The organism is Streptomyces sp. NPDC039480, from assembly GCF_055597165.1.
In genome coordinates this window covers 1-113,066 of the sequence record NZ_JBVITX010000006.1, presented here as the reverse complement: position 1 = coordinate 113,066, position 113,066 = coordinate 1, and the positions used below count along the sequence as shown (strand labels likewise).

Here is a 113,066-nt window from a genome sequence, read left to right as displayed (position 1 = left end):
TCTCCGCGTACCAGTCGCCGCCCACGGCCTCCTCGGACAGCTCGTACTCCCCGCTGGCCGTGTCGACCATCAGCTCGTACAGGTCCTCCTTGCGCGGCACGTAGTTGTACAGCGACATCGTGCCGCAGCCCAGCTCACCCGCCACGCGCCGCATGGACACCGCGGCGATGCCGTCCGCGTCGGCGATGCGGACGGCCGCCCGCGCGATGTCGGCCCTGCTGTACGCGGGCTTGGGGCCGCGGCCCGCACGCTCGGGGCGCGCCCAGATCACTTCGGGAGTGGCCGCTCGGCCCGCCATTGATCATCACCTCGCCCCCCATGTTAGTTACGTACAGCGTACGTAGTGGGGTACCGTGACGGCATGACTACTACGTACGCTGTACTTAGTGAGGGTCTGGAGAAGCGGTACGGCTCCGGCGGCGCGGCCGTCACCGCCCTGCGGGGCCTGGACCTCGCCATCGCCGAGGGCACCGTCTGCGGGCTGCTCGGCCCCAACGGCGCGGGCAAGACCACCGCGGTCCGGGTGCTCACCACCCTCCAGGCACCGGACGCCGGGACCGCGCGGGTCGCAGGGCACGACGTGGTGCGGGATCCGGCCGCGGTGCGCCGGCACATCGGCGTGACCGGCCAGTACGCGTCGGTCGACGGCGATCTGACCGGGCGTGAGAACCTGCGGCTCTTCTCCCGTCTCCTGCGCGCGCCGCGCGGACGCGCCGACGAACTCCTCGAACAGTTCGGCCTGACCGACGCGGCGGACCGCCCGGCCCGTACGTACTCCGGCGGCATGCGGCGCCGCCTCGACCTCGCGGCGAGCCTGCTCACCCGGCCCGCCGTGCTCTTCCTCGACGAGCCCACCACCGGCCTCGACCCGCACAGCAGGAACGGCATCTGGGAGGCCGTGCGGAAGCTCGCGGGCGAGGGCACGACGGTGCTGCTCACGACGCAGTACCTGGAGGAGGCCGACCGGCTGGCCGACGACATCGTGCTGATCGACGGCGGCCGGGCGGCGCATCGCGGCACGCCCGCGGAGCTGAAGGCGCAGATCGGGAGCTACGCGGAGGTCGTCGTCGCGGAGGGCGCCGCGCTGCCGGTCGCGGCCGCGGTCCTGGACCGGCTGACGGGGGCGGAGCCGGTGCTCGACGCGGAGTCCCGCACCATCGGCGCCGTCTCGCTCGATCCCGCGCTCACGCTGCCGCGGCTGGTCCGCGAGCTGGACGCGGCGGGGGTGCCCGTCGTCGACGTGGGTCTGCGCCGCCCGTCGCTTGACGACGTCTTCCTGCGGCTCGTCCCGTGAGCCCGGCCGCCGCTCCCGCCCCGGGCCACAGGCCCGATTCCCGACCCCCGGAGGTCTCCCCCATGAGCGCCATCCTCTTCGACGGCACGGCCGTGCTCGGCCGGCATCTGCGGCGCGTGCGGCACGCGCCCGCGATCCTGGTCATGACCCAGACGATGCCGATCGTCTTCCTGCTCTTCTTCGGCTACGTCTTCGGCAGCGCCCTCGCGATGCCCGGCTCCGACTACCGGGCCTTCCTCGTGCCCGGCATGCTCGTCGCGACCGCCGCCAACGGCATCATGACCGGCATGTTCACGGCCGCCCAGGACACCCACCGGGGCGTGATGGACCGGCTCCGGACGCTGCCGATGAGCAGGGCCGCCGTGCCGCTCGGGCAGGCGCTGGCCGATCTGGTGACGACCGCGGCGGGGCTCGTGCCGCTGGCGCTCGTGGGGCTCGCGATGGGGTGGCGGATCGAGGGCGGGCCGCTCGCGGCGGCGGGCGCGTTCGGGCTGCTGCTGCTCTTCCGGTTCGCGACCACGTGGATCGGGATCCTGCTGGGGCTCGCGTCGCGGAGCGAGGAGGCGGCGGGCCAGCTGGGCAGCGCCACCTTCATGCTGCCGCTGCTGTCGAACGCGTATCTGCCCACCGACGGGCTGCCGTCCTGGCTGCGGTTCGTCGCCGAGTGGAATCCGATCAGCGCGGTGGCGACGGCGGTGCGCGACCTGTGCGGCAACGCGCCCGTCCCGACGGACGCGGCCTGGCCGGTCGCCCACCCGGTGGCGGGGTCGGTCCTCTGGTCGCTGGTGCTGCTGGCGCTGTGCGTTCCCGCGGCCGTCCGGCGGTACGCCCGCGGCGAGCGCTGAAGGCTGCGGCGAGCGCCGGAGGCCGCAGGCAGGGGTGCTTCGGCGAACGCGCGCCGACCGGGGGAGTATGGGCGCATAGGCCCGGCGGTCGGTGCGGTTCGGCTGAATCTCTACGCGTCAGGAGCCGCCGAGCGGCCCCGTGAGGCAGGGGTGTTACAGGGTGGTGTGACAGACGGGGGAGGGAGAGCGGGGTGGCGGGAAAGACCCGCCGCGGAGCGGCGGTTCAGTCCCGGGGGCCACCCGCGGTCAGCGTCCGCCGAACAGCGAGCGCCGCAACCGGCGCAGTGGCGCGAAGAGCGAGACTCGCCTCACTCGGGCACCCCTGCTGCTGCGGGCGTGCGCGGTGTCACGTGAGGTCAGCTCACGCATCAGCAGCGTCGCCTCGTGCGACTCCCGCTGCGGGACGGCGGGGCCGCCCAGCACCGAGAGATGGCGGTCGAGACGCGAGCTGCTCGCGCTGCTGCCACAAGTGATCGCAGGGACACGCGCCCTGCTGCGCACCGTTATCTGTTCCATGTCACTCCCCACCCGTACGAGGGCACCCGGCCCAGGGCAGGTTAACCCTATCGCCCCATCCTGACACGCGTGTATCCCGGTCGCAGGATTCACCTACCCCACAAGGAGGTTGACGATTACTCTCCGAATCCAACTGATTCCAGGGCGAGTTGGACATACGGCCTGACCGTGGACCGCCATCCCGTGGTGACGTGGGCCATCTCACGTGGGCTGCGGACGCATCCGGCGTGCGCCGTACTCGCTCTTGCGTGTGGATTGATGTGCAAGGGGGCGGCAACAGCGCTCGGTTGAGCTACTTTTGTGGAGGATCGCACCGCTGCGGATGGGGGGCGCCCGTGAGCCGGCCAGAGCGCGTGATCGCCGGGCGGTACCGCCTTCTGGCGCCGCTGGGCGAGGGGGGCATGGGCACCGTGTGGCAGGCCCGTGACGAGGTGCTCGGCCGCGAGGTGGCCGTCAAGGAAGTGCGCGCCCCGGCCGGGCTCCCGGCGGGTGAGGTCGACCGGCTGTACGCGCGCCTGGAGCGCGAGGCCTGGGCCGCCGCCCGCATCCCCCACCGGAACGTGGTGACGGTCTACGACGTCGCCACCGAGAGCGGCCGCCCCTGGATCGTCATGGAGCTGGTCCGCGGCCTCTCCCTGGCGGACGTGCTGGACGCCGAGGGAGCGCTCACCCCGCAGCGGGCCGCCCGGATCGGCGCCGAGATCCTGGGCGCCCTGCGCGCCGCCCACGACGCCGGGGTCCTGCACCGCGACGTCAAGCCCGGCAACGTCCTGATCGCGAACGACGGCCGGGTCGTCCTCACGGACTTCGGGATCGCCCTGGTCGAGGGGAGCTCGGCGCTGACGATGACCGGCGAGGTCGTCGGGTCGCCCGAGTTCCTGGCGCCGGAGCGTGCGCTGGGGCAGCGGCCCGGGCCCGCGTCCGACCTGTGGTCGCTCGGCGTGCTGCTGTACGCCGCGGTGGAAGGCAGCTCGCCGTTCCGCCAGGACACTCCGCTGAGCACGCTGCGTGCGGTGGTGGACGAGCCGCTGCCGCCCGCGCGCGGCGCCGGGCCGCTCGCGCCGGCCATCGAGGGGCTGCTGCGCAAGGACCCGGACGAGCGAATGTCCGCGGCCGACGCCGAGCACGATCTGCGCACCGTCGCCTCGGGCGGCACCCCGCGCACCGGGACCGCGCTTCCGTACCTGCCGACGACCACGGCCGAGCGGCCCCCGTCCGAGCCGGCACCGCCCGCTCCCCTGCCCGCCCCCGCGCCGTGGCCCACCACGGCCACCACCGACACGTCGACGGCCGGGTCCGGCCGGTCACGCCGGGCGGCGGTCGTCCTGGTGGCGGGACTCGTCGCGCTGGCGCTCGCGCTCGGCGGGCTCACGTACTTCCTCGTCAACCGCGACGACGGCGGAGGCGGGGGCGGCAACGAGGGGAGCGACAGCAGCGGCGGATCCACCGGGGGCAGCGGCAGTACGTCGGAAGGGTCGGACGGCGGGTCCGGCGGCGGCGGGTCGACCGGCTCCACGGACGGGCACGGCGACGACGGCGGCTCCACGAACGGCGGCGACGGAGGCGACGGGAACAACGGAGGGAGCGGGGGGAACGGCGGAAGCGGAGGGGGCGGGGGCAGCACCCCGGCCCCGCAGTCCGTGAAGGTGCACGTCTCGGGCGCCAACACGCAGTACGAGGGCGCCTGTCCGCCCGCGGCCGCTCATGCTCCGTCGTTCACCGCGACGTTCACGGTGGGGCGCGCCCCCGCCACCGTCGAGTACCGCTGGGTGACGGAGTCCGGCGAGCCGAGCGAACCCGGCTGGAAGACCCTGTCCTTCTCATCGGGGAGCAGGACGCGGCAGGTCAATCACGTGGAGACGGCGTACGACACGGGTGGCGGGACGTACGAGAACGCGATCGGCGTCCAGGTGCGCAAGCCCGTGGAGACGACGTCGAACTCGGTCGAATACACGGTGACCTGCGAGGAGGAGACCCCGACGGGCGGGGCCTCCTACACGCCGAACGGGTACGGACAGCCGGTGGGGGTCAGGCCGCCGCGGTGAAGACCGGGAGGTAGCCACCGGACTGGCCGGCGGCGGTGGGGTGGTAGGACTCGCCGATGTTGAGCCAGTTGACGCTGTGCAGCCAGGGGCTGCCTGAGCAGATCTCGTGCCCCGTGAAGGTGGAGGTGACGTCACCGAAGGCGAAGCCGTGGTCGGCGGCGCGCTTCTCGGTGGCGGCGTTGAGGTAGTCGGCGGCGCCGTTGATGGCGGCCCGCTCGCGCTCGGAGAGGCCGGCGGCGCAGCTGCCGCTGAGCTTGTAGAAGCGGGGGTAGCCGAGGACGACGACACGGGCGGAGGGGGCCTTCGCCCTGATCGCGTCGTACACCCTGTCGAGGTTCCCGGGGAGTGTGGAGTCGACGTACTGGCGCGCCTGGTTGATGCGGGCCAGGCAGTTGCTCTCGGACTGCAGCACACAGGTCGTCATGACGTCGGCGAAGCCCGCGTCGTTGCCGCCGACGGAGAGGGAGACGAGGCCGGTGCCGGCGCTGAGCGGGCCCAGCTGGTTCGCCAGAACATCACCCGTACGAGCGCCCGAGCAAGCGGTGAAGGCGAAGCTCGAGGGTGAGTGGGCGGCTGCCCACAGGGCGGGGTAGGCGCGGTTGCTGCGCTTGCAATTGCCGCTTCCGCTGTCGTAGTTGCCGGCACCGACGCCCGACGAGTAGGAGTCGCCGAGGGCCACATAGCCCGTGGCCGCGGCCTTCTGGCCGGAAGACTGTTCGGCGTGGGCCGCTGCCGCGCCGGTGAGCGCGAAGGCGGCCGCGAGGAGGAGCGAGGACATGTATGCCGTGATCCGGGACAATTTCATGGAACCTCCCTTAGCAGGGTTTCTGCTGCGACCGTGGTAGCACGCACCCCCGGCCGCCGATAGTGTCCATGTCAATAAGTTCTTGAACAATTCCCTTGTGATCGCGGGAAGTTCAGCTTCGACCGGTTGTGGCGGGGAACATTTGCACGCCCTCTCCGCATCTTGACGGGCCGTCGAGGGGTGGGCGACATTGAAGCCCGGCATCCGGCGCGTCGGGGGGCAAAGTCGCCCATGCAGACCAACGGGATCAAGGCACCACCAGCGGACACGGGGCAGCACACCGGACGGGGCGGCCGTCACGACCTGGTACCGCTGCTCGCGGGAGCGGCCGTCGCCGTCGGCGGGGTCGGCGCGGTGCTCGCGCTCGTCGACCTGGACTCACCGCTGCGCGGCCCGTTCACCCTCTTCTTCCTCATCGCCGCGCCCGGGGCGGCGATCGGCGCGGCGCTGCGGAGCCTCACGCCGTGGGGCCGGGCCGTGGTGTCGGTGGCAGGGGCCGTCGCAGTCGACCTGCTCGTCGCCCAGGGCATGCTGGCGCTGCACGTGTGGTCGGTGCGCGGCGGTGTCGCCGCGGTCGCCGCCCTGAGCTCGCTCATCCTCCTGCTGACCGTGGTGCGACGGCTGCGCGGCCGTCCGGCGAGAAGGTGGACCACCTGACGTGAACATCACCGTGCACCGCCCCGGCGAGCTGACCGCCGCCGACCGGGCGGCGTGGACCGCGCTGCAGTCCAAGGCGCACCTCCACGGCTCGACCGGTCTCGCCAACCCCTTCCTCTCCCCCGAGTTCACGCTCGCGCTCGGGCACGAGCGGCGCGGAGTGCGGATCGCCGTCGCGCGCGAGGACGGCGAGCCCGCCGCGTTCCTCCCCTTCCAGAGATCGGCCACCGGCATCGGCCGGGCCATCGGTCTCGGCATCTCCGACTGCCAGGGCCTGGTGCACCGGCCGGGCTTCGACTGGGACGCCAGGGAGCTGCTGCGGGCGTGCGGGCTCGCCCTGTGGGAATTCGACCATCTGGTGGCCGGTCAGGCGCCGTTCGAGGCGCACGCCTCCGGCGTGTTCGCCTCTCCCGTCATCGATCTCGATCAGGGGTACGACGTCTATCTCCGCGGGCTCCGCGAGCGCTCCCCGAAGTTCCTCAAGCCGACACTCGCCAAGGAGCGCAGGCTGAGCCGCGACCACGGCGCCGTGCGGTACGTGCACGACGAGCGCGACCCCGCGGTCCTCACCACGCTGATGGGCTGGAAGTCCGCGCAGTACCGCAGGACCGGCCGCAGCGACCGCTTCGCGCGCCCCTGGATCGTCCGGCTGCTGCGCCGGCTCTTCCACACCCGCACCGACTCGTTCGCCGGGGTCCTCTCCGTCCTCTACGCCGCCGACGTGCCGATCGCCGCGCACTTCGGGCTGCGTTCCGAGCGGATCCACACCTGCTGGTTCCCGGCGTACGACCCGGCCTACGCGAAGTACTCGCCCGGCCTCATCATGCATCTGCACATGGCCGAGGGCGCCGCCGCCGACGGGATCGCCCACATCGACCTCGGCCGCGGCCAGAAGGCCTACAAGGACTCCCTCAAGACACGCGAAATCGCCGTGTCCGAGGGGTGGGTGGCGCTCCGTCACCCGGCGGCGCTGGGACACCGGGCACGACGTGCCCCGGTGCGCGCGCTGCGCAACACCGTGCAGTCCCGACCGGAATTGTTCGAACCGGCCGACAAACTGCTCAAGCGTATGGGGCGAATTCGATCTAGGGGTCAGGGAATAAGCCGGTCCGAATAAGATCGAACAGTTTACGCAAATCATGAAAAACGTGGGACCACGCTCCAGGTCTTGCCATACAGTCTCATTCATCAATACCGTCGTACATCCACCCGCAACGGCACATCACGCAATGCGATCAAGGGGAGGGCTCAAGATCGCGATGGTGCCGGTGCGGGCGCGGTAGGGGGGTGCCGTGCTCGGTGGCCGCTCTTTCAGCCGAGTCACGTCCCGCGCAAATGCCAGCTCACTCGGCATGCACGGAGATCCATTTCGTCACGCTCAAGTGAGAACCCCCCTTTCGACCCGGATCAATTTCCGGACTGCCCGGGGGCGGGCCGTCCACCGGACGAGAGGGATCACCGGACTCATGACTTCTTTTGTGCGCCCGGCAGACGCCGGACAAGAGCCGTTAGAAGAGATCTCAAGGAACTACCGTCCGATCTCCACACACTTGGCGATCACTCCGCCGGTCAGTGTGGTGATACCGGCCATGAACGAAGCGGAGAATCTTCCGTACGTTTTCAAGACACTGCCCGACTGGGTGCACGAGGTCGTCCTCGTGGACGGCAATTCCACCGACGACACCGTGGCCGTCGCCCGTGAGCTGCGGCCGGACGTGAAGGTCGTCCGCCAGCTCGGCAAGGGCAAGGGTGACGCTCTCATCACCGGCTTCGCCGCGTGCACGGGCGACATCATCGTGATGGTCGACGCCGACGGCTCCGCCGACGGCAACGAAATCGTCTCCTACGTCTCCGCCCTCGTCTCGGGCGCGGACTTCGCCAAGGGCTCCCGGTTCGCCAACGGCGGCGGCACGGACGACATGACACCGATCCGCAAGCTCGGCAACCACGTCCTGTGCTCGGTCGTGAACACCAAGTTCGGCGCGCGCTACACCGACCTGTGCTACGGCTACAACGCCTTCTGGCGGCACTGCCTCGACAAGATCGAGCTCGACTGCACCGGCTTCGAGGTCGAGACCCTGATGAACATCCGGGTCGTCAAGGCAGGGCTCAAGGTCCAGGAGATCCCGAGCCACGAGTACCTGCGGATCCACGGCACCAGCAACCTCAGAGCCGTCCGGGACGGCATCCGCGTACTGAAGGTGATCCTCTCCGAGCGCTCCAACCGGGGCAGGCGCGGCGCACGGCGCAAGGACGGCCGGGGGCTGCCCCGCCGCGCCGGTCAGGGAGAGGTGTCTTGAGCGCGGAGACATCCGTCGTCCTCTGCGCGTACACCGAGGACCGCTGGGAGGACATCCTCGCGGCGGTCTCCTCGGTGCGCGCGCAGTCGCGGGCGGCGCTGGAGATCCTTCTGGTGGTCGACCACAACGCCTCGCTCCTGGACCGCCTCACCAAGGAGTACAAGGAGACCGAGGGCGTGCGGGTGCTCGCGAACGCGGGCCCCCGCGGCCTCTCGGCGGGGCGCAACACCGGGATCGCCGCCTCCCGCGGCGACATCGTCGCCTTCCTCGACGACGACGCCGTCGCCGAGCGGGACTGGCTGCGGTACTTCGCCGAGGCGTTCGAGGACCCGCGGGTCCTCGCCGTCGGCGGCCGCACCCTGCCCGCCTGGGACTCAGGGCGGCGGCCCGGCTGGTTCCCCGAGGAGTTCGACTGGGTGGTCGGCTGCACGTACAAGGGGCTGCCCCGGGGGCGGGTGCGGGTGCGCAACGTCCTCGGCGGGAACGCCTCGTTCCGCCGCACCGCCTTCGCCGCGGCGGGCGGCTTCGCCACGGGCATCGGCCGGGACGGCGACAAGCGGCCGCTGGGCTGCGAGGAGACGGAGTTCTGCATCCGCCTCAGCCGCGCCCGGCCGGACGCGGTGCTGCTCATCGACGACCGCGCGGTGATCCACCACCGGGTGCCCGCCGCGCGGGAACGGTTCCGCTACTTCCGTACGAGGACGTACGCGGAAGGCCTCTCCAAGGCACTCGTCTCCCGAAGTGTCGGCGCCGCCAAGGGACTCGAGTCCGAGCGGCGCTACACCACGCGCGTGCTGCCCGCCGGGATCGGCCGCGGCCTGCGCGACGCGGCGCTCGGCCGGCCGGGCGGTGCGGGGCGCGCGGGGGCGATCGTGGCGGGAGTGCTCACCGCGGCAGGGGGGTACATAGTCGGGAGCGTCCGTGCGCGCAGGGGAGGCGCCACGTTCTCGGTCGTGGAGATCGCCGGGACGGCAGACACGGGCGGCGAGGGGGCTGCCGCATGAGCACGAGACCCGTGCCGATACTGATGTACCACTCCGTCGCGCGCGCGCCGAACGCCGCGACGCACGACCTCTCGGTCTCCCCCGACGCCTTCGAACGCCAGATGAAGGTGCTCGCCGAGCGCGGCTTCACCCCGCTCACCACCGCCCGGCTCGCCGCCCTCTGGCGCACCTCCTGCGGGTCGCTGCCCGAGCGGCCCGTCCTGATCACCTTCGACGACGGCTATGAAGGCGTGCACCGGTACGCGCTGCCCGTGCTCGCCGGGCACGGCTTCGCGTCGACCCTGTTCGTCTCCACCGGCTGGCTGCGCGGGAAGTACGACACCGGGGGCGCCCCCGACCGCATGCTCGACTGGGACCAGGTGCGCGAACTCGCCGCCACCGGTGCCGAGATCGGCGGGCACAGCCACACGCACCCCGAACTCGACCAGCTGGACGACGACCGGCTCCGCTCCGAGCTGCGGCGCTGCCGCGACATCGTCGCCGACGAGCTGGGCACCCGGCCCGTGTCCTTCGCGTACCCGTTCGGCTACTCCGACCGGCGGGTGCGCGAACGGGTGCGCGAGACGGGCTTCGGGCAGGCGCTCGCCGTCGGCAACCGCCTGGCATGCCGGACGCAGGGACCATACGCACTGCGGCGCGTGACCGTGCGGCGCACCACAGGGGCCGAGGAGTTCGAGCGGCTCGTGACCGGCCGCTCGATCGGCCGCATTTTCGCCAGGGACCACGCCCTCACCAAGGGGTACGCCGTGGTCCGCAGAGCCCGACAGGTCCGTCGGAAGGCAACGCGTTCCCGTGTCTGACACGACCACGGCCCAGACCGGCGCCCCCGGTTCCGCGAGCGCCGGGGGCCCGTCGCCGTCCGACAAGTCCGGTAAGTCCGGCGGGACCGGCAGGGCCGGCAGGTTCGGCAGGGCCCGCAGAATGCGCCTGCCGGGCCGCGGGGACGGCCAGAGCCCGCTGTTCCGCAACGCGTACGCGCTGATGCTCAACACCGGCATCTCCGGCGTGCTCGGCGTGGGCTTCTGGCTGGCCGCCGCCCGGTACTACTCGGAGTCGGCGGTCGGTCAGGGCTCGGCGGCGATCGCCGCGATGAAGCTCCTCGCGGGGCTCGCCGCGCTGACGCTGATGGGCGCCCTCGCGCGGTTCATCCCCATCGCGGGCCGCGCCACGGGCAAGCTCATCTTCCGTACGTACGCGGGCAGTTCCGCCGTGGTGGCGCTCGCCGCCGTCCTCTTCCTGCTCACACTGGACCTGTGGGGCCCCTCGTACCGCTTCCTGCACGGCCCCGTCCACGGCGTCGGCTTCGTCCTCGCCGTGGTGGCCTGGTCGGTCCTCACGCTGCAGGACGGCGTCCTGACCGGGCTGCGCAGCGCGCTCTGGGTGCCGGTGGGCAACACCGTCTTCTCGGTCGCCAAGCTCGCACTGCTCATCGCGATCGCCGCCGCGATCCCCACCGCGGGCGTCTTCGTCTCCTGGGTCGCCTCGATCCTCGTGTCGGTGATCCCGCTCGGCTGGCTGGTGTTCCGGCGCCTGGTGCCGCGGCACGTGCAGGCCACCGAGGGGAAGGCGCAGCCGCCGACGCTGCGCGAGATCGGCCGCTTCCTCGCCGGCGACTACACCGGCTCGCTCTTCTCGCTCGCCGTGGTCTACCTCGTCCCGGTGATCGTGGCGTCGCAGGTCAGCTCGGTCGACAACGCGTACTTCTACATCACCACCACCATCGGCAGCACCATCAATCTGCTCGCCATCAACATGGGTGCCTCGCTGACCGTGGAGGGCGCGCACGATCCTGCGCTGCTCGCCGCCAACACCCGCTCGGCACTGCGCCGGATGGCGCTGATCATGCTGCCGGTGTGCGGGATCCTCTTCCTGGCCGCACCGCTGATCCTGCGCATGTTCGGCCAGGGGTACGCGGACGCGGCCACTCCGCTGCTGCGCTGGTTCGTGGTGGGGGCGCTGCTGCGGGTCGTCATGGAGACGTACTTCGCGGTGCAGCGCGCGCAGAGCAAGACGTCCGGCATCGCCTGGCTGCAGGGTCTGTTGTGCGTCCTGGTGCTCGGCCTCACGCTGATCCTGCTGCCGCGGATGGGGCTGACCGGCGCGGGCGTCGCGGAGATCTGCAGTCTGGCGGTGATCGTGGCCATCGCGGCGCCGAAGCTGTACCGCGTGGTGCGGGCGGCGCCCTCGGCGAAGGCCGGAGGGGCGGCGCCGGACGGGGACCTGGCCGACCTGGGGACGCCGGACGCGCCTGCGGAACAGGTGCGGGCGAGGGCCGCTGGTGCTGGGGGTGCCTCGGGGGCTTCGGCCGGGGGCGGGGAGTGCAGGCAGCATCGCGGGCCCGCGTGGGCGTTGCGCGAGTCGCTCGACTCGGACACGCTTCAGCTGGCCGTGCAGCTCGACTTCGAGCACCAGGAGCGCAGGCCGGACGTGCGGCCCGGTCCCGGCACTCCGGCGGCGGGGACGCCCGTGGCGCGGAGCGAGGGGGACGACGTGGACCACCGGCCGACCTGGGCGCTGAGCACTCCGGCGGGGTCGGGCACCACACCCGTCACGGGGCCTGGACCGGACCACGTGTCCGACGCCGTGGAGGACGCGGCAGCAGCTCCTCCGGAACCAGTGGCTCCGGCAGAACCCGTCGCCGCTCCTCCGGAACCGGCGGCCCCTGGCGAACCGGCCCCGCCCCCGCGCACCCCCCGCCGCCACATCCTCGTCCTGGCGCTGCTCCTCACCGCCGCCCTCGCCCTGTACTGGCTGCCCGTCCTCGGTCTCGGCGAGCAGGACCTGGACGCCATGGGCGGGCTCGGCCTGATCTCCGTGCTCCCGACGCCGACGCTGATCGGCGCCGCCCTCCTCGTCGTCGTGTTCGCCGCGCTGCTCTGGATGGACCGGCCGGTCAAGGGCCTCCTCCTGCTCACCCTGCTCGCCACCGTCGTATCGCTGCACGCGCTGCCCGCGGTCGTCGAGACCGAGCCGCGGTTCGCCACGGCCTGGCAGCACCTGGGCTTCATGGAGTACATCGACAGGACCGGCACCGCGGTGCCCGACCTGGACGCGCGCTGGAGCTGGCCGGGGTTCTTCGCCGCGGCCACCTTCGTCGCGGAGGCGTGCGGCGTCTCGGACATGACCGAGGTGATCCGCTGGTGGCCGACGGCGATCCAACTGCTCTACCTGGCCCCGATGTTCCTGCTCGTGCGGTCCGTGCGGGCGGCCTGGCGCGCCAAGTGGGCGGGTCTGTGGATCTTCGTCCTCAGCGGCTGGGTCGGTCAGGACTACTTCTCCCCGCAGGGCTTCACGTACCTCCTCTACATCGTCTTCGTCGCCGTGCTCCTGGTGTGGTTCCGCGCCCCGCGCGTGCTGTGGGCCAAGCGGCGCCCGGGCGAGGCCGAGGTCGAGCCCGCCGGCCGCGGGGAACGCGCGGTGCTGCTCCTGGTCCTGATCGGCCTCTTCGCCGCGACGGTCCCCGCGCACCAACTCACGCCGTTCGTGATGCTCGGCGTCCTCACGGTCCTCGTCCTGGTCGGCCGCTCGGAGCTGCGCGGCCTGCCGTTGCTCTTCGGGGTGCTCGTCGTCGTGTGGCTCGGCTTCCTCGCCGAGCCGTACTGGTCGGGGCACTTCGGGGAACTGTTCGGCGGGGTCGGCGGGGTGGGCGGCAATGTGTCCTCGTCGGTCTCCGGACGCATCGAGGGCGGCGATCCCACCCACAAGCTGGTGCTGTACGTGCGGGTGGCGATGGCCGGCGGCGTCATGGCGTTCGCCTGCTTCGGCTGGTGGCGGCGGCGCTTCCACAAGTACGGCGAGCGCTCGCTCCTCGTCCTCACCTTCGTGCCGTTCCTGGGCTTCGGCATGCAGTCGTACGGCGGTGAGATGGCCCTGCGCGTCTTCATGTTCGCGCTGCCGGGCGCGGCGCTGCTCGCCGGCCTGGCGTTGTTCCCGCGCGCGGGCGGCACACCGGACGAGCGCGACGGTGGCGGTGGCCGTGGCCGGGTGCATCTCGCGCCGCTGGCCGCCCTGCTCGCCGGGCTCGTCCTGATCGGCGGGTTCCTGGTCGCCCGCTGGGGCAACGAACCCTTCGAGCGGGTCCGCCCCGGCGAGGTCGCGGCGATGGAGTACGTGTACGCGCACGACGAGCCGACGGCACGGCTGCTCTGGATGAGCAACGACACGGTCAACAACGTGACGCCGTCGATTCCGTGGGGCTCCCGGGACATGGAGAAGGTGGAGTACGTTCCGACGCTCGCGCCCGCCGACCCGGTCCTGGTGTCCGGCCTGGCGAAGGCCCTCAAGGACGCGGGACCCAACTCGTACCTGATGATCAACCGCAGCCAGACGGCCTTCCTGCAGCTGGACGCCGGCTACTCGAAGACGTGGGAGACGCGGCTCATCCGCAACCTCGACGACCGCGAGGACCTGAAGAAGGTCTTCGCCAACGCCGACGCGACCGTCTACACCCTGAGCGAGCAGCCGGACGGCAGGGTCGCGCGGGCCGATCCCGGGCCTGTCGGGCCGAAGGTGACGTGGACGCCGTGGTCGGTGGTGGGCGGCCTCGCCGCCGTCGCGCTGGTGCTGCTGCTCGGGGCGCGCGAGGTGGTGCGGGTCGCCGCGGCGCCGAGCGTGCGGCAGCAGCGGTGGTTGCAGGGCAGCTTCTGGTTCTCGCTGCCGCTGCTCGCGGTGCTGCTCGCCTCACTGATCCAGCGGTTCGTGACGATGGCGTGAGGCTCAGCGCTTGAGCCACTTCACCTCGTAGCCCGCCAGGTCGACGCGGCGTCCGTCGACCTTCGTGCTGAACCGCCGGTCGAGGGTGTTCGCCACGAGGATCGCCTCGTCGTCGGCGAGGACGCGGACGTGGGGGCGGTCGTCGGCGGCAACCGTCACCGTCTCGTACGCGGTCCCGGGGCCGAACTCCTTGCCGAACCGTTCGATGAGCTCCAGCATCGGCAACTTGTCCCCGCCGTCCGCCTGTTGGGTGGCCGTCCACAGGCAGCCCGCGCATTTCGCGCCCCGCTTCTGCGGGTTCCAATAGAAGCCGCTGGTGGCGCCGCCGCGGGCGATCGCCATCAGGCCCGAGGCATGGACGGCCACGCGGTGCGCCTCGGACCAGTCGTCGCGGTTGTCCTGGCTGTCGCCGGGCTCCACGTAGTACTCGGCCCACCACAGGGGCAGGTCCCCGGTCCGCTCGCGCACCCACTCGCCGACGGCCGTGAACTTGTCGGTGGCCTTGAACTCGTCGGGCAGCAGCTCGTCGTCCGCGGTGTAGCTCGCGCCGTCGACGACGACGAAGTCCGCGCCCCTCTTGTGCTTGTTCCAGTACTCGAAGGCGTCGAGAGGCCGCTGGTCGAGGCGGCCCCAAGGGCCCTCCACCTCCGACGCGTTCTCCGTCTGGCGGGGGTCGATGCTGTCCATGACCAGATAGGGGCCGCCGACCATGATGTCCTTGTCGACCTTCTTGAGCTCGCGGTGGACGAGGTTGTAGAGCTCGGTGTATCCCTCGTAGTCCCAGCGGGCCTTCTCGTCGTTCCAGAAACCCTTGAACTCGTTCCAGACGACGAAGTGACGTACGTCGGGATAGCGCTTGGCGACGGTCGCGGCGAGCCGCGCGAAGTCGTCGTAGTGCTCGGGCTCCGGGGCGGTCTCCAGAGCCTGCTGGCTCCAGTCGGTGTTCTCCGCGCCGGGCTCGCCGCCCTTCATCCAGTCCGGCGCGCAGCACAGCGTGACCACGGGCGTGCCCTTGCTCGCCCGCACGAAGTCGATCCGGCGGTCCATGTCGGAGAAGTCGTAACGGCCGTCGACCGGCTCCGGATTGCCCGCGCCCCAGCCCATGATGTGCTGGATCTGCGGGACGGGCCGCCCCTGCCCCGCGAGTTCGGCGCGGACGCGCTCGACGGCTTCCTCCTCGCCCTCGTCCGCGCTGTACTGGGTGTGGGTGAAGCCCCAGCCGACCTCCGGATCGGCGTCCTTGGGCGGGACCGCGGGCGTGCCGTGCACCTTGTCGCCGTCCCGGGTGGTGCCCTCGGTGCTGCCACCGTCCCCGGGAAGTGTGTTGACCAACGTGATCACCAGGGCCAGTACGGCCAGACCGACTCCGAGCAGTGCGGCGAGTCGCCACCGCCGTGCTTCCGAAAACCACCCATGACGTCCCATCAGCGACAAGCGTATCGGGGCTCTTACGCGGTAGGACAGGTTCCGCACCACAGCTCCTCACTCGCGGCCACAGCGCTCGGAAGTGCGAACGGCGCACACGGAGCGGCCCTGCAAACCGGGTGCGCGGGGGCGGGTGCGTGCCGGATCATGGCGGCATGTCTGCGAACCCCCAGGACGCCCTGCCGATCCGGCTCAACGTCGACGACAGCGACTCCCCGTCGGATGTCGTGGACGCCCTCTTCCTCGGCCGTTTCGCGACGGGCGAGCAGCCCTTCTCGCACAGTGCCAACATCGACCGCGTCAAGTCCGGTTCCACGCTGCTGCCGCCCGCGGCGAAGGTGCTGCGCGCGGCCCGCGACGACGACCGCAGCGCGACGCTCGCCGAGGGCGACGGCTGGACCCTCCTGGTCTCCCGCTGGAACCGGGGCGCGGACGTCACGGTGACCGCGACCACCGCCGAGCTCGCCGAGAAGGTGCTGAAGCAGGCCACGGACGGCGCGCAGGACGAGCCCGAGCCCCAGCCGGAGAACGTGACCATGGGCTTCTGGTACGTCTCCCCGCGGCGCGGCCCGCACCGCACCACCCGGCAGATCTCCGCCGGTACGTGGGAGGAGGTGCGGCCCAACTACACGGCGCCCGTCGCCGACGCCATGGACAAGCTGATGAAGACGGTGCCCGAGGACATCTCGGGCCGGCTGCTCCTCCTCCACGGGCCGCCGGGCACGGGCAAGACGTCGGCGCTGCGGACGCTCGCGCGGTCGTGGCGCGACTGGTGCCAGGTGGACTGCGTGCTCGACCCGGAGCGGCTGTTCAGCGACGTCGGGTACCTCATGGACATCGCGATCGGTGAGGACGACGGGACGGCGAAGGGGCGGTGGCGGCTGCTGCTCCTGGAGGACTGCGACGAACTGATCCGCGGCGAGGCGAAGCACACGGCGGGTCAGGCGCTCTCGCGCCTGCTCAATCTCACGGACGGGCTGCTCGGCCAGGGGCGGAACGTTTTGGTGGGCGTGACGACCAATGAGGACCTGGAGCGCCTGCACCCCGCCGTGGTCCGCCCCGGCCGCTGCCTGGCCCGCATCGAGGTCGGCGCGCTGACCCGCTCCGAGGCGGTGGACTGGCTCGGCACGGACGAGGGCGTGGGCCGCGAGGGCGCCACCCTCGCCGAGCTCTTCGCCCTGCGCCGCGGCACGCCACCGACCTCGGTGCCGGACCAGCGGGAGGGCGCGGACTCGGGGTTGTACCTCTAGGAGCGCGATCCGAGGCGGGGCCCCTGGCGGGTGGGCTCTACCCGGAGCTCCCGTAGGCGGCGCGCAGCGCGTCCCGGGCCGCGGTGAGCGCGTCCTCCTCCGAGAGGCCGAGGCGGCGGACCCGCTCCGCGTACGACTGTGCGGCGGTGGACGCCTCCCTCGCGGCCGCGTCACCCGCCGCCGCGACGAACGTCCCGTTCCGCCCCCGGGTCTCGATGACCCCGTCGGACTCGAGCGCCCGGTAGGCCTTGGCCACCGTGTTCGCGGCGAGTCCGAGCGATTCGGCGAGCCCCCGGACCGTGGGCAGCTTGTAGCCGACCGGCAGCGCACCGGACCTCGCCTGCTCGGCGATCCGGGCCCGCACCTGCTCGTACGGCGCGTCGCTCGCGCCCCCATCGATGTGGATCTTCAATGTCACGCAGCGATTGTCCCGCACGTCACGCCCCCGGTGGCACCGCCGCGACCGCGACAGCCGCGGCAGTGGCGGCAGTGACGGCGGAAAAATGGGAGGCGGCCCGGCGCGCCCGCACGTAGCGTGCGGCTCCATGACTGTGATCGTCGTCCGAGCCCTCGTCCACGACGCGCCGACAGCCGCCGCGGACGACGCGGGTTTCGCCGCCGTGCGCCGGGCCTGCGTACCCGCCATGCTCGCCACCCCCGACTCCATCACGTTCGACCGGGCGCACGCCCATCCGGACTCCGCCTACCGGCAGTTGGTCGCCGAGACGGACGGCGAGATCATCGGCACGGCGCAGGTGGGCATCGCCTACGACAGCCCCGAGCCGGGCCAGGGCTACGCCAACGTCTACGTCCATCCCGACCGGCTCGGCAGGGGCGCAGGAACGCTGCTCCTGCGCACCGCGGAGGAGTACCTCGCGGACGCGGGCGCCCAGACCGTCTACTCGTGGGTGCTCGACGAGCCCGCGAACCGCGCCTTCGCCGAGCGCCACGGCTACCGGGCCAGTCGCAGCGCGCACTTCCTCCGTCTGGACCTGGCGCACGGCACGCTGCCGCCCCGCCGGGAGCCGCCGGCCGGGGTGGAGCTGGTCAGCGGTTCGGTGTTCGCGGACGACGCACGCGCGCTCTTCGCGCTGGACGCGGAGACGGTGGCGGACGAACCGGGCGATGTGCCCGCCGAGTTCACGGACTACGAGCACTGGCTCGCCGAGACCTGGCACCACCCGCTGGTCGATCAGGAGCTGACCAGCGTCGCCTTGGTGGACGGCCGCCCCGCGGCGTTCAGCCTGGCCCGCACGGACGGCGCGGGCCGCTACGGATCCAACATGACGGGCACTGCCCGCGCCCACCGCGGCCGCGGCCTGGCCAAGCTCGCCAAGAACGACTCCCTGCACCGGGCCCGCGCGGCGGGCTGCACGGAGGCGTTCACGGGCAACGACACCGAGAACGGACCGATGCTCGCGATCAACAAGTGGTTCGGTTACGAGATCTGCGCGACGGAGGTCCGCCATGTCCGCACCCTCGGCTGACCCGGCGACACCGGTGGAACCGGCGGCCACGCTGGAGATCGCCCTAGTCAAGGCGGGCCGCACCAAGATCCGCTATCCGGCACGGCTCGTCCGCGACGACGGGACCCGGATCACCGTCCGCGCCCCCTGGGCGGCCCCCGACGTCCGCGACTTCGGCTTCGTACGCTTCGAGCCGGGCGACGTCTTCACCGAGCACTACTGGCGCGACCGGTGGTACGCGATCAAGGAGGTGTACGCCGCGGACGGCACCCTGAAGGGCTGGTACTGCGACGTCACACGCCCCGCCGTCCGCCAAGGCTCCGTCCTCACGGTGGAGGACCTGGACCTGGACCTGTGGTGCTCGGCGGACGGCGGCACGGTACTGCGCCTGGACGAGGACGAGTTCGCGGCAAGCGCCCTGCCCACCACGGACCCGGCGGCCGCCACCGCGGCGGTCCGCGCCTTGGAGGAGCTGGAGGCGATGGCCCTGGGCGAGGGCTTGCGCGTCGACTAGTCGGCGACCAGCTCCACTTCGAACCCCCACGCGTCCTCCAGGTAGGCCGCGCAGTGGGCCTCGCCGCCCGCGTGGGGGTGCCGGTCCGGGAAGAGCAGGGTCCAGCCGTGGCCGGGCGCCTCGGCCACGATCCGGTCGAGCTCGGCCCGCCCCGGCACGTGGAGCGCCAGGTGGTTCAGACCGGGACGCCGCCGGTCATGGCCACCGGGCCGCAGGTCAGGGGACTCTTCGAGGACCACGTACGTCTCCTCGCCCGCGCGCCGCCAGCTGCGCCCGCGCGCCCAGCGCCGGTGGGGCACATGGCCCGACTCGCCCAGGAGCCACTCCCACGAGGCCTCCGCCGCCTCGATGTCCGGCACCCACAGCTCCACGTGGTGAATGCCGCCCGCCCGCGCGGGAGTCAGCGGTGTCGCCGCCGCCGTACGGTCGCTGTCGTACGCGACGGGCTCGTCGTCCGACTGCCAGTGGACCACGAAGCGTTCGCCCGCGTGCCAGGCGGTCAGGGCCGCGCGGCAGTACGCCACCATGTCGTGCGGCAGCGCGGACAGGGGGTGCCAGACGAGCTCGGCGCACTTGTCCGGTTCGGCGTTGAACGGCTCGCCGCCCGCGCCGTGCTCCGCGGAGAAGAACCAGCCGGTGCGCGGTGCCTGCCCGGGGCCGCGGTGCTGGACGACCGCCTCCGCGCGCAGGTCGGCGGGGTCCAGGTCGAGGCCGACCTCCTCGCGCGCCTCCCGGAGCATGGCCGCGCGGACGTCCTCGCCGTCCTCCACGTGGCCCGACGGGAGGTGCAGCAGGCCGTCGCCGTACCCCGTCCCGGCGCGGCGGGACAGCAGGACCTCGTCGCCGCGGCACAGGATCAGGTGGACGTCGACGATCTCGGTGTGCCGGACCGGGGCGGCAGGCACCACGCCCACCACCGCATACCGCTCGTCCTCGACCCGTCTCCCCCACAGCCGCGCGTCCCCGGAGAGGCGCTCGGAGTGGAGGTGGGAGACGAGGGGGGTCAGGGCCGACACGAGGCGGGGCATCGGCAGTCCGGTGGGGGCCACCGTCCCCCATACGCCCTCGATCAGGATCAGGCGGCCGCCGGGGCGCAGCAGGGCGCGCCAGCGGCGCAGGGTCGTCTCGGGGTCGGGCAGCATCCACAGGATGTGCCGGGCCAGGACGACGTCGAACTTCCGTCCCTCGACGGGCGGGTGGTCCGCGTCGCCGACCAGGACCTCGGCGTCCCGGCCGGCCAGCTTCTCGCGGGCCCGCTCCACCATGGCCGGGGACAGGTCGACCGCGGTGACGCGGTGGCCCCGGTCCGTGGCGAGGAGGGCGAGGCTGCCGGTGCCGCAGCCCAGGTCGAGGACGTCCCCGGGGGTGTCGGGCAGCCAGTCCCGCAGGCGGTCCGCCCAGGCCAGGCGTACCGTCCCGTCGCGCAGGCCGTGGTCCGGTTCGTCGTCGAAAGTGGCTGCCGCGGCGTCCCAATCGACGGGCGCGATCGCCTCGTTGTTCGTCATCCCCAGAGGGTCGCAGCCACCACTGACAATCGCCCCTCGATCAGAAAGCAGGCGCGAAGAGGTCTACGGCGGTCCTCGAATGGACATCGGTAAGGCAGGGAGTCGGAAGTCAGGGAGGCCGCCATGCGCCGAGTGACCACGCACAAACCCGCGGGCAAGTCCGTCAGCCGCCGGGTGCGGGACCGCCAGGAGGCGGAGGTGCGGCCGCAGGAGAGGCCCGAGGTCCGCAAGGACATCCAGCGGACGTGGTGGCCCGACGGGTGAGACCCCGTCAGGTGTTCTTCAGCCGCTTGCGGTAGTGGAACCGGTCGTAGGGCCCTTCCACCCGCCGCTCGACGAACTCGTATCCGTACCGGGGGTAGATCTTCTGGTTCTCCCACATCAGCGCGTTGGTGTAGAGGCGGATCTCGATCAGGCCCAGCGCACGCGCGTGGTCGTCCACGAAGGACAGCAGGCGGCGGCCCACCCCCTGCCCCGCGGCATCGGGGTGGACCGCGATCGACTCCAGGAGGAGCCGGCCCTCGTACGGACGCGGGACGAGCACCAGGAGACCCACCACGGGGTCTCCGGTGACGTACACGAAACCCGCCGCGACATCGGCCGCGTGGTCGGCCTCCATCGGGCTGGGGACGCGCCCGATGCGTTCGATGTAGCGGTGGTACGCCGCGTCCGTGACGGCCCGCACGGCGGGCACGTCGGCGGCGGTGGCGAGTCGGATGGCGGTGTCCGTGGAGTCGTGGCGGGTCTCGGGCGTCGTCATGCCTCTACGTCTACGTCACGGCGGCGCGCGCGCAACACCGCCTTCTTCAACAAGGGCCACGCCAGGATCAGGACGATGAGTCCATAGACCGTCACGGAGAACGGCGTGTCGACGAGGCCGCGGACGCTGCCGTCGCTGATCTGCAGGGCCCTGCGCAGCTGTTGCTCGGCGTTCGGGCCGAGGATGACGCCGATAACGGCGGGCAGGACGGGCAGTCCGTAGCGCCGCATGCCGAAGCCGATCAGGCCGATGACGAGCAGGATGACGAGGTCGAGGGATTCGCCGCCGACCGCGTAGGCGCCGACGGCCGCGAAGAAGAGGATGCCCGCGTAGAGGTAGGGGCGCGGGATGCGCAGGAGCTTCGCCCAGAGCGGGGCGAGGGGCAGGTTCAGGGCCAGGAGCAGCACCATGCCGACGAAGAGTGAGGCGATCAGGCCCCAGACCAGGTCGGCCTCGCGTTCGAAGAGGAGCGGGCCCGGCTGGATGCCGTACTGCTGGAAGGCGGCGAGCATCACTGCGGCGACGGCGGTCGTGGGCAGGCCGAGCGTCAGCATGGAGACGAGGGTGCCCGCGGCCGAGGCGGACGACGCCGACTCGGGGCCCGCGACGCCCTCGATGGCGCCCTTGCCCCACTCGTCCTTGTGCTTCGACAGCCGCTTCTCCGTCACGTACGACAGGAACGTCGGGATCTCCGCGCCGCCCGCCGGGATCGCGCCGAACGGGAAGCCGATGAGGGGGCCGCGCAGCCAGGACTTCCAGGTGCGCCGGACGTCGTCCCTGCCCAGCCAGGGGCGGCCGACCGGGATCGGCCGGGCGCTGGTGCGGCGCAGGTGGGCGGCGACCCAGAGGGCCTCGCCGATCGCGAAGAGGCCCACCGCGACGATCACCACGTCGACGCCGTCGGCGAGTTGGAGCGAGCCGAACGTGAGCCGCTGCTGGCCGGTCATCTGGTCCAGGCCGACCAGGCCGATGGTCAGGCCGATGAGGAGCGAGGCGAGGCCGCGGACGCGGGAGGAGCCGAGCACCGAGGTGACCGCGATGAACGCGAGGACCATGATGGCGAAGTAGTCGGGCGCGCCGATGTCGACGGCGAGGTCGGCGACGGTGGGCGCCAGGGCCACCAGCAGGAGCGTGCCGATCATGCCGCCCGCGAAGTGGCCGATGGCGGCGGCCGCGAGGGCCTGCGCGCCCCGCCCGGCCCTGGCCATCGGATGGCCTTCCATGGCGGCGACGACGGCCGCGCTCTCCCCCGGTGTGTTGAGCAGGATGGAGGTGGTGGAGCCGCCGAACATCGCGCCGTAGTAAATGCCCGCGAACATGATGAAGGCGCCGGTCGGTTCGAGTCCGTACGTCACCGGGAGCAGCAGGGCGACGGCCATCGCCGGTCCGATGCCGGGCAGGACGCCGATCGCGGTGCCGAGGAGGACGCCGACGGCCGCCCAGAGGAGGTTGACCGGGGTGAGGGCCGTGCCGAAGCCGTCCATGAGGGAGTTGAAGGTGTTCATGTCACAGCACTCCCATCAGGGGGCCGCCCGGCAGGGGCACGCCGAGCAGGTTGTTGAACACTTCGTACGTGACGACGGAGAGCACGGCGGCGATGAGCGGGTCGCGGTCGAGGTGGCGGCTGCCGAGTGCGTAGGCGGAGCCCCAGAAGAGCAGCGCCCCGGCGACGGGGAAGCCGACGGGTTCGATGAGGACGGCGGTGGCGAGGAAGACACCCGTCAGGAGCAGCACGGTGCGCCAGTCGGCGGGTTCGGACAGGTCGATGTCCTCGCCGCCCTCGGCCTCGCCGCGCCCGCCGCGCAGCACGTCGACGGCGAGCAGGACGGCGACGACGAGCAGTCCGGCGCCGACCGCGATGGGGACGGTCTTCGGGCCGATGGGGCCGCGCTGGGTGATCTCGACGTCCATGGTGAGGGCGTCGGTGAGGACGAGCGCGCCGAGGGCGAGGAGCAGGACGGACACGCCGAGTTCGGAGTGCTCGCGCAGCCAGGCACGGCGGCCGGCCGGCTCGTGGGGGACGTCGGTGGTGGTCACAGGCCCAGCTCCTTCAGTACGGACACGACGCGCTTGTCCTGGGCCTTCAGGAAGTCGCCGAACTTGTCGCCGGTCAGGAAGGCGTCGTCCCAGCCGTTCTTCTTCAGGGAGTCGCGCCACTCCTTGGAGGCGTGCAGCTTCCTGACGAGCCCGGTGAGCTTCTTGCGCTCGGCTCCGCTGAGGCCGGGCGGGGCGACGATGCCGCGCCAGTTGGTGAAGTCCACGTCGTATCCGGACTCCTTGAGGGTGGGCCCGTCCAGGCCGCGCACCCGCTTCGGTCCGGTGACGGCCAGCAGCCTGAGCTCGCCCGACTTGATCTGGTCGAGGTACTCGCCGACTCCGGAGACGCCGAAGGCGACCTTGCTGCCGAGGATGGAGGCGAGCAGTTCGCCGCCGCCGTCGAAGGGGACGTAGTTGACCTTCTTCGGGTCGATGCCGGCGGCGCGGGCCATCAGCATCGGGGCGAGGTGGTCGGGGCCGCCGGGGGACGAGCCGCCGCCGACGGGCACCTTGCCGGGATTTTCCTTCCAGGCCCGGACGAGCTGGTCGATGGTCTTGTACGGGGAGTTCTTGGCGACCACGACGACGTCCTGCTCCTCGGTGAGGCGCGCGATGGGCGTCGTGTCGGCGAGGGTCTTGGGCGAGTGGTTGGAGCGGGCGGCGCCCACGACGCCGAGGCCCATGGACATGGCGAGCTTGCCGTTGCCGTGCTCGCCGACGAGCCGGCTCAGGCCGACGGTGCCGCCCGCTCCCGGCAGGTTGAACACCTCGATGTTGTGGGTGAGTCCGGCGTCCTCGGCGTTCTTCGCGGCGGTGCGGGCGGTGATGTCGTAACCGCCGCCGGGGGTGTTGGGGACCATGAAGCGCAGGCCGGGGATCTGGGTGCCGGTGTCGGCGCCGCTGCCCGTGGTGAGCAGCGGCGGCGCCACGAGCACGAGGAGGGCGGCCCCGAGCAGGGCGAGGGGGGTGCGCAGGCGCACGTGTGCCACCACCTGTCGGCTGTAGTCGGTTGTGAGGTGGCCCACATGTTGCCCGTGCGTTAACAACCTGTCTCTCTTCCGGAATCAACGGACGTTGTGGTCGTTGTGGTCGCGCCCATAGCCTGCGGCGATGACAAGGGTGCTGGTGGTGGACGACGACTTCATGGTCGCCAAGCTGCACAGTCGGTACGTCACGGCGGTGGAGGGCTGCGCCGTGGTCGGGGTCGCCCACAGCGGCGCGGAGGCGGTCGACGCGGTGGAGCGGCTGCGCCCCGATCTCGTGCTCCTCGACGTGTATCTGCCGGACATGGACGGCATCGCGGTACTGCGTGAGCTGCGGGCGGCCGAGGAGCGCGATCCGGCGCGCCGGCCGGTCGACGCGCTGTTCATCACGGCGGCGCGGGACGCGCAGGTGGTGCGGGCGGCGCTGCGGGCCGGCGCCCTGCACTATCTGATCAAGCCGTTCAACCAGGCGGCCCTGCATGAGCAGTTGAGGCATGTGGTGGCGCTGCGGGCCCGCCTGGACGGTCTGGAGGAGGCCCGTCAGGAGGACGTCGACCACATCTTCGGCGCCCGGCCCCCGGGCTCCAGGGAACTGCCGAAGGGCCTGGCGGCGCACACGGCGGACCTGGTGGAACAGACCCTCCGCGGCCATCCGGAAGGCCTCTCGGCCTCGCAGTGCGCCCAGGCGGGCGCCCTCTCCCGCGTGAGCGCCCGCCGGTACCTGGAGTTCTTCACGACGACGGGGAGGGCCGAGGTGACGCTGCGGTACGGCGGTACGGGGCGCCCGGAGCGGCGGTACCGGTGGGTGGGGTGAGGGCGGTGCGTGCGTAGCGGCCCGGAGGGACGCCCACCACGCGCTTGAAGTGCCGGGTCAGATGCGACTGGTCGTAGAAGCCGCAGGCCGTCGCCGTCGCGCCGGGCGGCCGCCCGTCCAGCAGGAGGCGGCGGGCCCGGTCCACGCGGCGCGCCATCAGGTACTGGTGCGGGGCGATGCCGTACGCCGCTCCGAAGGAGCGCACCAGGTGCGCCGGGTGCGCGTGCAGGAGGCGGGCGGCCTCCTCCAGGGCGATGCCTTCGACCACGCGTGCGTCGAGGAGGTCGCGCAGGGCGCCCGCGATCCGGCGGTCGGGGGCGGGCCGGGCCGTGGTGGCCAGGCGGGGCCGCAGCCGCTCGCGGAGCCGTTCTCCGACGAGGGCGAGCCGGGCGGCCGCCTCCAGTTCGTCGCCGGGGTGCGCGAGGGCCGTGTGGAGTTGTCCGATGCGGCGCCGCAGCAGCGGGTCGACCAGGACGGGGGTGTCCGCCGCGGGCCCGATGAACGACGTGTCGAGCGGCCCGTCCTCCGTCGCCGCCAGGTACAGGACGCGCTTGCGGAAGCCGTCCGGGGTGGCCGCGGAGCCGTTGTGCGGGACCTGCGGGGGCAGCAGCGAGACCGTGCCGAGCGGGGTGCCGTGCGCGTTCCGCTCCAGGTCGTAGCGGACGGCGCCCTCGTCTACCATCAGCAGCGTCCAGGTGTCGTGGACGTGCATGGGGTAGGCGTGGTGCGTGAAGTGGGCGTGGAAGACCTCCGTGACGCCCGGTACCGCGGGGCGCCACGCGGTGATCTCCTCGCCGGCCGCCATGCAAAGAACGTACAAGACCTGGGCGCGGGGTGATCGGCAGTCTCGAGGCATGAGCACAGACACCGCCACGACGCCCAGTACGCCCGCTAAGGTCACCGCCACGACGCCCCGCACGCCCACCCCGGACACCGCCGCCGAGCGGCGGCCCGTCCGCTTCGACACCAAGATCGCCGTACTGCTCCGGGACGACCTGGAGACCTGGCAGCGGCTGAACGTGACCGCGTTCCTCGTGAGCGGGCTCGGCACGCGGCTGCCCGAGGTCGTCGGGGAGCCGTACGAGGACGCCGACGGCACCGCCTATCTGCCGATGTTCCGGCAGCCGGTGCTCGTCTTCGAGGGCGGCGAGGAGGTGCTGACCGCCGCCCGGGGGCGCGCGCTGGGGCGGGACCTGCCGTGCTCCGTGTTCACCTCCGACCTGTTCGCCACCGGCAACGACACCGACAACCGGGCGGCCGTCCGGGCCGTCGCCGGGGCCGAGTTGGACGTGGTCGGGATCGTCGTCCACGGGCCGCGCAACGCGGTCGACAAAGTGCTGAAGGGCGCCCGGATGCACCCGTGACCCGCGTGCCGGGGGCTCTACCTGAGCCCCCGGTTAGCCCTCCCTTAAAGGGACCATAAGGATCTCCGTTCCCCGTTCCCAGCAGGGGTTTTCGCGGATTTCAGGGGCTAGCTTTCTGGTCGCCCCCTGAACCGTCGTTGAGGAGAACCACCATGACTGCCCGCCTCCGCAAGGTGTCCGCCATCGCCGCCGTCGGTGTCGCGCCGCTCGCCCTGACCGCCCTGGCGGTCACGCCCGCCACCGCGCACGGCTCGATGACGGACCCGGTCAGCCGGGTCTCCGCCTGCTTCCAGGAGGGGCCGGAGTCCCCGAAGTCGGCCGCCTGCAAGGCCGCCGTCGCGGCCAGTGGCGCGCAGGCCTTCTACGACTGGAACGGCGTGAACATCGCCAACGCCGCGGGCAAGTCGAAGCAGATCATCCCCGACGGCAAGCTGTGCAGCGCGAACAACGACAAGTACAAGGGCCTCGACCTGCCGCGCGCCGACTGGCCGTCGAGCAAGCTGTCCGCGGGCAACCACACGTTCCGCTACAAGGGCACCGCCCCGCACAAGGGCTCCTTCGAGCTGTACGTCACGAAGAAGTCGTACGACCCGACGAAGCCCCTGAAGTGGTCGGACCTGGAGGAGAAGCCCTTCGTCAAGGTCACCGACCCGAAGATGGAGAACGGCGACTACGTCTTCGACGGCAAGGTCCCCGCCCGGCAGGGCCGTCACCTGATCTACTCGATCTGGCAGCGCTCGGATTCCCCCGAGGCGTTCTACACCTGCTCCGACGTCGTCTTCGGCAAGGACACCGGCGGCTCCGGCGCTGCCCCGGCCCCGGCCGCCTCCGCCCCCTCCGACCAGGAGATCGCGGAGGGCGCCGAGAAGTCCACGGTCGAGCACCACGGGCACGGGGACGCCGACGCCGGGACGGGCGCCAAGGCCACCGAGGCCGCCCCGGCCGCCGATGCAGCCGAGGCCGCCGATGCAGCCGAGGCCGCCGATGCCGGGGACGCCCCGGGCAACGCCCCCGAGGCGAAGGGCGGTGCCGAGAAGCCGGTCTCCACCGCGAACGACAACCTCGCCGAGACCGGCGGCGACAGCACCACCCCGTACATCGCGATGGGCGGTGCCGCCATTCTGGCCCTGGGTGCCGCGGCCATGTTCGCCACCACCCGTCGCCGGGCCGCCGGACGTCACGGCCGCTGACCCGGTCCGGGCGTTCCGGCTAGGACAGGCAGGTGGTCGGGGTCGCGTGCGCCGGATCCAGGGCGTTCGCGACCTCGTGGTGGGCGACGCGGTCCGTGACACCGACCGTGACGTGCTCCGACAAGTCGATGGGGCACAGGTCCTGGACGGTCACGTTGCGCACGCCGGGGCCGTCCAGGAACTGGCTGCGGTACGGGGTGACCACCTCGTCGTACTTGGTGGCGATGACGGTGTAGCGCACCCCGGGCACCGTGTCCCCGCCCTCGTTGAGCTTGGTCAGGAACGGCGAGCCGGCCACCTGGTCGGCGAGGGCGGGGGTCTTCGTGGTCAGCAGGTCCTCGATGCCGGGGAAGTACGGCAGCAGCCTGGTGAGGCCGAGCAGGGTGGTGCCGTGGTTGTCGGGGGCGAGGCCGATCAGGGCGTTCACCTCGTCGGCGCCGCCGAGGAACTTGAGGTAGTGGCGGGGCATCATGCCGCCCTGCGAGTGGCCGACGAGGTCCACCTCCGCCGCGCCCGTCGAGGCGAGCACCTTGTCGACGAAGCCGTCGAGCTGCTCGGCCGACTTCTCGATGGGGCCGAGTCCGTGGAAGAACGGCACGCCCTGCAACTGGCCGTAGTCCAGGGAGTAGACGCAGTAGCCGCGCTTGACGAGGTAGGGCGCGAGGACGAGCCAGTTGTCGACGGAGTTGCCGAACGTGCCGTGCACGAGGACGACGGGGCGGGGGTGCGCGGCGGACGGCTTGCAGGCGTAGTCGTTCCAGCCCCGCGACGTCGCCGTCGTCGTCGAGGTCTGCGCCGTGTCGGCGGTGGCCGTGGCGGCGGGAGCGAGGGTGACCGCGCCCGTGACGAGCAGGGTGGCGGCGAACGCGCGCAGCGCGCGTCTCCAGGAGGGCAGCATCGTGTGATCTCCTTGCGGCTCAAGGGATTACGAAGGTGTGCGAGGGGGTTCGGTGGGGGTACGCCCTGTGATCCGGATCGACAGGATGCCGTGCTCACGTCAAATTACGCGTGAGTAGCCGAAGACAGAAGCGGCGCGCCGGTAAAACTTCCAGCGTTCACTGGCACGGTCCTGCCCGCCCTCGGCTCACCGCATCGGCGTCACGAGCTCCATCTCGTACGCGATGATGACCAGCTGGACCCGGTCACGGGCGCCGAGCTTCGTGAACAGGCGCGCCACGTGCGCCTTCACCGTGGCCACGGTGATGAAGAGCTCGGCGGCGATCTCGGCGTTGGCCAGGCCGCGCCCCACGAGGGTGAGGACCTCGCACTCCCGGTCGGTGATGCCCTCCACCGCACGGGGCGCCGGCGGCGGGCCGGGCTCGGGACGCGCGGCGAACTCCTCGATGAGGCGCCGGGTGACGCTCGGTGCGATCAGGCCGTCCCCGGCGGCGACCACCCGGATCGCCGCGAGGATGTCGTCCAGCGCCATGTCCTTGACGAGGAAGCCGCTCGCGCCGGCCCGCAGGGCGCCGTAGACGTACTCGTCGTCGTCGAAGGTGGTCAGGACGAGGACCCGCGGTCCTGCGGGGTCCCGCTGGTCCGCCGTGATCAGGCGGGTGGCCTCGATGCCGTCCATGCCCGGCATGCGGATGTCCATGACGACGACGTCCGGGCGTACGCCCTCGGCCAGCCGCACCGCTTCGGTCCCGGTGCCCGCCTCCCCCACGACCTCGATGTCCGGGGTGTCGGCCATCAGGACGCGCAGGCCCGCACGGACCAACGGCTGGTCGTCGGCGAGGAGGACGCGCACGGTGCGGTCGGTCACTGAGCCACCGCCACAGCGGACGCAGCCTTGGACCCGGACCCGGCCTCGGGCGTGGGGAGCCGGGCCGACACCCGGAAGCCACCCTCCGGGCGCGGCCCCGCGGTGAAGCGGCCACGCAGCAGGCCGACGCGCTCCCGCATGCCGACGATGCCATAGCCGTTGCCCGCGCAGAGACCGCCGCCACCGTCGTCCTCGACCTCGACGCACACCTCATCCACGTCGTACGCGATGGTCACCCGGCACTCCCCCGTCCCCGCGTGCCGCACGACGTTGGTGAGCGCCTCCTGGAGGATGCGGAACGCAGCCAGGTCGATGTCGGCGGGCAGCGGCCGCCGTTCGCCGCGCAGTCGGACGTCGGCGCGGACCCCCGCGTCCAGGGCCGAGGCGACGAGGCGGTCGAGGTCCGCGAGGCCGGGGGTCGGGTCGAGCGGTGCGTGCGGCTCGGCAGGGGAGCGCAGCGCCCCCAGCGTGCGCCGCAGCCCCGCGAGCGTCTCCCTGCTGGTCGCCTCGATGGTGACGAGCGCGTTGCGCGCCTCGGCGGGCTGGGTGTCGATGACGCGGCTGCCGACGCCCGCCTGGATGGCGATGACGCCGATGCTGTGCGCGATCATGTCGTGCAACTCCCGTGCTATGCGCAGCCGTTCGGCGGTCACCGCCTGCTCGGCGGCGCGCGCGCCGAGCGCCTCGGCGTGCGCGCGGCGCTCCCGCACGGAGTCGCCGGCCAGCCAGGCGGCGAACGTCGCGAGGGCGATGAACGCGGCGAGCTGGGTCACCCGGGCCGGGGTCTGCCCGAGACTGGTCAGATGCGTGCCGAGCTGCGCGCCGAACGCCAGGGCGGCCGCCGCGATCGAGGTACGGCGCGGCCGGACCGCGGCGATGTAGCAGACGGCGAGATCGCCGAGCATCACCTGCAGATACACGATCTCCGAGTTCTGCATCTGCGTACGCGCGACGGCCCACCCGGCGAGCAGCGACACGAGGGCGGGCAGCGGCCTGCTCCGCAGGAGCACGCCCACCAGTGCGGTGAGGACGATCAGCGAGCCGACGATCACGACGCTGAAGCCGCCGCGCCCTGCGCGCATCGCGAAGTACAGAGCGAAGGGGTAACCGAGCGCGGCTCCCCAGCCGACGGGCATCAGCCAGGCATACGACGGCCGGGAGCGCGCCGTCGAGGAGCACGCCGTCGAGGCGGGCAGGGCAGGGGAATCCGGCTTCGCGTCCATGTGCCGATCGTAAGTGCGCGCCCCTGACCTGGGCATGGGCCCGAAGACGTACGCCCACGGGCTACCTGCGACGGACCGGAGGCAGCCGAAGGGGCGATGCCGAGGGGGCTCCGTTCGGTCACGCCGCCAGCGTCCCCGGCACGATCGCGCCGGGGCCGAACTTCTCCCGTGCCCGGTCGGCCACCTCCTCGATGCGGCGGGCCTTCTCGTCCGCCGGGTCGAACGTCAGCTGGTGGGCGGCCTGTTCGGCGGGCGCGATCCCCTCGGCGCGCAGGGACACGGCGCGCACCCGGGCCCGCTGCAGGCCCAGCGCCTCGTACATGCGGTACGCGGCCGTGGTCAGCGCGGTGGAGTGCGCGGTCGGCTCGGGCAGGGCCCGGGTCCGGACGGTCGTGCTCCGGTCGGCGTACCGCACGGTGAGGGTCAGCGTGCGGCACACCTGGTCCTCGTCCCGCATCCTGGCGCCCAGCTCTTCGGCGCCGGAGAGCAGGGCGCGGCGGTGCCGGAAGGGGTCCAGTTCGTCGCGGGGGAAGGGGCGTTCGACGGAGAGCGAGCGGGCGGTGGCGTTCGGCACGACGCGGGTCCGGTCGACGCCCCGCGCCTTCTCGCTCAGCTCGCGGCCCGCGCGGGCGCCGACGAGCCGCTGCAGGGTGGACAGGGGCGCCGCGCCGACCTTCCCGAGGGAGTCGAGGCCGTATTCGCACAGGGTGCGGGCGGTGGCGCGGCCGATGCCGGGCAGCTCGCCCACCGGCCGGTCGGCGAGGAACTCCCGTACGCCGTCAGGCCCTTCGGGCACCGCGCGGGTCACGCCGGGGGCGGCGCCGCGTGCCGCCATCCGCGCCAGCATCGGCCCGGGCCCCGCGCCGATCGCGCACTCCACCCCGTACAGCGCGAGCGCCCGCACCCGGATCAGCGCGGCGAGCCCGACGGCGCTCCGCCCGAAATACCGCCGCGCGCCCCGCACGTCGACGAGCGCGGCGTCCGGCGGCAGCGCCTCGACCTGCGGGGAGAACTCGCCGAGCAGGGCGAGCAGTTGGGGCAGGAGCGCCTCGTGCATGGGGGGCAGCAGGAAGCGTACGTAGAGGGTGGTGATGCCGTCGTTCATCCCGCGCTCCCCGGACTCTGGTGCCACAACTTCCGTGTCGATGCCGTCCCTTCACCCGCCGGGAGCAGATCCGCCCAGGGGTGCATCTCGTATCCGTTGGCCATGCGGATGCGGCGCCCCTCCGCCGCCGGGTCCCGCTCCTCCTGCTCCTGCTCCTGCCCCGGTTCCGCCAGGCGCCGCGCCACCGCGTCGAGGCCGCCCTCCTTCCGCAGCTCCACCAGCTCCGCCAGGTTCCACGCCGCCGCGCCCACCACGCTGAGGCTGCGCGGCCCGCGCCGCTGCACCACGCCGCGCACGAGCAGCAGCCAGGAGTGGAAGACGGTGTGCGCGCACCGCTCGTGGGCGTCGTCGAAGAAAGCCAGGTCGACCAGGCCCGTGCCGTCGTCCAGGGTGGTGAAGATGACGCGTTTCCCGGAGCGGATCGGCGGGGTCTGCGTGGCGGCCTTGGCGCCCGCGACCAGGACGGTCGCGCCGTGCTCGGCCTCGCGCAGGCGCCGGGCGCCGAGCACGCCGAGCTCCGCGAGGAAGTCGCGGTGGTCCACCATGAGGTGGCGCGACGAGTCCATGCCGAGGACGCCCAGTTCGGCGCTGAGCCGCTCCGCGTCGTCCAGGTCGGGGAGGCCCGCGGGTGCCGTCTTCCGCCCGCCCGCCAGGGGCAGTTGGGCGCCTGCGACACCGCGCGTGCCCCGCCGCAGCTCGGCCAGGTGCAGTTGCAGGTCGCGGCGGTTGGCGCCGAACGCGTCGAGCGCGCCGACCTGGGCGAGCCGCTGCGCGACCGGCTTGGAGGGCCTGGCCCGCTCCCAGAAGTCGACGAGCGAGGCGTAGGGCTGTCCGTCCGCGATGCGCGCGGCCTCGGCCTCGCTGATGCCATGCACATCGGAGAGCGCCAGCCGCAGGCCCCACACCGGCCGCGGCTCGGACACCAGTTCGATACGGTGAGCGGCCGCCGACCGGTTCACGTCCAGCGGCAGGATCGGCACCCCACGCCGCCGCGCGTCCGCGAGCAGCAGCCGCTTCGGGTACATCCCGGGGTCGTGCGTGAGCAGCCCGGCGTAGAACGCGGCCGGGTGATGGGCCTTCAGCCAGGCCGACTGGTACGTCGGCACGGCGAAGGCCACCGCGTGCGCCTTGCAGAAGCCGTACGACCCGAAGGCCTCGACGATCCCCCAGGTGCGGCCGATCGTCTCCGCGTCGTACCCCCTGGCCGCCGCCTGCTGCGCGAACCAGAAGCGGATCCGGCCCTGCGACTCGGGGTCGGAGAGCCCGCGCCGCACCCGGTCCGCCTCGTCGCGCCCGCAGCCGGTCATGATGTCCACGATCTGGATGACCTGCTCGTGGAAGACGACGACGCCGTACGTCTCCTTGAGCGGCCCCGCGAGGTCGGGGTGCGGATAGCGGACGGGCGCGCGGCCGTGCCTGGCCTCGATGAAGGGCCGCACCATGTCGGCGGCGACAGGACCCGGCCGGAACAGCGAGATGTCGACCACCAGGTCGTGGAAGGTCGCGGGCTGCAGCCGCCCGACCAGGTCGCGCTGGCCCGGCGACTCGATCTGGAAGCAGCCGAGCGTCTCGGTGGACTGGATGAGCCGGTACGTCGCCGGGTCGCCCGGCGGTATCGCGTCCAGGTCGACCCGCTCCCCCGTGGCCCGCTCGGTCTCCGCCACGGCGTGCGCCATCGCGGACTGCATCCGCACCCCGAGGACGTCCAGCTTGAGCAGGCCGAGGTCCTCGACGTCGTCCTTGTCGAACTGCGACATGGGCAGGCCCTCGCCGCTGGTCGGCATGACGGGTGTACGGGTGAGCAGCGAGGCGTCGGAGAGCAGCACCCCGCACGGGTGCATGGCGACGCCGCGCGGCAGCGCGTCGAGGGCCTCGACCAGCTCCCACAGCCGGTCGCGGTCGCCCAGCTCCGCCGCGACCCGCCGCAGTTCGGGCAGCTCCTCCAGCGCGGCGCGGGCGTCGCGGGCGCGGATATGCGGGAAGGCCTTGGCGAGCTTGTCGATCTCGGCCGGGTCCATGGACAGGGCGGCGCCCACGTCGCGCACGGCGTGGCGGACCCGGTAGGTCTCGGGCATGGCGACCGTCGCGACCCGCTCGGTGCCGAAGCGGCCGATGATCGCGCGGTAGACCTCCAGGCGGCGGGCCGACTCGACGTCGATGTCGATGTCCGGCAGGACGTGCCGCCGCTTGGACAGGAACCGCTCCATGAGCAGCCCGTGCTCGACGGGGTCGGCGTGCGCGATGCCGATGAGGTGGTTGACGAGGGAGCCTGCGCCCGAACCGCGGGCCGCGACCCGGATGCCCAGGTCGCGCACGTCGTCGACGACCTGCGCCACGGTCAGGAAGTACGAGGCGTAGCCGTGGTGGTCGATGATGTCCAGCTCGTGGTGCATGCGCTCCCAGTAGCCGCGCCGTGAGTCGTAGCCGCGCCGCACCATGCCGGCCGCCGCGCGCGAGGCGAGGACGCGCTGCGCGGTGCGGCGCCCGGCGCCGACCAGGTGCGGCTCGGGGAAGTGCACGGTCCCGATGCCGATGTCGTCCTCGGCGTCGACGAGGCACTCGGCGGCGGTCGCCCGGGTCTGTTCGAGCAGGCGGTGGGCGGTGTCGCGGCGGAAGCCCGCGGCCTCGACGACGCGCTCGGCGGCGTGCAGCATGGCGTCCGCGCCCTTCAGCCACCGCTCGCCGCTGTCGAGTTCCTTGGTCGGGTCGACGGGGACGAGGCGGCGGGCGGCGTCGAGGACGTCGGCGACGGGGCCCTGTCCGGGGTCGGCGTAGCGCACGGCGTTGGTCAGGACGGGGCGCACGCCTTGTTCGGCGGCGAAGCCGACGGTGCGCGCGGCGAGGCGCAGCGAGCCGGGCCCGGTGCCCTCGCGGCCGTGCCAGACGGACTCCAGGCGCAGCGCGTCGCCGTACCGCTCGCGCCAGGGGGCGAGGAGGCGGGCGGCCCGGTCGGGGCGGCCCGCGGTGAGCGCGCGGCCCACGTCGGAGGCGGGGCCGAGCAGCACGGTGAGGCCCTCGCCGTGGTTCTCCTGCCAGGGCAGCACGGGCCGGCCGTCGGTGCCGCCCCCATCAGTGCCGCCGCCGTCGGCGTCGGCGCGGTGTGCGGCGGTGACCAGGCGGCAGAGCGCGGCCCAGCCGGTGGCGCCGTCCCGGGCGAGGAAGGTCACGCGCGGGGTCGACTCGTCGATGAAGGCACCGCCGCGCACGGGGGCGCGGCGCCGCTCGCCCTTGGCCGGGGCGGGCTCCCCCACCGCGAGCTCGGTCCCGAACAGCGGCCGCACGCCCGCCTTGGCGCAGGCCTTGGCGAAGCGGACGGTGCCCGCGAGGGTGTCGCGGTCGGTGAGGGCGAGGGCGTCCATGCCCCGGTCGGCGGCGCGCTCGGCGAGCCGCTCCGGGTGCGAGGCGCCGTACCGCAGGGAGAACCCGGAGACGGTGTGCAGATGCGTGAACCCGGGCACACGCACCTCCTGAAACCCTGAATCGATCCGTTCTCACATCCCCCGCCTCCACCATAGACCAGTTTCGAACTTACGTACGACACATACGTTCGATTCACTGGTCCGGCGTGCCCCACGGCCCGGGACGTCGTCCGTTCGGCCCATCCCACCTGCGGAAACGCCCCCGTACCCGGAGCGTGGGGGCATGAGGTTCGCCGACGAATTGAAGAGCGCCGTCACCCCGCGAGCAGCCCTGCTCGTCATCGGCGTACTCGCCCTGCAACTGCTGTTCATCGCCTCCTACGTAGGAGCCCTCCACCACCCGAAACCGAAGGACGTGGCCTTCGGAGTGGTCGCCCCGGGCCCCGCGGCCGAGCAGACGGCCGACCGTCTCGGGAAGCTCCCCGGCGATCCGCTCGACACCCGCGTCCTCAAGGACGAGGCCACGGCCCGCCGCCAGATCATGAACCGCGACATCGACGGCGCCCTGCTCGTCGACCCGCGCGGCACCACCGACACCCTCCTGGTCGCCTCCGGCGGCGGCACCGCCCTGTCCAGGACCCTCACCGAGCTCGTCTCCGAGGCAGACGCCGCCCAGAAGCGCACGGTGAAGACGGACGACGTGGCCGCGGCGTCGAACCAGGACTTCAACGGCCTCTCGTCCTTCTACCTGGTCGTCGGCTGGTGCGTCGGCGGCTATCTGTGCGCGTCGATCCTCGCGATCAGCGCGGGCTCCCGGGCCGCCAACGTGCCGCGCGCGGTCATCAGGCTCGGCACCATGGCGCTCTACTCGATCGTCGGCGGGCTCGGCGGCGCGGTCATCATCGGGCCGATCCTCGGCGCTCTGCCGGGCAGCGTCATGGGCCTGTGGGGCCTCGGCGCCCTGGTGATCTTCGGGGTCGGCGCGATCACGCTCGCCCTGCAGTCGCTCACCGGCATCGTCGGCATCGGTCTGGCCGTCCTCCTCGTCGTCATCGCGGGCAACCCGAGCGCGGGCGGCGCCTTCCCGCTGCCGATGCTGCCGCCCTTCTGGCAGGCGATCGGGCCCTGGCTGCCGCCGGGCGCCGGCACCTGGGTGGCCCGCTCCATCGCGTACTTCGAGGGGAACTCGGTCACCCGGGCGCTCCTGGTCCTCTCCGCATGGGCCGTCCTCGGCGTCGTCGTCACCCTCGCCCTGTCCGCCCGGCGCAGGACGCGCAGCGGCTCCATCGACCTGAGCGGCACGAACTACGGCAGAGGCATCGGCTGAGCGGAGCGGCGGACCCGGCACGCCGGACACGGCACGGCGGACACCCTGTGCCCCGCCCCCACTGTCGCGGGGGCGGGGCACAGGGTGTCCGGCGGCCTCAGCCGATCTCGGCTCCGTAGGCGCTCAGCGCCTCGGGAACCGGCTGGAAGAACGTCTCCCCACCGGAGGAGCAGTCACCGCTGCCGCCCGAGGTGAGACCCAGCGCGGTGTCGCCGGCGAAGAGCGCGCCGCCGCTGTCGCCGGGCTCGGCACAGACGGTGGTCTGGATCAGACCGTCGACCTGGCCCTCCTGGTAGTTCACCGTCGCGTCGAGCGCGGTGACCTCGCCTTCGTGGACCTGCGTGGTGCTGCCGCTGCGCGTCACCTTCTGACCGACCGTGGCGTCCCCGGCCTTGCTGATCGCCTGGGAGCTGCCGTTGTAGAGGTTCACCTCGCTGGGGTGCGGGGTGTCGGCCGTGTACTTCACGATGGCGTAGTCGTTGCCCGGGAAGCTGGACTCCTCCGTGGTGCCGATCTCCGAGCCGCCCTGCGAGTCGGACCAGCTCTTGACCGCGTTGCCGCAGTGGCCGGCCGTCAGGAAGTACGGCTCGCCGCCCTTGACGACGTTGAAGCCGAGCGAGCAGCGCGAGCCGCTCCCCCAGATCGCGTCGCCGCCTGCCAGGAAGGCCTTGAACTCGCCCTTGCTCCGCTTCAGTTCGGCCTTGCCGCCGAGGCTCTTCACGATCGAGGAGACCTTGTCGAGCTTCGCGCCGTCGACCGTGCGGTCCGCCGTGACGACGATCTTGTTCGTGGCCGGGTCCATCGCCCATGAGGTGCCGGGCACGGCCGCCTTGTCGTCGAGCGTCGCGCGGGCGCTCTTCAACTCGGCGAGGGAGTTCTCCACGATTCTGGCCTTGCCGCCCGCCGACTCGACGGCGCCGGCGGCGCTCTTGTTCAGCACGTTCACGACGAGGGCCTCGGCCTTCGCGTCGTAGTACGTGCCCGCGGCGTCCGCGCCGAGTTCCTCGACGAGGGACGAGGCGAGCTTTCCGGCCTTCGCCACCGAGAGGGTGTCCGGTGCGGTCGTCGGGGGGTTCTCGCTCGCGTTCGCAGTCTGGAAGGTGATTCCCGCGGCGACCAGCGCGGCGATGCCCGCGCCTGCCACGGCGGCACGCCGCTTGGGTATGCGTCGGTGCTTCAAAACTCACGACCTCCTGTGGGGGGAACGGCTCGTCGGGCGTGGGGGCCTGACGGACCGCAAGGTTGCACCGCACGGAGTTGCCACGCTGAAAAAGCCGCGTCCATGCCAAAGTTGCCTCGTCCACTATCCCGAGGCTTTCCGGTAGCACACAAGGTCGACTTCAGGACGCGCACACGACAACACCAGTGCGCCCCTCGCACATCGAGTGAGCCCAGTCACGCCACGTCGGTTCCCGCTGCAAACACCCCGCGCGAGGAACGATCGTCAGCCTGTGAGGACTAGTCCTGTCCGGTTCTCGCCCCTTCCACCGGCGGTACCTGCGGCGGGTGTTGTTGCTGCTGTTGCTGTGGCTGCTGTGGCAGGGACTGCTGGGCCCGTTCCAGGAAGCGGAGCAACTCCACCGGGAAGGGCAGGACGAGCGTGGAGTTCTTCTCGGCGGCGACGGCCACCACGGTCTGCAGAAGGCGGAGTTGGAGCGCGGCGGGCTCCTCGGCCATCTCGTGGGCGGCCTCGGCGAGTTTCTTGGAGGCCTGGAGCTCGGCGTCGGCGTTGATGACGCGGGCGCGCCGCTCGCGGTCGGCCTCGGCCTGCCGGGCCATGGAGCGCTTCATGGTCTCGGGCAGCGACACGTCCTTGATCTCGACGCGGTCGATCTGCACGCCCCATCCGATGGCCGGGGAGTCGATCATCAGCTCCAGGCCCTGGTTGAGCTTCTCGCGGTTGGACAGCAGGTCGTCCAGATCGCTCTTGCCGATGATGGAGCGCAGCGACGTCTGCGCCATCTGCGAGACCGCGAAGCGGTAGTCCTCCACCTGCACGACCGCCTCGGCGGCGTCGACGACCTTGAAGTAGATGACCGCGTCGACCCGGACCGTGACGTTGTCGCGCGTGATGCCGTCCTGCGCCGGCACGGGCATCGTGACGATCTGCATGTTGACCTTGTGGAGCCGGTCCACGAGCGGCACGATCATGGTGAACCCCGGCCCGCGCACGGAGCGTTGCAGCTTTCCGAGGCGCAGCACCACGCCCCGCTCGTACTGCTTGACGACGCGCGCCGCCGCCATCGTGTAGACCACTCCGGCCGACCCGAGGGCCAGTCCCGCCGCCACCAGCTCCTCGACCATGCCGGCCCCCCAGGGTCCGAATCGGGCGTGTCGGGCGTTCCCTACGAAGGTAGCCCTCCCCCCGGACGAGGGCGAGCCCCCGCCCGGTGTCCGGACGGGGGCCCACCCGCTGCTGGCCAGAGCTTCAAGCGGCGTGCGCCGACCTCAGTAGACGCTCACGTTGTACGCGCGCAGCGCCTCGGTGACCGGCTGGAAGAAGGTCGTGCCGCCCGACGAGCAGTTGCCGCTGCCGCCGGAGGTCAGGCCCAGCGCCGTGGTGCCCGAGTACAGCGGGCCACCGCTGTCGCCGGGCTCGGCGCAGACCGTCGTCCTGATCATGCCGTAGACGACGTCGCCGCCGCCGTAGTTGACCGTCTGGTTCAGCGCGGTGACACGGCCGCTGTGCGTGCCGGTCGTGGAGCCGCGCCGGGTGACGTTCTGCCCGACGGTGGGGTCGGCGGCGCGGGTGATGTCCTGGCTGCCCACCGTGCCGGACTTGGTGATCGAGTCGTTGGTGTAGCGCACGATGCCGTAGTCGTTGGTCGGGAAGCTGGAGCCCGACGTGGTGCCGAGCACCGTGGTCTTCGCCGCGTTGGCCCACCACGTGGTCGCGCCGTCGGTGCAGTGACCGGCGGTCAGGAAGTAGTAGGCGCCCGCGCTGTTGCGCACGTTGAAGCCGAGCGAGCAGCGCCAGCTGCTCGCGTAGATCGCGTCGCCGCCGGAGATGTACTTCTGGAACTTGCCCGGGGTGCGTTCGATCTTCAGGGCGCCGGCGTTGGTCCCCGCCGCGTCCTTGATCCTGGCGATCTCGGACTTGGAGACCGTGCTGTCGGCGGTCACGACGACCTGCTTGGTCTTCGGGTCGACACCCCAGGCGGTGCCCGCGACGTCGGCGTCGAGGACGGCGTCGCTGGCCTGTTCCAGCTGGGACGCGCTGAAGGTCGTCATGCCGTCCTGGGCGTTGGCCGCGGGCACGGCGAGCGCTCCAGCGGCGACAAGTCCGGTGGCTATGGCGAGCAGACGGGTACGTCTTGCCGTGCCACTGTGGGGGATGGTGCGCTTGATCCTCACGTTGTTCCCTCCCGAGGGAAGTCAGTGGGTCCTTGTGGGTTGAGGACCCGTGAGGCGCAGCCAAAGAGCAGGCCCGGATTCCGGTTACGCCGTGCTCCTGACAAGCGCTGCTCGGGAGTATTGAGGGGCGGACACCAGCCGCACAAGGGCGCCTTTCGGCCGCGCCCGGGGACACCCGGCGGGTCTCCGTCCGGGTGACGTCGTCCGTCATGGTGATCAACTCTTCCCTACGGGCTCGGGCAGCCCGAGGTGGGAGCGGAGCGTCGCGCCCTCGTACTCCGTGCGGTACGCGCCGCGCTCCTGGAGCAGCGGCACCACCTGGTCGACGAAGTCGTCGAGGCCGCCCGGGGTGAGGTGCGGCACGAGGATGAAGCCGTCGGCGGCCTCGGTGCGCACGGCCTCCGTCAGATCGGCGGCGACCTGGTCCGGGGTGCCGATGAAGGACTGGCGGGCCGTGGTCTCGATGACGGTCTGGCGGATGGAGAGCCCCTTGGCCTCGGAGAGCGCCCGCCACTTCGCGGCGACGGCGAGCGGGTCGCCGATCTTCACCCGGCCCTGGACCAGCTGCGACTCCGGGTCCGGGTCGATGTCGGGCAGCGGCCCGTCCGGGTCGTACGCGGAGAGGTCCACGCCCCAGACCTGTTCCAGGGCGAGGATCGCGTTCTGCGGTGAGACCTGGAGACGGCGGATCTCGGTGGCCTTCTCCTGTGCCTCGGCCGCGGTGTCGCCGAGGACGTAGGTGACGCCGGGCATGATCTTCAGGTCGTCGGCGGCCCGTCCGTACTTCGCGAGGCGCCCCTTGACGTCGGCGTAGAACTCCCGCCCGGCCTCCGGCGTGCCGTGCCGCGTGAAGACGACGTCGGCGGCCGACGCGGCGAACTCCCGCCCCTCCGGGGAGTCGCCCGCCTGGATCACCACGGGGTGCCCCTGCGGGGAGCGCGGCAGGGTGAACTCGCCCTCGATCGTGAAGTGTTCGCCGCGGTGCGCGAAGGGCCGCGGCCGGCCGTCCGGCGTCCAGGAGTCCCACAGCTCGCGCGCCGTCGCCAGGAACTCGGCGGCGCGGGTGTACCGGTCGGCGCGGTCGAGGTAGCCGCCGCGCCGGAAGTTCTCGCCGGTGAAGGCGTCCGACGTGGTGACCACGTTCCAGGCGGCGCGGCCCGCGCTCAGATGGTCCAGGGAGGCGAATCTGCGGGCCAGTTCGAAGGGTTCGTTGAAGGTCGCGTTGACGGTGCCGGCCAGGCCGAGCCGTTCGGTGACGGCGGCGAGCGCGGTCAGGACGGTGAGCGACTCGGGCCGTCCGACCACGTCCAGGTCGTGGATCCGCCCCTTGTGCTCGCGCAGCCGCAGCCCCTCGGCGAGGAAGAAGAAGTCGAAGAGGCCGCGCTCGGCGGTGCGGGCGAGCGCCGCGAAGGACGAGAAGTCGATGTGCGAGCCGGATCTCGGGTCGGACCAGACGGTGGTGTTGTTGACGCCGGGGAAGTGGGCGGCCAGGTGCACCTGCTTGGCCGACTGCGTCCCAAGGGGCCGATGGGGTCGGTGTGACGTGGAGGGTTGATGTGACGTAAGGGGTCGATGTGTCATGAGGGCTCCCCCGCGAGGGCGGCGTATCGGTTGGCGGGCCGGGCGAGCCCCAGGTGTTCGCGGAGCGTGCTGCCCGGATAGAAGGTGCGGAACAGACCGCGGTGCTGGAGCAGCGCGACGGTGCCGTTGACGAGCCGCTCCAGGTCACGGCGCGGCTCCGCGGGCGTGAGGTGGAAGCCGTCGACGGCGCCCGCGCGGTGCCAGTCGGCGATCAGCTCGGCCAGGTCGACGGGTCCGCCCCGGTAGGCGGGCCCCTCGGCGGTGGGCAGCGGCCCGCCCCCGTGCCCCGGCTCCGCGGCGTGCTCCCCGCTGCCGAGGTCGACGTGGAGTGCGGCGAACACGAGGAGCGTCCCCGGATCGCGCCCCGCCCGGGCCGCGAGGCTCCGCAGTTCGGACCGCGCGGCGTCGGCCCGCTCGGCGGACGCGACCCGCACCAGGGCGACGTCCGCGTACCGGGCGGCCGTCTCACGGGCCTGCGGGGCGGTCGCGTCGACGACCCGCACCGGGTGGCCCTGCGGCGGCCGCGGCACGATGGACGGGCCGCGGACCGAGAAGCCGCGCCCCTGGTAGTCGACGTGGTGGAGCTTGTCCCGGTCGATGAAGCGGCCGGTCGGCACGTCCCGTATCTCCGCGTCGTCCTCCCAGCTGTCCCACAGCCGGGCGGCGACGTCGGCCACTTCACCGGCCTCGCGCCACAGCTCCTCGCGGGACGCGGCGCCGCGCCGCCCGAAGAGGCGGGCCTCGGCCTCGGTCGTCGACACGTCGACCGTCCAGCCGGCCCGCCCGTGGCTGACCCAGTCGAGGGTCGCGACGGCGGCCTGCACGTGGAACGGCTCGGTGTGGGTGGTCGTGACGGTCGGCACGAGACCGATGCGCCCGGTGCGGGGCGCGATCCTCGCGGCCACGGCGAGCGCGTCCGGGCCGGGCCGCGCGAAGGAGTCGCCGAGGGTCACGAAGTCCAGCGCCCCGCGCTCGGCGAGCAGCGCGGGCTCGACGTAGGTGTCGGCCTCATAGGCGTCGGCTTCGAGGGCGTCGGGCCGGTCGATGGCGACGGCCAGGTGAAGGGGGCCGCGGCAGGCCGACGGGACCGGGGCGGCGGGTGGGGTGGGCATGCGGAACTCCTAGAGGACCTTGGAGAGGAAGGCGCGCGTGCGGTCGTGGCGCGGATGGTCGAGTACGTCGGCGGGGGCGCCCTGCTCGACGACGCGTCCGTCGTCCATGAAGACGACGGTGTCGGCCACCTCGCGGGCGAAGCCGATCTCGTGCGTGACGACGATCATCGTGGTGCCCCGGCGGGCCAGGTCCTTGATGACGTCGAGGACCTCGCCGACCAGTTCGGGGTCGAGCGCCGAGGTCGGCTCGTCGAAGAGGAGCAGCTTCGGCTCCAGGGCGAGCGCGCGGGCGATGGCGACGCGCTGCTGCTGCCCGCCGGAGAGCTGTCCCGGGTAGGCGTCGGTCTTGTCGGCGAGGCCGACCCGGGCCAGGAGCCGCCTCGCGGCCTCGTCCGCGGCGGCGCGCGGCCGCTTGAGGGCGAAGACGGGCGCCTCGACGACGTTCTCCAGGACGGTCAGGTGCGGGAAGAGGTGGAAGTTCTGGAAGACGAAACCGATGCGGGTGCGCTGCTTGAGTACGTCGCGTTCGGGCAGCTCGTACAGCTTGTCGCCGGAGCGCCGGTGGCCGATGGGCGTGCCGTCGACGCCGACCGAGCCCCCGTCGGCCTTCTCCAGGTGGTTGATGGTGCGCAGGAGGGTGGACTTGCCGGAGCCGGACGGGCCGAGGACGACCGCGACCTCGCCCCTGCGGACCTGGAGGTCGACGCCTTTCAGCACTTCCAGCGAGCCGAAGGACTTGCGGACGGAGCGGAGTTCGACCATGGGGGGTTCGATGAGGGGATCACTGGGCTGCGGCACGGGTTCCTCCGGTCCGGGTGGGGTGCAGGAAGGCGAGTACGGCACGCGCGGTGGCGTCGTTCTGCCGGAAGGTGGGGCTGTTGGTCCGCGGCCGGGTGAAGGCGCCCGCGCCGCGCGCGTCGGTGTGCGGGCCGAGCGCGAACCGGCGCGGGTGCGCCGCGCCGGCCCGGTCGAGCACCCGCCCGTCGGTCGGGTCGACGGCGAGCAGCCCCGCATCGGTCGACGCGGCGCCCTCGGCGTACAGGGCGCGCAGCAGCGGGTCGCGGGTGCGGGCGAGGGTGGGCTGCGGCAGCCGTGCCTCGACGAGCGCGCGGGCCTCGGTGACCTGGCCGGGCAGGGTGGGGCTCTGCGCGCGGAACACCCCGCTCTCGGCGGCGACCCGGACGTCCGCGCCGAGGAACCGCACGACTCCGGCGCGGGAGAGCGCGAGCAACTGCCTCAGCCGGGGCCCCGGCGGCCCGGAGGCGAGGTGGCTGAAGAAGCCGTGCCACCACGGCCCCACGTCGCCGAGCCGCACCAGCTGTCCGTACACGGAGAGGAGGCCGAGGAAGACGGCGAGGTCGGGGCTGTGTGCGGGGTCGTGCCGGCGCGCGAGGTCGTCGGCGACATGGCGGCGCAGCCCGTCCTGCAGTGCTTCGTACGACGTGTGGCGCACCCCGGCCAGGGGGCGGTCGAGCGCCGTGAGGTCGAGCCGGTCGGCGGGGTCGGGCACGGCGGAGGCGACGAGGGCGTCCAGTTCGGGGCTGCCGGGGTCGCAGGCCCCGTACTTCTCGTCGAAGTCCGGCCAGGCGGTCCGGGTGCGTTCGGGGTGGGCGGTGAAGAGGCGGTGGTAGTGGGCGAAGCCGAGTTCCTTCTCGACGAGCGGCCACACGTCCCGCCGGAAGTCGAACCCCCCGGGCCTGGCGAGGAGCCCGTCGATCTCGGCCGGCCCCAAGTAGCGGGGCAGCGGCGGCCGTTCACCGTCCCAGTCGTAGCCGATCTTCGAGCGGTAGGGGGTGCCGCGCCGCGAGCCGACGTACAGGACGGGCTCGCGGCCCGACGGGCGGTACGTGTCGCCTTCGTACCGTCCGCCGCGCCCCTCGGTGAGCAGCACCATCAGGTCGACGAAAGCGAGGCCGAAGCCGCGCACGACGACGGGCGCGCCGGGCGCGAGCCGCGACAGGTCGCTGTCGGCGGTGAAGTCGGGCGGGAGGTACACGAGTCCGTTGCGCTCGGCGTACGCGGCCAACTCGGCCTGCTCCGGGTCCGGTTCGGCGTCCAGATGTCCTTGGGCGAGGATGACGAGGTCGGCGGCCAGCGGCTCCTCGACGCCCTCCAGGGTCACCTCCTGGCGGGTGTCGTGTGCCCCGGTGACGCGCAGGGCCCTGCGCCGGTGGTGGTGGACGGCGACGCCCGCGGGCAGGGCGGCCACGGCCTTCTCGTACACCCAGCGCAGATAGGCGCTCTGCTCGCGCCGGCCGAGGAAGGCACGCCCGTCACGCCCGGCCCACTCGTGCAGGGCGGGGCCCGGCAGGACGGGCCCCGCCACCTCCACCGTGTCGTCGGTGAACATCGTGACGTCCTGGGCCTGCGAGTTCATCCAGAGCAGCGGCGACTGGTCGGACCGCCAGACGCGCCCGCCGCCCGGCGGGTAGGGGTCGACGAGGTGGATGTCCAGGCCCGCTCCGCCGTACGGCGAGGGCGCGTTGGCGGCGATGCGCTCCAGGATTCCGGTGCCGCGGGGTCCGGCTCCCACGATCACCAGCGAGTGCCGCGCCGGACTCATCGCGCCCGCTCCGAGCCGCGTGCGTAGTGCCGCTCGACGTAGTACTGGCCGACGCTCAGCACCGAGGTGACCACGACGTACCAGAGGGTGGCGACCATGAGCAGCGGGATGACCTGGTAGGTGCGGTGGTAGACGAGCTGCACGGAGTAGAGCAGGTCCTGGACGGCGATGACGGAGACGATCGAGGTGCCCTTGAGGGTGCCGATCAGCATGTTCCCTGCGGGCGGCACGATGGACCGCATCGCCTGCGGCAGGACGATCCGCCGCAGCCTGCGCCACCGCCCGAGCCCGAGCGACCGCGCGGCCTCGGTCTGTCCGCGGTCGACGGAGAGGAGCCCGCCGCGCACCACCTCGGCGGCGTACGCGGCCTCGTGCAGGGTGAGCCCGATGACGGCGATGGTGACCGGTCCGAGCAGGTCCACCGTCCGCACGCCGAACACCTGCGGGTACAGCGCCCCGATGTTGAACCAGAAGAGCAGCTGGACCAGGATCGGCATCGACCTGAAGAACCAGACGTACCCCCAACTCACCGCTCGCAGAACGGGGTTGGCGGACAGCCTGCCGAGGGCGAGGAGCGTGCCGAGCGCGAAGCCGAGCACCATGACGACGGCGGTCAGCCAGAGTGTGAGCCCGAGGCCGCGCAGCACGGACGCCGAGGTGAAGTGGTCGGCGACGACGTCCCACTGGAACGCCTCATTGCGTACGACGGAGTCGGCAGCCAGCGCGAGCAGGACCAGCACGGCGGCGGCCGCCGCCCACTGCCCCACGTGGCGGCGGGGCACGATGCGCGGTTCGGCGGGGAGCTCGGCGGGGTCCCGGGGCGGAGGGGCGGTCGCCGCTTTGGCGAGGGTGTCGGAAGACATGCGGAAGGCTCCGTGGATACAGAAGATCGAACACGGGTGACGCCTTCACACGGACCGAGCCCCTCAGCACGATCCGCCTCGAGATTACGGGTCCCTTCACGCGCGCTGTCAAGGCCGTCCAGCATATGAGCCGTACGTCTCACGGCAGTTGACGCGGAAACGGATGCCTGTTCCACTTGGCCCATGCATCCGCAGCAGTGGCTGGTCACACGCTCCCACATCGACTTCGGTCGAGTGTGGTCCGCGTCTTGTTGATGTTCATCTGAGCCGACCCCCTGCGCGCCGAGCCCATTGCGGGCTCCCTCCTTCCTCCTGCCACGGACCGGTCGGTCTGCCGCGTACGTCCGACGTCCGCGCCGTCGCGCGCCGACGCCTCCGCCTTCACACGCGTACGTCACCGCTCCTCCGTCACGAGCGGTGACACCCCCTCCCCTCGTACGTCCGCTTCGCCCTGCCTCGCCCTGCCCTGCCCTGCCGAGCTGGAGACCGTCACGCCATGAGCACGCCCCCGCACTCCCGCCGCCTGCCGGTGGCCTTCGCCCTGATCACCGCCGCCACGCTCGCGCTGACCGGCTGCGGCTCCGGCGACGCCGCCGAGACCGCGGGCGGCGCCGGCCCCGCGGGCAAGGGCGCCGGGATCCCGACCGCGGACGTGGTGTCCTCGGTCGAGAAGAGCGAGGCGGCGGCCCGTCTGCTCCCCCGGGACGTGCGCGACCGGGGCACGCTCGGCATCGCCTCCTCCGTCGGCGGCTCACCGCCCGGCGCCCTCTACCTCGCGGACGGCAGGACGATCGTCGGCCAGGACATCGACTTCGCGGACGCCGTCGCGAAGGTCCTCGGCCTGAAGCTGAAACGGGAGGCCGCGAGCTTCGAGGCGATCCTGCCCGCCCTGGGCAGCGGCAAGTACGACCTCGGCACGGGCAACTTCGGCGTGACCGACGAACGCCGGAAGACCATCGACTTCGTCACGTACATCAACGACGGCCAGGGCTTCGCCGTCCGCGAGGACAGCACGCTGAAGAAGGTCACCGACTTCGAGCAGCTGTGCGGCCTGAACGTGGCGACCGGCGCGGGCACCACCTTCGAAGTCACGCTGGAGGACAACAAGCACGTCTGCGAGGAGGCGGGCAAGAAGCCGTACGGCGTGAAGACGTACGCCGAGCAGAGCGCGATCTGGGCCGCGCTCCAGCAGGGCCGCGCCGACGTGGTGATGTCCACCATCAACGGTCTGCGGTACGCCGTGAAGCAGCAGGAGGGCCTGAAGTTCCTCGGCGAGTACCGGCGGCTCGACGTCGGCTTCGCCTTCAAGAAGGACACGAAGCTGGCGCCCGCGTTCCGGGCGGCCGTCGACCGGCTGATCAAGGACGGGACGTACGACCGCATCCTGCGGAAGTGGGGCACGCAGGGCTCCGCGATCGAGAAGTCGCGGATCTCCCCGCCGGAGATCAAGGACTGACGCCCGCTCAGGCGCCGCGGCGCCCGGCCGCGCCTGCACCCGCCCCGGTCAGAGCCCGCAGTCGCAGCAGGAGCAGCACTCACAGATGCCGCAGCAGCCGCAGTCGCAGTCGCCGCAGTTGCTGCAGCAGCCCTCGCGCTTCTTGCGGGACCAGGGACCTTCGTACTGGTCGGCGCAGCACATCTTGCAGGTGCAGCAGAGCCCGATGGCGACGGCACACCCCGCCCAGAAGCCGCGCTTGCCGGGCTTCGGGGGCTGCGGCTCGAAGGCGGGCCCGCCGCCGAAGCCCCCGGGACCGCCCGCGCCACCGGTCCCACCCGGCCCGCCGGGACCGGCCGGTCCACCGGAGCCACCGGGCACCCCACCCTCGTACGGATGTCCACCCCCGCCCCCGTACGGATTCTGTGCGCCGTACGGACCACTGGCGGGCGGCGACCCGTACGGTCCGCCCTGCTGTGGCGGCCCGAAGGAACCGCCCTGATGAGCCGTCACCTCATGCGCGTGCCCGCACGCGACGGTACCGAAGGCCCGGTCGACCGACGTGCCCAGCTCGTGCGCGAGCAGCACGTGCGCCAGCTTGCCGTCGGTGAACTCGGCGTCGCGCAGCGCGAGCCGGATGCCGTGCAGCGCGTCGTCGGCCAGGCGGCGCGCCTCCGCGAGGGACGTGCCGGTTGCCGTGAGCGGGTTCCAGGCGCCCGCCGCGGCGTCGGCCTCCCTGTCCTCCACGGCGTCGAGCAGGTGCGCGAGCCTGCCGAAGAGCCGGCCCGCCTCGGCGAGCGGCTCCGCGTTGCCGGGCCGCCCGGCGAGCACGGCGGTGTGCGCGAAGGCCGCGGCGGTCGCGGTCTCGGTCGGCTCGGTGACCGCGAGCAGCGAGCTGCCGGGCCCGGCCAAGGCCTCGACACCGGCCTGCCGTTCGACGGCGTCGACCAGGACGGCGGTGTCGAACCCCACGCCGGCGCCGGTCCGCGCGCCCGCCCTGTCCCAGTTCCTGGCCACGCGCCGGGCGGCGAAGGACACCGGCTTGCGCGCCAGGAGCCCGTCCCCGTCGACGACATGGTCGCGGACCTTCGCCGAGGCGAGCACCAGTGAGACGGCGGCGGCGAGCCGCGCCCCCTCGCCCTGGGCGACGGAGGCCGTCCGCATGCCACGCAGCGGACAGGGCCCCGCGGTGCGTCGCCACCCGGTGGACCGCTCGGCCTGAGCCTCCGTCAGAACCGAGATGATGAGCCCGTCGTAGTTGGTGACGACGCGGGCGAACTGCCCGTGGTCACCGCGCAGCGCGAGACAGAGCCCGCAGAGGTGCGCCATCCACTGCGTCTTGAGGCCCTCACCGAGACGATGGCTGCAGGGCCTGACGATTCCGAACAAGACGACTCCCCCGAGTGGCCCGGATATGATCAACTCCGGCATCGTAGCCAGCGGCTCGTTCACCCGTACGCACCGGCCGTCACCCATACGCCGTGAAGAATCATATTTCACTCACAGTCAGCAGCCGTGCACAGCACGACCCTTGGAGCGCACCGCACGTCGGCGTGTTGACTCTGCACCAGTACCGTCACGAAAACCCCGCGCGGCGACTATCCACTTGGCGCATCATCCGCATCATGGACGACGATAGGGATGCGGAATTCAGGGAAACCGCTGCGAGAGGAGGCGTCCATGGGATCGGTGCGCAAGGCGAGTGCCTGGCTTGGCCTCGTCGACGACAACAACGACGAGCGTTACTACGACGACGGCTACGAAGACGACCGGGCCGAGGGACCTGACCAGCCGGAGGCCTGGGTCACGGACCCGCGTGCGCGGGTGGCGAGCGAGCCGGCCCAGGACCACGGGCAGCGGATCGGCACGGTGACCCCGGACAGCTTCCGGGACGCGCGCCACATCGGTGAGCTGTTCCGGGACGGCGTCCCGGTCATCATGAACCTCACGTCCATGGAGCCCACCGACGCCAAGCGCGTGGTCGACTTCGCGGCCGGCCTCACCTTCGGCCTGCGCGGTTCGATCGAGCGCGTGGCGACGCGGGTGTTCCTGCTCACCCCCGCCGACACGCAGATCGTCAACGGCGAGGCCGTGAGTCGCCCGTCGGACGGTTTCTTCAATCAGAGCTAGGGGCAGGGCCGCTCACCGGAGCCCAGGCCGGCACGGGGCCGGTCACCGGAAGGCATCGAGACCGGTGAGCGCCTTGCCCAGTACCAGTTGGTGCATCTCGGAGGTGCCCTCGTAGGTGAGCACCGACTCGAGGTTCGTCGCGTGCCGCATGACGGGGTACTCGAGCGAGATGCCGTTGGCGCCCAGGATCGTCCTGGCCGTGCGGCAGATCTCGATCGCTTCCCTGGCGTTGTTGAGCTTGCCGAAGCTGATCTGCTCGGGACGGAGGCGTCCCGCGTCCATGCGCCGTCCCAGGTGATGGGCGAGCAGGACCCCCTTGTGCAGCTCGACCGCCATGTCGGCGAGCTTGGCCTGGGTGAGCTGGAAGCCCCCGATGGCCCGGCCGAACTGCTCACGGCTCTTCGCGTACTCCACGGCCGCCTCGAAGGACGAGCGGGCCGCGCCCATGGCACCCCAGACGATGCCGTAGCGGGCGTGGGAGAGACAGCTCAGCGGCCCCTTGAGGCCGGTCACCTCGGGCAGTACGGCGTCCGCCGGCAGCCGCACCTCGTCGAGGACCAGCTCGCTGGTGACACTCGCGCGCAGGGACCACTTGTGCTTGATCTCGGGCGCCGAGAAGCCCCGCGTGTCGGTCGGGACGACGAATCCCCTGATGCCGTCGTCGGTCTGCGCCCAGACGACGGCGACCCCGGCCACCGATCCGTTCGTGATCCACATCTTGCGGCCGTTGAGCACCCAGTCGGTGCCGTCCTTCTTCGCGTGTGTGCGCATGGACGCGGGGTCGGAGCCGTGGTCCGGCTCGGTCAGCCCGAAGCAGCCGATGATCTCGCCGGCGGCCATGCCGGGCAGCCACCGCCGCTTCTGCTCCTCGGATCCGAAGCGGTGGATCGCATACATGGCAAGGGATCCCTGCACGGAGACGAGAGACCGGATGCCGGAGTCGGCGGCTTCCAGCTCCAGACAGGCGAGTCCGTACTGCACGGCGCTGGCCCCCGCGCAGCCGTACCCCTCCAGGGACATCCCGAGGGCCCCGATGGAGCCGAGCTCACGGGCCAGCTCACGGACCCCGGGCAGCTCACCCTTCTCGTACCAGTCGGCGATGTGGGGCAGGACCCGGTCGGCCGCCCAGGTGCGGACGGTGTCGCGGATCGCGAGGTCCTCCGGGTCGAGGAGGTCGTCGATGCCGAGGGGGTCGGCGGGGTCGAAGGGCGGCAGCGGGGTGCGGTCACTTGCGGACATGCGGGCCTCCGGCAACACAAAACTAGCAGCGATAGTTAACAACGACTCACGCCGACGTTACGACGCACTCTCCCGCACGTCCAGAGCGTCCAGTCCCCCTTCGGGGCGGCGGCCGGGCCCCGTAAGGGGCGCGGGGAACTGCGCGCCCAGCCCAAAACGACCCGCACCCAAAGAAGCCGCCGACGCGACTCACACGTCCACAGAGGACCCCGCGCCGACCCGCTCCGGGTCACGAGGCCCCGGCACCCGCTCAGCCCGCCCCGCGGGCACCCCACAATCCATCCCCCGAGGCAACCGCAGCGCCGCCACCGCACCGAGCAGCAACAACCCCGCACTCACGAACAGAGTCACATGCAGCCCATGCACGAAGGAGTCCCGCGCAGCGGCCCGCAGCGCCGCCCCCGAATCCCCGCCGAGCCGCGCAGCGACCTCGTACGCCTCGCCGAGCGAGTGCCCCGCCGCGGCACTGTCCGCCGCGGAAACGCCGGGCACGGAGGAGAGCCCCGGCGTGTACGCCGCGTTCATGACGCTGCCGAGCAGCGCGATACCGATGCCCGCGCCCAGCTGGTAGGAGGTCTCACCGATCGCCGCCGCACCGCCCGCCTGCGCCGGCGGGGCCTCGCTCAGCATCGACTCGTACGCGCCGAAGAGCGTGGTCTCCAGGCCGAAGCCGAGCAGGACGAAGCCGACGAGGAGCAGCGTGTCGTCGGCGTGGGCGCCCATGCCGGTGAGCAGCAGCACGGCGGCCGCGGTCAGGCAGAAGCCGGCGCAGACCATCGTGCGGGGCCCGAGGCCGCTGAGCATCTTGGAGCCCGCGAGGCCCGCGGCCATCGCGGCGACGGTGAGCGGCACGAGCCGCAGCCCCGTCTCCAGCGGGGAGAGGCCGAGCACCAGCTGGAGGTACTGCGCGGCGATCAGTTCGAGGCCCACGAGCGCGAGCATCGCGAGGACGATGCAGCCGACCGACGTACTGAACGCGGGCCGGGTGAACATCGACAGATCGACCAGTGGATACGTCCGCCGCCGCTGTCTGCGGACGAAGCCGACGAGGAGGGCACCGCCGACGGCGACGGAGACCAGCGTCGTGGCGCCGAGCGGCGACTCGCCGCCGCCGAGCCGCTTCACCCCGAGGACGAGCCCGAAGAGCCCGCCCGCGGCCATCAGCGCGCCGACCACGTCCCACGGCCCGTTCCTGTCGCCGGTCGACTCGGGCAGCAGCCAGCGTCCGATGGGCAGGCTGACCAGCATCAGCGGGATGTTTATGAGGAAGACCGAGCCCCACCAGAAGTGTTCGAGGAGGAACCCGCCGAGGAGCGGTCCGACGGCGGCGCCCACCGCGGCCACCGCGCTCCAGATGCCGATGGCGAGGGCCCGCTCCCGGCGGTCGGGGAAGACCTGGCGCAGGATCGACAGGGTCGCGGGCATGATCATCGCGCCGCCGACGCCGAGCAGCGCGCGGGCCGCGATCAGCACCTGCGCGTTGTCGGAGAGGGCCGCGATCGCGGAGGCGACGCCGAAGAGGGCGTAACCGAGGAGGAGGACGCGTCTGCGGCCGACGCGGTCGCCGAGCGTGCCGAAGAGGATGAGGAGCGAGGCGCAGACGAGTGGATAGATGTCGACGATCCACAGCAGTTCGATCGCGCCGGGCTTCAGGTCCTCGGTGACCGCGGGCACCGCGACGTGCAGGACGGTGGCGTCGACGGCGACGAGCAGCAGGCTGACGCAGAGGACGACGAGCACGACCCAGCGGTTGGCCCCGGCACCGGCCCCGGATCCCCGACGGCCCTGCGGTGCTGCGGCCGTGGTCGTCCCGGACATGTGCGTACCTCCCAGTGGTCCCTCGCGGCAGCGGCCTGCGGGATGGGTACTCCCTGCTCCGGCGGCACAGACAAGGCGAGTGAGCCGTCAGAGTACGCGAGTCCACGCCTGGGGCGCGTGGTGGACCTCTCACGGTTGTACGGATGCGGTGTGGTGTGCGCCACGCCCGCGACTTCCGGCCATGCCGCGCGGAGGCGTACGGCACGCCCCGTGGAGGCCTATGGCACGCCCCGCGGAGGCGTCCGGTTCCCCCGACGGCCGATAATCGAGCCCGTGACCGATCTTGATCAACGCCGCACGCCGTCCGCGCCGTCCCCGGCGGGGCACGCGCTGCGCCGCGCGGCACCCGCGGTCCTCGTGTACGCCGGGGTGCGTGCGCTGGGCCTCGCCGTCCTCGCGGTGTGGGGCGCGGCGGCCGGCAAGAGTCCGCACACGCTGCTGGCCGCCCGCTGGGACTCGCTCTGGTACACCCGCGTCGCCGAGCACGGGTACGGCTGGGAAGTGACGCTCCCGGACGGCAGCGTCCACTCGAACCTCGCCTTCTTCCCGCTGCTGCCCTGGCTGGAACGGCTCGTCTCGGCGGTCAGCCCGCTGTCGTACGCCGACGCGGGTCTCGTGGTGAGCTGGCTCGCGTCGCTCTTCGCCGCCGCGGGGATCTTCGCGGTCGCCGACCATCTGTACGGGCGCCGGGCGGGGATCTGCGCGACCGCGCTGTGGGCGGTCCTGCCGGTCGGCGTCGTGCAGTCGATGGCGTACAGCGAGTCCCTGTTCACGGCGCTCGCCGCCTGGTCGTTGTACGCGGTGCTCAGGGAGCGCTGGGTGGCGGCGGGCGTGCTCGCGTCCTTCGCTGGGCTGACCCGGCCGGTGGGCGCCGCGGTGGTCGCCGCGATCTGGGTGGCGGCGGCCGTGCGGGTCCACCGGGAGCGGCGGGCCGACCGGCGCATGCTCCTCGGGGTGGTCCTGGCTCCGCTCGGCGCGGCGGGCTATGTGCTCTGGGTCGGCCACCGCACCGACGGCGGTCTCTTCGGGTATCTCGACGTCCAGGCGGGCTGGGGCAACGGCTTCGACTTCGGCTATGCCTTCGCGCGCTTCGTCGGGGAGAAGTTCACCTCGGTCCCGGGCGCCCTCGCTGGCCTCGGCCTCATCGCCGGCGTCGCCCTGGTCGGCTGGCTGTACGTCCTCGGCGTCCGCGGAAAGCAGCCCGTACCGCTGCTGGTCTACTGCGGGATCGTCGTCGTGCTCGCCCTGTGCGCGGCCGGCTACTTCGGCTCGAAGCCGCGGCTTCTGATGCCCGCGTTCCCGCTCCTGCTGCCGGTCGCGGTGGCGCTGGCCCGGCTGCGTACGTCCAGGTCGGCGCTGGTCCTCGGCGGGGTGGCCGTGGTGAGCGCGGTCTACGGGGCGTTCTGGCTGCACGGCTCGGGCCCGCCCTGATCCCGTCATGATCATTCAGGCGGCCGCCCGGTGATCGAACGGGAAATTCCATGCCAGCCCCCGGTGAACCAATTCAAAAGGGCTATAAAACAGCACCGCAAATGATCAACGAATTGGGTAAGCGGTCGACGCACAATAAACAAACCATGAGGAATAAACCTCTTCCTGAGATCAATCCCACATCACATCGTCATCACAAAGCCACTGATTCGGCCTAGTGCCGCACTCACTCGCTGTAACGTCGATTGGGTGCGTACCGAACGAAACCTCACCCGTCTTGACCGGGTCTTCGCCCGGCTGGACCGTGAGCCGGAACGACCGGCCCACCTCGCCATGCCGAGGATGAGCCGGCACAGGGTCGTGCTCTTCGGCGCGACCCTGGCCTTCTACCTGGCCATCGTCGTCGCCGTGCTGACCACCTCGTGGCTGGTGCGGTTCGACTGGCAGGTCATGTTCTTCCGGCCCTACCAGCAGTGGCCGGAGATCCACGCCTTCCTCGACTACTGGGTCGTCCTCGGCCAGCGCGGCCCGACGGCCGTCATGGTCGCGGCCTGGCTCGGCTGGCGCTCCTGGCGGCAGCACACGCTGCGCCCGCTCCTGATGTTCGGCGCCTCGCTCCTCCTGCTGAACGTCACCGTCGGCGCAGCCAAGCTCGGCATGGGCCGTCTCGGCCCGCACTACGCCACCGCCATCGGCTCGAACGAGATGTGGCTCGGCGGCGATATATTCCCTTCGGGCCACACCGCCAACGCCGTCGTGACCTGGGGAATCCTGGCCTATCTCGCCTCCACCCCGCGCACCCGCCGCTATCTGTCGGCCCTGTCCGCGGTGGTCTCGCTGAGCGTCGGCCTCACCACCGTCTACCTCGGTACGCACTGGCTGAGCGATGTCTTCCTCGGCTGGGCCGCGGGTCTGCTCATCCTGCTCGCGCTGCCCTGGTTCGAGTCGCTGATCGCCCGGGTCGAGGCCGGGATCTTCCGCGTCCGCGACTCCTGGCGCGCCCGCCGCGCCCAGATCATCACGGTGCCCGAGCCCGCGCCCGCGCCGGTCGGCGCCCCCGCGATGGTGCCGCAGCGCCCGGCCGCGGACGACAGCGCGCCCGCGCGCGAGCCGGTCGGCGCCGCCCGCGGCGGCCGCCCGGCGGCCTATCTGGCCCCGGGCCCGCACACGGCCCGCTCCGAGCGCACCCCGGTCACCCCGGCGGGCAGCCGCCGCCCGCCGCACACCGACCGCGTCACCCGCGGCACCACGCCGGCCCGCCCGGTGGCGGGCGGCTGACCCCTACAGGCAGCGGGGGCCGGTACGCACAGCCCACCCCCCGCACCGCGAAGGCCCCGGTTCCGTTTCAGGAACCGGGGCCTTCCGCCGTGTGCGACGGATGCGCCTGGGATGCGCCTGGGAGCAGGCTCTCAGCCCTTCCAGCAGCGCTTCACGACGCCTTCGTCGACCTCGAAGTTGAGGCGTCCCGCGAGGTACTCCATGGTGATGATCGTGCCCGGGGCCAGCGACCTGACGGTGGACCAGCCGCGCTCGCGCGCCCGCTGCCCGGCCGCTTCGGCCGGCAGGCCCACGTAACTGTCCGGGCTGTCGGCGCTCTCGGGGGGCTCTGCGGGAGGGGTCGGAATAGGTGCCATGGCCGCCACGTTAGGCGGCGCGGCACCGTCGGGGAAGCCCGGGAGGCGCACACCATGCGTCACCGGTACCTCTCCGGTCACGCTTTTGTCACAGGATCACCACGTGCGTTTCGGTCGAACTCCGTCACACGAACGGGCGGTTCCGTCCTTCTACCGACGTAATTCGAAGGTGTCATCGCGTCACTCGGAAGGCTACTTCTCCTCTCCCGGAAAAGCGCCCCCGAATGAGCCCGCGGGCCCTTTACGAACCCTCCGCATTTCCGAATCCCGGCGCCCGCACGGGATGTGACGGCGCATGGGGGAATTCGCCATTCCGGCATCGGTGTCCGCTCACCGGTCACCCGGAACCGGCGTACGCCCCCTGTCGAAGCCGCCCCGACGCGAGCATCATGGCGTGAGCTTCGAACAGCCTGCGGGCGGGGCCCGGGACGCGATGGCGAAGGGGCGAGCGATGGGGACCGAGACGGCGCGGGAGACCGGAGAGCCGGTGCGGGAGCAGCGTCCCGGCCGGGTGATCGTCGACTGGCTGACCACCACGGACCACAAGAAGATCGGTCACCTCTACCTGATCACGTCGTTCGTCTTCTTCCTCGTCGCCGGCGCGCTTGCCCTGCTGATGCGGGCCGAACTGGCCAGGCCGGGGCTGCAGCTGATGAGCAACGAGGAGTTCAACCAGGCCTTCACCATGCACGGCACGATCATGCTGCTGCTCTTCGCGACGCCGACGTTCGCGGGGTTCGCCAACGAGATCATGCCGCTGCAGATCGGCTCGCCCGACGTGGCCTTCCCCCGGCTGAACATGCTCTCGTACTGGCTGTTCCTCTTCGGCGCGCTGATGGTCCTCGGCTCGCTGATCGTGCCGAGCGGACCGGCCTCGTTCGGCTGGTTCGCGTACGCCCCGCTCAACAGCATGGAGCGGTCGCCGGGCATCGGCGCCGACCTGTGGATCATGGGGCTCGCGCTCTCCGGCTTCGGCACGATCCTCGGCGCGGTGAACTTCCTGACCACCATCATCGGGATGCGCGCACCCGGAATGACCATGTTCCGGATGCCGGTCTTCACCTGGAACGTGCTGTTCACGTCGATCCTCGTGCTGGTCGCGTTCCCCGTGCTCGCCGCCGCGCTGCTCGTCCTGGAGGCCGACCGCCGCTTCCACTCGCTCGTCTTCGCCTCGGAGAACGGCGGGGCGCTGCTGTGGCAGCACCTGTTCTGGTTCTTCGGGCATCCCGAGGTCTACATCATCGCGCTGCCGTTCTTCGGCATCGTCACGGAGATCATCCCTGTCTTCAGCCGGAAACCGATCTTCGGCTATCTGCCGCTGGTCGGCGCGACGATGGCCATCACCGGGCTCTCCCTGGTCGTGTGGGCGCACCACATGTTCGCCACCGGCGCGGTCCTGCTGCCCTTCTTCTCCTTCATGTCCTTCCTGATCGCGGTGCCGACGGGCGTGAAGTTCTTCAACTGGACGGGCACGATGCTGAAGGGCTCGCTGTCCTTCGAGACGCCCATGCTGTGGGCGGTCGGCTTCCTGGTGAGCTTCCTCTTCGGCGGTCTGACCGGCGTCATCCTGGCCTCGCCGCCGCTCGACTTCCACGTCACCGACTCGTACTTCGTCGTCGCGCACTTTCACTACGTCGTGTTCGGCACCGTCGTCTTCGCGACCTTCGGCGGTTTCTTCTTCTGGTGGCCGAAGCTGACGGGCAAGATGCTCGACGAGCGGCTCGGGAAGATCCAGTTCTGGACACTCTTCGTGGGCTTCCACACCACGTTCCTCGTCCAGCACTGGCTGGGCGCCGAGGGCATGCCCCGCCGCTACGCCGACTACCTGGCGGCGGACGGCTTCACGGTGCTCAACACCGTCTCGTCCATCGGGGCGTTCCTGCTCGGCCTGTCCACGCTGCCGTTCCTCTACAACGTCTGGAAGACCGCCAAGTACGGCGAGAAGGTGGACGTCGACGACCCCTGGGGCTTCGGCCGCTCCCTGGAGTGGGCGACCTCCTGCCCGCCCCCGCGGCACAACTTCGTCACGCTGCCCCGGGTCCGCTCCGAGTCCCCGGCGTTCGATCTGCACCATCCCGAGTACGCGGCGTTCGAGGCACGGGACCAGGACCGGGTGCGGCAGGATCCGCAGACGGAACACCCCGGTCCAGGGCCCGGCTCAGGAGGTCCCTAGCCGACCTGACCCGGTCGGCGAGCTCCGGCGGGTCGACGATCTCGAACTCGATGCCCATGAACAGCACATGGAAGACCAGCACGTCCAGGCTCGTCGCGCCGGTGTGCAGCAGGCAGCTCTCCTCGGTCTCGGCCTCCAGGGTGCCGTCGGTGGGCGTGATCCGCTGGGCCGCTTCGGCGAGCGGGACGAGGAGCCTGACCACGGCATGGGTGGCGTACGCGCGCGTGGAGACGCCCTGCGCGACGTACGCGGCGAGATCCTCGGCGGGCGGGGTGCGCGGCGCGAAGCGCGGTCCGTGCGGCGGCCTCGGCTCGACGCGGTCCGCGCGGAACGTGCGCCAGTCGTCGCGGTCCAGGTCCCAGGCCACGAGGTACCAGCGCCGCTCGCTGCACACCAGGCGGTGCGGTTCGACGGTCCTGCGGGTCGCCGTGCCCTCGTGGTCGCGGTAGTCGAAGCGCAGCCGCTCGGAGTCCCGGCAGAGGTCGGCGAGTTCGGTGAGGACCGCCGGGTCGACGCCCTGCGGCTGCGGGGTGCGCAGCATCGGCACGGTGTACGCGTGCAGGGCGCCGACGCGGCGGCGCAGCCGGTTCGGCAGCACCTGTTCGAGCTTGGAGAGCGCGCGGACCGAGGTCTCGCCGATGCCCTCGACGCCCTGCCCCGCGGCGGTGCGCAGGCCCACGGCGACCGCGACCGCCTCGTCGTCGTCCAGGAGCAGCGGCGGCAGCTCGGCACCCGCGCCGAGCTGATAGCCGCCGCCGGTGCCCGGGGTGGCGTTGACGGGATAGCCGAGCCCGCGCAGCCGGTCGACGTCGCGCCGGACCGTGCGCGGGGTGACGCCGAGCCGGTCGGCGAGGTCCGCGCCGGACCAGTCGCGGTGGGCCTGCAACAAGGAGAGCAGGCGGAGCAGTCGTGCCGAGGTCTCCAACATGGACGTGATTGTGCCGGTGTCCGAGGACAGCCACGGTCCGCGATGCCGCTCCGCGGTGTCAGCCGCCCTCGCCGGCCCCCTTCTCGCTCCGCGTCTCGCGGACGCGCACGGCCAGGTCGTTGTCGAGGGTGTAGTACGGGCCCGCCTCCAGCGTGCCGTGCCGCTCCGTCGCACACGGCACCACCGGGTAGGTGAAGATCGCCTTCTTGTCCGGGACGTCGTCGAGGATCCGGGCCAGGCGCACCCGCGGGCCGCTCTCGCCGGCCGGGAGCAGCCACAGGTCCCAGGGCCCCGCCCCGTGTCCCGCGAGGGGCGCGTACGGCAGCGTGAAGGTGAACTCCGGCCCCTCCGCGGTGACTTCGGCACGCTGGACGGCGTCCGGCTCGTCGCGCCGGACGGCCTCGACGTACGCGGTGTCGGTGAGCCCGGTGCCGTACACCCGGCCGTGTGCGGTCATGGCGGTACCGGTGATCTGGATCTCGCCGGCCTCGGCGTGCGGTGCGCGCAGCCAGCTGCGCACCGAGAGGTTGCCCTGCTTGGTGGCGTAGGGGATGCGCACCGCGACGTGGCCACGGCTGCCGCTGGGCGCGCGGTCGACCAGTGAGCGCAGGTCGTTCACGCCCGGCATGAGGCGGCGCGGCTCGCCGCCCGCGACCTGCGCGTACGCGTTCCAGCGGCCCTCGGCGAGCTCGACGCTGCTGGGCAGCGCGGCCCGCAGCCGGCCGTCCGCCGACGGGGAGAGCGGCAGCCGCACGCAGTCCTCGGGCGATTCGGCGTCGCGGCGGCGCAGCAGCAGGTGGGCGGCGTCCGCCGTGCCGGGTTCGCCGGGGTCCGTGACGTCGAAGGTGAGTCCCCCGGCGGAGTCGGCGATGCAGTCGGCGCGGGGCGCTCCCGCGGCCTCCTGGTCGTCCCCGGCGTGCGACGCCGACTGCGAGGTGGCCAAGGCCGTCATGCGGTCGATCCCTTCGTCTGTATGCGGCCGAGATCACGCACGGCGTACGCGCCCCCGAGCAGCGCGCCTCTCGTGCGGTGCATGGAGCCGCGCATCCGGCCCCCCATCGAGCTGCCCCGGGCGATCATCCCGGAGAACATCGCGTCGTAGCGCTCGGCTATGCGTTCCGGGTCGAAGCGCTCGGAGTCCTGGAGCGCCGCGCCCGCCATCCGCTGCCGGAGCGAGTCGTTGTTGATCAGTTCGAGCAGGCCGCCCGCTATGGCGTCGGCGTTGCCCGTCTCGACGAGCCGCCCGTCGACACCGTTGTCGATGATCTCGCCGGGTCCGTGCGGGCAGTCGGTGGCGACCACGGGGAGTCCGCAGCGCATCGCCTCGACGATCGTCATGCCGAAGGACTCCAGGCTGGAGGTGACGGCGGCGATGGAGCCCTTGGCCCACTCGGGCTCGATCGGGTGGGCGGGGCCCATGAGGAAGACGTGGTTGTAGAGGCCGAGTTCGTCGATCAGGGCGCGCAGCTTCTCCTTCTGCTTGCCGCCGCCGTAGATCCGCAGCCGCCAGTCGGGGCGCTCGCGCCGCACCTTGTCGAAGGCCCTGATCAACAGGTCGTACCGCTTGACGGGGGCCAGCCGGCCGGCCGCGACGACCCACTTCTGGGAGCCGTCGGCGGGCTCTATGCCGGGCGCGGGCACCGGATTCGGCACGGCCTGGACGTGCACACCGGGCAGCCGCATCTTGCGGGTGTAGGCGCGGGCGTCGGCCTCGGTCGTCGTGGTCAGGACGTCGAGGCGCGGGTAGACGCTGCGCAGCTGGCGGCGCAGTTCCTTGCTGTGGCTGTCGAGCGTGAGGTGTTCCTGGCCCACGCGCAGCGGGCCCCGCGCGGTCTGCCGGGCGATGTGTACGTTGAGACCGGGCCGGGTACCGACGACGACGTCCGAGTCGAGGGCGGTGAGATGGGCGGCGATACGCCGGTCGGTCAGGGCGCTGTACTGGGCGTAGCGGCCTTCGGCGCTGGGGAACGTCCGGGCAGGGGTCAGATGCTCCGGGTCCTTCCCCTCGTAGCCCGAGGTGCCCTCGCGGAGGTCGACGAGGTGCCTCAGTCGCACGCGCTGGTCAGGCGCGAAGACGGGCTCGTCGCGGTGCCGGAAGACGGATACGACCTCGACGTCGTGCTGTTGGGCCAGCGTGTTCGCCAGGTTGTACGTCGTCCGGATCGTCCCTCCGATTCCGTACGCGTTGTGAATCAGGAAAGAGATGTGCATGCGTCCCCGTATTCCGCGCTTCCATGCGGACAGTCCCCCTCGTCCGCCTACCGCAGGGTTAGACGGGGATTCCTGGCCAATGGTTGGGTGACATCACCATCTTGTTTCCGAAAAGATGCGTGATCGCAAGCCAAGGAGGGGAACCTTTTCACTTTCTCGCGCATCAAGGCTGGTAGGGGAGCTGGGGCACGTCGAAGCAGTTGTCGTTCATGTCGCCGCCCTGAGTGACCCAGCCCTTCCCGTCCCGCCAGCGGGCCACCGACACACACGTCCTGCGCGTCGTGGGCGGCTCCCTGCGCCGCTCGAAGGTCACGGGCACCAGCAGTCCCCGCGCGGAGTAGGGCTCGTCCCTGTTCAGGGAACGGTCCACGCACGCGCGCGTGATGCCGGCGCCGCCGGAGCAGGACCGCGCCGCGTCGGTGAACCACATGGCGGCGGCCCACCCCTCCAGCTGCCACTGCGAGAGCGCCTTGCCCCGCATGGCCGCGCGGAACTCCCGTACGGCCGGGTGGCTGGTGTCCTCGTGGTTCCTGCTCGACCCGGTGGCCCACAGGGCGTTGCGGCAGCGGGGCGCGTCCTTGTAGTCGTCGGCGACGGCCGAGGTCCAGTTCTGCACGTTGGTGACCTTGGCGGTGACCCGCGCGCCGACGTCGTCCATCGCCTCGCACAGCCGCGCGTTGCCGTGGGTGTCCATCGCGTCGAAGACGAGGTCGGCGCCCTGCTCCTTCAGGTCGGCCGCCGCGGCGCGGAAGTTGGGCAGCGCGAAGTCGACCTGTTCCGTGACCACCTTGTAGCCCTCGGCCTTCAGTCCCCGGGTGACGAGCCGTGCGTACGCGGCGGACGCGGCCTGGTTGTAGGAGACGACGGCGGCGGTCCGCGCGCCGTGCTCCCGCTTGAAGTAGCGGTAGACCTCCGTCCCGCCGTACAACTTGCCGTCCCAGCCCGGCTTCCCGTTCCGCGGGGCGAGGCTGCCGTAGATCCCGTACAGATGCGGATACGTGTCGTAGGCGGACCCGATGGGCTGCCCCCCGACGTCGGGCACGCGCGCGCGGGAGACGCGTGCCGCTCCCGCGTAGTCCAGCGAGGACGTGGCGACGAGCGCGACGACCCGCTGCTCCTCGACCAGCTTGCGGACGCAGTCGTTGTTGCCGACGCCGCTGCCGCCGTCGTCGCAGGTGCGCACCTCGACCCGGCGTCCCTCGATGCCGCCGCGCGCGTTCAGCCGGTCGAAATAGGCCTTGGCCCCGTCCCGGGGCCCGGTGAAGGCGGCGCCGCCGACCGGGCTGGTCGCGCTGGTGATGATGCCGACCCTGACCGGCGCTCCCCCGGCCGGGGCGGGCCCGGTGCCGCGCCGCTCGAAGTCGCTCTCGGGCAGCCGGCTCCCGCAGGCCGCGCACGCCACCAGGAGTGCGACGGCGGACAGTACCTCAGCAGCCCGGACCGGGCGACGCATTCCCGCTCAGCTTCACCAGGGCGCAGAGGGTCTTGACCGACACCTTCCAGGTGCCGTCCTCGTCGACGGCCGTCCCGGAGGCGTCGGGCAGCGCGGTGGCGCCCTTCAGCGTCAGCGCGTACGTCACGTCGGCCTCGCTGGCGGAGTTGAACTCGACCTCGCCGACCTCGGCCGCGACCTGCTCGCCGCGCTCGTCCCCGCTGAAACTTTTGAGTACGGCGCGCATCTCGGCGCCGTTCTCCAGGACGGTCTCCTTCTCCTTCAGGGACGTCTTCGGGTCGAAGAACTTCTCCCAGTTCTCGCGGACTTCCTTCTCCGCGGCGGCCGGCTCGGCGGGCGCGTCCGCTTCCGCGGACTCTGTCGCCGCTTCGGTCGTCTTCTCCACGGACGGCTCGGGCGGCGTGCCGCCGTCCCCGCCTCCGCTGTCGTCACCGCAGGCCACGGCGGCCGGTCCGATCAGCAGGACCGCGGCGGCCGCCAGTGCCGCGCCCCGCGCCCTGCCACGCCCGGGGCGCGTCCCCCGCCTTGGGCTGCTCCCGAGAACCATCTGGCTCACCACCGGGTGTCGGTCCGGGCCGTGCGGGCCCGGAGCTTTCAGCGTCGGCTTCCAGAAGGCATAGTGCAAGCCATCGGCTGACATGGACAGCCCACTGACGTCACTGACGTGACCGACGATGTGTCCCAGGGGGGCTCCGATGGGGGCGGATCGGACAGTTCGGACGGCCGGTGCGTCCGGCGGGGACCGCTCGCGTGCCGTGCGCCCGGTGCTGTGGGCGGCGTTCGCGGCGCTCGCCGGTGGCGCGGTGCTCTGCGTGATCGGCTGGTACGGCGTCTCCGGAGAGCGGTTCGCCGAGCGGCAGTTGCCCTATCTCGCCTCCTGCACGGTGCCTGGCGCCGCGCTGATCGTCGCGGGCGCGGTGCTGCTCACCCACGGCAGGAGCGCCCTGGCGGCGGCGCGCGTCGAGGAGTTGTACGGACTCCTGGTGGCGACGGAGCCCGTACAGGCCGGGGACCGGCCGCAGCCCCCGGTGGCGACCGGCGACGCGCTCCTCATGGTTCCCGGCGGAACGCTCTGGCACCGCGCGGACTGCCCACTGGTCGCCGGAAAACCCACGGCCGTCCCCGCCGACGCCACGATCCTCGCGGCGGACGCCCTGGCCCCCTGCCCGATCTGCGAACCACGGCGCCCCCCGGACCCCGACGACCCGCAGGCCTCCCCCGCACCGGCACCGGAGCACTGACCCGGTGGCGTCCCTGAGCTACGACCTGACACTGGCCGGGCTCTCGGTCGGCAGCGCCGCCGCCCTCACCGGCATCGGCCTGATCGTCACCCACCGCGCCACCGGCGTCCTCAACTTCGCGCACGGCGCGATCGCCATGCTCTGCGCCTACGTCCTGCGCCAGTTGACGGTCGACTGGCACTGGCCGCTCCCCCTGGCGGCCGCGGTCACCCTCCTCGTCGTCGCCCCGGCCGTCGGCCTGCTCCTCGACCGCGCGGTCTTCCGCCCCCTGGCGGTCCTCGGCGGAGACCCGGCGCAGACCCTGGTCGCCTCGATCGGCGTCTTCGTCCTGCTCGTCGGCGGCGCGGCGCTCCTCTGGGGCCCCGGCGCCCGCGACGACGCGCCCGAACTCCTCTCCGCCGACCCCTGGGCGCAGCTCGGCGCGGCCGTCGCCCTCGCCGCCGCCGTGGGCGCGCTGACCCGCTGGACCCGCTTCGGCGGGGAGCTGCGCGCGGTGGTCGACAACCGCCACCTCGCCGTGCTCTCCGGCATCGACGCGGACCGGGTGGCCGCCGCGGGCTGGGCCTTCGGCTCCTTCACGGCCGGCCTCACCGGCGTCCTGCTCGCCCCCCACGTACGCCTCGATCCGTACGGCATGCCGCTGCTCGTCATGGAGGTGGTGGCGGTCGCCGTGGCGGCCGGCATGCGCAGCCTGCCCGTCGCCGTGGCGGTCGCCCTCGGCCTGGGCGTGGCGCAGAGCCAGCTGACGCGCCTGCACCCCGGGGGCCGGCAGGAACAGCTCCTCCAGACGGCGGGCGCCAACCTCTTCGTGATCGCCCTGCTGGTCGCGGCGCTCGTCCTGCCCGGCATCGGCTCCCGGGACGCCCTCCCCCGCACGGCGACGGCCCGCGTCCCCACGCCCCCGGGCGCCTGGATCGTGGCGGCGGTCCTCTTCCTCATCCCGCTGGGCTTCGCGGGCAGCGACCTCACGACCTCGGTGCAGGTACCGGCGCTGGCGGTGATCCTCCTCTCGCTCGTGATCGTCACGGGCCGGGGCGGCCAGATCTCCCTGGGCCAGGCGGCGTACGCGGGTCTGGGCGCCCTCTTCACCGCGCTCCTGACGGCGGGCCGCTTCCCCGGCCTCCCCGAACTCCCGCACCTGCCCGCCCTGGCCGTCGCCGTCCTCCTCGTCGCGCCCCTGGGCCTGCTCACCGGCTGGCCCGCGATCAGCAGACGCGGCCTGGCGCTGGCCCTGGCGACCTTCGCGGTCGGCGTGGGCGTCAGCCGTTTCGTCTTCACCCAGCCGTACGCGACGGCGGGCCTGACCTTGGACCGCCCCGCGGGCTTCACGGGTGACCGCGCGTACTACGTCCTCGAACTCGTCCTCCTCGCGGGCGCGTTGCTCCTGGTCACCGCGTTGCGCCGGGGCCGCACGGGCCGGGCGCTCGCGGCGATGCGGGACCACGAGGCGGGCGCGGCGGCCGCCGGGGTGCCGGTCCCCGCCCTGAAACTCGCCGCGTTCGTCACCGGGGCGGCGCTCGCCGCGCTCGGCGGCGGCATGCTCGCCATGGGTCACCGGGCGTTCGACGCGGGGGCGTACGACCCCGTGCGCGGGCTCCTCTGGTTCGCCGCGATCGTGGTCCTCGGCTCGGACAGCGTCCTCGGCGCCCTGGCCGCGGCAGCGCTCCTGGTCGGCCTGGACGCGGGGACGCGGGGCGGCATGGCCGCGGCGGTGATCGGCCTCCTGGCCGTCCTGATCGGCCGCTTTCCGGGCGGCCCGTACGAGGCCCTACGCACCGCCACCCGCGGCTTGCGCAGAACCGCGCGGCTCACGCCGGTCGGCGAACGGGCACGGGAGGCCCTGACGGAGGCGGTCAGGAACACGCGCGGCCCGCACAGAACCGCACGCCTCACCCCGGCCGGCGAACAGGCACGCGAGGCCCTGACGGAGGCGGACAGGAACACGACCCCGCAGCCGACACCGGCACGAGGGTCCCTACGGACACGGCACCGCCCCGGGGCCGACCGGGCCGACACGAACAGGCCCAACCGCAACAACGACCACCGGCCCAGCGAGCCCACCGTCACCCCAGCGCTCCCTCACCCCCGACGAACGGCCCCCGCCAACCCCCACCCCACCCTCACCGCCCGCCACCTCACCCTCGCCTACGACGGCTTCAAGGCGCTCGACGACGTGTCCCTCGTCGTGCCGCCGGGTCGCGTCACCGCGATCGTGGGGCCCAACGGGGCGGGCAAGAGCAGCCTCTTCCACTGTCTGGCCGGGACCCTTCGGCCCACCTCCGGAAGCGTCACCCTGGGCCCCCGCGACATCACCGCGCTCCCCGCCCACGCCCGCACCCGCACCGGTCTGGCCCGCACCTTCCAGGAGCTGGCCGTCTTCCCGTCGCTGACCGTCGCGGAGAACATCCAGGTGGGCGCGGACCGCACACCCGGACAGAGCCCCGGAGCCACCGCCCGGGCCCTCCGCCTCCTGGGCCTCACGCCCCTCGGCGCCCACCCCGCCGCCGACCTCTCCACCGGTGTCCTGCGCCGCACGGAACTCGCCCGAGCCCTCGCGGGCGGCCCGCACACCCTTCTCCTGGACGAGCCGGCCGCGGGTCTGGACGAGTCCGAGGTGGCGGCGCTTGCCACCCTGTTGCGCGCCCTCGCGGCCGACGGCACGGCGCTCCTGGTCGTCGAGCACGACCTCGACCTCGTGGCGGGCCTCGCCGACACCGTGCACGTGATGGCGGCGGGCCGCATCGTGACCACGGGCCCCGCGGGCCAGGCACTGGAAGAGGTCCGCTGAATGCGAGGAGGCATCGAACTGCGGGCGGCCCGCGTCCGCTACGGCCCCCTTGAGGCGCTGCACGGCGTAACCCTGGCAGCCCCGGCCGCCGCCATCACCGTGCTCCTGGGCCGTAACGGCGCCGGCCGCACCACAGCCCTGCGCGCCCTGGCCGGCACGGTAGCCCTGTCCTCGGGCGCGGTCGTCCACGACGGCCGGGACATCACGCGCCGGCCCGCCCACGAACGAGCGGCGAAGGGCGTGTGCTTCGTACCGGACCGGAGGGCGGTGTTCTCCTCCCTCACCGTCGCGGAGAACCTCGCCCTGTCGTACCCGGCGGGCGACTTCACCCACGCCCTGGACGCCTACCCCGAGCTGCGCCCGCTGCTGCGCCGCCGCGCGGGCACCCTCTCGGGAGGCGAACAGCGCATGCTGGCCCTGACACGGGCGCTGCTCCCGAGGGTGGAGGTCGTCCTCGCGGACGAGCCGACGCAGGGCATGTCGCCCGCCGTCGCGGCACGGACCTACGCCCTCCTGGCCGGCCTGGACGCGTGTGTGGTCCTGGCCGAGCAGCGCCTGCCGCCCGCCTTGCGCGAGGGCGCGAGCCGGACGGCGGTCGTGCACGAACTGCGCCGCGGCGCGGTCGTGTTCAGCGGTGAGCCGGGAGAGCTCAGCTCCGCCCCGACGCGGTGCGCCCCGGAATGACGAGGACGGCGCCCACGCCGATCCGGTCGGGACTGCTCCCGATCGTGTCGCGGTTGGCCCTGTACAGGGCCTGCCACCCTCCCTTCACCCCGTACCGGCGCGCGATCGAACTCAGCGTCTCGCCCGCCTTCACCGTGTGTCCTTCCCGGTCGAACCGCTCCATGCGCAGCTTCTTGGAGCAGGCGGGCCAGGCGCCCCAGCCCTGGGTGCGCAACACCTTCTCGGCGACCTTGATCTGCTCTTCCTTGGTGGCGAGATCGGCGCGCGGCGCGTACTTGAGCCCGCCGTGCGCCTCCCAGGTGGGCTGCCAGAACTGCAGCCCTCCGTAGAAGCCGTTTCCCGTGTTGGTGTGCCATCGGCCGTTGCTCTCGCACTCGGCGAGGCACTCCCATGGTCCATCGGCGACGGAACAGTCGTACGCCTTGGAGACGGCGCCCGGCTTCGACGGCGGAGCCGCGGACGCGGCGGCCGTCGGCAGCGCCGCCGCCGCCAGGACCGCGCCGAGGACCAGGGACACGGACCGGACACGCTTGGTCAACTTCCGGTGCATCGGGTGCATCGGGTCACGCTAGGCAGCTCCGCGGCGGGCCCGGAGTGTGCCGCGCCGCCGCGGAGCCGCCCCCACCCGGTCGGACTATCGGGTCAGACGCTCAATCGCTGTCCCGGCACGATCACGTTCGGGTCACCCCCGATGACCTGCCGATTGGCGGCGTGGAGCCGCTGCCAGTCGGTGCCGTGCCGGGCCGCGATGCGGCTGAGGGTGTCGCCCTGCTGGACGGTGTAGGTGCCGGAGGCGCCGCGGGAGGCGGTCCCCCGGTCGGACCGGCCCGGCGCCTCGACGGGCCGCTCCCGCACGGCCTTCGGCGCCGGCTTCGCGGCCTTCGGGACCGGTGCCGCGGCGGACGGCGCGCTGCCGTACGCGCCCGCCCGGGCCGCACAGGTGGGCCACGCGCCCCATCCCTGCACCCGCTGCACCTTGGCGGCGACCGCGATCTGCTGCGCCTTCGACGCCTTGTCGGCGGTCGGCGCGTAGGCCCCGCCGCCGAACGCACGCCACGTACCGGCGGAGAACTGCAGCCCGCCGTAGTAGCCGTTGCCCGTGTTGATCTGCCAGTTCCCGCCGCTCTCGCACCGCGCGATGCGGTCCCACACTCCGCCGTCGGCCGCGCCGGCCTGGCCGGTCGCGGCGAGCAGGCCCAGCGGGGCCAGGAGTGCGGCCCCGCCGATCACTGCCGTGGTGCGCGTGCTCTTGGGACGTGCCGACATGTATTTCCCTCTCGGAGGACCCGGGCTCCCCCTGGCCGTGCGGACCCCTCACGCATCCGGCGCTCAGGACCCCGCAGGCCCCGCCCGCCGGTGTCGGTGCTCGAGCTGGCTGGTGCGACCGGCGGACGTACCCGAGCGGTGCTCGCTGCACACGGCGGTGGAATCTAGGAGTCCCCTCACCCGGTATCAACCAAGTCCTTGTCATTCCAGGCCAGTTGAGCGTTACCTACGGTATCGGCGAGTTTCGGCCACCCACTTCATAGGCCGATTTCAGTATTTGTCGACCACTCGCCCTGTCGATCTGTGACTCGGCTCACCGCCCCAACTTCCCTGCCCCCAGCACCTGTTGGCGCGGAGTGACGGATTCCGCCGGGCGCTTCACCCTCCGCTGTGGATGGTTCGATTCCGTTCGCCTTCGCGCGTGACTTGCGCCACTGATCCACCGTTGTCTTCTTACGAGTCGGACACCGTCCGGCTCCGCACACCTGCCCCATGCACCCCAGAAGACGATCCCGAGGAGCCACCCGTGCCGCGCATGCTCGACCTCAGCGACGACGTACGCGCCGAGATCGGCGACGAAGAAGCCGACCGGCTGCTCGCCGGAGACAACACCCCGGGCAGTTACGACTGCACGTCCTGCCGCACCCCGGGCGACGCCGAACAGGAGCGCACCAGCACGGTCCTGTTCGTCGGCGACGAGACAGCCGTGCTCGCCTTCGCCCACTCCAGCTGCCTGCCCTCCCAGATCGTCACGGTCTCCGAGGAGCAGTTGCAGGGTGCCGTGCGCTCGATCACCGGGGACGACGGCGGAGCGGCCCCGGAGGCGGCGCCCGGGACGGTGCCCGAGGCGGCGCCGACCCAGGCCGTCCTCGGCGTGACCAGCGGCCTCGTCCTGATCGAGGGCGAGCTGCGCCCCGCGCTCGTCGTCGAGCCGACCGGCCCCATCGCCCGCCCCGGCGCCGCGCCGGGCGGCGGTGACGACTTCCTGCCGCTCCTGATCGAGCAGGGCTTCATGCCGGTCGCCTCGCTCGACTCCCCGCCGCCCGCGCTGCCCGGCTGGTCCGTGCTGCTCGCCATGGGCCAGCTGCACGCCGTCCTGCAGCCCGGCACCGGCGGCGGCTCCTCCGTCGCCTGGTGGCAGGCGCACCACCCGCTCCAGGTCACCGAGGACTGGCGGACCGCGGCCAACAAGACGCAGACCGTGCTGCTCTTCGCGGCGCCCGTCGGCTCCATCGGCCGGCAGCCCCGCGAGGACATGCTGCGGGCCGCCCTGGACAAGGCCGCGACCCACGGCCGCCTCGTCGCGGCCACCATGCCGCTCGCCGGAACCTGAGCTTCCGGGAGTGGTCGGAGGGCCGCCGCGGACCCCGAAAGTGCCGGTCACACACCTGCCGGACCGGGGAAAGCGGCGCGGCCCCCGCATCCGTAGAGCGGTCGTTTCGTTGGCACAGTCGTGCACCCATACGACCCCTCACGTCACCGGCCGGCGTACCAGAGCCCCATCCCGTCCATGCGCACCGCGCCGGACACCGCGGGCAGCCACTCGGCCACACCCATCTACGACACGCTGTACTCGGAGTACCTCAGGTCCTTCAGGACCCTGCCGGGCGACCGGTCCGGCGAGGAGAACCTGGGGTTCGTCTCCTTCGGCTCGGGGCAGTACGGCGTCCAGCACCGCACCGACGGACGGCACGAACCGCGCCACAGCTCGTACGGCCAGTTCCAGATGGCGCGCTACGGCCAGCAGGACCACTACGCCACGGGCCACTACCAGTTCCCCGCGGCCCTGCCGCCGGGACCGCGCCGCGAGCACTGAGCCCGCGCCCCCGGACAGCCGAATGCCCGGCCTCCCCACGACGGGGGGCCGGGCATTCTCGTACGCCCTACTGCCTACTTCTTACGGCCGCGCTTCTCGCGCACCCGCACCGAGATGTGGATCGGCGTGCCCTCGAAGCCGAACTCCTCGCGCAGGCGGCGCTCCAGGAAGCGGCGGTAGCCCGCCTCGATGAAGCCCGACGCGAAGAAGACGAACCGCGGCGGCTTGGTACCCGCCTGCGTGCCGAACAGGATGCGGGGCTGCTTTCCACCGCGGACCGGGTGCGGGTGGGAGGCGACGATCTCGCCGAGGAACGCGTTCAGGCGGCCGGTCGGCACACGCGTCTCCCAGCCTTCCAGAGCCGCCTCGATCGCCGGGACCAGCTTCTCCATGTGGCGCCCGGTGGCCGCCGACACGTTCACCCGCGGGGCCCAGGCGACCTGGGCGAGCTCGGTCTCGATCTCCCGCTCCAGGTAGTAGCGGCGCTCCTCGTCGAGGGTGTCCCACTTGTTGTACGCGACGACGATCGCGCGGCCCGCCTCGACGGCCATCGTCACGATGCGCTGGTCCTGCACCGAGATCGTGTCGGAGGCGTCGATGAGGATCACCGCGACCTCCGCCTTCTCGACGGCGGCCGCCGTGCGCAGCGAGGCGTAGTAGTCGGCGCCCTGCTGGAGGTGGACGCGCTTGCGGATGCCCGCCGTGTCGACGAACTTCCAGGTGATGCCGCCGAGCTCGATGAGTTCGTCGACCGGGTCGCGGGTGGTGCCCGCGAGCTCGTTGACGACCACGCGGTCTTCGTTCGCCACCTTGTTGAGCAGGGAGGACTTGCCGACGTTCGGCCGGCCGATGAGCGCGATGCGGCGCGGGCCGCCGATGGCCGTGCCGAAGGTCTGCGCGGGCGCCTCGGGCAGCGCCTCCAGGACGGCGTCCAGCATGTCGCCGGTGCCGCGGCCGTGCAGCGCGGAGACGGGGTGCGGCTCGCCGAGGCCGAGGGCCCACAGGGCGGTGGCGTCGGCCTCGCCGGACGGGCCGTCGACCTTGTTGGCGCAGAGGACGACGGGCTTGCCGGCCTTGCGGAGCAGGCGGACGACCGCCTCGTCGGTGTCGGTGGCGCCGACCGTGGCGTCGACGACGAAGACGACGGCGTCGGCGGCCTCGATCGCGTACTCCGCCTGGGCGGCGACGGACGCGTCGATGCCGAGGACGTCCTGCTCCCAGCCGCCGGTGTCGACGAGCTTGAAACGGCGGCCCGCCCACTCGGCCTCATAGGTGACGCGGTCGCGGGTGACGCCCGGACGGTCCTCCACGACGGCCTCGCGGCGGCCGATGATGCGGTTCACCAGAGTCGACTTGCCGACATTGGGGCGGCCGATGACGGCGAGGACGGGCAGCGGGCCGTGGCCCGCCTCCTCGATGGCGCCCTCGACGTCCTCGATGTCGAAGCCCTCTTCGGCGGCGAGCTCCATGAACTGTGCGTACTCGGCGTCGCCGAGCGCCCCGTGGTCGTGCTCGGCGGAGCCGTCGCCCTCGGGCTGGATCTGGTCGTTCATGAAGTCCGTACCTCGTCGTTCATCGTGGTGATCGGTGCACCGTCCTGCCTGTCGGGCCGGGGCACTACTGATAAGTCTCGCTCAGCGCCCGGTCAGGCGCCTGGCGTTTTCCAGGTGGGCGGTGAGCCGCTCCTGGATGCGCACGGTCGCCTCGTCCAGCGCCTTGCGCGTGCGCCGCCCGCTTCCGTCACCCGCGTCGAAGGGGTCGCCGAAGACGACGTCGACGCGGCTGCGCAGCGGCGGCAGCTGCTTTATCAACCGTCCGGGACGGTCGGTGCTTCCCAGCACCGCGACCGGCACGATCGGGGCTCCGGCCCGCACCGCGAAGTACGCGAGGCCGGCCCGCAGCGACGCGAAGTCGCCGTCCCCCCGGGTGCCCTCCGGGAAGATGCCGAGGACGCCGCCCTGCTCCAGGACGCCCAGGGCGCGGGTGATGGCCGTGCGGTCGGCGACCGAGCGGTCCACCTCCAGCTGGCCGATGCCGTGCAGGAAGGAGCCGAGGGGCCCGATGAACGCTTCCTTCTTGATCAGGAAGTGCGTCGGCCGGGGCGCGACGCCCATGACCATCGGGCCGTCGACGTTGTGCGAGTGGTTCACGGCCAGGATGACCGGGCCGCTCACGGGCACCCGCCAGGCGCCGAGGACGCGCGGCTTCCAGAGCCCGTACATGAGCCCGACGCCGATCCGGCGGCCGACCTCGGCGCCCCGCTCGGAGGCGCCCTTCTCGGCGGCCCCCCGCGCGGAGGGAGCGTCGCTCACTTCGCGGCCCGCTTCTCCTCGACGAGGGTGACGACGCACTCGATGACCTGCTGCAGCGTGAGCTCGGTGGTGTCGACCTCGACGGCGTCGTCGGCCTTGGCCAGCGGGGACGTCTTGCGGCTGGAGTCGGCCGCGTCCCGCTTGATCAGGGCCTCCTGGGTCGCCTTGATGTCGGCGCCCTTCAGCTCGCCGGAGCGGCGGGCGGCGCGCGCCTCGGGCGACGCGGTGAGGAAGATCTTCAGGTCGGCGTCGGGCAGCACGGTCGTACCGATGTCACGGCCCTCGACGACGATGCCCTTCTCCGCCGACACCGCGATGGAGCGCTGCAGCTCCGTGATGCGGGTGCGCACCTCGGGGACGGCGCTGACCGCGCTGACCTTGGAGGTGACGTCGGTGGTGCGGATCGGGCCCGCGACGTCCGTGCCGTCGACCGTGATGGTCGGGGCGGCCGGGTCGGTGCCGGAGACGATCTCGGGCTTGCCCGCGACGGCGGCGATCGCCGTCGGGTCGGTGAGATCGATGCCGTTGTGGACCATCCACCACGTGATGGCCCGGTACTGGGCGCCGGTGTCCAGGTAGCTGAGACCGAGCTGGGCGGCGACGGCCTTCGAGGTGCTCGACTTGCCCGTGCCGGACGGACCGTCGATGGCGACGATCACGGCTGCCGGGGCGGCGGTTTCGGCTGTTTCCACGGGGCGGTGGGCACCTTTCGCTGTACGCGGGCCAGGGAAGCGGGACGCGACCGCGCCCCGCACAAGGTTACTGGCTCGCACACCCTGCCCCGACAGCCCCTGCGGAGATGGCCCGGGGCCCGACTCCTACTGCCTGATCGACCAGCCCTGCTCCCGCAGCGCCGCGGTCAGCACGGGCGCGGACGCCGGCTCGACCATCAGCTGCATCAGACCGGCCTGCTGCCCGGTCGCGTGCTCGATGCGGACGTCCTCGATGTTGACCCCCGCCCGGTCCGCGTCGGCGAAGATCCGGGCCAGCTGGCCCGCCTTGTCGTCGATGAGCACCGCGACGATCTCGTACGCCGCGGGGGCCGCCCCGTGCTTGCCGGGCACCCGGGTCCGGCCCGCGTTGCCGCGCCGCAGCATGCTCTCGACGCCGGCCGCGCCCTCCGACCGCTTCGCCCCGTCGGCCGACTGCAGCGCGCGCAGCGCGGCGACCGTCTCCTCCAGGTCGGACGCGACGTCGGCGAGCAGGTCGGCGACGGGGCCGGGGTTGGCGGAGAGGATGTCGATCCACATCCGCGGGTCGGACGCCGCGATCCGCGTGACGTCGCGGATGCCCTGGCCGCAGAGCCTGACCGCCGTCTCGTCGGCGTTCTCCAGGCGGGCCGCGACCATGCTGGAGACGAGGTGCGGCATGTGCGAGACGAGGGCGACCGCGTGGTCGTGGGCGTCGGCCTCCATGACGACCGGCACGGCACGGCAGAAGGCGACGAGCTCCAGGGCGAGGTTGAGCACCTCGGTGTCGGTGTCCCGGGTCGGGGTCAGCACCCAGGGCCGGCCCTCGAAGAGGTCGGCGGTGGCGGCGAGCGGGCCGCTGCGCTCCCGGCCCGACATGGGGTGTGTGCCGATGTACGTGGTCAGGTCGAGGCCGAGCGCCTCCAGCTCGCGGCGCGGGCCGCCCTTCACGCTCGCCACGTCGAGGTAGGCGCGCGCGGCGCCGCGCCGTATGACGTCGGCCAGCGTGGTGGCGACGTGCGCGGGCGGCACGGCGACGACGCAGAGGTCCACGGGGCCCTCGGGCGCCTCGTCCGTGCCGGCGCCGAGCGCGGCGGCGGTGCGGGCCTGCTCGGGGTCGTGGTCGGCGAGGTGGACTGCGACGCCTCGGGAGGCGAGGGCCAGGGCCGCGGACGTGCCGATCAGGCCGGTGCCGATGACGAGGGCGGTTCTCACTGGGCGATGTCCTTGCGGAGTGCGGCCGCGGCGCCGAGGTACACGTGCGTGATCTCGGAGCGGGGCCGGTCGGTGTCGATGTGGGCGAGGACGCGGACGACGCGGGGCATGGCGCCCTCGACGTCCAGTTCCTGGGCGCAGATCAGCGGCACATCGGAGAGGCCGATGCCGAGGCCGCGGGCGGCGGCCGCAGGGAAGTCGGAGTGCAGGTCGGGCGTGGCCGTGAACCAGATGCTGATGAGGTCGTCGCCCGTCAGTCCGTTCCGCTCCAGGAGGGCGGTGAGCAGGGCGCTGACCTGCTCACCCATGTGCCCGGCCTCGTCCCGCTCCAGCTGGACGGCACCCCGGACCGCTCGTACCGCCACGTCGCTGCCCCTTCTCGTCTTGCGCGCGCACTATATGAAGGCAAGCCTATCGGGGCCGTACAGACCTGGCCGTACGGTCCGTGGAGCCGGGTCGTACGCTCGCCCCATGCGCCCTCAGGACCTGGTACGCGACCACACGGTCTACTCCTGTGTGATGGGTTCGCGCGCCTTCGGCCTGGCGACGGACGGCAGCGACACCGACCGCAGGGGCGTCTTCCTGGCCCCCACCCCGCTGTTCTGGCGCTTCGAGAAGCCCCCGACGCATGTCGACGGGCCCGCGGAGGAGCAGTTCAGCTGGGAGCTGGAGCGCTTCTGCGAGCTCGCCCTGCGCGCCAACCCGAACGTGCTGGAGTGCCTGCACTCCCCGCTCGTGGAGCACGTCACCGACACCGGCCGCGAACTCCTCGCGCTGCGCGACGCGTTCCTCTCCCGCCAGGCCCACGACACGTTCGCCCGCTATGCGCTGGGCCAGCGCAAGAAGCTGGACGCGGACGTCCGCACCCACGGCGCCCCGCGCTGGAAGCACGCGATGCACCTGCTGCGGCTGCTGCTGTCCTGCCGCGATCTGCTGCGCACCGGTGAGCTGACGATCGACGTCGGCGATCAGCGCGAGCCGCTGCTCGCGGTGAAGCGCGGCGAGGTCCCCTGGCCGGAGGTCGAGTCATGGATGAACCGCCTCGCGGCCGAATCGGAGACGGCGGCCGAACACAGCCCGCTCCCGCCGGAGCCCGACCGGGAGCGGATCGCCGACTTCCTGTTCCGTACGCGCCGGGCGTCAGCCCAGCGGTCCCCGGAGCCGCACCCGGACGACGAACTCGTGCAGGGCGTCGTACGCGGTATGGGCCCCGGGCAGGCCTGAGCCCGCCTGCGCCGCGTCGAGGAGCGCGTGCAGCCGCTCCACATCGTCGGCCACGCGCGCGTGGTCCACGCCGGCCCCGCCGTGCTCGGCCTCGGCCTTGGCGGCGATGAGCTCCGACAGATACGCGGGGGCTTCCGTCACCTCGCCGAGCAGCGTGGGCAGATGGGCGACGAGGTGCCCGCTGCGCATGAGGTGGATGCCGGTCAGCAGCGCCCTGAACGTGTAGAGCAGCGGCTTGAGCTCGCCGTTCTTCTCGAAGAGCCGCCACTGCGTCCCGGCGAACCCGCGGTAGTGGTGGGCGTGGTGGCTGGTGAGGACGGCCGGGGCCAGCGCGACGAGTTCCGCGTGGGCATCGGTGGTGTGCACGACCAGCGGGGAGAGCAGCTGCTCCAGGACGTAGCCGTTGTTCCGCAGCATCAGCCGGACGAACTTGCGCAGGTCGTGCGTGACGAGGTCCATCTCGACCCCGTCGCGGTCCCACATCCTGGACCGGGTCTCGTCCGGCTCCCTGAGCCCCACCAGGTCGGCCACCGGAAGCAGGTGCACCCCGCGCAGGTCCACGTCCGAGTCGCGGGACGGGAAGCCGTACAGGTGCGCCCCGGAGACCGTCGCGAAGAGCAGCGGGTCACGCTGCTCCGCGACGACGGAGCTCAGGTCGGTGTCGAGGCCCAGGTCCACAGTCATCCGTCAAGAATCCCAGAGCGCTCCGAACTCCTGGAGCTCGGCCCCGTGTTCGATCCGGTCCGTCCACTCCGCCGGCCAGGCGTCCGCGCCGAGATGGGCTCCCGCAAAGGCGCCGGCCAGGCAGGCGATCGAGTCCGAGTCCCCCGACGTACAGGCGGCCCTGCGCAGGGCGGTGACCGGGTCGTCGACGAACAGCAGGAAGCACAGCAGGCCGGTGGCGAGCGCCTCCTCCGCGATCCAGCCCTCGCCGGTGGCGAGGCAGGGGTCGGTCTCGGGCGAGGGCGAGCGCAGCGCGGTCCTGAGCCGCTCCAGCGCGCCGAGGCACTCGTCCCAGCCGCGCGCGATGAACGCCTGTGGCGTCGCGTCCCCGCCCCGCGTCCACAGCTCGCCGAGCCAGCGCTCGTGGTACGTCTCGCGGTTCTCGTACGCGTACGAACGCAGGAGTCCGACGAGTCCCGTCGGCTCGGCGCCCTCGGCGAGCAGCCGCACGGCGCGGGCGGTGAGGTCGGAGGCGGCGAGCGCCGTCGGGTGGCCGTGGGTGAGCGCGGACTGGAGCTGGGCGGCGCCGGCCCGCTGCTCGTCGCTCAGGCCGGGGACGAGGCCGAGCGGCGCGACGCGCATGTTGGCGCCGCAGCCCTTGGAGTGCACCTGGCTGGCCTCCTCCCACGGCTTGCCGGTCTTGAGGAGGAAGCAGGCCTTCAGGCAGGTGTTGCCGGGTGCGCGGTTGTTCTCCGGCGACCGGTACCAGTCCACGAACTCCTCGCGCAGCGGCCGCTCCAGCCGCTTCGGGCCGAGGAGCCCCCGCTCCATGGCGGTGCGCAGCCCGCGGCTCAGCGCGAGCGTCATCTGGGTGTCGTCCGTGATGAACGCCGGTTTCGGCAGCTCCATCCCGCGCCAGGGCCCGCACTTGGCGAGGATCGACGGTACGTCGTTGAACTCCGTCGGGAAGCCGAGTGCGTCCCCGAGGGCGAGGCCCATGAGGGATCCGGTGGCGGCGCGCTTCACGAGGGCTGTCCTTCCTGGGCGGGGCGGAGCAGCGGTGGGTGGAGGGCGGTGGCGGTGCCGGCCCGGAAGAGGGCCGCGGGCTTGCCGCGTCCGCCGGTCAGCCGGGCGGCGCCGGGGATCGCCTCGACGAGCCCGGCGGTGCCGACCACCTTGCGCCGGAAGTTGGCGGGGTCGAGCTCGGCGCCCCACACCGCCTCGTAGACCTGGCGCAGCTCGCCGAGCGTGAACTCGGGAGCGCAGAAGGCCGTGGCGAGCCCGGTGTACTCCAGCTTGGCGCCGATCCGGTCGTGGGCGTCGGCGAGGATCCGGTCGTGGTCGAAGGCGAGCGGCCGGTAGCCGGCGGGGCGGTACGGCAGCCAGGCGGCGCGGGCCGCGTCACCTCCCCCGCGCGCCTCGGGCAGGTCGGGCACCAGCGCGGCGAAGGCGACGGAGACGACCCGCATGCGCGGATCGCGGTCCGGGTCGCTGTAGGTGCGCACCTGCTCCAGGTGCAGCCGTCCGACGTCCGCGATGCCGGTCTCCTCGGCGAGCTCCCGGCCCGCGGCCTGCTCGGCCGACTCGTCGGGCAGCACGAATCCGCCGGGCAGCGCCCAGCGCCCCGCGTACGGCTCCTGGCCGCGCTCGACGAGCAGCACGTGCAGCGCGCCGTCCCGGACGGTGAACACCGCCAGGTCGACGGTGACGGCAAAGGGCTCGAAGGCGTACTTGTCGTATCCCTGCATGCACAACCACCCCCCTCTCTTTATGGTCTCGTTGACTATAAAGAGAGGGGGGTGGTTCGGGCAAGCGATGAAGCGCTTCCTACAGATCGACTTCCTGCATCAGCATGCCGACCTCCGTGTTGGACAGCCGCCGCAGCCAGCCCGACTTCTGGTCGCCCAGGGTGATCGGCCCGAACGCCACCCGCACCAGCTTGTCGACGGGGAAGCCCGCCTCGGCGAGCATGCGCCGCACGATGTGCTTGCGGCCCTCGTGCAGGGTGACCTCGACGAGGTAGTTCTTGCCGGTCTGCTCGACGACGCGGAAGTGGTCCGCGCGGGCGTACCCGTCCTCGAGCTGGATGCCGTCCTTGAGCTGCTTGCCCAGGTCACGCGGGATCGGGCCCACGATGTGCGCGAGGTAGACCTTCTTCACGCCGTACTTGGGGTGGGTCAGGCGGTGCGCCAGCTCGCCGTGGTTGGTGAGCAGGATGACACCCTCGGTCTCGGTGTCGAGCCGCCCCACGTGGAACAGCCGCGTCTCGCGGTTGGTCACGTAGTCCCCCAGGCACTGGCGGCCCTCGGTGTCCTCCATGGTGGAGACGACACCGGCGGGCTTGTTCAGCGCGAAGAACTGGTACGACTGCGTGGCGACGGTCAGACCGTCGACCTTGATCTCGTCCTTCTCGGGGTCGACGCGCATGCCCTGCTCCAGGACGATCTCGCCGTTGACCTCGACGCGAGCCTCCTCGACCAGCTCCTCACAGGCACGGCGCGAGCCGTAGCCCGCGCGCGCGAGCACCTTCTGCAGGCGCTCACCCTCCTGCTCGGCGCCCGGGAACGTCTTCGGCGGGCTGACCTTCGGCTTGCCCGCGTACCGCTCGCGGTTGCGCTCCTCGGCGCGCGCGTCGTACTCACGGGAGGTGGCCGGAGCCCAACGCCCCCGGCCGCTGCCCTGGCCCTGCTTGGGGCCGCCCTTGGCACCGCCGCGCGCCGAGGCGCCACGGCCCGACTTCGGACCGTTGTGCGTGCCGTCGGCACCTACGTCGTAGCGCCGCTCCTCCGGACGCGGCTTCTTCGGACGGCCGCTGCCGCCCTGCTTGTCGTCACGGTTGTTACCGGCACCCCGGTAATCGCCGCGGCCGCCGGTGCTTCCCCGGCCGCCGCTGTTGCCGCGGCCGCCGCTGTTGCCACCACGGCTCCCGCCGTTGTTTCCGCTGCTGTTCCTGCCGCTGCTGCTTCGCATCAAAGTTCCGTCTAGTCGGCTGTGTCGTGGGTGTACTCGTACCCCGGCGCATCGGGTGCGTCCGGGTCGAACGACGGAACGCCTTCCTGCGTCTCTCCTTCGATCGCGTCCGCCTCGGGGAGGAAGGGCGCGAGCTCCGGGAGCTCGTCGAGGCCGCGCAGGCCCATCCGCTCCAGAAAATAGTTCGTCGTCCTGTACAGGATCGCACCTGTTTCGGGTTCCGCGCCCGCCTCCGCCACCAGACCCCTCTGGAGGAGGGTCCGCATCACACCGTCACAGTTCACGCCGCGCACCGCGGAGACCCTGGAACGGCTGACCGGCTGACGGTACGCGACGACCGCGAGGGTCTCCAGGGCCGCCTGGGTGAGCCGCGCCTGCTGCCCGTCGAGGACGAAGCCCTCCACGGCGGCGGCGTACTCGGGCCGGGTGTAGAAGCGCCACCCGCCGGCGACGAGCCGCAGCTCGAAACCGCGCCGCTGCACGGTGTACTCGTCGGCGAGCTCCCGCAGCGCGTCGGCGACGGCGCGCCTGGGCCGCTGCAGGATCTTCGCGAGGTGCTCCTCGGTGGCCGGCTCGTCGACGACCATCAGGACCGCTTCCAGAGCGGGCCGCAGCTCCAGCTCCGCGACCCCGGCCGCCCCCACAGGGTGCTCGCTCACGCCTTCTCCTCCATCGGTTCGGGGGCCCGGTCGAACTCGTCGGTCACGGTCGGCTCCTCCGCGCCGTCCCCGCCGGTCCACCGCACCATCAGCTCGCCCAGCGGGTCCTCCTGGTCCAGGGCGACGGCCTTCTCGCGGTAGAGCTCGAGCAGGGCGAGGAAGCGGGCGACGACCGTGAGGGTGTCCCCCGCGTCCGCCACCAGGACCCGGAAACTCGTCTCGCCGTGCTCCCGGAGCCGGGCGATGACGAGCCCGGCCTGCTCCTGCACGGAGACCAGCGGAGCGTGGATGTGATCGACGTAGACCTGCGGCTTCGCGCGGGGCTGCATCGCCTTCACGGCGAGCTTGGCGAATCCTTCCGCCCCGATGCTGATGACGACCTCCGGCAGCAGCTCGGCGTGGTGCGGCTCCAGGCCCACGGTCCGCGGATAGCGCCGCGCCTCGTCGTCGAGCCGCCCGCTGAAGATGTCCGCCACCTGCTTGTACGCCCGGTACTGCAGGAGCCGCGCGAACAGCAGGTCCCGTGCTTCGAGGAGCGCCAGGTCGGCCTCGTCCTCGACCTCGGCGGTGGGCAGCAGCCGCGCCGCCTTGAGGTCGAGCAGGGTGGCGGCGACGACCAGGAACTCGGTCGTCTGGTCCAGGTCCCAGTCGGCCCCCATGGCCCGGATGTGCGCCATGAACTCGTCGGTCACCTTCGACAGGGCGACCTCGGTGACGTCCAGCTTGTGCTTCGAGATCAGCTGGAGCAGCAGATCGAACGGCCCTTCGAAGTTCGCGAGCCGCACCTTGAACCGCCCGTCGCCGGGCTCGTCGGGCTCGGCGGACTTGTCGGGCTCGGCGGGCTCGGGCTCTGCGGGCTGCTCGGCGGACGGCTGCTCCACGGGCTCCGCCCCCGGGCCGCGCCCCAGGGTGCGGCGCCGGGCGGCGGGCGGTGCGGATTCACTGTTCGAGGCCATGAGGCCTGAAACGCTACCCCTACCGCCCGCGTAGCCGTCGTACGAGGATGCTCGCGTCCCCGCGGGACTCCAGATCGGCGAGGACGACCGCGACGGCCTCCCGCACGATCCGCCCGCGGTCGACCGCGAGCCCGTGCTCGCCGCGCAGCACGAGCCGCGCGTGTTCGAGGTCCATCAGCTCTTCCGCGGAGACGTACACGGTGATCTTCTCGTCGTGCCGCTCGCGCCCGCTGGGCCGCCGGTTGGCCGCCCGCGCCCGCCGCCGCGCCTGCGCGGTCGATGAGCCGGACTTGCCGCCGCCCTGGGCGGACGAACCTTCCTGCGCCGCTGCGGCCGCCGACCCCGCGGCCGGCGAGCGCCGTCCCGCGCCCTTCTCGGCGTCGCCCGCGGTACGGCTGCGGGACTCGCCGGAGCCGGACTCCGCGTCGGTGGCCGCGTGTTCGGCGGGGTCACCGCCGTCGGCCTGCGCCGCCGTGTCCTCGGCCGAGGCGGCCGTCTCGTCGCTCTCGCCCGCCGGGGCGGGCACCTTCGCCTCGCCGTTCGCCTGGCGGCGCGGCGACGACGACTGCAGCGCCATCCCCCCGGTCGTACGGAACAGTTCGTCGGCCCCGGGCAGACTCACTCGGCGTGACACCGGGCGAGCACCTCCCTGGCGAGCTGGCGATAGGCGGCCGCGCCGACCGAGTTGGAGGCGTACGTCGTGATCGGCTCACCGGCGACCGTGGTCTCCGGGAAGCGGACCGTGCGTCCGATGACCGTGTGGTAGACGTGGTCGTCGAAGGCCTCGACCACGCGCGCGAGCACCTCACGGCTGTGCACCGTGCGGGAGTCGTACATGGTCGCGAGGATGCCGTCGAGCTCCAGGTCGGGGTTGAGCCGCTCCTGGACCTTCTCGATGGTCTCCGTGAGGAGGGCCACACCGCGCAGCGCGAAGAACTCGCACTCGAGCGGCACTATCACCTTGTGAGCGGCCGTCAGGGCGTTCACGGTGAGCAGGCCGAGCGAGGGCTGGCAGTCGATCACGATGTAGTCGTAGTCCTGCATCAGCGGCTTCAGGGCGCGCTGCAGCGTGGACTCGCGCGCGACCTCGCTCACCAGCTGGACCTCGGCCGCGGAGAGGTCGATGTTGCTGGGCAGCAGGTCCATGTTCGGGACCGCCGTCTTCAGGAGCACCTCGTCCGCGGCCATGCCGCGCTCCATGAGGAGGTTGTAGACCGTGAGGTCCAGCTCCATCGGGTTCACGCCGAGGCCGACCGAGAGGGCGCCCTGCGGGTCGAAGTCGACGAGCAGGACTCGGCGTCCGTACTCCGCGAGGGCCGCGCCCAGGTTGATGGTCGACGTCGTCTTGCCGACGCCGCCCTTCTGGTTGCACATCGCGATGATCTTGGCGGGCCCGTGGTCGGTCAGCGGGCCCGGGATCGGGAAGTACGGCAGCGGGCGTCCCGTGGGGCCGATGCGCTCGCGGCGCTGGCGGGCCGCGTCGGGCGCGAGCGTGGCCGCGTACTCCGGATCGGGCTCGTACTCGGCGTCGGGGTCGTAGAAGTGCCCCTGGGGCAGTTCCTCGTAGTCGGCGAGGTGGGTGTGGGTGTTATCGCCACTCCGGTCGCCGGCCATGGCGTTCACGTGATGGCCATCCATGCTCTGGGGTGCTGACTGTGTCGGCTGGGGGCTCTGCCGGGCTTCGAAGGTGCGGACAGCGACCGAGCCGACGGCCTCGAGCCCCACGGGACCCTGGTCCCGTGCAGACGTTCCTGGTTGACCACCCCCGGGAGCAAATGTCGACTCATTCACAAGTCGTCTTACCTCCTTGGTGACCAGGAAATTTCTCGATAGGTCAGCGTGGCACCATGCCGACGGTTGGCGACTCTATGGCGTGTCACCGGTCCACAGCAACACAATCCGCCGGACCCGGCCCGATGTGTCGGCAATGGAACACCCTTGTGTCAAGGGCGTGCGGCTCGCCGTCGACAGCTTTCCGGGGTGGGCGAATCGGTTAAAGGGTTACGTTCAAGGCCAGTTGAGCGTGTCCACACTGATACGCATACGGCCGGACCCCTCTCAAGGTCCGGCCGTGGGCGTGAGATTGACGACTTTCGTTGACGAAAGCGGTCAGGTTCAGCCGAGGAGCGACTCCAGCTCGACGTGGTCGAGACCGTGGGCCTCCGCGACCTCCTTGTAAACGACCTTGCCGTCATGGGTGTTGAGACCCAGGGCGAGCGCGTGGTCGCGGCGCAGCGCCTCGACCCAGCCGTTGTTCGCCAGCGACACGATGTACGGCATGGTCGCGTTGGTCAGCGCGTACGTCGAGGTGTTCGGCACCGCGCCGGGCATGTTGGCGACGCAGTAGAAGACCGAGTTGTGGACCGGGAAGGTCGGCTCGGCGTGCGTGGTGGCGTGCGAGTCCTCGAAGCAGCCGCCCTGGTCGATCGCGATGTCGACAAGGACACTTCCCGGCTTCATGCGGGAGACGAGCTCGTTGGTGACCAGCTTCGGGGCCTTGGCGCCCGGGATGAGCACGGCGCCGATGACGAGGTCGGCCTCCAGGCAGGCCTTCTCCAGCTCGAAGGCGTTGGAGACGACGGTCTGGATCTTCGTGCCGAAGATCTTGTCGGCTTCCTTGAGCTTGTTGATGTCCTTGTCGAGCAGGGTCACGTGGAAGCCCATGCCGATGGCGATCTGCGCGGCGTTCCAGCCGGAGACGCCGCCGCCGATGACGACGGCCTTGCCCGCGGCCACGCCCGGGACGCCGCCCGGCAGGACGCCGCGGCCGCCGTTGGCGGCCATCAGGTGGTAGGCGCCGACCTGCGGGGCGAGACGGCCCGCGACCTCGGACATCGGGGCGAGGAGCGGGAGCGCGCGGTTCGCGGTCTCGACCGTCTCGTACGCGATGGCGGTGGTGCCCGACTCCAGGAGCGCGTCCGTGCACTCCTTGGACGCGGCCAGGTGCAGGTAGGTGAAGAGGGTCTGGTCCTTGCGGAGGCGGTGGTACTCCTCCGCGATGGGCTCCTTGACCTTGAGGAGCAGGTCCGCGGTGGCCCAGACCTCGTCGGCGGTGTCCAGGATCGTGGCGCCGGCCGAGACGTACTCGGCGTCCGTGATCGAGGAGCCGACGCCGGCGTTCCGCTCGATGACGACCTGGTGGCCGTGGCGCACCAGCTCGTGCACACCGGCGGGGGTGATGGCCACCCGGAACTCGTTGTTCTTGACCTCGCGGGGGATGCCGACCTTCATCGTCGATCACGGTCCTTGGCTCAGGGGATTTTTCGGGCAATGCAACGCATACCGGTGCGTGTGGGGGCGCAGCGGGAGACACCGCGGAGGTACGCGGCGGAGCCAGTCTAATGAAGGATTTCGCGCTGTCTAGCCTTTCAATACTTCAATCTTCCGCAGATGCACTACGGATTTCGCAGGCGGAAGGCTCCGCTCCACCATTTGTTTCAAGCCTCGGCCCCGGAGAGAGCTCAGTTCCCAGCATGCGCTCGGCCGCGGCCCTGTGCAGCCGGGCGGCCGCCGGGTCCCCGAGCCGCTCCAGGGTGTCGGCGAGGCGGAGCTGCAGCGCCGCCTGCAGGCGGACGTCCTTGGCGTGCCGTGCCAGCTCGACGGCTTCCTGGCAGGTGCGCAACGACTCCTCGGGCCGTCCCGCGTACTCCTGCACCCGGGCCAGCTCGCTCAACGCCCTTGCCTGGGCGGCCACATCGCCGTTCCTGCGGTGCCCGGTGACGGCCGAGCTCCAGTTGCGCAGCGCCTCGCCGTAGCGCCCCGCGTAGGTGTGCACGGCGCCGATCCTGCCGTACAGCCGGGCGGCGTCCGCGCGCTCGCCGCGGGCCAGCCGCTGGGCCAGTGCGCGGCCGAACCAGTCGGAGGCCCGCGGCCAGTCCCCCAGCTCCTGATAGGCGCCGCCTACGGATTCCATCGCGCGCCCGGTCGCGTACGGATCGTTCGCCGCGCGTCCCGCGTCCAGTGCCGCGCGGTAGCGGACCAGCGCGTCGCGGGTCCGCCCCGTCCACGCGTCCAGATCCGCGAGGTTCAGCAGCGCCGCCGCCTGCTCGCGCGGCAGGTCGCGCCGCTCGGCCACGTCAAGGACAAGGCGGTGGATGCCGTACAGCTCGGGGGCCGCGTCCTCGGTGCCGCGGTGTGCGACCAGCGCCCTGACCAGAGCCGCCATCAGGCGCCGCGCGAGGGTGTCGAGCTCGCCGTCGGCCACCGCGAGCCGGGCGGAGGCGAGCAGCGCGGGCTGCCGGACGCGCAGCCACTCGGCGGCAGCCTGCGAGCTGGGGAAACGCAGTGCGCGCGGCAGTCCCGCGAGCTTCTTGCGGGCGGCGGAGGCGTCCGGCTCCGTGACGGCCCGGCAGGACTGGAGCAGGCGCACGGTCCGCTCCAGCATCCGCGCCCTGGCCAGCTGGATCTCGGCGGGGCGGTCCTGGCTCGCGGTGCGGGCCCGCAGCAGCGGGACCAGGCAGCCGGGCACCTCGTACTGCGGGAGCGGGGAGTCCACGGCCCGTACGAGCCCGAGCGCCACGAAGTCGTCGAGCGTGGTCGCGGCCGCGGAGACCGAGCAGCCGGCGAGCGCGGAGGCGGTGTGCGCGTCGACGTCGCCGGCCGGGGCGAGGGAGAGGAACCGCAGTATCCGCGCGGCGGCCGAGGGCAGCGAGGCGTAGGTGTGAGCGAAGACACGCGCGAGGGCCGAGCCCTCGTCCGGCATGTCGTGCACGCGCTTGGCGAGGTCGGCGACGGCCGCCTTGGGCCGCGCGGCGAGCCAGCCGCCCGCGAGGACGAGCGCCGCCGGATGTGCCGCGCACGCCTCGACGAGGGATTCCGCGGAACGCGGGTCGACGGTGATGCGGACGGGCCCCGCGGCGCGGGCGAGGAGCTCGACGGCGGCCGCCTTGTCCAGGCCGCCGAGGGTGCACGGCCGGACGTCGGGGATGCCGGTGAGCGGGCCCTCGGAGACCGCGACGACCAGGCAGTCGGGCGTCTCCGGAAGGAGCGGGTCGACCTGTTCGGCGTCGGCGGCGTCGTCGAGGAGCAGCAGCGCCCTGCGGTCGGCCAGGGACTCCCGGAGGATGGCGGTGAGGTCGTCCTCGGCGGCCCCCGGGGGTGCGGGCACGCGCAGGGCGTCGAGGAGTTCGCGGGCGGTGCGCTCCGTGGGGACCCGGCTGCCGTCGGGCTCGGTGAGGCGGGCGCGCAGCACCCCGTCGGGGTAGTCCCCGGCGAGCTGCCGGGCGAGTTCCTCGGCGAGTGAGGTGCGGCCCGAGCCGGGGCGGCCCGCGATCAGCAGCACGCGCGCGCGAGGGGCCTTGCGGCCGGAGAGGGTGTCGAGGCCCGCCCGGTCGATGTCGGCGCGGAGCTCCTTCAGTTCCCGGCGTCTGCCGACGAACTGACTCCTCGTCGGCTCCACCGGGGCACTCGCGGGCGGCGGCACCGCGCCGCCCGCGACACCGTCCGTGTCGACCGCCTGATCCGTCACGGGCCACGCTCCCGTCCGCCTGCGCACGAACCCGCCGGGACTCCGGGCGGGACGCTTTCAGAGCCTAGTTCAGGCCCCGTGTCCCTCCCGGTCACGCAGCACGCACAAGTCACCCGATCGGATCTACAGATCGTCACATCGGAAGCCCCGGATGGCCCTGGGCCTTCCGGAGGGGCTACGCCTCGAAGGGGCGGGCCGGCCACGGCGCCTCGGCCGGGCGCAGCGCGTCGAGGCCGTCGCCGTTGAGGGCCGCGTGCAGCGAGAGGGCGCCCACGACCAGGCAGTTGTTGTGCAGCTCACCGGCGAGCACACCGCGCACGAGCTCTTCGAGGGGGATCCGGGCGAGCTCCATGTCGGCCTCCTCCTCGGAGACCTCGAAGCGCGCGCCCTCGGCCTCGGAGAGCTCGCGGGCGAGGAAGATCCGTACGGCCTCGTCGCAGCCGCCGGGGGTGGTGTAGACGTCGGTGAGGACACGCCAGTCCTCGGCCTTGACGTGCGCCTCTTCGTAGAGCTCGCGCTGGGCGGCGTGCAGCGGGTTCTCGCCGGGGACGTCGAGGAGGCCCGCGGGGATCTCCCAGAGCTTCTGGCGGACCGGGTGGCGGTACTGGCGGATGACCAGGACGCGGCCCTCGCCGTCGAGCGCGAGGACGGCCACCGAGCCGGGGTGGACCTGGTAGTCGCGGCGGACGACGGTTCCGTCGGGCATGACCACGTCGTCGGTGCGCACGGAGGTCTTGTTCCCGACGAAGGGGGTCTCCGTCGCCGTGACCTGCCACTCCTCGGCGGTGTCCTTGATCGTCATGTCGCCCTGTCCTTCCACGTGCCAAAAGAAAAAACCGGAGTGTGCGCCCCGTGAGACGCACACCCCGGCAACCGTATCGCTCCGGTGTTACTTGCCCGACTTGCCGCCGGACTTCCGCTCGCGCTGCTGGCGCTCGACGGCGGCCTTCACCAGGCCGGCGAAGAGCGGGTGCGGACGCGTCGGACGCGAGCGCAGCTCCGGGTGCGCCTGGGTGGCGACCAGGTAGGGGTGCACCTCGCGGGGGTACTCGACGTACTCGACGAGCTTGCCGTCCGGGGAGGTGCCGGAGAACTGGATGCCCGCCTTCTTCTCCAGGTCGGCGCGGTAGGAGTTGTTCACCTCGTAGCGGTGGCGGTGGCGCTCCTCCACGTACTCCTTGCCGTCGTACACCTCGCGGGCGATGGAGCCCTCGGCCAGCTTGGCCGGGTACATGCCGAGGCGCATCGTGCCGCCCATGTCGCCCTCGCCGGCGACGATGTCGAGCTGCTCCGCCATGGTGGAGATCACCGGGTGGGCGGTGGCGGCGTCGAACTCCGTGGAGTTGGCGTCCGGGATGTCCGCGAGGTTGCGGGCCGCCTCGATGACGATGCACTGCAGGCCGAGGCAGATGCCGAGCAGCGGCACCTTGTTCTCGCGGGCGTACCGGATGGCGCTGACCTTGCCGTCGACGCCGCGCTCGCCGAAGCCGCCGGGGATCAGGATCGCGTCGACGTCGCCGAGCTGCTTCTTGGCGCCCGCCGGGGTCTTGCAGTCGTCCGAGGTGACCCACTTGACCTTGACGCGGGCCTTGTTGGCGAAGCCGCCCGCGCGCATGGCCTCGGTGATCGAGAGGTAGGCGTCGGGCAGGTCGATGTACTTGCCGACCAGGGCGACGGTGACCTCGTGGTTCGGGTTGTGCACCCGGTCGAGGAGGTCGTCCCACTGGGTCCAGTCGACGTCGCGGAACGGCAGGTCGAGCTTGCGCACGACGTAGGCGTCGAGGCCCTCGGTGTGGAGCACCTTCGGGATGTCGTAGATCGACTTGGCGTCGATGGCGGCGACCACGGCGGCCTCGTCGACGTCGCACATCAGCGAGATCTTGCGCTTGATCGCGGTCGGCACCTCACGGTCGGCTCGCAGCACGATCGCGTCCGGCTGGATACCGATGTTGCGCAGGGCGGCCACCGAGTGCTGGGTCGGCTTGGTCTTCAGCTCGCCGGAGGGGCCGATGTAGGGCAGCAGCGAGATGTGCACGACGAAGACGTTGTCCCGGCCGACCTCGTGGCGGACCTGGCGGACTGTCTCCAGGAACGGCAGCGACTCGATGTCGCCGACCGTGCCGCCGACCTCGGTGATGACGACGTCGACGTCGTCGGTCGCCATGCGGCGGATGCGGTGCTTGATCTCGTTGGTGATGTGCGGGATGACCTGCACGGTGTCACCGAGGTACTCGCCGCGTCGCTCCTTGGCGATCACCTGGGAGTAGATCTGGCCGGTGGTCACGTTCGCCGAGCCGTCGAGGTCGACGTCGAGGAAGCGCTCGTAGTGACCGATGTCGAGGTCGGTCTCCGCGCCGTCGTTGGTGACGAACACCTCACCGTGCTGGAAGGGGTTCATCGTGCCGGGGTCCACGTTCAGATACGGGTCGAGCTTCTGCATCGTGACGCGCAAGCCCCTAGCCTTGAGCAGCGCGCCGAGACTGGACGCCGTCAGACCCTTACCGAGCGAGGAGGCGACACCCCCGGTGACGAAGATGTGCTTGGTCGTCGTGGCTGTGCTGTTTCGGAAAGCAGCGGGCTGCATGGCCAAGAGGGGGCTCCCGTGGTCGCGGTCTGGAGGTGCGTACCGACGTCCTCACCAGGGATTCGGGGAGGCGCCGTCGCTGCGGTTCGGGGGTTCTATGACCACCGGCTCACGGGCTACCAGGGTATCAGCGACGGAACGAGGCTGCTTCCGGCCACGCTCCGCCACCAGGCGCACACAACTTGGTCACCGGACCCGCACGCCCCCGTTTTTTCCCCGCCGCACCCGCTCTCACCTGGCGCTCACCCGTTCGGCGCAGCATCGTTGCCGGGAGGGGCGCGCGGATCACCAGGGTGCGTCGTATCCTGCTCAAACACTCGCTGCCGAGCCCATCCGGCACACGGCATCATCCCGCCTTGCACCCGGAACAAGCGCTCGGCAATGATCACTTGACCCCTGATCTGTAAGCGCCCCGCGGGGCGAACGTGGCCGTTCGACTGGAGATAGACGTGGCCGGGCGCATCGAGGACTACGCACTCATCGGAGACATGCAGACCGCCGCCCTGGTCTGCCGGGACGGCACAGTCGACTGGCTGTGCCTGCCCCGCTTCGACTCCCACGCCGTTTTCGCCGGCCTGTTGGGCACCGAGGAGCACGGCTTCTGGCGCCTCGGGCCCGCATACAGCCCCGACGCGCAGCCTCCCACTGCCGCGCGCCGCACCTACCGCGGCGACTCACTGGTGCTGGAATCCGAGTGGGACACGCCACGCGGCACGGTCCGCGTGATCGATTTCATGCCGCCGCGCGGCAGCGACTCGCCGCAGCTGGTGCGGATCGTCGAGGGTGTCTCCGGCCGGGTGCCGATGCACTCGGCCCTGCGGATGCGGTTCAGCTACGGCCGCGTGGTCCCCTGGGTACACAAGTTCGACGGGCGGACGGTGGCCGTCGCGGGCCCCGACTCGGTCTGGCTCGACACCACCGCCGAGACCTACGGCAAGGACCTCACCACCTACGCCGACTTCACGGTCTCGCCGGGTGAGCGGATCGCGTTCACCATCTCGTGGCAGCCCTCGCACAAGGAGCAGCCCGCGCTCGCGGAGCCCGAGGCGGCGCTCACCGCGACGGAGGACTTCTGGCGGGAGTGGGTCGACCACTGCACGTACCACGGCCCGTACCGCGAGGCCGTGATCCGCTCGCTGATCACCCTCAAGGCGCTGACGTACGCGCCGACCGGCGGCATCGTCGCCGCGCCCACCACCTCGCTGCCCGAGGATGTCGGCGGCTCCCGGAACTGGGACTACCGCTTCACCTGGCTGCGCGACGCCGCGATCACGCTTTCGTCGCTGCTGCGCACGGGCTACCGCGAGGAGGCCCGCGCCTGGCGCGAGTGGCTGCTGCGCGCGGTGGCGGGTGACCCGGAGAACCTGCAGATCATGTACGGCATCGCGGGCGAGCGCGAGCTCGGCGAGACGGAGCTGGACTGGCTGCCGGGGTACGAGGGCTCGCAGCCGGTCCGGGCGGGCAACGGCGCGGTGGGCCAGCTCCAGCTCGACGTGTACGGCGAAGTCACCGAGGCCCTCCATCTGGCCCATATGACGGGCCTGACCCGCAACGACTACGCCTCACTCCTCCAGCTCAAGCTGATCCGCTACCTGGAAGAGCACTGGGACGAGCCGGACGAGGGCATCTGGGAGGTGCGCGGCCCGCGCCGCCACTTCGTGCACTCGAAGGTGATGGCCTGGGTCGCCGTGGACCGCACCATCAAGCTCATCGAGTCCGGTGACGCGGACGGCCCGCTGGAGAAGTGGCGCGAGCTGCGCGACGACATCCACCGGGACGTCTGCGAGAAGGGCTACGACAAGGAGCGGAACACCTTCACGCAGTCGTACGGCTCGAAGGAGCTGGACGCCTCGCTGCTGCTGATTCCGCAGATGGGCTTCCTGCCGCCCGACGACAAGCGGGTCATCGGCACGATCGAGGCGATCCAGCGTGAGCTGTCGACGCCGGACGGCTTCATCCTGCGCTATCCGACGGCCGGCGACGACGAGGGCGTGGACGGTCTCGAGGGCGACGAGGGGGCCTTCCTGGCCTGCTCGTTCTGGATGGCCGACGACCTCGCGATGATCGGCCGGGTCGACGAGGCCCGCAAGCTCTTCGAGAAGCTCCTGGCGCTCCGCAACGACCTCGGGCTCCTCGCCGAGGAGTGGGACTCCAAGCTCCAGCGCCAGGTCGGCAACTTCCCGCAGGCGTTCAGCCACGTGCCGCTGATCGACACGGCACTGCGGCTGACGGCCTCGGGGGCGTACGGGGGCTAGCCCCTCAGCTCCGGCTCCGGACGGCGACGGGCTGCTGCCCGTCGCCGTCCGTGCGTTCGGCCGCGTCCTCCAGGACGATGCGGCCGATGATCTCGTAGCGCCGCGGGTGCCTGACCCGCAGATACAGGCCGAGCCCGAGGCCTCCGAGGAAGACCACGCCGACGATCCAGGGGATCGCCTCGAACAGGAGCGAGCCGGCCGCCGGGCCCGCCGCGGTGTCCATGTTGATCACGAGCAGCACGACGACGGCGATCATGCCGAGGCCGCCGAGGAGCGGCGCGAGGAACGTCCTGAACCAGTGCCGGTCCTCGGGGTGGTTGCGCCGGAAGTAGCCGATCACCGCAAAGGAACAGAGCGTCTGGACGATGAGGATCGCCATCGTGCCGAGGATCGCGAGCAGCGTGTACAGGTGGGTGTACGGGTCCTGTCCGGTGAGCCAGAAGGCGGCCACGAGGGCGACGGCGATGACGGACTGGACGTACGAGGCGATGTACGGCGAGCCGTGCGCGGGGTGGGTCCGGCCGAGGGCGGGGTGCAGGAAGCCCTCCCGGCCGATCGCGTACAGATAGCGCGACGCGCACTGGTGGAAGGCCATCCCGCAGGCGAACGAGCCCGTGATGAGCAGCCACTGGAAGGTGTCGACCGCCCAGGCGCCGATGAAGCGGTGCGCCGGGTCGAAGAACAGGTCGAGCGGGCCCGTCGACCGGGAGACCTCGACCGAGCCGCTCAGGCCGTTGCCCGCGATCGTCATCCAGGAGACGTAGATGTAGAAGAGGCCCACGCCGACGACGGAGACGAGTGTGGCGCGCGGGATGACGCGTTTGGGGTCGCGGGACTCCTCGCCGTACATCGCGGTCGACTCGAAGCCGACCCACGACCAGAAGGCGAAGAACAGGCCGAGCCCGGCGGAGGTGCCGGTGAAGGCGTTCCTCGGGTCGACCGGCTCGACGGGGATGCCGTCGGGGCCCCCGCCGCGCACCAGGACGGCCGTGGCCACCGCGAAGAGGACAGCGATCTCCGCGACGAGCATCACGCCGAGCGCCTTCGCGGTGAGGTTGATGTCGAAGTACGACAGGACAGCGGTCGCCGCGAGCATCACGGCCGCGTACAGCACCCACGGCAGGTCGACGCCCAGCTGGTCGAGGACGGTGGTCTGCGCGAAGTACGCGAAGACGCCCACGATGGAGGCCTCGAAGACGATGTAGGCGAGGACGGCGAGCATCCCCGACGCCATGCCGGCGATGCGGCCGAGGCCGTGCGAGATGTAGCCGTAGAAGGCGCCGGCGGCGGTGATCCGCTTGGCCATGGCGACGTAGCCGACGGAGAAGACCGTCAGGACGAGCGTCGCGAAGAGGTAGCCGGCGGGGGCTCCGGTGCCGTTGCCCGCGCCGACGGCTATCGGGAGGTTGCCGGTCATCGCCGTGATGGGCGCCGCGGTGGCGACCGCCATGAAGACGACGCCGACGACCCCGACGGAGTTCGCTTTGAGACGGTGGACCTCGGGTGTGCTGGGTTGCTCTGGCATGGCGGGCACCCTGCCGTCGGGTGACGTACGCCACAACCGGCAGAGGGTCGCGCAATTGCCGCGCGGGCACGACGAGTTGTCGGGCCGCGCGGCGCGGCGGCCGGCGCCGTGATCGGCCGGAGATGTTGCACGGACGGGCGCGGCGGTAGCGTCCGCGCCATGGACAGTCAGGGCACTCAGGGCGGCATCACCGTGCAGCGCGCGCTGGAACTTCCGGGGTTGCGCGGTGGGCTCCCCGAGGTCGTGGCGGGCGCGGAGCGGCTGCAGCGGACGGTGCGGTGGGTGCACGCGGGCGAGGTGCCCAACATCGCCTCGCTCCTCAAGGGCGGCGAGCTGCTGCTCACCACGGGGCTCGGGCTCGGCGCCCGCCCGGCGGAGCAGCGCGCCTTCGTGCGCAAGCTCGCCGAGCGGGGCATCGCGGCGCTCGTCGTCGAGCTGGGGCCGCGCTTCACGCGGCTGCCCGCGGCGATCGTGGAGACGGCGCGGTCCGCCGGTCTGCCGCTGGTGCAGCTGCACCGCGAGGTGCCGTTCGTGACGGTCACCGAAGAGGTGCACACCGAGATCGTCAACGGCCATTACGCGCTGTTGCAGCGGGCCGAGGAGGTCCACCGGCGCTGCACGGAGGCGCTGCTCGGCGGGGGCGGCATTCCGCAGGTCCTCGCCATCCTCGCGGAGTTCAGCGGCAACCCGGTGTTCCTGGAGACGGCGGACGGGCAGCTCCTGTACGCCGCCGGGGCGGGCACCGAGTGCGCGGATCCGCTCCAGGTGTGGGAGGGGCTGCGGGGCCGTGCCGTCGACCGGGAGGGCCCGCCCGCGAGCGCGGTCGTCGTGGAGGTGCCGGGCGGCGGCCCGGGCGGCGGTTCGGTGCGGGCCCGGCTCGTGCTGCTCGCCGTGGAGTCGGCGCCGCTGCCGGTGCACCGCATCGCGGCGGAGCGGGCGGCGGGCAGCCTCGCGGTGGTGCTGATGCAGGCCCGCCAGGAGGAGGAGCTGGCGGCGCGCGGCCGTGGCGACTTCCTCACCGATCTCGCGGAGGGGCGGATCGCCGCCGAGGACGCCCCGGCGCAGGCGCGCGTCCTCGGTTTCAAGCCGGTCCCGGCAGACAGCCCGCTCCTGCCGGTGGTGATGCGGCTCGCGGACGGGCTGCCGACCGGCGGCGGCTGGGCGGTGCTCGCGCGGGCTGTCGCGGAGGAGCTGGCGTCGGTGGGGGTGCCGGCGCTGCTCGGTGTGCGTCCCGTCGAGGGCCGGGTGCCGGTGCTGCTCGGGCTGCGCTCGGAGTCCGAGCGGACGGCGGTCGCCGACCGGGTCGCCGCCGCGCTGCGGGCCGGTGTCGAGCGGGCCGGGATGCAGCGGCCCGGGGCGCAGCCGCCGGTCGTGGTGGTCGGGGTCGCGGGCGGCTGGGCTGCGGCGTCGGCGGGGCTGCGGCACGCGGCGGAGACGGCGACGGCCGCGCAGGGGCTCTCCGACCGTCCCTGGTACGACGCGCGGCGGCTCGACATCGACCTGCTGCTGTGGCGGCTGCACCGGCATGACGAGGACGGGGTCCTCGCGGCGTTCGTGGACCGGGCGATCGGCCCGCTGCGCGCCCACGACCAGCGTTCGAAGCCGCCGCTGCTGCCCACCCTTCAGACGTATCTGGCGCACGCCGGCCGCAAGGCGGAGACGGCCCGCGAGCTGCACCTGAACCGGCAGACCCTCTACAACCGGCTCGCCCGGATCAGCGAACTGCTGGGCACCGATCTCGACGATCCGCAGACGGTGCTCGCGCTGAGCCTGGCGCTGCGGGCACGCAGACACGTGGTGTGACCGCCGCGCGCCGGACGGGGACGGTTGTACGAGGTCTGCTGCACGAGCTCAGCTGTACGAGCTCAGCTGTACGGCCGGGGCTGGGTCAACTCGTCGTAGACGCTGAGGACTTGGGTGACCGTGTCGTCCTCGGTCGGCCAGGTGGCGGCCTGGGCCGCGCCCCGGTCCTTCAGCTCCGACCGGCGGACCGGGTCGGCGAGGAGGCGGGCGACCGCGGTGGCGAGGGCCTCCGCGTCGCCGTACGCGACGAGTTCCGCGGCGTCGCCGACCAGTTCGGGCACGCCGCCGACCGCGGTCGCCACGAGCGGCACGCGCGCGTGGAGGGCTTCCTGGGCGAGCACGGAGCGGGATTCCCAACTGCTGTGCAGCACCGCGAGGTCGGCGGCCGCGAGGAGTTCGGGGACGTCGTCGCGCCGCCCGAGGAGGCGGGCCGGGAGCTGCTCGTCCTCGATGCGGCGCTGCAGGGCGGCCCGTTCGGGCCCCTCCCCCGCGACGACGAGGAGCGGCAGCGGGTCCAGGTGGCGCCACGCGCGCGTGGCGTCCAGGAGTACGTCGTATCCGTGGTTCTGTTCGAGGGCGCCGACGGCCAGGATCAAGGGGCGGTCCACGGCGCCGAGTTCGGCGCGGGCCTTGTGGAGCAGGCCGTCGGGCTCCTCCGCCGGGTCGGGGCGGCGTGGCGCGGGCAGTGCGATGGGCGCGAGGCGGGCGTCGCGCGCGCCCCTGCTGCGGGCCCGGTCGACGAGGTCGGACGAGGCTCCGAGGACGACGGCGGCGGCCTTCGCGACGCGCCGTTCCAGGAGGCGCAGGAGGCGGGCGCGCACCCCCTCGGCGTCCGCGCGGGTGTGCCAGGTGACGACGAGCGGGGTGCGGCGCCCGGTGAGGGCGACGGCGGCGCGGAGGGCGGCGTGCAGTCCGTGCGCGTGGACGAGGTCGGCGTCGGCGCAGGCCGCGCGGAGAGCGGCCACGGCGGCGGGGTCGCCGCTGCGGGGCACGGGGACGTGCCGGGCGCCGGTGCCCGTGAGGCCGTAGGTGCGGGCGGCCTCTTCGGGGGCGCACACGGTGACCCGCACGCCCCTGGCGGCGAGTCCCACGGCCAGTGACCTGACGTGCGCGCTGCTGCCCGCGCTGCCTCCGCCGAGAACTTGAACGGTGTGCAGCGGCGTCTGTCCGTGCGGCGAGTGGCTGCTCACGTGGCTCACGTGGCCGGGGCTCCTGGGTCTGCGTCGGGCGGTGCTCGGACTGGTACTCGGGCAGATGCTGCGCCAAGGATGCCAGTCCGTACGGGCGTTCCGGCACTGCCGAAAGGTCACTTCCGCATTTGGACAGGCAACTCCGCGGGCGGGATCACCCACATGGGTGATGGCTGTTCAGAACGGAGAGGCGTAGGGGTAGCCCTGGAACCGGTCGTACATCTCGCGCAGCCACGGCTCACGGACGGCGGGCAGTCGCGCCAGCGTATCGAGGAACACCCACCGGTCGGGCGTGAACAGCCGCCAGGGGTACGGCGGCAGCGGCTCGTCGCGGAAGACGCCGTCGGGCATGCCGCCCGTCACGGGGACGGGCAGCTGGGCGCGGGGAAAGGCCATGGACAGCCACACGTCCGCTTCGAGCGGCACGGTGGCCGTGGCGCCGGGCGGCTGCCACACCTCGCCGGTCCGCGGGTGCCGCGGCACCACGGCGATGTCCGCGGCGGCCGGGGGCAGGCCGGGCCCTGCGAGGACCGCTCGCTTCCGCGCAGGCCCCGCTGGGAACAGCAGGTCGAGTGCGCGCCCGAAGGTGTCCGCCATGACACCGTCGGGAAGGGCCACCCGGGCACCCGCCGAGACCGCGAGGAGATGGGCCAGGGCCGCCCCGACGGCCGCCTCCCACCGCGCGTTCCAGCCCCCGTTCGGCTCGATCGGCGGCGCGCCCTGACACTCGTCCGCCAGCGCAGCCCAGTCGCCGACGGCGTGACCGACGCCATCGCCGGGCCCGTCCTCCGGGACACATCGGACGGCATCCGGCACAAACCGCACCACCTGCCAGTACGAGCAGTCGTCGACGCGGGTCGCCACCGCGCTGCCGCAGTGCGCGCAGGCGAGGTTGGGGCCGCTGCGGCCGTCGAGGCCGATGCAGTACCCGTCGCACCGCTCGGGGATCAGGACGGTGCCGCGGGTGTCCCCCGGCGCGACGAGGACGGCACCCGGCTCCCCGAAGGACAGACGGGCGACAGGCGCGAAGACGCCACGCGCCGCCGCCTCCTCGCCCCCGACGTCGCGCCAAAGGCGCCAGGGCGGCCCGGACGGCTCGGGATCGACGGCGTACGTCCCCGACTCCATGAGCGCGGGCAACAGCTCGTGTCCATACGCCTGACGGGCACACACAGGAAGCGCGACCCGCACGACGGGCCGGCTCAACACGGCATCACACCGCACACACACGAACACGACCATCTGTCTTCCCCCCTCGCCCCGGCGACCCCGACCCCTCAGCCAGCTACCAGCACCACGGCGTGCAGCACAAAACCCACACGCCCGTTACCGGCACTAACGGCGGCACCCAAGGCCGCGCCCAGCACATGCGCACCCGCGTCGCCGATCACCAGCACCACAGCGTGCAGGGCCAGCCCCGCATGCCCATTGCCCGCGACGACAGCGGCACCCAGGACCGCGCTCAGCACGTGCGCGCCGGCATCGCCGAGCATTACGCGCCCCCCGATGTCATCTCGGGGCACAGCTGCACCGGCCCCTAACTCAGCCGAGGCCCGCCCCCGCCACCGCACCCACCAGCACCGCAGCATGCAGCACCAAACCCACACGCCCGCTACCCGCGCCAACGCCGGCACCCAAGGCCACGCCCAGCGCGTGCGCACCGGCGTCCCCGATCATCACGCGCTCACCGAAGTCATCGCGAAGCACAGCCGCCCCGCCCCGCCCCGAACTCAGCCGAGACCCACCCCCGCCACCCGGCTCACCTCATCCCCGTACACCACCGCAGCCACCACCGCCGCAGCGTGCAGCACCAAACCCACACGCCCGTTGCCCGCGACGACAGCGGCACCCAGAGCCGCGCCCAACGCATGCGCGCCCGCGTCGCCGAGCATCGCGTGCTCGCCGATGTCGTCGGGGAGGGCGGCTGCGGCGGCCCCCATGGACGCGGCGGCGACGACCGCGCCCGGTCCCTTGCGCAGCAGTCCCGGCGCGCCCAGCGCCAGTACGGTGGCGCAGGCGCGACCCGGGCGCACGTCGACGAGGTTCACGAAGTGTGCGGCCCCGGCGATCACCACGCCCGCGAGGACCTTGTCCACGGGACGCTCCTTGAGCAGCGCCCCGGTGGCGAGCCCCGCCGCCGAGATGCCGAACAGCTTCACGGCACCGCTGGTGACCTCGCCGCTCCGCAGCGCCCCGAGGTGCGCGCGGAACCCGCGGCGCGGGTCACCGGCTCCCACCATGTCGTCGTACGCCCCACAGGCACCGGCCGCGAGCACGGCCAGGGCGGCGGCCGTCCGCGGACCGGCGGGCAGCACGGCGGCACCGGCCGCGGCGCCGACGGCGGCAGCGGGCCCGGCGTACAACTCGACGTTCTTCCCCGCGTAGTTCCGCCGCGTCCACCGGGCGGCCCCGCCGGGCGCACGCGAACGCAGTACGGCGGTCGCGGCGCGGGTGACACCGGCGGCGGCGAGCAGCGCGCCGAGCCGCCGGCCGGACGTGGATTCGATCATGCGATCACCCTACGTCCGCCCGCCCAGGGACCCGGGGCCGGTCCGGCGGGTCATGCCGTGGGTCGCGGGGTCTGCCACGCCGATCTGCGGCGTGCCAGGCCCTGCCGACCCGCACCGAAAAGTGGCCGCCACCCCCACGCAACCCGACCCGCCGGACAAGCCCTAGCCGTCGCCCCGGGCCGTGGCCAGCAGTTCCTCCGCGTGTGCCCGGGCCGTCTCGGAGTCCTCCTGGCCCGCCAGCATCCGCGACAGCTCCCGCACCCGGGCCTCGCCCTCCAGGACCTGGACTCCGGAGCGGGTCACCATCCCGTCGTTCGTCTTCTCGACCAGCAACTGGCGGTCGGCGAAGGCCGCGACCTGCGGGAGGTGCGTGACCACCACGACCTGCGCCGACTTGGCGAGGCGTGCGAGGCGCCGGCCGATCTCGACCGCCGCCTTGCCGCCGACGCCCGCGTCGACCTCGTCGAAGAGGTACGTGGGGACCGGGTCCGTGCCCGCGAAGACCACCTCGACGGCGAGCATCACGCGCGACAGCTCACCGCCCGACGCGCCCTTGGCGATGGGCCGGGCCGGGGCACCCGGATGCGGGGCGAGGAGCAGCTCGACCTCGTCGACGCCCGCGGGGCCGTACGCGACCGTGCGGCCGCCGACCTCCACGCCGTCCGACCCCTCGGGCACCTCCGTGCTGCTGATGGCGATCGACACGCGCGCGTGGGGCATCGCCAGCGAGGCGAGCTCCTCGGTGACGGCCGCGGCGAACCGCGACGCCGCCTCCTGCCGCGCCTCGGTCAACGCCTGGGCGAGCCCGGCGAGTTCGGCACGCAGCGCGTCCCGCTCGGCGGTCAGCTCGCCCAGCCGGTCGTCGTCGCCCTCCAGTTCGGTGAGGCGCGCCGCGCCCTCCTCCGCCCAGGCGAGCACGGCGTCGATGTCCGCGCCGTACTTCCGGGTGAGCTGTGTCAGCGCGGCCCTGCGCTCCTCGACGGCCGAGAGCCGCAGCGGGTCGGCGTCCAGGTCGTCGGCGTATCCGGCGAGCTCGCCCGCCACGTCGCCCAGCAGGATCCCGATCTCACCGAGGCGCTCGGCGAGGGCGGACAGGGCGGGGTCGTGGGAGCGTACGGCCTCCAAGGCCCGGGAGGCGCCCGCGACCAGTGCCGTGGCGTCGATGCCCTCGGGGTCCTCGGGGTTGCCCGCGAGCGCGGCGTGCGCGGACGTGGCGGCGGAGGCGAGGGCCTCCGCGTGACCGAGCCGCTCGGCCTCGGCCGCCAGTTCGACGTCCTCGCCCGCGCGCGGCTCGACCCCCGCGATCTCGTCGAGTCCGAAGCGGAGCAGATCCGCTTCCTGGGCGCGCTCCCGCGCGCGCGTGGTGATCTCCTCGACCTCGGCGGTGACGGCCCGCAGCCTGCGGTAGGCGGCCGTGTACTTGGCGAGCGGCACGGAGACCGCGTCGCCCGCGTACCGGTCGAGGGCGCCGCGCTGCCGGGCGGGCTTGAGCAGACCCTGCTGATCGGTCTGGCCGTGCACGGCGACGAGGTCGTCGGCGAGTTCGGCGAGCAGACCGACCGGCACCGAGCGCCCCCCGAGGTGCGCCCGCGAGCGCCCCTCCGCCGAGACGGTCCGGCTGATCAGCAGCGCCCCGTCGTCGAGTTCGGCCCCGGCCTCCTCGGCACGCACGACCGCCGCGGCGTCGGCGGGCACGGCGATGCGCCCCTCCACCACCGCCGACTTCGCGCCGATCCGCACCAAAGCGGGATCCGCGCGACCGCCGAGCAGCAGGCCAAGGCTGGTGACCACCATCGTCTTGCCCGCACCGGTCTCACCCGTCACGGCGGTGAAGCCCGGCGACAGCTCGACGACCGCGTCGTCGATGACTCCGAGCGACCGTATCCGCATCTCCTCCAACACGGACACGACCTTACGAGGTCTGCGGCCCGCTGTGCGACGGGCCCTGGCCTCCGGCCGCGAAGGCGCAGGTCGAAACGGCGCATCCGCGTCCGCTGTCACCCGCCGGAGTGGAGGGGTGGGGTTATCCCCAGCAAGATCCACCAGCTCACCGCATGGCTCCGCGCCCACACCCCCGGAGACCATGATCCACATGGCAACAGGACTGGCACAGGCGGCGCTGCGCGCCCACCGCCCGGCATTCGTGGGCACGGCCGTGGCCGCGCTCTTCGCGGCGACCGTGGTGAGCGCGTCGACGATGATGCTCGGCACGACGAGCACCGACCGCCCCGGGCTCTCCGCACCGGCCCGCAGGCAGATCACGGAGAACGGCGTGGGCGACATGGCGGTCGTCCTTCTGATCGGCTCCATCTACATGTCGATTTTTGTGGTCGTCTCGACGATGGGCACGGCCGTCGCGCAGCAGCACCGCGAGCTGGCGCTGGTGCGTTCCATCGGTGCCAGGCCGCGCCAGGTCCGCCGCGCGGTGGCCGTCCAGGCGCTCGCCGCGTCGGTCCCCGCCGCGCTCGCCGGCTTCGTGCTCGGCGGCTTCGCGGCCCGGTGGTGGCACGCCGGCATGGTCGACCACGGGCTGCTGCCCGCCGAGGCCGGCTTCCGCTTCAGCTGGCTCGCCCTGCCGGTGTGCGTCGGCGTGGCCGTGGTGACGACGACCGTCGCCGCGTTCCTGTCCGCGCTGCGGTTCTCGCTGCTCCGCCCGGCCCGCGCCCTGAGCGAGGCCGCCACGGGCCGCCGCGGGCTCGGCATGCTGCGGGCGCCGCTCGGTGTGCTGGCGGTGGCGGGTGCCTGCTTCGTCTCCGTACTCCTGTCGAAGCAGCCCGCGGCCGAGGCGAGCGAGGGCGCCTTCCTCGTCCTCATCCTCTTCTGCGTCGGCGCCGGACTGCTCGGCCCGCGCCTGATCGGCCCCGCGGCCTGGCTGGTCTCGGCGGCCGTCGGCCGGTTCGGCCCCAGCGCACGCCTGGCGATGCTCAACGTCCGCTCGCAGCCCCGCCGCTTCTCCGCCGCGGTCGTCCCCCTCGTCCTGGTCGTGGGCTTCGGCCTCACCAAGATCGGCATGCACACGACCGCCCAGCACCACACAGGCTCCGCGGGCAGCCCGGGCGAGGTCTGGCTCGACTACGTGGGCACGGGTCTGTACGCGGGCTTCGCCGCCATCGCCGCGGCGAACACCCTCGCCATGATCTCCTTCGAGCGCCGGCGCGACGTGGCGCTGCTGCGGGTCGTCGGCAGCCGGCGGGGGCAGGTGGGTGCCATGGCGGCCTGGGAGGCGGTGGTGGTCGCCGGCACGGCGCTGCTGCTCGGCTGCGCGATCGCGATCGGCACGCTGGCCCCGATCCTCAGCACGGCCTTCGGCTCGGCGCTGCCGTACCTGCCGTGGCCCGTACCGACGGGCCTGGTGGCGGGCACGCTGCTCCTCACGCTGCTGGCGACGGGCGTTCCGGTCCAGGCGGCGGTACGGAGGCGCGCGATCTCCGAGCTCAGCGCAACATAGGGGTCGAGGGCTCCAGGGGCGCCCCTGCAGGGGCGCGGGGAACTGCGCGACCAGCCACAGGCAACCGGCACCGCGCAACCCCCCGAACCACCCCCGACGGGGCGACACCGCCCACCCGGCGGAGCGTCAGTGAGGCGCCCCGCGCCACCCCGCCACCGGCAACGCGAACTTGGCGACAAGCCGATCCGTGAACGACGCATGGTGCAACCGAGCAAGCCGCACCGGCACCTCCCCCCTGCGCACCTCCACCCGCGCCCCGGAAGGCAGCTCCAGCGTCCGGCGCCCATCGCACCACAGCACGCCGTGCGGTGTGTCCGGCTGCACCTCGACCGCGAGCACGGAGTCCGGCGAGGTCACCAGGGGCTTGGCGAACAGGGCGTGCGCGCTGATCGGCACCATGAGCAGCGCCTCGACCTCCGGCCACACCACGGGCCCGCCCGCGGAGAACGCGTACGCCGTCGAACCGGTCGGCGTCGCGCAGACGATCCCGTCGCAGCCGAACCCGGTGACGGGCCGCCCGTCGATCTCCAGGACGACCTCGAGCATCCGCTCGGGCGACACCTTCTGCACGGCGGCCTCGTTCAGCGCCCAGTCGCGGTGCACGACGTCGCCGTTGCGGTGCACGACGACGTCGATCGTCATGCGCTCCTCGACCTCGTACGCCCTGGTGACCACCCGGTCGACGACCTTGTCGAGGTCGTCCCGCTCGGCCTCAGCGAGGAAGCCCACGCGCCCGAGGTTCACCCCGAGCATCGGCACCCCGGACGCCCGGGCGAAGTCGGCGCCCCGCAGCAGCGTCCCGTCACCGCCGAGGACGACGATCAGCTCGCAGTCGTCGATGCACTCGGCGGTGGCCTCCTCGACCGTCTGCACCTCGTCGGGCAGCGTCAGGTCCACCGCCTCCGCGTCCAGGACGCGCACGCCGATGCCGCTGCGCAGCAGCCCCTGCACGACGAGCTCGGCGCTGCGGATGGCCGCAGGCCGTCCGGTGTGCGCGAGCAGGAAGACGGTACGAGCTCGGGTCTGGGTCACTCGGGTCTGGGTCAACGGGGCCCCTCCGCCACGGCACGGTCAACGTCCGCCGGGTCCAGCTCATCGGCCCCGGCGCGCAGCCACAGAAAGTACTCGACGTTCCCGGAGGGTCCGGGCAGTGGGCTGGCGGTCACGCCGCGCACCCCGAGGCCGAGCCCCCACGCCTGCCGTGCCACCCCGCGCACGGCGTCGGCCCGCAGTTCGGCGCTGCGCACCACACCGCCGCTGCCGAGCCGCTCCTTGCCCACCTCGAACTGCGGCTTGACCATCAGGACGAGGTCCGCGTCGGGTGCCGCGCACCGCACGAGGGCGGGCAGCACGAGGCCGAGCGGGATGAAGGAGAGGTCGCCGACGACCACGTCGACGGGGGTTCCGTCGATGGCTTCGAGCGTCAACTCGCGTACGTTCGTCCGGTCCTTCACGGTGACGCGTTCGTCGCTCTGCAGCGACCACGCGAGCTGGCCGTAGCCGACGTCGACGGCCACGACGTGCGCGGCGCCGGCGCGCAGCAGCACGTCGGTGAAGCCGCCGGTGGAGGCGCCCGCGTCCAGCGCGCGCCGCCCCTCGACGGCGAGCCCGAGCGGCGCGAAGGCGGCGAGGGCGCCCGCGAGCTTGTGCCCGCCGCGCGATACGTAGTCGGGGTCGCTGTCGTCCTGCGAGACCACGATCGCGGCGGCCGTCTCGACCTGGGTCGCCGCCTTGGTCGCGACGGTCTTGCCGACCGCGACCCGGCCTGCGGCGATCAGCTGGCTCGCGTGCTCGCGCGAGCGCGCGAGCTTCCTGCGGACGAGCTCGGCGTCGAGGCGGCGTCGTGCCACTCCTGCCACGTTCGGTTCAGCTCCTGTCGTACGAAGATGATGAGGGCGCCCCGACGGGTGCCGGTGGGCCGGGGCGCGCGTCCAGCGCGGTCAGCGCGTCGCGCAGGCCCCGGTGTACATCCTCGTACACCTCGATGTGGCCGTCCGTGGCGAGGTGGTCGGCATCGCCGAGCCGGGCGAGGGCGGCGTCCACGTCGGCGTCGCCGGTGGGCGTGCGCTCGACGCCGAGGGGCGCGGGGGCGGCGGGGTCGTACGACGGCTCGTCCGGAACCTGAGGCTCCGGCCGCACCGCCTCCCCTTCTTCGGGGCCCGCGTATGAGTCGCTCATGGCACGACGCTACCTCGTGGGCCCGGTGTACGGTCGATCACGATGGCGACCATGGCGGAGTGCCGTACCGCACTCGACAGACTCTCGGACACGCTCGCGTCCGCCGACGGCGACGTGCGCGGCGCCGCTGCCCTGAACCGCTCGCTGAGCTGCCACATCACCGACCTCGACGCCACCTTCACCGGCCGGCTCGAGAACGGCCGGATCAGGGTGCTCGACGACCACCCGGGCCCGCCGCGCGAGAAGGCGGAGATCCGCCTCGCGATGACGGGCGACGACCTGGTGTCGATGGTGGGCGGCGAGCTCAACTTCGCGAAGGCCTGGGCCTCCGGCCGGGTCAAGCTGGAGGCGGGCTTCCGGGACCTGCTGAAGCTCAGATCGCTGCTTTGACCGGGGCCCGCCGCCCGGCGCGGGCGGCGGGGATCACCAGCGGCGTCCCCGTCTCCGGGTCGTCGATCACCCGGCACTGGATCCCGAAGGCCTGCTCCACCAGCTCCGCCGTGACGATCTCGGACGGCGGGCCCTCGGCGAGCACCGCGCCGTCGCGCAGCGCGATGAGGTGCGTGGCGTAGCGGGCGGCGTGGTTGAGGTCGTGCAGGACGGCGACGAGCGTGCGGCCCTGCTCCTCGTGGAGCTCGGCGCAGAGGTCGAGGACGTCGAGCTGGTGCTGGATGTCGAGGAAGGTCGTCGGCTCGTCAAGGAGCAGCAGCGGGGTCTGCTGCGCGAGCGCCATGGCGATCCAGACGCGCTGGCGCTGGCCGCCGGAGAGCTCGTCGACGTAGCGCTCGGCGAGTTCACGCACACCGGTCGACGCCATGGACTCGTCGACGATCCGCTCGTCGTCCTCCGACCACTGCCGCAGCAGCCCTTGGTGGGGGTAGCGGCCGCGGGCGACGAGGTCGCCGACCGTGATGCCGTCGGGCGCGATGGACGACTGCGGCAGCAGGCCGAGCGTCTTGGCGACCTTCTTCGCCGGCATCGACTGGATGACGTTCCCGTCGAGCAGCACCCGGCCCGCGGCCGGCTTGAGCATCCGGGACAGGGCGCGCAGCAGCGTGGACTTGCCGCAGGCGTTGGGGCCCACGATCACGGTGAAGGAGTTGTCGGGGATCTCGACGGACAGCTTCGACGCGATGACGCGCTGGTCATAGCCGAGGGTGACGTCGTCGGCGACGAGCCGGTTCACAGCAGCACGCTCCTGCTTCTGGTTCATGGGCTGGTTCGAGTCCTTGGACTTCGCGGGATCCGCGGGATCCGCGGGATTCGCGGCGGGTTCCGGGCGGGACTTCATATGCGGCCCGCCTTGCGCTGGGTGACGAGCAGCCAGAGCAGGTAGACGCCGCCGAGCACGCCGGTGACGACGCCGACGGGCAGCTGGTCCGCGCCGAAGGCCCGCTGCGAGGCCCAGTCCGCGACGATCAGGAGCGTGGCGCCCATGAACATGGCGGGCATGAGGTTGGGGCCGGGCGACCGCGTGAGCCGGCGCGCCAGCTGCGGCGCGGTGAGCGCGACGAAGCTGACCGGCCCCGCGGCGGCGGTGGCGGCCGCGGTGAGCAGCACGGAGGCCGTCAGCAGGACGAGGCGGGTGCGTTCGACGCGTACGCCGAGCGAGTTCGCGGTGTCGTCGCCCATCTCCAGCATCCGCAGCGGACGCCCGTACACGAGCACGAGCGGTACGAGGACGGCGCAGAGCACGAGCAGCGGCCACACCTGCTCCCAGTCGCGGCCGTTGAGGGAGCCGGTCATCCAGACCACGGAACGGGCGGCGTCGACGAAGTCGGCCTTGGTGAGCAGATAGCCGTTGATGGCCGTGATGAACGCGGAGACGCCGATGCCGACGAGGACGAGCCGGTAACCGTGCACCCCGCGCTTCCAGGCGAGCAGGTAGATGGTGAGGCCGGTGACGAGACCGCCGACGAGCGCGCCGCCCGCGACCTCGGCCGCGCTGCCCTGGAACAGGACGATCATGGTGAGCGCCCCGGCGGTCGAGCCCTGGCCGAGGCCGAGCACGTCGGGGCTGCCCAGCGGATTGCGGGCGATGGACTGGAAGAGCGCGCCGCCGAGCCCGAGGGCCGCGCCCACCAGGAGCCCGACAAGGACCCGCGGCAGTCGCAGGTCGTTGATGATGAACTCCTGCCCGGCGTCGCCGTCACCCAGCAGGGTGCGGATGACGTCGGCGGCCGGGATGGGGAAGTCACCGGTGCCGATCAGGACGACGCTCGCGGCGAGCGCGGCGACGACGAGGAGGGCCACGACCACGGCCGTGCGGACGTCGAGCCGGACGGAGACGCCGCCCCTGGTGCGTATCGCCTTCACAGCTGGGCCACCTTCCGACGGCGTACGAGGAAGATGAAGACCGGCGCGCCGATGACCGCGGTCACGATGCCCACCTGGAGCTCCGAGGGCCGTGCCACGACGCGTCCGACGACGTCCGCGCCGAGCAGCAGGACCGGCGAGAGGACGGCCGCGTACGGCAGGATCCAGCGCATGTCGGGCCCGGTGAAGGAGCGCACGATGTGCGGCACCATCAGGCCGACGAACACGATCGGTCCGCAGGCGGCGGTCGCGGCCCCGCACAGCAGGGTGGCCGCCGCCATGGCGAGGACGCGGGTACGGGTGAGGTGGGCGCCGAGCGCGCGGGCGGTGTCGTCGCCCATGGCCATGGCGTTCAGCGGCCGGGCCAGGGAGAGCGCGAGCACGGTGCCGATCGCGAGGAACGGCAGCACCTGCTCGATGGTGTCCATGTGGGCGGAGGCGAGGGAGCCGACCGTCCAGAAACGCATCTTGTTGAGCGCGGCGCCGTCCATGATCATGACGGCTTGCAGATAGCCGTAGAGCGCCGCGCTGAGCGCGGTCCCGGCCAGCGCGAGCCGCACCGGGGTCGCCCCGCGCGAGCCGCCGAGGAGGTAGAGCAGTACGCCGACGAGCAGCGCTCCCACGAACGCGAACCACACATAGCCGCTCAGCGAGGTGACGCCGAAGAAGCTGATCGCGGTGACGACCGCGGCCGAGGCGCCGAGGTTGATGCCGAGCAGTCCGGGGTCGGCCAGCGGGTTGCGGGTGAGGGCCTGCAGGACGGCGCCGGAGAGGCCGAGCGCGACGCCGGCGAGTACCCCGAGCAGGCTGCGCGCGAGCCGCTCACCCACCACGACGTCCGCGTACGTCCCCGTGTCGTGGAACAGCCCGTGCCAGACCTGGTCCATGGACATCGATTTGGCGCCGACCGCGACGCTCGTCAGGAAGACGAGCAGCAGGACGGCCATCGAGACGAGCAGCCCGACGCTGCGTATCGCCCGGCGTTCGGGGGGCGCGGGGGCGGTCTCCGCGCGGCTTCCAGGGGGACTGTCGACCAACACCGGGTTAGGTTAGCCTACCCTCGCACTCGACTTCGAAGAGACTCCGACGAGAGAAGCACCACCCATGCACGCAGCCCGGCGCTCCGCGAGGCACCCGCGATGACCGACTCCCCGTACCGGTACTTCGACGTCCAGGTGCTGCGCACCGAGCACGTCACCCCCGCCATGATCCGGGTGACCCTCGGCGGCGCAGAGCTGTCCGGCATGGCGGCGGGCGGCCCCGACCAGCGCATCAAGATCTTCCTGCCGCACCCCGGCCAGGACGGCCCGGTCATGCCGGACACCGGCTCCGGGGACACCTCCGAGTGGTACGCCGCGTGGTGCGCCCTCGACCCGTCGGTGCGGGGCATCATGCGCACGTACACGACCCGGCGCCTGCGCCGCGACCCGGACGAGCTGGTCGTCGACTTCGCCGTCCACGACCCGGTGCCCTCGCCCGCCGACGGTCCGGCGACCAGCTGGGCGCGGACCGCGCGCCCCGGCGCCCGCATCGGCGTCCTCGGCCCGGTCGAGGAGGAGAACGCGGCGTACGACTTCCGCCTGCCCGAGGACACCGACTGGCTGCTCCTCGCGGCGGACGAGTCGGCGCTGCCCGCCGTCGCGAACATCCTCGAAAAGCTCCCGGCCGGTCTGCCGACCCGCGTCTGGATCGAGGTCCACGACCTCGCCGACCGCCAGGACCTGCCCACCGAGGCCGACGCGGAGATCCACTGGCTCACCCGCGAGGGCGCCACCACGGCGGCGATCCGCGGGGCGGACCTCCCCGAAGGCATCCCGTACGCCTGGATCGCCGGCGAGTCCGCGACCGTCAAGGCCGTCCGCCGCCACCTCGTCGGGGATCGCGGCTTCGACCGCAAGAGGGTGTCGTTCTCGGGCTACTGGCGCAAGGGCACGACGACGGACCAACTGATCGACAGCGGCGAAAGCGCCTGACGCCGAACCGTCGCACCGGTACCGCGCCCGCCAGGACCCTCCTCCTGAGCGGGCGCTTTCCATCTCCGACCGCGCACCGCGGGGCGCGGGGCGCGGGAACACAACTCCCGGCGGGAACTGCTCTCTCCGTCCCCCGGAACTCACAGCCCCAGCCGGGACAACGCCTTCCCCGCGTCCAGCTCACACGCGCCGTCACCGGCGTCCGTCCAGGCCGCCGCGCACAGTGCCCGCAGCCCGTCCATGGCCTCACCCTCCCCGTCGAGCGCGAGCTCCTCGCCGCGCACCGAAGCGGTCCACCCGCCGCAGCCGAACCCGGTCTCCACCGGGGTGACTTCGGGCTGGCCGGTGAGCATCCCGCGCAGATCCGCGTCCACGTACGTCGGCCGGTGCTCGGGCCGCGCGGCCAGCAGCTGCGCGCCGTCCGTGACGCCGGTCAGCACGAGCAGCGAGTCCACCTCTCCGTTGAACGCGCCCTCGATGTCCGTGTCCAGGCGGTCGCCCACCACCAGCGGCCGCTCGGCGCCGGTCCGCAGGATCGTCTCCCGGTGCATCGGCGGCAGCGGCTTGCCCGCGACCTGCGGCTCGGCGCCCGTCGCGATCCGGACGACCTCGACCGCCGCGCCATTGCCGGGCGCGATACCGCGGGCGCTCGGGATCGTCAGGTCCGTGTTCGAAGCGAACCACGGCACCCCGCGCGCGATCGCGTCACAGGCCTCCGCGAAGCGGCCCCACGCCAGGTCCGGCCCCCCGTACCCCTGCACGACCGCCGCCGGGTCGTCGTCGGCCGACTCGACGGGCTCGAGGCCCCGCTCGCGCAGCGCGACCCGCAGCCCCTCACCGCCGATCACCAGCACCCGCGCCCCCTCGGGCACATGCTCGCTCACCAGGCGGGCCGCCGCCTGCGCCGACGTGATGACGTCCGAGCCGTCGGTCGCGATGCCGAGCTCCGTCAGATGCTCCGCCACCGCGTCCGGTGTGCGCAGCGCGTTGTTCGTGACGTACGCGAGGTGCATGCCGCCGTCGCGCGCCGTGCCCAGCGACTCCACCGCGTGCACGATGGCCCGCCCACCCGCGTACACCACCCCGTCCAGGTCGAGCAGAGCCGTGTCGTAGACCTCACTCAGCGCCCGACCGCTGCCCTCCGGCCGTGTCCTCGCGCCCTTGTGGGCACTGCGGCCCGCGGTCTGGCTCATTACACATCGCTCCTCGCTCGATCCCACTCCCCCGATCATCGCTCATGCCACTGACACACATACGATGCCCTAATGAACACAGCGGGTCACACCGACGACAGCGGCCTCGACCTGATCCCGTTCCGGGGCGTGCGCTATGTCCCCGAACGGGTCGGCAGTCTCGCCGCGGTGACCTCACCGCCGTACGACGTGGTCGTACGCCCGGACGGCCTGCTGCACCTGGAGTCCGCCGACCCGCACAACATCGTCCGGCTGATCCTTCCCCAGGCCACCACCCCGGCCGCCCGCAACCAACAGGCCGCGGACACCCTCCACACCTGGCTCGCCGAGGGCATCCTCGCCCCCGACACCGAGCCCAGCCTGTACGTCTACGAACAGCGCGACAGCGACATCCTGCAGCGCGGCGTCATCGGCGCGCTCCGCCTGTCGCAGGCCACGGACGGCATCGTCCTGCCGCACGAGGGCGTCATGCCCCATGTAGTCGAGGACCGCGCCGCCCTGATGCGGGCCACCTCCGCCAACCTGGAGCCGCTGCTCCTCACCTACCGCAGCGACAGCGAGAGCGACGACGAGTACGCGTCGGGGCAGTCCGAGCCCGGCGGCGCGATGGCCGTCATCGAACGGACCGCCCAGCGCGAGCCCCTCCTGTCGACCACTACGGAGGACGGCTTCCACCACCGCCTGTGGTCCGTCACGGACCCCGCGGAGATCGCCGAGATCCAGTCGGACCTCTCCCACCACCAGGCCCTGATCGCCGACGGGCACCACCGCTGGGCGACCAATCTCCGCCTGCGCGCCGAGCAGCCGTCGCCGAGCGCCTGGGACTACGGCCTCGTCCTTCTGGTGGACACCGCCCGCTACCCGCTGCGAGTGCGTGCCATCCACCGCTATCTCCACCGGCTGCCGGTGGCCGACGCCCTCCAGGCCCTGGGTGACTCCTTCCGCATACGTACGGTCGAGGGCTCGCTCGACCACGCCCTCGAAGCCCTGGCGGAGTCCGCGGCGAAGAGCAACGCCTTCGTCCTCGCGGGCGACGGAGCCTTCCACCTCGTGGACCATCCGTCCCCGGACCTCCTCGCCCGCACGATCCCGGACGACCGCCCGGAGGCCTGGCGCACCCTGGACGCCACGGTCCTGCACTCGACTCTGCTCGACCACGTCTGGCAGATCCCCGACACCCCGGAACACATCGCGTACATCCACGACACGGCTGCGACGGTCGAGAAGGCAGAGCGCGACGGCGGCACCGCGGTCCTGATGCACCCGGTCCGTGAAGAGGTGGTCCGCGACCTGGCCCGGCAGGGTGTCACGATGCCCCGCAAGTCGACGTCCTTCGGCCCGAAGCCGGCGACGGGCCTGGTCCTGCGCGACCTTTCATTCTGACCCCCCGAAACGCAAAAAGGGCGGGCCCCCTCCACGGGAGCCCGCCCTTTTCTGCCTACTGCCTACGTCAGTCCTTGTCGCGCCCGTCGATGTCACGCTCATCGCTGTCGGCGTCGTCGAGCGTCTCGGCGTCGTCGAGGTCGTCGGCCTCGATGGCGACCGACTCGGCGGCGCCCTCGTCATCGCCCAGGGCGTCCACGAACTCGACGCCGTCCAGCTCGGCGAGCCGGTCCGATGCGTCGGTGCTGCCGTCCTTGTCGGACTCGATGACCTTCGCGAACCACTCGCGCGCCTCGTCCTCGCGCCCGGCGGAGAGCAGCGCGTCGGCGTACGCGTACCGCAGCCGCGCGGTCCAGGGCTGCACGGAGTTCGACGCCAGCTCGGGGCTCTGCAGGGTCACGATGGCCGCGTCGATCTGGTCCATGTCGCGGCGGGCTCCGGCGGCGACGAGCCGCATCTCGACCTGCCCAGCCTTGTCGAGCTTGTGCACCTCGGGCGCACCCGCCATCTCCAGCGCCTTCTCGGGCCGGCCGAGGCCGCGCTCGCAGTCCGCCATGACGGGCCACAGCTCGACGCTGCCGGTCATCCGCCGGGCGGCCCGGAACTCGGCGAGCGCCTCGCTGTACTTCTGGTTCGCGTACGCGGCGAAGCCGGCGGCCTCGCGCACGGCGGCGACCCTGGAGGCGAGGCGCAGGGCGATCCGCGAGTAGGCGTAGGCCTGCTCGGGGTCCTCGTCGATGAGCTTGGCGACCATCACCAGGTTCTTGGCGACGTCCTCGGCAAGCCCCTTGGGGAGGCTCTGCAGCTCCTGCTGTACGTCCTTGTCGATCTCGTGGCCCGTGACGTCCTCGGGGATCGGCAGCCGCCTGATCGGCTCGCGGTCACGGTCCCGGTCGTCGCGCCCACCACGGTAGCCACCGCGGTCGCCGTCACGCCGGTCGTCGCGCCCACGGAACCCACCGGGGCGTCCGCCACGGTCGTCGCGGCGCGGTCCACCGCGTCCACGGTCGTCACGGCCGCGGTCGTCCCGGCCGCGGTAGCCACCGCCACCACGGCTGTCGTCCCGCCCACCGCGGAACCCACCGCGGTCGCCGTCACGCCGGTCGTCCCGACGGTCGTCCCTGCGCTCGTACGGCCGGTCATCGCGACGCGGCCCGCTGCTCGGCCGCTCGTCGCGACGGAAGCCGCCACGGTCGCCGCGGTCGTTGTCCCGACGGTCATCACGACGATCGTCACGGCGGTCATCCCGACGGAAGGCGGGACGGTCGCCGTCGCGACGCTCATCGCGGCCACGGAAGCCACCACGGTCACGGTCGTCGCGACGCGGTCCGCTGCTGGGCCGGTCGTCACGGCGGAAGCCGCCACGGTCGCCGTCACGGCGGTCGTCGCGCCCGCGGAAGCCACCGCCACCACGGTTGTCATCGCGACGGAAGCCGCCACGGTCCCCGCGGTCGTTGTCCCGACGGTCATCGCGCCGATCGTCACGACGGTCATCACGCCGGAAGGCAGGCCGGTCACCATCGCGCCGGTCGTCACGGCGGAAGCCGCCACGATCGCCGTCACGACGGTCATCGCGCCCGCGGAAGCCACCGCCACCACGGTTGTCATCGCGACGGAAGCCACCACGGTCCCCACGGTCGTTGTCACGCCGGTCATCACGACGATCGTCCCTGCGGTCGTCACGACGGTCATCACGCCGGAAGGCAGGCCGGTCACCATCGCGCCGGTCATCGCGGCGGAAAGCGGGACGGTCACCGTCACGGCGGTCGTCACGGCCACGGAAGCCACCACGGTCACGGTCGTCACGGCGCGGCCCACTGCTCGGCCGCTCGTCACGACGGAACGGGGGGCGCCCACCGCGGTCCCGGTCACCCTCGCGACGGTCACCGCGGCTGTCGTCGCGACCCCGGTAGCCACCACCGCGGTTGTCACCCCGGCTGTCGCCACGACTGTCACCCCGGTTGCCGTCGCGGCGGTCGTCACGTCCGCGGAAACCACCGCGGTCACCACGGTCGTTGTCACGACGGGGAGCCCCGCGGTATCCGCCCCGGTCACCACCGTCCCGGCTGCGCTGCTCGCGCTCCGGTCGCTCGTCGGGAGAGTTGGGGGACATCGGTGACTCCTAGTCTTCGGTACCGCAGTCATTCTCGCGCAGCCTGCAGGCCGGCGCGCTTCGACAAAAACAAAAGGACCCTTGGTCCCAGCGTGGACGCTGGGACCAAGGGTCCTCCAAAAATTGTTCGGCGGCGTCCTACTCTCCCACAGGGTCCCCCCTGCAGTACCATCGGCGCTTTGAGGCTTAGCTTCCGGGTTCGGAATGTAACCGGGCGTTTCCCTCACGCTATGACCACCGAAACCCTATGAAATATCCTGAGCAGAGCACAGGATCTCAAACAGGGCAGCGAACAAGCACACTTTTCAATTTGATAGTGACGCTGTTCAGCCGACACAACTGTTCGTTGTTTCAGAACAAACACAGTGGACGCGAGCAACTGAGGACAAGCCCTCGGCCTATTAGTACCAGTCACCTCCACCCGTTACCGGGCTTCCAGATCTGGCCTATCAAC

100 protein-coding genes, 1 rRNA gene and 1 pseudogene (1 of these 102 running past the window's edge) are annotated in these 113,066 nt (G+C 72.3%); 35 read left to right on the top strand and 67 right to left on the bottom strand.

Translation table 11 applies throughout. The features are described from left to right. A protein-coding gene (locus ACZ56E_RS20110; protein ID WP_471215859.1) for a TetR/AcrR family transcriptional regulator C-terminal domain-containing protein crosses the window boundary here: on the bottom strand, positions 1–298 show its beginning. The gene continues 434 nt to the left of window position 1, outside the view; only the first 298 of its 732 coding nucleotides appear in the window; its start codon is at positions 296–298; its stop codon lies off the left edge, out of view. A gap of 63 nt (positions 299–361) precedes the next feature. Between ACZ56E_RS20110 and ACZ56E_RS20105 the strand changes: the two genes are divergently transcribed. Then, positions 362–1,294 (top strand): ATP-binding cassette domain-containing protein, encoded by a 933-nt coding sequence (locus tag ACZ56E_RS20105; protein WP_471215857.1) that lies wholly within the window; start codon positions 362–364, stop codon positions 1,292–1,294. Between the two features lie 62 nt (positions 1,295–1,356). Beyond that, positions 1,357–2,139 carry an ABC transporter permease gene (locus ACZ56E_RS20100; protein ID WP_471215855.1) on the top strand — a complete coding sequence of 261 codons (783 nt, stop codon included), beginning with the start codon at positions 1,357–1,359 and terminating at the stop codon, positions 2,137–2,139. Positions 2,140–2,385: 246 nt separating this feature from the next. Here the strand turns inward: ACZ56E_RS20100 and ACZ56E_RS20095 are convergent, their stop codons facing one another. After that, the gene (locus ACZ56E_RS20095; protein ID WP_358590355.1) at positions 2,386–2,655 is read right to left on the bottom strand and encodes a hypothetical protein; all 270 of its coding nucleotides are present in this window, start codon (positions 2,653–2,655) and stop codon (positions 2,386–2,388) included. A gap of 401 nt (positions 2,656–3,056) precedes the next feature. Here ACZ56E_RS20095 and ACZ56E_RS20090 point away from each other — a divergent pair, with 401 nt between their 5' ends. Continuing rightward, a complete protein-coding gene (locus ACZ56E_RS20090) occupies positions 3,057–4,700 on the top strand; it encodes a serine/threonine-protein kinase (protein ID WP_471216397.1) in 1,644 nt (547 codons plus the stop codon). Here the strand turns inward: ACZ56E_RS20090 and ACZ56E_RS20085 are convergent. Continuing rightward, the gene (locus ACZ56E_RS20085) at positions 4,684–5,505 is read right to left on the bottom strand and encodes an SGNH/GDSL hydrolase family protein (RefSeq protein WP_471215853.1); all 822 of its coding nucleotides are present in this window, start codon (positions 5,503–5,505) and stop codon (positions 4,684–4,686) included. The two genes, ACZ56E_RS20090 and ACZ56E_RS20085, sit on opposite strands and share 17 nt — an antisense overlap. Before the next feature lie 231 nt (positions 5,506–5,736). On the opposite strand from ACZ56E_RS20085, the gene ACZ56E_RS20080 reads away from it, so the two are divergent. The 6 genes from ACZ56E_RS20080 (at position 5,737) to ACZ56E_RS20055 (ending at position 14,179) form a co-directional block, all read left to right on the top strand. Further along, a complete protein-coding gene (locus tag ACZ56E_RS20080) occupies positions 5,737–6,162 on the top strand; it encodes a hypothetical protein (protein ID WP_471215851.1) in 426 nt (141 codons plus the stop codon). A gap of 1 nt (position 6,163) precedes the next feature. Next, positions 6,164–7,279: a GNAT family N-acetyltransferase gene (locus ACZ56E_RS20075; protein WP_471215849.1), complete on the top strand. Its 1,116-nt coding sequence runs from the start codon at positions 6,164–6,166 to the stop codon at positions 7,277–7,279. 349 nt (positions 7,280–7,628) lie between these two features. Continuing rightward, complete coding sequence (locus ACZ56E_RS20070) at positions 7,629–8,462, top strand: glycosyltransferase family 2 protein (protein ID WP_471215847.1); 834 nt, start codon at positions 7,629–7,631, stop codon at positions 8,460–8,462. Next, complete coding sequence (locus ACZ56E_RS20065; protein ID WP_471215845.1) at positions 8,459–9,466, top strand: glycosyltransferase family 2 protein; 1,008 nt, start codon at positions 8,459–8,461, stop codon at positions 9,464–9,466. Before ACZ56E_RS20070 ends, ACZ56E_RS20065 begins: the two co-directional genes overlap by 4 nt. Next, complete coding sequence (locus ACZ56E_RS20060) at positions 9,463–10,266, top strand: polysaccharide deacetylase family protein (RefSeq protein ID WP_471215843.1); 804 nt, start codon at positions 9,463–9,465, stop codon at positions 10,264–10,266. The genes ACZ56E_RS20065 and ACZ56E_RS20060 overlap by 4 nt, the downstream gene beginning before the upstream one ends. Beyond that, the gene (locus ACZ56E_RS20055; RefSeq protein WP_471215841.1) at positions 10,259–14,179 is read left to right on the top strand and encodes a lipopolysaccharide biosynthesis protein; all 3,921 of its coding nucleotides are present in this window, start codon (positions 10,259–10,261) and stop codon (positions 14,177–14,179) included. The genes ACZ56E_RS20060 and ACZ56E_RS20055 overlap by 8 nt, the downstream gene beginning before the upstream one ends. A 3-nt stretch (positions 14,180–14,182) precedes the next feature. On the opposite strand, the gene ACZ56E_RS20050 is transcribed toward ACZ56E_RS20055, so the two are convergent. Beyond that, positions 14,183–15,604: a GH39 family glycosyl hydrolase gene (locus tag ACZ56E_RS20050; RefSeq protein WP_471215839.1), complete on the bottom strand. Its 1,422-nt coding sequence runs from the start codon at positions 15,602–15,604 to the stop codon at positions 14,183–14,185. A gap of 155 nt (positions 15,605–15,759) precedes the next feature. On the opposite strand from ACZ56E_RS20050, the gene ACZ56E_RS20045 reads away from it, so the two are divergent. Further along, positions 15,760–16,854, top strand: a complete 1,095-nt coding sequence (locus ACZ56E_RS20045; RefSeq protein ID WP_471215837.1) for a DUF5925 domain-containing protein — start codon at positions 15,760–15,762, stop codon at positions 16,852–16,854. A 37-nt stretch (positions 16,855–16,891) separates the two neighbouring features. Here ACZ56E_RS20045 and ACZ56E_RS20040 read toward each other — a convergent pair whose 3' ends face one another. After that, on the bottom strand, positions 16,892–17,272 hold the full coding sequence (locus tag ACZ56E_RS20040; protein ID WP_471215835.1) for a GntR family transcriptional regulator: 381 nt from the start codon (positions 17,270–17,272) through the stop codon (positions 16,892–16,894). A 127-nt stretch (positions 17,273–17,399) separates the two neighbouring features. Between ACZ56E_RS20040 and ACZ56E_RS20035 the strand changes: the two genes are divergently transcribed. Next, a complete protein-coding gene (locus ACZ56E_RS20035; protein WP_471215833.1) occupies positions 17,400–18,341 on the top strand; it encodes a GNAT family N-acetyltransferase in 942 nt (313 codons plus the stop codon). Continuing rightward, positions 18,322–18,834: a ribonuclease FAU-1 family protein gene (locus tag ACZ56E_RS20030; RefSeq protein WP_471215831.1), complete on the top strand. Its 513-nt coding sequence runs from the start codon at positions 18,322–18,324 to the stop codon at positions 18,832–18,834. The genes ACZ56E_RS20035 and ACZ56E_RS20030 overlap by 20 nt, the downstream gene beginning before the upstream one ends. Here ACZ56E_RS20030 and ACZ56E_RS20025 read toward each other — a convergent pair. Next, entirely contained in the window at positions 18,831–20,339 is a 1,509-nt protein-coding gene (locus ACZ56E_RS20025) for a trifunctional class I SAM-dependent methyltransferase/NUDIX hydrolase/VOC family protein (protein WP_471215829.1), read from the bottom strand. The two genes, ACZ56E_RS20030 and ACZ56E_RS20025, sit on opposite strands and share 4 nt — an antisense overlap. Positions 20,340–20,462: 123 nt before the next feature. Between ACZ56E_RS20025 and ACZ56E_RS20020 the strand changes: the two genes are divergently transcribed. Continuing rightward, the gene (locus ACZ56E_RS20020; protein WP_398310033.1) at positions 20,463–20,603 is read left to right on the top strand and encodes a hypothetical protein; all 141 of its coding nucleotides are present in this window, start codon (positions 20,463–20,465) and stop codon (positions 20,601–20,603) included. A gap of 7 nt (positions 20,604–20,610) precedes the next feature. On the opposite strand, the gene ACZ56E_RS20015 is transcribed toward ACZ56E_RS20020, so the two are convergent. Genes ACZ56E_RS20015 through ACZ56E_RS20000 form a run of 4 tightly spaced genes read right to left on the bottom strand, consistent with a single transcriptional unit; the run spans position 20,611 to position 24,116 of the window. Next, complete coding sequence (locus ACZ56E_RS20015; RefSeq protein ID WP_471215827.1) at positions 20,611–21,099, bottom strand: GNAT family N-acetyltransferase; 489 nt, start codon at positions 21,097–21,099, stop codon at positions 20,611–20,613. After that, positions 21,096–22,604: a tripartite tricarboxylate transporter permease gene (locus ACZ56E_RS20010; RefSeq protein WP_471215825.1), complete on the bottom strand. Its 1,509-nt coding sequence runs from the start codon at positions 22,602–22,604 to the stop codon at positions 21,096–21,098. The genes ACZ56E_RS20015 and ACZ56E_RS20010 overlap by 4 nt, the downstream gene beginning before the upstream one ends. Position 22,605: 1 nt before the next feature. Further along, the gene (locus tag ACZ56E_RS20005; protein WP_471215823.1) at positions 22,606–23,136 is read right to left on the bottom strand and encodes a tripartite tricarboxylate transporter TctB family protein; all 531 of its coding nucleotides are present in this window, start codon (positions 23,134–23,136) and stop codon (positions 22,606–22,608) included. Then, positions 23,133–24,116, bottom strand: coding sequence for a Bug family tripartite tricarboxylate transporter substrate binding protein (locus ACZ56E_RS20000; protein ID WP_471216396.1), 984 nt, complete (start codon positions 24,114–24,116; stop codon positions 23,133–23,135). The genes ACZ56E_RS20005 and ACZ56E_RS20000 overlap by 4 nt, the downstream gene beginning before the upstream one ends. A gap of 130 nt (positions 24,117–24,246) precedes the next feature. Here ACZ56E_RS20000 and ACZ56E_RS19995 point away from each other — a divergent pair, with 130 nt between their 5' ends. Further along, on the top strand, positions 24,247–24,933 hold the full coding sequence (locus tag ACZ56E_RS19995; RefSeq protein ID WP_471215822.1) for a response regulator: 687 nt from the start codon (positions 24,247–24,249) through the stop codon (positions 24,931–24,933). On the opposite strand, the gene ACZ56E_RS19990 is transcribed toward ACZ56E_RS19995, so the two are convergent. Further along, positions 24,851–25,738 (bottom strand): helix-turn-helix transcriptional regulator, encoded by an 888-nt coding sequence (locus ACZ56E_RS19990; protein WP_468612184.1) that lies wholly within the window; start codon positions 25,736–25,738, stop codon positions 24,851–24,853. The two genes, ACZ56E_RS19995 and ACZ56E_RS19990, sit on opposite strands and share 83 nt — an antisense overlap. Positions 25,739–25,787: 49 nt before the next feature. On the opposite strand from ACZ56E_RS19990, the gene ACZ56E_RS19985 reads away from it, so the two are divergent. Further along, entirely contained in the window at positions 25,788–26,297 is a 510-nt protein-coding gene (locus tag ACZ56E_RS19985) for a DUF2000 family protein (protein WP_471215819.1), read from the top strand. 152 nt (positions 26,298–26,449) lie between these two features. Beyond that, positions 26,450–27,487, top strand: a complete 1,038-nt coding sequence (locus tag ACZ56E_RS19980; protein ID WP_471215818.1) for a lytic polysaccharide monooxygenase auxiliary activity family 9 protein — start codon at positions 26,450–26,452, stop codon at positions 27,485–27,487. A gap of 19 nt (positions 27,488–27,506) precedes the next feature. On the opposite strand, the gene ACZ56E_RS19975 is transcribed toward ACZ56E_RS19980, so the two are convergent. The 5 genes from ACZ56E_RS19975 to ACZ56E_RS19955 form a co-directional block, all read right to left on the bottom strand. After that, a complete protein-coding gene (locus tag ACZ56E_RS19975) occupies positions 27,507–28,385 on the bottom strand; it encodes an esterase/lipase family protein (protein WP_471215816.1) in 879 nt (292 codons plus the stop codon). A 186-nt stretch (positions 28,386–28,571) separates the two neighbouring features. Further along, positions 28,572–29,252 (bottom strand): response regulator, encoded by a 681-nt coding sequence (locus tag ACZ56E_RS19970; protein WP_471215814.1) that lies wholly within the window; start codon positions 29,250–29,252, stop codon positions 28,572–28,574. Continuing rightward, positions 29,249–30,475, bottom strand: a complete 1,227-nt coding sequence (locus tag ACZ56E_RS19965) for a sensor histidine kinase (RefSeq protein ID WP_471215812.1) — start codon at positions 30,473–30,475, stop codon at positions 29,249–29,251. The genes ACZ56E_RS19970 and ACZ56E_RS19965 overlap by 4 nt, the downstream gene beginning before the upstream one ends. A gap of 118 nt (positions 30,476–30,593) precedes the next feature. Continuing rightward, positions 30,594–31,568, bottom strand: coding sequence for a DNA polymerase Y family protein (locus ACZ56E_RS19960; protein WP_471216394.1), 975 nt, complete (start codon positions 31,566–31,568; stop codon positions 30,594–30,596). Between the two features lie 8 nt (positions 31,569–31,576). Then, the gene (locus ACZ56E_RS19955) at positions 31,577–35,038 is read right to left on the bottom strand and encodes a DNA polymerase III subunit alpha (protein WP_471215811.1); all 3,462 of its coding nucleotides are present in this window, start codon (positions 35,036–35,038) and stop codon (positions 31,577–31,579) included. A gap of 184 nt (positions 35,039–35,222) precedes the next feature. Between ACZ56E_RS19955 and ACZ56E_RS19950 the strand changes: the two genes are divergently transcribed. Next, a complete protein-coding gene (locus tag ACZ56E_RS19950) occupies positions 35,223–36,266 on the top strand; it encodes an ABC-2 transporter permease (RefSeq protein WP_471215809.1) in 1,044 nt (347 codons plus the stop codon). A gap of 97 nt (positions 36,267–36,363) precedes the next feature. Here ACZ56E_RS19950 and ACZ56E_RS19945 read toward each other — a convergent pair whose 3' ends face one another. From ACZ56E_RS19945 to ACZ56E_RS19910, 8 genes are all read right to left on the bottom strand, one after another. Next, the gene (locus ACZ56E_RS19945) at positions 36,364–37,446 is read right to left on the bottom strand and encodes a S1 family peptidase (RefSeq protein ID WP_471215807.1); all 1,083 of its coding nucleotides are present in this window, start codon (positions 37,444–37,446) and stop codon (positions 36,364–36,366) included. 278 nt (positions 37,447–37,724) lie between these two features. Beyond that, a complete protein-coding gene (locus tag ACZ56E_RS19940) occupies positions 37,725–38,570 on the bottom strand; it encodes a slipin family protein (protein WP_471215805.1) in 846 nt (281 codons plus the stop codon). 144 nt (positions 38,571–38,714) lie between these two features. Beyond that, the gene (locus ACZ56E_RS19935) at positions 38,715–39,620 is read right to left on the bottom strand and encodes a S1 family peptidase (RefSeq protein ID WP_471215803.1); all 906 of its coding nucleotides are present in this window, start codon (positions 39,618–39,620) and stop codon (positions 38,715–38,717) included. A gap of 216 nt (positions 39,621–39,836) precedes the next feature. Continuing rightward, complete coding sequence (locus ACZ56E_RS19930) at positions 39,837–41,117, bottom strand: NtaA/DmoA family FMN-dependent monooxygenase (protein WP_471215801.1); 1,281 nt, start codon at positions 41,115–41,117, stop codon at positions 39,837–39,839. Between the two features lie 80 nt (positions 41,118–41,197). Then, on the bottom strand, positions 41,198–42,313 hold the full coding sequence (locus ACZ56E_RS19925; protein WP_471215799.1) for an LLM class flavin-dependent oxidoreductase: 1,116 nt from the start codon (positions 42,311–42,313) through the stop codon (positions 41,198–41,200). A gap of 9 nt (positions 42,314–42,322) precedes the next feature. Next, positions 42,323–43,075: an amino acid ABC transporter ATP-binding protein gene (locus tag ACZ56E_RS19920; protein WP_471216392.1), complete on the bottom strand. Its 753-nt coding sequence runs from the start codon at positions 43,073–43,075 to the stop codon at positions 42,323–42,325. A gap of 19 nt (positions 43,076–43,094) precedes the next feature. Next, on the bottom strand, positions 43,095–44,876 hold the full coding sequence (locus ACZ56E_RS19915; protein ID WP_471215798.1) for an FAD/NAD(P)-binding protein: 1,782 nt from the start codon (positions 44,874–44,876) through the stop codon (positions 43,095–43,097). Then, positions 44,873–45,739, bottom strand: a complete 867-nt coding sequence (locus tag ACZ56E_RS19910) for an amino acid ABC transporter permease (protein ID WP_471215796.1) — start codon at positions 45,737–45,739, stop codon at positions 44,873–44,875. The genes ACZ56E_RS19915 and ACZ56E_RS19910 overlap by 4 nt, the downstream gene beginning before the upstream one ends. A gap of 496 nt (positions 45,740–46,235) precedes the next feature. Here ACZ56E_RS19910 and ACZ56E_RS19905 point away from each other — a divergent pair, with 496 nt between their 5' ends. Beyond that, a complete protein-coding gene (locus ACZ56E_RS19905) occupies positions 46,236–47,195 on the top strand; it encodes an ABC transporter substrate-binding protein (protein ID WP_471215794.1) in 960 nt (319 codons plus the stop codon). A gap of 48 nt (positions 47,196–47,243) precedes the next feature. Here ACZ56E_RS19905 and ACZ56E_RS19900 read toward each other — a convergent pair whose 3' ends face one another. Then, entirely contained in the window at positions 47,244–48,563 is a 1,320-nt protein-coding gene (locus tag ACZ56E_RS19900; protein WP_471215792.1) for a DUF5685 family protein, read from the bottom strand. 291 nt (positions 48,564–48,854) lie between these two features. Here ACZ56E_RS19900 and ACZ56E_RS19895 point away from each other — a divergent pair, with 291 nt between their 5' ends. Continuing rightward, entirely contained in the window at positions 48,855–49,304 is a 450-nt protein-coding gene (locus ACZ56E_RS19895) for a cell division protein SepF (protein WP_365358353.1), read from the top strand. A 42-nt stretch (positions 49,305–49,346) separates the two neighbouring features. On the opposite strand, the gene ACZ56E_RS19890 is transcribed toward ACZ56E_RS19895, so the two are convergent. Both ACZ56E_RS19890 and ACZ56E_RS19885 read right to left on the bottom strand, forming a co-directional pair. Further along, the gene (locus ACZ56E_RS19890; protein WP_471215786.1) at positions 49,347–50,543 is read right to left on the bottom strand and encodes an acyl-CoA dehydrogenase family protein; all 1,197 of its coding nucleotides are present in this window, start codon (positions 50,541–50,543) and stop codon (positions 49,347–49,349) included. 189 nt (positions 50,544–50,732) lie between these two features. After that, positions 50,733–52,361 (bottom strand): MFS transporter, encoded by a 1,629-nt coding sequence (locus tag ACZ56E_RS19885; RefSeq protein WP_471215783.1) that lies wholly within the window; start codon positions 52,359–52,361, stop codon positions 50,733–50,735. A 273-nt stretch (positions 52,362–52,634) separates the two neighbouring features. Between ACZ56E_RS19885 and ACZ56E_RS19880 the strand changes: the two genes are divergently transcribed. After that, complete coding sequence (locus ACZ56E_RS19880) at positions 52,635–53,792, top strand: glycosyltransferase family 39 protein (RefSeq protein WP_471215781.1); 1,158 nt, start codon at positions 52,635–52,637, stop codon at positions 53,790–53,792. Positions 53,793–54,041: 249 nt separating this feature from the next. Beyond that, positions 54,042–55,070 (top strand): phosphatase PAP2 family protein, encoded by a 1,029-nt coding sequence (locus ACZ56E_RS19875; RefSeq protein WP_468612216.1) that lies wholly within the window; start codon positions 54,042–54,044, stop codon positions 55,068–55,070. Positions 55,071–55,201: 131 nt separating this feature from the next. Here ACZ56E_RS19875 and ACZ56E_RS19870 read toward each other — a convergent pair whose 3' ends face one another. After that, entirely contained in the window at positions 55,202–55,426 is a 225-nt protein-coding gene (locus tag ACZ56E_RS19870) for an I78 family peptidase inhibitor (protein ID WP_468612218.1), read from the bottom strand. Positions 55,427–55,721: 295 nt separating this feature from the next. On the opposite strand from ACZ56E_RS19870, the pseudogene ctaD reads away from it, so the two are divergent. Further along, positions 55,722–57,449 (top strand): annotated as a pseudogene (ctaD, locus tag ACZ56E_RS19865) (aa3-type cytochrome oxidase subunit I); the annotation flags it as partial. A gap of 1 nt (position 57,450) precedes the next feature. Here ctaD and ACZ56E_RS19860 read toward each other — a convergent pair. The 5 genes from ACZ56E_RS19860 to ACZ56E_RS19840 form a co-directional block, all read right to left on the bottom strand. Beyond that, positions 57,451–58,527: a helix-turn-helix transcriptional regulator gene (locus tag ACZ56E_RS19860; protein ID WP_471215779.1), complete on the bottom strand. Its 1,077-nt coding sequence runs from the start codon at positions 58,525–58,527 to the stop codon at positions 57,451–57,453. A 58-nt stretch (positions 58,528–58,585) separates the two neighbouring features. Continuing rightward, entirely contained in the window at positions 58,586–59,479 is an 894-nt protein-coding gene (locus ACZ56E_RS19855) for a hypothetical protein (RefSeq protein ID WP_471215777.1), read from the bottom strand. Beyond that, complete coding sequence (locus ACZ56E_RS19850; protein ID WP_471215775.1) at positions 59,476–60,738, bottom strand: glycosyltransferase family 4 protein; 1,263 nt, start codon at positions 60,736–60,738, stop codon at positions 59,476–59,478. Before ACZ56E_RS19850 ends, ACZ56E_RS19855 begins: the two co-directional genes overlap by 4 nt. 163 nt (positions 60,739–60,901) lie before the next feature. Beyond that, positions 60,902–62,191, bottom strand: a complete 1,290-nt coding sequence (locus ACZ56E_RS19845) for an ABC transporter substrate-binding protein (RefSeq protein ID WP_471215772.1) — start codon at positions 62,189–62,191, stop codon at positions 60,902–60,904. Further along, entirely contained in the window at positions 62,166–62,738 is a 573-nt protein-coding gene (locus tag ACZ56E_RS19840; protein WP_471215770.1) for an MTB12 C-terminal domain-containing protein, read from the bottom strand. Before ACZ56E_RS19840 ends, ACZ56E_RS19845 begins: the two co-directional genes overlap by 26 nt. A gap of 148 nt (positions 62,739–62,886) precedes the next feature. Here ACZ56E_RS19840 and ACZ56E_RS19835 point away from each other — a divergent pair, with 148 nt between their 5' ends. The 3 genes from ACZ56E_RS19835 to ACZ56E_RS19825 are packed head-to-tail and all read left to right on the top strand — an operon-like array spanning position 62,887 to position 66,904. Further along, positions 62,887–63,432, top strand: coding sequence for a hypothetical protein (locus ACZ56E_RS19835; RefSeq protein WP_471215768.1), 546 nt, complete (start codon positions 62,887–62,889; stop codon positions 63,430–63,432). Between the two features lie 4 nt (positions 63,433–63,436). Then, positions 63,437–66,220, top strand: coding sequence for an ABC transporter permease subunit (locus tag ACZ56E_RS19830; protein ID WP_471215765.1), 2,784 nt, complete (start codon positions 63,437–63,439; stop codon positions 66,218–66,220). Continuing rightward, positions 66,221–66,904 (top strand): ABC transporter ATP-binding protein, encoded by a 684-nt coding sequence (locus ACZ56E_RS19825; protein WP_471215762.1) that lies wholly within the window; start codon positions 66,221–66,223, stop codon positions 66,902–66,904. Here the strand turns inward: ACZ56E_RS19825 and ACZ56E_RS19820 are convergent. Further along, positions 66,870–67,463 (bottom strand): LysM peptidoglycan-binding domain-containing protein, encoded by a 594-nt coding sequence (locus ACZ56E_RS19820; protein WP_471215760.1) that lies wholly within the window; start codon positions 67,461–67,463, stop codon positions 66,870–66,872. The genes ACZ56E_RS19825 and ACZ56E_RS19820 overlap by 35 nt on opposite strands. Before the next feature lie 83 nt (positions 67,464–67,546). Further along, positions 67,547–68,170 carry a LysM peptidoglycan-binding domain-containing protein gene (locus ACZ56E_RS19815; protein WP_471215759.1) on the bottom strand — a complete coding sequence of 208 codons (624 nt, stop codon included), beginning with the start codon at positions 68,168–68,170 and terminating at the stop codon, positions 67,547–67,549. Between the two features lie 526 nt (positions 68,171–68,696). On the opposite strand from ACZ56E_RS19815, the gene ACZ56E_RS19810 reads away from it, so the two are divergent. Both ACZ56E_RS19810 and ACZ56E_RS19805 read left to right on the top strand, forming a co-directional pair. Continuing rightward, the gene (locus ACZ56E_RS19810) at positions 68,697–69,503 is read left to right on the top strand and encodes a hypothetical protein (RefSeq protein ID WP_471215758.1); all 807 of its coding nucleotides are present in this window, start codon (positions 68,697–68,699) and stop codon (positions 69,501–69,503) included. 177 nt (positions 69,504–69,680) lie between these two features. After that, entirely contained in the window at positions 69,681–69,986 is a 306-nt protein-coding gene (locus ACZ56E_RS19805) for a hypothetical protein (RefSeq protein WP_471215755.1), read from the top strand. Positions 69,987–70,060: 74 nt separating this feature from the next. Here the strand turns inward: ACZ56E_RS19805 and der are convergent, their stop codons facing one another. The 5 genes from der to aroH form a co-directional block, all read right to left on the bottom strand. Then, entirely contained in the window at positions 70,061–71,539 is a 1,479-nt protein-coding gene (gene der / locus ACZ56E_RS19800) for a ribosome biogenesis GTPase Der (protein WP_468612235.1), read from the bottom strand. 81 nt (positions 71,540–71,620) lie between these two features. Beyond that, positions 71,621–72,337 (bottom strand): lysophospholipid acyltransferase family protein, encoded by a 717-nt coding sequence (locus ACZ56E_RS19795; protein WP_471215751.1) that lies wholly within the window; start codon positions 72,335–72,337, stop codon positions 71,621–71,623. Further along, positions 72,295–72,990 carry a (d)CMP kinase gene (gene cmk, locus ACZ56E_RS19790; protein WP_468091332.1) on the bottom strand — a complete coding sequence of 232 codons (696 nt, stop codon included), beginning with the start codon at positions 72,988–72,990 and terminating at the stop codon, positions 72,295–72,297. Before cmk ends, ACZ56E_RS19795 begins: the two co-directional genes overlap by 43 nt. Positions 72,991–73,116: 126 nt before the next feature. Continuing rightward, positions 73,117–74,202 (bottom strand): prephenate dehydrogenase, encoded by a 1,086-nt coding sequence (locus ACZ56E_RS19785; protein ID WP_468612239.1) that lies wholly within the window; start codon positions 74,200–74,202, stop codon positions 73,117–73,119. After that, entirely contained in the window at positions 74,199–74,567 is a 369-nt protein-coding gene (gene aroH / locus ACZ56E_RS19780; protein ID WP_398310167.1) for a chorismate mutase, read from the bottom strand. The genes ACZ56E_RS19785 and aroH overlap by 4 nt, the downstream gene beginning before the upstream one ends. Positions 74,568–74,673: 106 nt before the next feature. On the opposite strand from aroH, the gene ACZ56E_RS19775 reads away from it, so the two are divergent. After that, positions 74,674–75,426 (top strand): nucleotidyltransferase domain-containing protein, encoded by a 753-nt coding sequence (locus ACZ56E_RS19775; protein ID WP_471215745.1) that lies wholly within the window; start codon positions 74,674–74,676, stop codon positions 75,424–75,426. Here ACZ56E_RS19775 and ACZ56E_RS19770 read toward each other — a convergent pair. The 12 genes from ACZ56E_RS19770 to ACZ56E_RS19715 form a co-directional block, all read right to left on the bottom strand. Beyond that, positions 75,343–76,110 (bottom strand): nucleotidyltransferase domain-containing protein, encoded by a 768-nt coding sequence (locus ACZ56E_RS19770; protein ID WP_471215743.1) that lies wholly within the window; start codon positions 76,108–76,110, stop codon positions 75,343–75,345. The genes ACZ56E_RS19775 and ACZ56E_RS19770 overlap by 84 nt on opposite strands. 3 nt (positions 76,111–76,113) lie before the next feature. Continuing rightward, positions 76,114–77,088 carry an ADP-ribosylglycohydrolase family protein gene (locus tag ACZ56E_RS19765; RefSeq protein WP_471216390.1) on the bottom strand — a complete coding sequence of 325 codons (975 nt, stop codon included), beginning with the start codon at positions 77,086–77,088 and terminating at the stop codon, positions 76,114–76,116. 23 nt (positions 77,089–77,111) lie between these two features. Next, positions 77,112–77,837 (bottom strand): NUDIX hydrolase, encoded by a 726-nt coding sequence (locus ACZ56E_RS19760; protein ID WP_471215740.1) that lies wholly within the window; start codon positions 77,835–77,837, stop codon positions 77,112–77,114. A gap of 79 nt (positions 77,838–77,916) precedes the next feature. After that, positions 77,917–79,059 (bottom strand): pseudouridine synthase, encoded by a 1,143-nt coding sequence (locus ACZ56E_RS19755; RefSeq protein WP_471215737.1) that lies wholly within the window; start codon positions 79,057–79,059, stop codon positions 77,917–77,919. Positions 79,060–79,070: 11 nt separating this feature from the next. Further along, a complete protein-coding gene (scpB, locus tag ACZ56E_RS19750) occupies positions 79,071–79,718 on the bottom strand; it encodes an SMC-Scp complex subunit ScpB (RefSeq protein WP_471215735.1) in 648 nt (215 codons plus the stop codon). Beyond that, on the bottom strand, positions 79,715–80,674 hold the full coding sequence (locus ACZ56E_RS19745; RefSeq protein ID WP_471215733.1) for a segregation and condensation protein A: 960 nt from the start codon (positions 80,672–80,674) through the stop codon (positions 79,715–79,717). The genes scpB and ACZ56E_RS19745 overlap by 4 nt, the downstream gene beginning before the upstream one ends. Before the next feature lie 19 nt (positions 80,675–80,693). Further along, positions 80,694–81,308 (bottom strand): hypothetical protein, encoded by a 615-nt coding sequence (locus ACZ56E_RS19740; RefSeq protein WP_471215731.1) that lies wholly within the window; start codon positions 81,306–81,308, stop codon positions 80,694–80,696. Continuing rightward, positions 81,293–82,465 carry a ParA family protein gene (locus ACZ56E_RS19735; RefSeq protein WP_398310188.1) on the bottom strand — a complete coding sequence of 391 codons (1,173 nt, stop codon included), beginning with the start codon at positions 82,463–82,465 and terminating at the stop codon, positions 81,293–81,295. The genes ACZ56E_RS19740 and ACZ56E_RS19735 overlap by 16 nt, the downstream gene beginning before the upstream one ends. A 324-nt stretch (positions 82,466–82,789) precedes the next feature. Further along, positions 82,790–83,905: an alanine dehydrogenase gene (gene ald / locus ACZ56E_RS19730; protein WP_362991203.1), complete on the bottom strand. Its 1,116-nt coding sequence runs from the start codon at positions 83,903–83,905 to the stop codon at positions 82,790–82,792. Between the two features lie 145 nt (positions 83,906–84,050). Continuing rightward, positions 84,051–86,141 (bottom strand): tetratricopeptide repeat protein, encoded by a 2,091-nt coding sequence (locus ACZ56E_RS19725; protein WP_471215729.1) that lies wholly within the window; start codon positions 86,139–86,141, stop codon positions 84,051–84,053. 175 nt (positions 86,142–86,316) lie between these two features. Beyond that, the gene (locus ACZ56E_RS19720) at positions 86,317–86,943 is read right to left on the bottom strand and encodes an NUDIX domain-containing protein (protein ID WP_468612253.1); all 627 of its coding nucleotides are present in this window, start codon (positions 86,941–86,943) and stop codon (positions 86,317–86,319) included. A gap of 87 nt (positions 86,944–87,030) precedes the next feature. Further along, the gene (locus ACZ56E_RS19715; RefSeq protein ID WP_471216388.1) at positions 87,031–88,725 is read right to left on the bottom strand and encodes a CTP synthase; all 1,695 of its coding nucleotides are present in this window, start codon (positions 88,723–88,725) and stop codon (positions 87,031–87,033) included. A 443-nt stretch (positions 88,726–89,168) separates the two neighbouring features. Between ACZ56E_RS19715 and ACZ56E_RS19710 the strand changes: the two genes are divergently transcribed. Continuing rightward, positions 89,169–90,980: a glycoside hydrolase family 15 protein gene (locus ACZ56E_RS19710; RefSeq protein WP_468612296.1), complete on the top strand. Its 1,812-nt coding sequence runs from the start codon at positions 89,169–89,171 to the stop codon at positions 90,978–90,980. 4 nt (positions 90,981–90,984) lie between these two features. On the opposite strand, the gene ACZ56E_RS19705 is transcribed toward ACZ56E_RS19710, so the two are convergent. After that, complete coding sequence (locus ACZ56E_RS19705) at positions 90,985–92,505, bottom strand: APC family permease (RefSeq protein ID WP_471215727.1); 1,521 nt, start codon at positions 92,503–92,505, stop codon at positions 90,985–90,987. Positions 92,506–92,664: 159 nt separating this feature from the next. Between ACZ56E_RS19705 and ACZ56E_RS19700 the strand changes: the two genes are divergently transcribed. Further along, a complete protein-coding gene (locus tag ACZ56E_RS19700) occupies positions 92,665–94,308 on the top strand; it encodes a PucR family transcriptional regulator (RefSeq protein WP_471215725.1) in 1,644 nt (547 codons plus the stop codon). Positions 94,309–94,370: 62 nt separating this feature from the next. Here the strand turns inward: ACZ56E_RS19700 and ACZ56E_RS19695 are convergent, their stop codons facing one another. The 5 genes from ACZ56E_RS19695 to recN all read right to left on the bottom strand — a co-directional run bounded on the left by ACZ56E_RS19695 (position 94,371) and on the right by recN (position 99,898). Next, positions 94,371–95,507, bottom strand: coding sequence for a glycosyltransferase family 4 protein (locus ACZ56E_RS19695; protein WP_471215723.1), 1,137 nt, complete (start codon positions 95,505–95,507; stop codon positions 94,371–94,373). Between the two features lie 168 nt (positions 95,508–95,675). Then, a complete protein-coding gene (locus ACZ56E_RS19690; protein WP_471215721.1) occupies positions 95,676–96,638 on the bottom strand; it encodes a hypothetical protein in 963 nt (320 codons plus the stop codon). 137 nt (positions 96,639–96,775) lie between these two features. Next, on the bottom strand, positions 96,776–96,991 hold the full coding sequence (locus tag ACZ56E_RS19685) for a hypothetical protein (protein WP_471215719.1): 216 nt from the start codon (positions 96,989–96,991) through the stop codon (positions 96,776–96,778). Between the two features lie 237 nt (positions 96,992–97,228). Then, positions 97,229–98,008 (bottom strand): hypothetical protein, encoded by a 780-nt coding sequence (locus ACZ56E_RS19680; RefSeq protein WP_471215717.1) that lies wholly within the window; start codon positions 98,006–98,008, stop codon positions 97,229–97,231. Positions 98,009–98,170: 162 nt separating this feature from the next. Continuing rightward, positions 98,171–99,898 carry a DNA repair protein RecN gene (gene recN, locus ACZ56E_RS19675; RefSeq protein ID WP_471216385.1) on the bottom strand — a complete coding sequence of 576 codons (1,728 nt, stop codon included), beginning with the start codon at positions 99,896–99,898 and terminating at the stop codon, positions 98,171–98,173. A 202-nt stretch (positions 99,899–100,100) separates the two neighbouring features. Here recN and ACZ56E_RS19670 point away from each other — a divergent pair, with 202 nt between their 5' ends. Continuing rightward, on the top strand, positions 100,101–101,456 hold the full coding sequence (locus tag ACZ56E_RS19670) for an FtsX-like permease family protein (protein WP_471215715.1): 1,356 nt from the start codon (positions 100,101–100,103) through the stop codon (positions 101,454–101,456). Between the two features lie 126 nt (positions 101,457–101,582). Here ACZ56E_RS19670 and ACZ56E_RS19665 read toward each other — a convergent pair whose 3' ends face one another. The 3 genes from ACZ56E_RS19665 to ACZ56E_RS19655 are packed head-to-tail and all read right to left on the bottom strand — an operon-like array spanning position 101,583 to position 103,634. After that, positions 101,583–102,488 carry an NAD kinase gene (locus tag ACZ56E_RS19665; RefSeq protein WP_471215713.1) on the bottom strand — a complete coding sequence of 302 codons (906 nt, stop codon included), beginning with the start codon at positions 102,486–102,488 and terminating at the stop codon, positions 101,583–101,585. A gap of 11 nt (positions 102,489–102,499) precedes the next feature. After that, positions 102,500–103,315, bottom strand: a complete 816-nt coding sequence (locus ACZ56E_RS19660; RefSeq protein ID WP_471215711.1) for a TlyA family RNA methyltransferase — start codon at positions 103,313–103,315, stop codon at positions 102,500–102,502. 7 nt (positions 103,316–103,322) lie between these two features. After that, a complete protein-coding gene (locus ACZ56E_RS19655; protein WP_468612267.1) occupies positions 103,323–103,634 on the bottom strand; it encodes a hypothetical protein in 312 nt (103 codons plus the stop codon). Positions 103,635–103,676: 42 nt separating this feature from the next. On the opposite strand from ACZ56E_RS19655, the gene ACZ56E_RS19650 reads away from it, so the two are divergent. Next, positions 103,677–104,024 carry an alkyl sulfatase C-terminal domain-containing protein gene (locus ACZ56E_RS19650; RefSeq protein WP_471215709.1) on the top strand — a complete coding sequence of 116 codons (348 nt, stop codon included), beginning with the start codon at positions 103,677–103,679 and terminating at the stop codon, positions 104,022–104,024. Here the strand turns inward: ACZ56E_RS19650 and ACZ56E_RS19645 are convergent. From ACZ56E_RS19645 to ACZ56E_RS19635, 3 genes are all read right to left on the bottom strand, one after another. Continuing rightward, a complete protein-coding gene (locus tag ACZ56E_RS19645; protein ID WP_471215707.1) occupies positions 104,008–104,847 on the bottom strand; it encodes an ABC transporter ATP-binding protein in 840 nt (279 codons plus the stop codon). The two genes, ACZ56E_RS19650 and ACZ56E_RS19645, sit on opposite strands and share 17 nt — an antisense overlap. Before the next feature lie 74 nt (positions 104,848–104,921). Then, positions 104,922–105,950, bottom strand: coding sequence for a FecCD family ABC transporter permease (locus tag ACZ56E_RS19640; RefSeq protein WP_471215705.1), 1,029 nt, complete (start codon positions 105,948–105,950; stop codon positions 104,922–104,924). Next, entirely contained in the window at positions 105,947–106,990 is a 1,044-nt protein-coding gene (locus ACZ56E_RS19635; RefSeq protein ID WP_471215703.1) for a FecCD family ABC transporter permease, read from the bottom strand. Before ACZ56E_RS19635 ends, ACZ56E_RS19640 begins: the two co-directional genes overlap by 4 nt. 99 nt (positions 106,991–107,089) lie before the next feature. On the opposite strand from ACZ56E_RS19635, the gene ACZ56E_RS19630 reads away from it, so the two are divergent. After that, the gene (locus ACZ56E_RS19630) at positions 107,090–107,923 is read left to right on the top strand and encodes a siderophore-interacting protein (protein WP_471215701.1); all 834 of its coding nucleotides are present in this window, start codon (positions 107,090–107,092) and stop codon (positions 107,921–107,923) included. A 140-nt stretch (positions 107,924–108,063) separates the two neighbouring features. Here ACZ56E_RS19630 and ACZ56E_RS19625 read toward each other — a convergent pair whose 3' ends face one another. Continuing rightward, complete coding sequence (locus ACZ56E_RS19625; protein ID WP_471215699.1) at positions 108,064–109,116, bottom strand: HAD hydrolase-like protein; 1,053 nt, start codon at positions 109,114–109,116, stop codon at positions 108,064–108,066. A gap of 72 nt (positions 109,117–109,188) precedes the next feature. On the opposite strand from ACZ56E_RS19625, the gene ACZ56E_RS19620 reads away from it, so the two are divergent. Then, on the top strand, positions 109,189–110,499 hold the full coding sequence (locus ACZ56E_RS19620) for a DUF1015 family protein (protein ID WP_471215697.1): 1,311 nt from the start codon (positions 109,189–109,191) through the stop codon (positions 110,497–110,499). A 67-nt stretch (positions 110,500–110,566) separates the two neighbouring features. On the opposite strand, the gene ACZ56E_RS19615 is transcribed toward ACZ56E_RS19620, so the two are convergent. Continuing rightward, complete coding sequence (locus ACZ56E_RS19615) at positions 110,567–111,361, bottom strand: tetratricopeptide repeat protein (protein WP_471216383.1); 795 nt, start codon at positions 111,359–111,361, stop codon at positions 110,567–110,569. Between ACZ56E_RS19615 and ACZ56E_RS19610 the strand changes: the two genes are divergently transcribed. Further along, positions 111,332–112,618 (top strand): hypothetical protein, encoded by a 1,287-nt coding sequence (locus ACZ56E_RS19610; protein ID WP_471216437.1) that lies wholly within the window; start codon positions 111,332–111,334, stop codon positions 112,616–112,618. The genes ACZ56E_RS19615 and ACZ56E_RS19610 overlap by 30 nt on opposite strands. A 119-nt stretch (positions 112,619–112,737) precedes the next feature. Here ACZ56E_RS19610 and rrf read toward each other — a convergent pair. Beyond that, positions 112,738–112,854: ribosomal RNA gene (gene rrf / locus ACZ56E_RS19605) — 5S ribosomal RNA — on the bottom strand. Between the last annotated feature and the right edge of the window lie 212 nt (positions 112,855–113,066).

Excerpts from the sequence above, each read along its gene's own strand:
- ACZ56E_RS20105 (WP_471215857.1), top strand. The coding sequence starts at position 362 with ATGACTACTACGTACGCTGTACTTAGTGAGGGTCTGGAGAAGCGGTAC.
- ACZ56E_RS20100 (WP_471215855.1), top strand. The coding sequence starts at position 1,357 with ATGAGCGCCATCCTCTTCGACGGCACGGCCGTGCTCGGCCGGCATCTG.
- ACZ56E_RS20095 (WP_358590355.1), bottom strand. The coding sequence starts at position 2,655 with ATGGAACAGATAACGGTGCGCAGCAGGGCGCGTGTCCCTGCGATCACT.
- ACZ56E_RS20090 (WP_471216397.1), top strand. The coding sequence starts at position 3,057 with ATGGGCACCGTGTGGCAGGCCCGTGACGAGGTGCTCGGCCGCGAGGTG.
- ACZ56E_RS20085 (WP_471215853.1), bottom strand. The coding sequence starts at position 5,505 with ATGAAATTGTCCCGGATCACGGCATACATGTCCTCGCTCCTCCTCGCG.
- ACZ56E_RS20080 (WP_471215851.1), top strand. The coding sequence starts at position 5,737 with ATGCAGACCAACGGGATCAAGGCACCACCAGCGGACACGGGGCAGCAC.
- ACZ56E_RS20070 (WP_471215847.1), top strand. The coding sequence starts at position 7,629 with ATGACTTCTTTTGTGCGCCCGGCAGACGCCGGACAAGAGCCGTTAGAA.
- ACZ56E_RS20060 (WP_471215843.1), top strand. The coding sequence starts at position 9,463 with ATGAGCACGAGACCCGTGCCGATACTGATGTACCACTCCGTCGCGCGC.
- ACZ56E_RS20050 (WP_471215839.1), bottom strand. The coding sequence starts at position 15,604 with ATGGGACGTCATGGGTGGTTTTCGGAAGCACGGCGGTGGCGACTCGCC.
- ACZ56E_RS20045 (WP_471215837.1), top strand. The coding sequence starts at position 15,760 with ATGTCTGCGAACCCCCAGGACGCCCTGCCGATCCGGCTCAACGTCGAC.
- ACZ56E_RS20035 (WP_471215833.1), top strand. The coding sequence starts at position 17,400 with ATGACTGTGATCGTCGTCCGAGCCCTCGTCCACGACGCGCCGACAGCC.
- ACZ56E_RS20030 (WP_471215831.1), top strand. The coding sequence starts at position 18,322 with ATGTCCGCACCCTCGGCTGACCCGGCGACACCGGTGGAACCGGCGGCC.
- ACZ56E_RS20025 (WP_471215829.1), bottom strand. The coding sequence starts at position 20,339 with ATGACGAACAACGAGGCGATCGCGCCCGTCGATTGGGACGCCGCGGCA.
- ACZ56E_RS20020 (WP_398310033.1), top strand. The coding sequence starts at position 20,463 with ATGCGCCGAGTGACCACGCACAAACCCGCGGGCAAGTCCGTCAGCCGC.
- ACZ56E_RS20015 (WP_471215827.1), bottom strand. The coding sequence starts at position 21,099 with ATGACGACGCCCGAGACCCGCCACGACTCCACGGACACCGCCATCCGA.
- ACZ56E_RS20010 (WP_471215825.1), bottom strand. The coding sequence starts at position 22,604 with ATGAACACCTTCAACTCCCTCATGGACGGCTTCGGCACGGCCCTCACC.
- ACZ56E_RS19995 (WP_471215822.1), top strand. The coding sequence starts at position 24,247 with ATGACAAGGGTGCTGGTGGTGGACGACGACTTCATGGTCGCCAAGCTG.
- ACZ56E_RS19990 (WP_468612184.1), bottom strand. The coding sequence starts at position 25,738 with ATGGCGGCCGGCGAGGAGATCACCGCGTGGCGCCCCGCGGTACCGGGC.
- ACZ56E_RS19985 (WP_471215819.1), top strand. The coding sequence starts at position 25,788 with ATGAGCACAGACACCGCCACGACGCCCAGTACGCCCGCTAAGGTCACC.
- ACZ56E_RS19980 (WP_471215818.1), top strand. The coding sequence starts at position 26,450 with ATGACTGCCCGCCTCCGCAAGGTGTCCGCCATCGCCGCCGTCGGTGTC.
- ACZ56E_RS19975 (WP_471215816.1), bottom strand. The coding sequence starts at position 28,385 with ATGCTGCCCTCCTGGAGACGCGCGCTGCGCGCGTTCGCCGCCACCCTG.
- ACZ56E_RS19965 (WP_471215812.1), bottom strand. The coding sequence starts at position 30,475 with ATGGACGCGAAGCCGGATTCCCCTGCCCTGCCCGCCTCGACGGCGTGC.
- ACZ56E_RS19950 (WP_471215809.1), top strand. The coding sequence starts at position 35,223 with ATGAGGTTCGCCGACGAATTGAAGAGCGCCGTCACCCCGCGAGCAGCC.
- ACZ56E_RS19940 (WP_471215805.1), bottom strand. The coding sequence starts at position 38,570 with ATGGTCGAGGAGCTGGTGGCGGCGGGACTGGCCCTCGGGTCGGCCGGA.
- ACZ56E_RS19925 (WP_471215799.1), bottom strand. The coding sequence starts at position 42,313 with ATGCCCACCCCACCCGCCGCCCCGGTCCCGTCGGCCTGCCGCGGCCCC.
- ACZ56E_RS19920 (WP_471216392.1), bottom strand. The coding sequence starts at position 43,075 with ATGGTCGAACTCCGCTCCGTCCGCAAGTCCTTCGGCTCGCTGGAAGTG.
- ACZ56E_RS19915 (WP_471215798.1), bottom strand. The coding sequence starts at position 44,876 with ATGAGTCCGGCGCGGCACTCGCTGGTGATCGTGGGAGCCGGACCCCGC.
- ACZ56E_RS19910 (WP_471215796.1), bottom strand. The coding sequence starts at position 45,739 with ATGTCTTCCGACACCCTCGCCAAAGCGGCGACCGCCCCTCCGCCCCGG.
- ACZ56E_RS19905 (WP_471215794.1), top strand. The coding sequence starts at position 46,236 with ATGAGCACGCCCCCGCACTCCCGCCGCCTGCCGGTGGCCTTCGCCCTG.
- ACZ56E_RS19895 (WP_365358353.1), top strand. The coding sequence starts at position 48,855 with ATGGGATCGGTGCGCAAGGCGAGTGCCTGGCTTGGCCTCGTCGACGAC.
- ACZ56E_RS19890 (WP_471215786.1), bottom strand. The coding sequence starts at position 50,543 with ATGTCCGCAAGTGACCGCACCCCGCTGCCGCCCTTCGACCCCGCCGAC.
- ACZ56E_RS19885 (WP_471215783.1), bottom strand. The coding sequence starts at position 52,361 with ATGTCCGGGACGACCACGGCCGCAGCACCGCAGGGCCGTCGGGGATCC.
- ACZ56E_RS19870 (WP_468612218.1), bottom strand. The coding sequence starts at position 55,426 with ATGGCACCTATTCCGACCCCTCCCGCAGAGCCCCCCGAGAGCGCCGAC.
- ACZ56E_RS19860 (WP_471215779.1), bottom strand. The coding sequence starts at position 58,527 with ATGTTGGAGACCTCGGCACGACTGCTCCGCCTGCTCTCCTTGTTGCAG.
- ACZ56E_RS19855 (WP_471215777.1), bottom strand. The coding sequence starts at position 59,479 with ATGACGGCCTTGGCCACCTCGCAGTCGGCGTCGCACGCCGGGGACGAC.
- ACZ56E_RS19850 (WP_471215775.1), bottom strand. The coding sequence starts at position 60,738 with ATGCACATCTCTTTCCTGATTCACAACGCGTACGGAATCGGAGGGACG.
- ACZ56E_RS19845 (WP_471215772.1), bottom strand. The coding sequence starts at position 62,191 with ATGCGTCGCCCGGTCCGGGCTGCTGAGGTACTGTCCGCCGTCGCACTC.
- ACZ56E_RS19840 (WP_471215770.1), bottom strand. The coding sequence starts at position 62,738 with ATGGTTCTCGGGAGCAGCCCAAGGCGGGGGACGCGCCCCGGGCGTGGC.
- ACZ56E_RS19835 (WP_471215768.1), top strand. The coding sequence starts at position 62,887 with ATGGGGGCGGATCGGACAGTTCGGACGGCCGGTGCGTCCGGCGGGGAC.
- ACZ56E_RS19825 (WP_471215762.1), top strand. The coding sequence starts at position 66,221 with ATGCGAGGAGGCATCGAACTGCGGGCGGCCCGCGTCCGCTACGGCCCC.
- ACZ56E_RS19820 (WP_471215760.1), bottom strand. The coding sequence starts at position 67,463 with ATGCACCCGATGCACCGGAAGTTGACCAAGCGTGTCCGGTCCGTGTCC.
- ACZ56E_RS19815 (WP_471215759.1), bottom strand. The coding sequence starts at position 68,170 with ATGTCGGCACGTCCCAAGAGCACGCGCACCACGGCAGTGATCGGCGGG.
- ACZ56E_RS19805 (WP_471215755.1), top strand. The coding sequence starts at position 69,681 with ATGCGCACCGCGCCGGACACCGCGGGCAGCCACTCGGCCACACCCATC.
- der (WP_468612235.1), bottom strand. The coding sequence starts at position 71,539 with ATGAACGACCAGATCCAGCCCGAGGGCGACGGCTCCGCCGAGCACGAC.
- ACZ56E_RS19775 (WP_471215745.1), top strand. The coding sequence starts at position 74,674 with ATGCGCCCTCAGGACCTGGTACGCGACCACACGGTCTACTCCTGTGTG.
- ACZ56E_RS19770 (WP_471215743.1), bottom strand. The coding sequence starts at position 76,110 with ATGACTGTGGACCTGGGCCTCGACACCGACCTGAGCTCCGTCGTCGCG.
- ACZ56E_RS19765 (WP_471216390.1), bottom strand. The coding sequence starts at position 77,088 with ATGGGCCTCGCCCTCGGGGACGCACTCGGCTTCCCGACGGAGTTCAAC.
- ACZ56E_RS19760 (WP_471215740.1), bottom strand. The coding sequence starts at position 77,837 with ATGCAGGGATACGACAAGTACGCCTTCGAGCCCTTTGCCGTCACCGTC.
- ACZ56E_RS19755 (WP_471215737.1), bottom strand. The coding sequence starts at position 79,059 with ATGCGAAGCAGCAGCGGCAGGAACAGCAGCGGAAACAACGGCGGGAGC.
- ACZ56E_RS19745 (WP_471215733.1), bottom strand. The coding sequence starts at position 80,674 with ATGGCCTCGAACAGTGAATCCGCACCGCCCGCCGCCCGGCGCCGCACC.
- ald (WP_362991203.1), bottom strand. The coding sequence starts at position 83,905 with ATGAAGGTCGGCATCCCCCGCGAGGTCAAGAACAACGAGTTCCGGGTG.
- ACZ56E_RS19720 (WP_468612253.1), bottom strand. The coding sequence starts at position 86,943 with ATGACGATCAAGGACACCGCCGAGGAGTGGCAGGTCACGGCGACGGAG.
- ACZ56E_RS19715 (WP_471216388.1), bottom strand. The coding sequence starts at position 88,725 with ATGCAGCCCGCTGCTTTCCGAAACAGCACAGCCACGACGACCAAGCAC.
- ACZ56E_RS19705 (WP_471215727.1), bottom strand. The coding sequence starts at position 92,505 with ATGCCAGAGCAACCCAGCACACCCGAGGTCCACCGTCTCAAAGCGAAC.
- ACZ56E_RS19700 (WP_471215725.1), top strand. The coding sequence starts at position 92,665 with ATGGACAGTCAGGGCACTCAGGGCGGCATCACCGTGCAGCGCGCGCTG.
- ACZ56E_RS19685 (WP_471215719.1), bottom strand. The coding sequence starts at position 96,991 with ATGCTCGGCGATGCCGGCGCGCACGTGCTGAGCGCGGTCCTGGGTGCC.
- ACZ56E_RS19680 (WP_471215717.1), bottom strand. The coding sequence starts at position 98,008 with ATGATCGAATCCACGTCCGGCCGGCGGCTCGGCGCGCTGCTCGCCGCC.
- recN (WP_471216385.1), bottom strand. The coding sequence starts at position 99,898 with ATGCGGATACGGTCGCTCGGAGTCATCGACGACGCGGTCGTCGAGCTG.
- ACZ56E_RS19670 (WP_471215715.1), top strand. The coding sequence starts at position 100,101 with ATGGCAACAGGACTGGCACAGGCGGCGCTGCGCGCCCACCGCCCGGCA.
- ACZ56E_RS19655 (WP_468612267.1), bottom strand. The coding sequence starts at position 103,634 with ATGAGCGACTCATACGCGGGCCCCGAAGAAGGGGAGGCGGTGCGGCCG.
- ACZ56E_RS19650 (WP_471215709.1), top strand. The coding sequence starts at position 103,677 with ATGGCGACCATGGCGGAGTGCCGTACCGCACTCGACAGACTCTCGGAC.
- ACZ56E_RS19645 (WP_471215707.1), bottom strand. The coding sequence starts at position 104,847 with ATGAACCAGAAGCAGGAGCGTGCTGCTGTGAACCGGCTCGTCGCCGAC.
- ACZ56E_RS19630 (WP_471215701.1), top strand. The coding sequence starts at position 107,090 with ATGACCGACTCCCCGTACCGGTACTTCGACGTCCAGGTGCTGCGCACC.
- ACZ56E_RS19625 (WP_471215699.1), bottom strand. The coding sequence starts at position 109,116 with ATGAGCCAGACCGCGGGCCGCAGTGCCCACAAGGGCGCGAGGACACGG.
- ACZ56E_RS19620 (WP_471215697.1), top strand. The coding sequence starts at position 109,189 with ATGAACACAGCGGGTCACACCGACGACAGCGGCCTCGACCTGATCCCG.